The 111174-nt window shown below is 57.9% G+C and carries 113 protein-coding genes and 1 pseudogene (1 of these 114 running past the window's edge); 48 read left to right on the top strand and 66 right to left on the bottom strand.

Annotated elements, in window-relative coordinates; translation table 11 throughout:
- From IEX01_RS06510 to sad, 4 genes are all read right to left on the bottom strand, one after another.
- Positions 1-36, bottom strand: the 5' portion of a protein-coding gene (locus tag IEX01_RS06510) for a DUF4186 domain-containing protein (RefSeq protein WP_024560235.1). Its footprint begins 327 nt before the window's first position; the window shows 36 of its 363 coding nt (coding positions 1-36); its start codon is at positions 34-36; its stop codon lies off the left edge, out of view.
- A gap of 100 nt (positions 37-136) precedes the next feature.
- Positions 137-1054 (bottom strand): glutaminase B, encoded by a 918-nt coding sequence (glsB, locus tag IEX01_RS06505; protein WP_373289682.1) that lies wholly within the window; start codon positions 1052-1054, stop codon positions 137-139.
- Between the two features lie 56 nt (positions 1055-1110).
- Positions 1111-2700, bottom strand: coding sequence for a methyl-accepting chemotaxis protein (locus IEX01_RS06500; RefSeq protein ID WP_024555592.1), 1590 nt, complete (start codon positions 2698-2700; stop codon positions 1111-1113).
- Between the two features lie 1018 nt (positions 2701-3718).
- Positions 3719-5107, bottom strand: a complete 1389-nt coding sequence (gene sad, locus IEX01_RS06495; RefSeq protein ID WP_188723481.1) for a succinate-semialdehyde dehydrogenase — start codon at positions 5105-5107, stop codon at positions 3719-3721.
- Between the two features lie 102 nt (positions 5108-5209).
- On the opposite strand from sad, the gene ptrR reads away from it, so the two are divergent.
- Entirely contained in the window at positions 5210-6070 is an 861-nt protein-coding gene (gene ptrR / locus IEX01_RS06490) for a putrescine utilization regulator PtrR (RefSeq protein WP_024558382.1), read from the top strand.
- Here ptrR and IEX01_RS06485 read toward each other — a convergent pair.
- Positions 6042-6515: a GNAT family N-acetyltransferase gene (locus IEX01_RS06485; protein ID WP_188723480.1), complete on the bottom strand. Its 474-nt coding sequence runs from the start codon at positions 6513-6515 to the stop codon at positions 6042-6044. The genes ptrR and IEX01_RS06485 overlap by 29 nt on opposite strands.
- A gap of 169 nt (positions 6516-6684) precedes the next feature.
- Between IEX01_RS06485 and IEX01_RS06480 the strand changes: the two genes are divergently transcribed.
- Entirely contained in the window at positions 6685-7629 is a 945-nt protein-coding gene (locus tag IEX01_RS06480; RefSeq protein WP_024558380.1) for an L-lactate dehydrogenase, read from the top strand.
- Positions 7630-7662: 33 nt separating this feature from the next.
- On the opposite strand, the gene IEX01_RS06475 is transcribed toward IEX01_RS06480, so the two are convergent.
- Positions 7663-8451: a PhzF family phenazine biosynthesis protein gene (locus IEX01_RS06475; protein WP_024558379.1), complete on the bottom strand. Its 789-nt coding sequence runs from the start codon at positions 8449-8451 to the stop codon at positions 7663-7665.
- 228 nt (positions 8452-8679) lie between these two features.
- Between IEX01_RS06475 and IEX01_RS06470 the strand changes: the two genes are divergently transcribed.
- Positions 8680-9906, top strand: coding sequence for a sugar transporter (locus IEX01_RS06470; protein WP_024558378.1), 1227 nt, complete (start codon positions 8680-8682; stop codon positions 9904-9906).
- Positions 9907-10137: 231 nt separating this feature from the next.
- Here IEX01_RS06470 and IEX01_RS06465 read toward each other — a convergent pair whose 3' ends face one another.
- The gene (locus IEX01_RS06465) at positions 10138-10803 is read right to left on the bottom strand and encodes a MarC family NAAT transporter (RefSeq protein WP_024561285.1); all 666 of its coding nucleotides are present in this window, start codon (positions 10801-10803) and stop codon (positions 10138-10140) included.
- A gap of 307 nt (positions 10804-11110) precedes the next feature.
- Between IEX01_RS06465 and marR the strand changes: the two genes are divergently transcribed.
- The 3 genes from marR (at position 11111) to marB (ending at position 12218) form a co-directional block, all read left to right on the top strand.
- Positions 11111-11545, top strand: coding sequence for a multiple antibiotic resistance transcriptional regulator MarR (marR, locus tag IEX01_RS06460; RefSeq protein WP_024558376.1), 435 nt, complete (start codon positions 11111-11113; stop codon positions 11543-11545).
- 18 nt (positions 11546-11563) lie between these two features.
- A complete protein-coding gene (gene marA / locus IEX01_RS06455) occupies positions 11564-11938 on the top strand; it encodes an MDR efflux pump AcrAB transcriptional activator MarA (RefSeq protein ID WP_024555053.1) in 375 nt (124 codons plus the stop codon).
- Positions 11939-12002: 64 nt separating this feature from the next.
- Positions 12003-12218 (top strand): multiple antibiotic resistance protein MarB, encoded by a 216-nt coding sequence (gene marB, locus IEX01_RS06450; protein ID WP_024558375.1) that lies wholly within the window; start codon positions 12003-12005, stop codon positions 12216-12218.
- Positions 12219-12254: 36 nt separating this feature from the next.
- Here the strand turns inward: marB and eamA are convergent, their stop codons facing one another.
- Positions 12255-13148 (bottom strand): O-acetylserine/cysteine exporter, encoded by an 894-nt coding sequence (gene eamA / locus IEX01_RS06445; protein ID WP_024561286.1) that lies wholly within the window; start codon positions 13146-13148, stop codon positions 12255-12257.
- Positions 13149-13356: 208 nt separating this feature from the next.
- Between eamA and ydeE the strand changes: the two genes are divergently transcribed.
- Positions 13357-14550: an efflux MFS transporter YdeE gene (gene ydeE, locus IEX01_RS06440; protein WP_048887878.1), complete on the top strand. Its 1194-nt coding sequence runs from the start codon at positions 13357-13359 to the stop codon at positions 14548-14550.
- Here ydeE and IEX01_RS06435 read toward each other — a convergent pair.
- From IEX01_RS06435 to IEX01_RS06345, 19 genes are all read right to left on the bottom strand, one after another.
- Positions 14547-14831, bottom strand: coding sequence for a type II toxin-antitoxin system RelE family toxin (locus tag IEX01_RS06435; protein WP_188723479.1), 285 nt, complete (start codon positions 14829-14831; stop codon positions 14547-14549). The genes ydeE and IEX01_RS06435 overlap by 4 nt on opposite strands.
- The gene (locus IEX01_RS06430) at positions 14821-15069 is read right to left on the bottom strand and encodes a type II toxin-antitoxin system Phd/YefM family antitoxin (protein WP_024558371.1); all 249 of its coding nucleotides are present in this window, start codon (positions 15067-15069) and stop codon (positions 14821-14823) included. The genes IEX01_RS06435 and IEX01_RS06430 overlap by 11 nt, the downstream gene beginning before the upstream one ends.
- Positions 15070-15130: 61 nt before the next feature.
- Positions 15131-15829 (bottom strand): urea ABC transporter ATP-binding subunit UrtE, encoded by a 699-nt coding sequence (gene urtE / locus IEX01_RS06425; RefSeq protein ID WP_048887877.1) that lies wholly within the window; start codon positions 15827-15829, stop codon positions 15131-15133.
- A gap of 9 nt (positions 15830-15838) precedes the next feature.
- The gene (urtD, locus tag IEX01_RS06420) at positions 15839-16636 is read right to left on the bottom strand and encodes an urea ABC transporter ATP-binding protein UrtD (RefSeq protein ID WP_024558369.1); all 798 of its coding nucleotides are present in this window, start codon (positions 16634-16636) and stop codon (positions 15839-15841) included.
- Positions 16636-17709: an urea ABC transporter permease subunit UrtC gene (urtC, locus tag IEX01_RS06415; RefSeq protein ID WP_024558368.1), complete on the bottom strand. Its 1074-nt coding sequence runs from the start codon at positions 17707-17709 to the stop codon at positions 16636-16638. Before urtC ends, urtD begins: the two co-directional genes overlap by 1 nt.
- Positions 17709-19274, bottom strand: a complete 1566-nt coding sequence (gene urtB, locus IEX01_RS06410) for an urea ABC transporter permease subunit UrtB (RefSeq protein ID WP_188723478.1) — start codon at positions 19272-19274, stop codon at positions 17709-17711. Before urtB ends, urtC begins: the two co-directional genes overlap by 1 nt.
- 241 nt (positions 19275-19515) lie before the next feature.
- Entirely contained in the window at positions 19516-20787 is a 1272-nt protein-coding gene (gene urtA / locus IEX01_RS06405) for an urea ABC transporter substrate-binding protein (protein ID WP_024558366.1), read from the bottom strand.
- A 35-nt stretch (positions 20788-20822) separates the two neighbouring features.
- Entirely contained in the window at positions 20823-21536 is a 714-nt protein-coding gene (locus IEX01_RS06400) for a GntR family transcriptional regulator (protein WP_024558365.1), read from the bottom strand.
- Between the two features lie 73 nt (positions 21537-21609).
- Entirely contained in the window at positions 21610-25233 is a 3624-nt protein-coding gene (uca, locus tag IEX01_RS06395; RefSeq protein WP_188723477.1) for an urea carboxylase, read from the bottom strand.
- Between the two features lie 9 nt (positions 25234-25242).
- Positions 25243-27060, bottom strand: coding sequence for an allophanate hydrolase (gene atzF / locus IEX01_RS06390; protein WP_188723476.1), 1818 nt, complete (start codon positions 27058-27060; stop codon positions 25243-25245).
- Between the two features lie 561 nt (positions 27061-27621).
- Positions 27622-28812 carry a cytochrome c biogenesis protein/redoxin gene (locus IEX01_RS06385; protein ID WP_188723475.1) on the bottom strand — a complete coding sequence of 397 codons (1191 nt, stop codon included), beginning with the start codon at positions 28810-28812 and terminating at the stop codon, positions 27622-27624.
- A 10-nt stretch (positions 28813-28822) separates the two neighbouring features.
- Positions 28823-29578, bottom strand: coding sequence for an alpha/beta fold hydrolase (locus IEX01_RS06380; protein WP_188723474.1), 756 nt, complete (start codon positions 29576-29578; stop codon positions 28823-28825).
- Positions 29579-29716: 138 nt separating this feature from the next.
- A complete protein-coding gene (locus IEX01_RS06375) occupies positions 29717-31027 on the bottom strand; it encodes an ATP-binding protein (protein WP_188723473.1) in 1311 nt (436 codons plus the stop codon).
- Positions 31024-31764: a response regulator gene (locus IEX01_RS06370; protein ID WP_024560323.1), complete on the bottom strand. Its 741-nt coding sequence runs from the start codon at positions 31762-31764 to the stop codon at positions 31024-31026. Before IEX01_RS06370 ends, IEX01_RS06375 begins: the two co-directional genes overlap by 4 nt.
- A 77-nt stretch (positions 31765-31841) precedes the next feature.
- Positions 31842-32837 carry an alpha/beta fold hydrolase gene (locus IEX01_RS06365; protein WP_188723472.1) on the bottom strand — a complete coding sequence of 332 codons (996 nt, stop codon included), beginning with the start codon at positions 32835-32837 and terminating at the stop codon, positions 31842-31844.
- 18 nt (positions 32838-32855) lie between these two features.
- Entirely contained in the window at positions 32856-33317 is a 462-nt protein-coding gene (locus IEX01_RS06360) for a DUF6130 family protein (protein ID WP_024558358.1), read from the bottom strand.
- A 397-nt stretch (positions 33318-33714) separates the two neighbouring features.
- A complete protein-coding gene (locus IEX01_RS06355) occupies positions 33715-34818 on the bottom strand; it encodes a cobalamin-independent methionine synthase II family protein (protein ID WP_024560325.1) in 1104 nt (367 codons plus the stop codon).
- A 204-nt stretch (positions 34819-35022) separates the two neighbouring features.
- On the bottom strand, positions 35023-35790 hold the full coding sequence (locus IEX01_RS06350) for an OBAP family protein (protein ID WP_229701812.1): 768 nt from the start codon (positions 35788-35790) through the stop codon (positions 35023-35025).
- Between the two features lie 106 nt (positions 35791-35896).
- Entirely contained in the window at positions 35897-36067 is a 171-nt protein-coding gene (locus IEX01_RS06345; protein ID WP_024554979.1) for a con-10 family general stress protein, read from the bottom strand.
- A gap of 309 nt (positions 36068-36376) precedes the next feature.
- On the opposite strand from IEX01_RS06345, the gene IEX01_RS06340 reads away from it, so the two are divergent.
- The 3 genes from IEX01_RS06340 (at position 36377) to IEX01_RS06330 (ending at position 38528) form a co-directional block, all read left to right on the top strand.
- Positions 36377-36541 carry a hypothetical protein gene (locus tag IEX01_RS06340; RefSeq protein ID WP_167541511.1) on the top strand — a complete coding sequence of 55 codons (165 nt, stop codon included), beginning with the start codon at positions 36377-36379 and terminating at the stop codon, positions 36539-36541.
- A 90-nt stretch (positions 36542-36631) separates the two neighbouring features.
- The gene (locus tag IEX01_RS06335; protein ID WP_188723470.1) at positions 36632-37549 is read left to right on the top strand and encodes a bestrophin family protein; all 918 of its coding nucleotides are present in this window, start codon (positions 36632-36634) and stop codon (positions 37547-37549) included.
- Positions 37550-37727: 178 nt separating this feature from the next.
- A complete protein-coding gene (locus IEX01_RS06330; RefSeq protein WP_024558354.1) occupies positions 37728-38528 on the top strand; it encodes a MerR family transcriptional regulator in 801 nt (266 codons plus the stop codon).
- Here the strand turns inward: IEX01_RS06330 and IEX01_RS06325 are convergent.
- Complete coding sequence (locus IEX01_RS06325) at positions 38514-38930, bottom strand: rhodanese-like domain-containing protein (RefSeq protein WP_024558353.1); 417 nt, start codon at positions 38928-38930, stop codon at positions 38514-38516. The genes IEX01_RS06330 and IEX01_RS06325 overlap by 15 nt on opposite strands.
- A 68-nt stretch (positions 38931-38998) precedes the next feature.
- On the opposite strand from IEX01_RS06325, the gene ftrA reads away from it, so the two are divergent.
- Both ftrA and tam read left to right on the top strand, forming a co-directional pair.
- Positions 38999-39997 carry a transcriptional regulator FtrA gene (gene ftrA, locus IEX01_RS06320; RefSeq protein ID WP_373289681.1) on the top strand — a complete coding sequence of 333 codons (999 nt, stop codon included), beginning with the start codon at positions 38999-39001 and terminating at the stop codon, positions 39995-39997.
- A gap of 166 nt (positions 39998-40163) precedes the next feature.
- Complete coding sequence (gene tam / locus IEX01_RS06315; RefSeq protein ID WP_024558351.1) at positions 40164-40922, top strand: trans-aconitate 2-methyltransferase; 759 nt, start codon at positions 40164-40166, stop codon at positions 40920-40922.
- Between the two features lie 97 nt (positions 40923-41019).
- Here the strand turns inward: tam and IEX01_RS06310 are convergent, their stop codons facing one another.
- Positions 41020-41181 (bottom strand): hypothetical protein, encoded by a 162-nt coding sequence (locus IEX01_RS06310; protein ID WP_188723749.1) that lies wholly within the window; start codon positions 41179-41181, stop codon positions 41020-41022.
- Between the two features lie 102 nt (positions 41182-41283).
- On the bottom strand, positions 41284-42162 hold the full coding sequence (locus IEX01_RS06305; protein WP_024558350.1) for a manganese catalase family protein: 879 nt from the start codon (positions 42160-42162) through the stop codon (positions 41284-41286).
- A 479-nt stretch (positions 42163-42641) separates the two neighbouring features.
- Here IEX01_RS06305 and IEX01_RS21690 point away from each other — a divergent pair, with 479 nt between their 5' ends.
- Entirely contained in the window at positions 42642-42767 is a 126-nt protein-coding gene (locus IEX01_RS21690) for a hypothetical protein (protein ID WP_268237248.1), read from the top strand.
- Between the two features lie 4 nt (positions 42768-42771).
- On the opposite strand, the gene IEX01_RS06300 is transcribed toward IEX01_RS21690, so the two are convergent.
- Entirely contained in the window at positions 42772-42966 is a 195-nt protein-coding gene (locus tag IEX01_RS06300; protein WP_125454232.1) for a hypothetical protein, read from the bottom strand.
- 404 nt (positions 42967-43370) lie between these two features.
- The gene (locus IEX01_RS06295; RefSeq protein ID WP_024558349.1) at positions 43371-43544 is read right to left on the bottom strand and encodes a GnsA/GnsB family addiction module toxin; all 174 of its coding nucleotides are present in this window, start codon (positions 43542-43544) and stop codon (positions 43371-43373) included.
- Positions 43545-43883: 339 nt separating this feature from the next.
- Here IEX01_RS06295 and IEX01_RS06290 point away from each other — a divergent pair, with 339 nt between their 5' ends.
- Complete coding sequence (locus IEX01_RS06290) at positions 43884-44087, top strand: glycogen synthesis protein GlgS (protein ID WP_071788501.1); 204 nt, start codon at positions 43884-43886, stop codon at positions 44085-44087.
- Positions 44088-44134: 47 nt separating this feature from the next.
- Here IEX01_RS06290 and IEX01_RS06285 read toward each other — a convergent pair whose 3' ends face one another.
- The 8 genes from IEX01_RS06285 to guaD all read right to left on the bottom strand — a co-directional run bounded on the left by IEX01_RS06285 (position 44135) and on the right by guaD (position 53891).
- Positions 44135-44410, bottom strand: coding sequence for a hypothetical protein (locus IEX01_RS06285; protein WP_188723468.1), 276 nt, complete (start codon positions 44408-44410; stop codon positions 44135-44137).
- Positions 44411-44464: 54 nt separating this feature from the next.
- Positions 44465-44695, bottom strand: a complete 231-nt coding sequence (locus tag IEX01_RS21800) for a DUF551 domain-containing protein (protein ID WP_071788802.1) — start codon at positions 44693-44695, stop codon at positions 44465-44467.
- A 438-nt stretch (positions 44696-45133) separates the two neighbouring features.
- Positions 45134-45583 carry a hypothetical protein gene (locus IEX01_RS06275; RefSeq protein WP_188723467.1) on the bottom strand — a complete coding sequence of 150 codons (450 nt, stop codon included), beginning with the start codon at positions 45581-45583 and terminating at the stop codon, positions 45134-45136.
- A gap of 348 nt (positions 45584-45931) precedes the next feature.
- A complete protein-coding gene (gene dcp / locus IEX01_RS06270; protein ID WP_188723466.1) occupies positions 45932-47977 on the bottom strand; it encodes a peptidyl-dipeptidase Dcp in 2046 nt (681 codons plus the stop codon).
- A 36-nt stretch (positions 47978-48013) separates the two neighbouring features.
- On the bottom strand, positions 48014-48787 hold the full coding sequence (gene xdhC / locus IEX01_RS06265) for a xanthine dehydrogenase accessory protein XdhC (protein WP_188723465.1): 774 nt from the start codon (positions 48785-48787) through the stop codon (positions 48014-48016).
- A complete protein-coding gene (gene xdhB / locus IEX01_RS06260) occupies positions 48777-51140 on the bottom strand; it encodes a xanthine dehydrogenase molybdopterin binding subunit (RefSeq protein WP_188723464.1) in 2364 nt (787 codons plus the stop codon). The genes xdhC and xdhB overlap by 11 nt, the downstream gene beginning before the upstream one ends.
- Complete coding sequence (gene xdhA, locus IEX01_RS06255; protein ID WP_188723463.1) at positions 51130-52563, bottom strand: xanthine dehydrogenase small subunit; 1434 nt, start codon at positions 52561-52563, stop codon at positions 51130-51132. The genes xdhB and xdhA overlap by 11 nt, the downstream gene beginning before the upstream one ends.
- Positions 52560-53891 (bottom strand): guanine deaminase, encoded by a 1332-nt coding sequence (gene guaD / locus IEX01_RS06250; RefSeq protein ID WP_024561092.1) that lies wholly within the window; start codon positions 53889-53891, stop codon positions 52560-52562. The genes xdhA and guaD overlap by 4 nt, the downstream gene beginning before the upstream one ends.
- 357 nt (positions 53892-54248) lie before the next feature.
- Here guaD and ydfG point away from each other — a divergent pair, with 357 nt between their 5' ends.
- From ydfG to ydfZ, 3 genes are all read left to right on the top strand, one after another.
- Positions 54249-54998, top strand: coding sequence for a bifunctional NADP-dependent 3-hydroxy acid dehydrogenase/3-hydroxypropionate dehydrogenase YdfG (gene ydfG, locus IEX01_RS06245; RefSeq protein WP_024557088.1), 750 nt, complete (start codon positions 54249-54251; stop codon positions 54996-54998).
- Between the two features lie 95 nt (positions 54999-55093).
- Entirely contained in the window at positions 55094-55780 is a 687-nt protein-coding gene (locus IEX01_RS06240) for a GntR family transcriptional regulator (RefSeq protein WP_024557089.1), read from the top strand.
- Positions 55781-55900: 120 nt separating this feature from the next.
- Positions 55901-56104, top strand: coding sequence for a putative selenium delivery protein YdfZ (ydfZ, locus tag IEX01_RS06235; RefSeq protein WP_024557090.1), 204 nt, complete (start codon positions 55901-55903; stop codon positions 56102-56104).
- Positions 56105-56264: 160 nt separating this feature from the next.
- Here ydfZ and IEX01_RS06230 read toward each other — a convergent pair whose 3' ends face one another.
- The 4 genes from IEX01_RS06230 to IEX01_RS06215 form a co-directional block, all read right to left on the bottom strand.
- Positions 56265-57731: a mannitol dehydrogenase family protein gene (locus tag IEX01_RS06230; protein WP_188723462.1), complete on the bottom strand. Its 1467-nt coding sequence runs from the start codon at positions 57729-57731 to the stop codon at positions 56265-56267.
- Positions 57732-57947: 216 nt separating this feature from the next.
- The gene (locus tag IEX01_RS06225; protein ID WP_024557092.1) at positions 57948-59279 is read right to left on the bottom strand and encodes an MFS transporter; all 1332 of its coding nucleotides are present in this window, start codon (positions 59277-59279) and stop codon (positions 57948-57950) included.
- A gap of 53 nt (positions 59280-59332) precedes the next feature.
- The gene (gene manD, locus IEX01_RS06220; protein WP_188723461.1) at positions 59333-60547 is read right to left on the bottom strand and encodes a D-mannonate dehydratase ManD; all 1215 of its coding nucleotides are present in this window, start codon (positions 60545-60547) and stop codon (positions 59333-59335) included.
- A 159-nt stretch (positions 60548-60706) separates the two neighbouring features.
- A complete protein-coding gene (locus IEX01_RS06215) occupies positions 60707-61033 on the bottom strand; it encodes a YnfA family protein (RefSeq protein WP_024557094.1) in 327 nt (108 codons plus the stop codon).
- Positions 61034-61154: 121 nt separating this feature from the next.
- Between IEX01_RS06215 and IEX01_RS06210 the strand changes: the two genes are divergently transcribed.
- Positions 61155-61490, top strand: a complete 336-nt coding sequence (locus tag IEX01_RS06210) for a DUF1283 family protein (protein WP_024557095.1) — start codon at positions 61155-61157, stop codon at positions 61488-61490.
- 57 nt (positions 61491-61547) lie between these two features.
- Positions 61548-62105, top strand: coding sequence for a spermidine N1-acetyltransferase (gene speG / locus IEX01_RS06205; protein ID WP_024557096.1), 558 nt, complete (start codon positions 61548-61550; stop codon positions 62103-62105).
- A gap of 99 nt (positions 62106-62204) precedes the next feature.
- Here the strand turns inward: speG and IEX01_RS06200 are convergent, their stop codons facing one another.
- Positions 62205-62924 carry a YnfC family lipoprotein gene (locus IEX01_RS06200; protein WP_029697011.1) on the bottom strand — a complete coding sequence of 240 codons (720 nt, stop codon included), beginning with the start codon at positions 62922-62924 and terminating at the stop codon, positions 62205-62207.
- Between the two features lie 94 nt (positions 62925-63018).
- On the opposite strand from IEX01_RS06200, the gene IEX01_RS06195 reads away from it, so the two are divergent.
- The 5 genes from IEX01_RS06195 to dmsD all read left to right on the top strand — a co-directional run bounded on the left by IEX01_RS06195 (position 63019) and on the right by dmsD (position 68063).
- Positions 63019-63318 carry a DUF1161 domain-containing protein gene (locus tag IEX01_RS06195; protein WP_024561038.1) on the top strand — a complete coding sequence of 100 codons (300 nt, stop codon included), beginning with the start codon at positions 63019-63021 and terminating at the stop codon, positions 63316-63318.
- A 175-nt stretch (positions 63319-63493) separates the two neighbouring features.
- Complete coding sequence (dmsA, locus tag IEX01_RS06190; protein WP_188723460.1) at positions 63494-65926, top strand: dimethylsulfoxide reductase subunit A; 2433 nt, start codon at positions 63494-63496, stop codon at positions 65924-65926.
- 10 nt (positions 65927-65936) lie between these two features.
- Complete coding sequence (locus tag IEX01_RS06185; protein ID WP_024557100.1) at positions 65937-66554, top strand: DMSO/selenate family reductase complex B subunit; 618 nt, start codon at positions 65937-65939, stop codon at positions 66552-66554.
- Position 66555: 1 nt separating this feature from the next.
- Positions 66556-67413, top strand: coding sequence for a DmsC/YnfH family molybdoenzyme membrane anchor subunit (locus IEX01_RS06180; protein ID WP_024557101.1), 858 nt, complete (start codon positions 66556-66558; stop codon positions 67411-67413).
- Positions 67414-67457: 44 nt separating this feature from the next.
- A complete protein-coding gene (gene dmsD / locus IEX01_RS06175) occupies positions 67458-68063 on the top strand; it encodes a Tat proofreading chaperone DmsD (RefSeq protein ID WP_188723459.1) in 606 nt (201 codons plus the stop codon).
- A gap of 26 nt (positions 68064-68089) precedes the next feature.
- Here dmsD and IEX01_RS06170 read toward each other — a convergent pair whose 3' ends face one another.
- Positions 68090-68425: a GlpM family protein gene (locus tag IEX01_RS06170; protein ID WP_188723458.1), complete on the bottom strand. Its 336-nt coding sequence runs from the start codon at positions 68423-68425 to the stop codon at positions 68090-68092.
- 400 nt (positions 68426-68825) lie between these two features.
- Between IEX01_RS06170 and IEX01_RS06165 the strand changes: the two genes are divergently transcribed.
- Genes IEX01_RS06165 through osmV form a run of 4 tightly spaced genes read left to right on the top strand, consistent with a single transcriptional unit; the run spans position 68826 to position 72257 of the window.
- Positions 68826-69539 (top strand): ABC transporter permease, encoded by a 714-nt coding sequence (locus IEX01_RS06165; protein WP_024557104.1) that lies wholly within the window; start codon positions 68826-68828, stop codon positions 69537-69539.
- Positions 69540-69555: 16 nt separating this feature from the next.
- Entirely contained in the window at positions 69556-70455 is a 900-nt protein-coding gene (gene osmX / locus IEX01_RS06160; RefSeq protein WP_188723457.1) for an osmoprotectant ABC transporter substrate-binding protein OsmX, read from the top strand.
- Positions 70456-70464: 9 nt separating this feature from the next.
- Complete coding sequence (gene osmW, locus IEX01_RS06155) at positions 70465-71112, top strand: osmoprotectant ABC transporter permease OsmW (protein ID WP_024557106.1); 648 nt, start codon at positions 70465-70467, stop codon at positions 71110-71112.
- Positions 71112-72257 (top strand): osmoprotectant ABC transporter ATP-binding protein OsmV, encoded by a 1146-nt coding sequence (gene osmV / locus IEX01_RS06150; protein WP_188723456.1) that lies wholly within the window; start codon positions 71112-71114, stop codon positions 72255-72257. The genes osmW and osmV overlap by 1 nt, the downstream gene beginning before the upstream one ends.
- A 63-nt stretch (positions 72258-72320) precedes the next feature.
- Here osmV and bioD read toward each other — a convergent pair whose 3' ends face one another.
- The 3 genes from bioD to ynfL form a co-directional block, all read right to left on the bottom strand.
- On the bottom strand, positions 72321-73010 hold the full coding sequence (gene bioD, locus IEX01_RS06145; RefSeq protein ID WP_024561031.1) for a dethiobiotin synthase: 690 nt from the start codon (positions 73008-73010) through the stop codon (positions 72321-72323).
- Positions 73011-73133: 123 nt separating this feature from the next.
- Positions 73134-74351, bottom strand: coding sequence for a sugar metabolism global transcriptional regulator Mlc (mlc, locus tag IEX01_RS06140; protein ID WP_024557109.1), 1218 nt, complete (start codon positions 74349-74351; stop codon positions 73134-73136).
- Between the two features lie 94 nt (positions 74352-74445).
- On the bottom strand, positions 74446-75378 hold the full coding sequence (ynfL, locus tag IEX01_RS06135) for a multidrug efflux transcriptional activator YnfL/SxtR(Kp) (RefSeq protein ID WP_024557110.1): 933 nt from the start codon (positions 75376-75378) through the stop codon (positions 74446-74448).
- Positions 75379-75499: 121 nt separating this feature from the next.
- Between ynfL and ynfM the strand changes: the two genes are divergently transcribed.
- Positions 75500-76750: a multidrug efflux MFS transporter YnfM/SxtP(Kp) gene (ynfM, locus tag IEX01_RS06130; RefSeq protein WP_188723455.1), complete on the top strand. Its 1251-nt coding sequence runs from the start codon at positions 75500-75502 to the stop codon at positions 76748-76750.
- Positions 76751-76822: 72 nt separating this feature from the next.
- Positions 76823-78307 carry a carboxypeptidase M32 gene (locus IEX01_RS06125; RefSeq protein ID WP_188723454.1) on the top strand — a complete coding sequence of 495 codons (1485 nt, stop codon included), beginning with the start codon at positions 76823-76825 and terminating at the stop codon, positions 78305-78307.
- A 165-nt stretch (positions 78308-78472) separates the two neighbouring features.
- On the opposite strand, the gene IEX01_RS06120 is transcribed toward IEX01_RS06125, so the two are convergent.
- Both IEX01_RS06120 and IEX01_RS06115 read right to left on the bottom strand, forming a co-directional pair.
- Complete coding sequence (locus IEX01_RS06120) at positions 78473-79930, bottom strand: MFS transporter (protein WP_188723453.1); 1458 nt, start codon at positions 79928-79930, stop codon at positions 78473-78475.
- Positions 79931-80067: 137 nt separating this feature from the next.
- Entirely contained in the window at positions 80068-80814 is a 747-nt protein-coding gene (locus IEX01_RS06115) for a glucose 1-dehydrogenase (protein WP_188723452.1), read from the bottom strand.
- 128 nt (positions 80815-80942) lie between these two features.
- Here IEX01_RS06115 and IEX01_RS06110 point away from each other — a divergent pair, with 128 nt between their 5' ends.
- Positions 80943-81818, top strand: a complete 876-nt coding sequence (locus IEX01_RS06110; RefSeq protein WP_188723451.1) for a LysR family transcriptional regulator — start codon at positions 80943-80945, stop codon at positions 81816-81818.
- Here the strand turns inward: IEX01_RS06110 and IEX01_RS06105 are convergent.
- From IEX01_RS06105 to IEX01_RS06090, 4 genes are all read right to left on the bottom strand, one after another.
- Positions 81815-82354: a cytochrome b gene (locus IEX01_RS06105; protein WP_024557116.1), complete on the bottom strand. Its 540-nt coding sequence runs from the start codon at positions 82352-82354 to the stop codon at positions 81815-81817. The genes IEX01_RS06110 and IEX01_RS06105 overlap by 4 nt on opposite strands.
- The gene (locus tag IEX01_RS06100; RefSeq protein WP_188723450.1) at positions 82351-83406 is read right to left on the bottom strand and encodes a catalase family peroxidase; all 1056 of its coding nucleotides are present in this window, start codon (positions 83404-83406) and stop codon (positions 82351-82353) included. Before IEX01_RS06100 ends, IEX01_RS06105 begins: the two co-directional genes overlap by 4 nt.
- Positions 83407-83479: 73 nt before the next feature.
- Positions 83480-84052, bottom strand: coding sequence for a DUF308 domain-containing protein (locus tag IEX01_RS06095; RefSeq protein ID WP_188723449.1), 573 nt, complete (start codon positions 84050-84052; stop codon positions 83480-83482).
- Positions 84053-84245: 193 nt separating this feature from the next.
- Positions 84246-84830, bottom strand: coding sequence for a TetR/AcrR family transcriptional regulator (locus tag IEX01_RS06090; protein WP_188723448.1), 585 nt, complete (start codon positions 84828-84830; stop codon positions 84246-84248).
- 344 nt (positions 84831-85174) lie between these two features.
- Here IEX01_RS06090 and IEX01_RS06085 point away from each other — a divergent pair, with 344 nt between their 5' ends.
- Positions 85175-85456: a hypothetical protein gene (locus IEX01_RS06085; protein ID WP_188723447.1), complete on the top strand. Its 282-nt coding sequence runs from the start codon at positions 85175-85177 to the stop codon at positions 85454-85456.
- 43 nt (positions 85457-85499) lie between these two features.
- Here the strand turns inward: IEX01_RS06085 and IEX01_RS06080 are convergent, their stop codons facing one another.
- Entirely contained in the window at positions 85500-86420 is a 921-nt protein-coding gene (locus tag IEX01_RS06080) for an AraC family transcriptional regulator (RefSeq protein ID WP_024557121.1), read from the bottom strand.
- Positions 86421-86524: 104 nt separating this feature from the next.
- Here IEX01_RS06080 and IEX01_RS06075 point away from each other — a divergent pair, with 104 nt between their 5' ends.
- Positions 86525-87358, top strand: coding sequence for an oxidoreductase (locus IEX01_RS06075; protein ID WP_188723446.1), 834 nt, complete (start codon positions 86525-86527; stop codon positions 87356-87358).
- Positions 87359-87434: 76 nt separating this feature from the next.
- Here IEX01_RS06075 and IEX01_RS06070 read toward each other — a convergent pair whose 3' ends face one another.
- Entirely contained in the window at positions 87435-88166 is a 732-nt protein-coding gene (locus tag IEX01_RS06070) for an SDR family NAD(P)-dependent oxidoreductase (protein WP_188723445.1), read from the bottom strand.
- 100 nt (positions 88167-88266) lie between these two features.
- Here IEX01_RS06070 and IEX01_RS06065 point away from each other — a divergent pair, with 100 nt between their 5' ends.
- The gene (locus IEX01_RS06065) at positions 88267-88662 is read left to right on the top strand and encodes a winged helix-turn-helix transcriptional regulator (RefSeq protein ID WP_024557124.1); all 396 of its coding nucleotides are present in this window, start codon (positions 88267-88269) and stop codon (positions 88660-88662) included.
- 490 nt (positions 88663-89152) lie between these two features.
- Here IEX01_RS06065 and IEX01_RS06060 read toward each other — a convergent pair whose 3' ends face one another.
- Complete coding sequence (locus IEX01_RS06060) at positions 89153-89731, bottom strand: DUF4142 domain-containing protein (protein WP_188723444.1); 579 nt, start codon at positions 89729-89731, stop codon at positions 89153-89155.
- Positions 89732-90033: 302 nt separating this feature from the next.
- Here IEX01_RS06060 and IEX01_RS21520 point away from each other — a divergent pair, with 302 nt between their 5' ends.
- Positions 90034-90255: a YnfU family zinc-binding protein gene (locus IEX01_RS21520; RefSeq protein WP_308423923.1), complete on the top strand. Its 222-nt coding sequence runs from the start codon at positions 90034-90036 to the stop codon at positions 90253-90255.
- Between the two features lie 323 nt (positions 90256-90578).
- Here the strand turns inward: IEX01_RS21520 and pgaB are convergent, their stop codons facing one another.
- Entirely contained in the window at positions 90579-92615 is a 2037-nt protein-coding gene (gene pgaB, locus IEX01_RS06055; protein ID WP_188723443.1) for a poly-beta-1,6-N-acetyl-D-glucosamine N-deacetylase PgaB, read from the bottom strand.
- A 148-nt stretch (positions 92616-92763) separates the two neighbouring features.
- Here pgaB and IEX01_RS06050 point away from each other — a divergent pair, with 148 nt between their 5' ends.
- The gene (locus IEX01_RS06050; protein WP_161629468.1) at positions 92764-92925 is read left to right on the top strand and encodes a hypothetical protein; all 162 of its coding nucleotides are present in this window, start codon (positions 92764-92766) and stop codon (positions 92923-92925) included.
- A 350-nt stretch (positions 92926-93275) separates the two neighbouring features.
- Here IEX01_RS06050 and IEX01_RS06045 read toward each other — a convergent pair whose 3' ends face one another.
- Complete coding sequence (locus IEX01_RS06045; protein WP_152527592.1) at positions 93276-94013, bottom strand: alpha/beta fold hydrolase; 738 nt, start codon at positions 94011-94013, stop codon at positions 93276-93278.
- A 40-nt stretch (positions 94014-94053) separates the two neighbouring features.
- On the opposite strand from IEX01_RS06045, the pseudogene IEX01_RS06040 reads away from it, so the two are divergent.
- Together IEX01_RS06040 and IEX01_RS06035 are read left to right on the top strand one after the other, a co-directional pair.
- Positions 94054-94310, top strand: a pseudogene (locus IEX01_RS06040) (EamA family transporter); the annotation flags it as partial.
- Positions 94311-94330: 20 nt separating this feature from the next.
- Positions 94331-95218: an oxidoreductase gene (locus tag IEX01_RS06035; RefSeq protein WP_188723442.1), complete on the top strand. Its 888-nt coding sequence runs from the start codon at positions 94331-94333 to the stop codon at positions 95216-95218.
- A gap of 70 nt (positions 95219-95288) precedes the next feature.
- On the opposite strand, the gene IEX01_RS06030 is transcribed toward IEX01_RS06035, so the two are convergent.
- Positions 95289-96083 (bottom strand): AraC family transcriptional regulator, encoded by a 795-nt coding sequence (locus tag IEX01_RS06030; protein WP_188723441.1) that lies wholly within the window; start codon positions 96081-96083, stop codon positions 95289-95291.
- A gap of 77 nt (positions 96084-96160) precedes the next feature.
- Here IEX01_RS06030 and IEX01_RS06025 point away from each other — a divergent pair, with 77 nt between their 5' ends.
- The 3 genes from IEX01_RS06025 to IEX01_RS06015 are packed head-to-tail and all read left to right on the top strand — an operon-like array spanning position 96161 to position 99265.
- Positions 96161-98200, top strand: a complete 2040-nt coding sequence (locus tag IEX01_RS06025; protein ID WP_188723440.1) for an FUSC family protein — start codon at positions 96161-96163, stop codon at positions 98198-98200.
- The gene (locus IEX01_RS06020) at positions 98190-98405 is read left to right on the top strand and encodes a DUF1656 domain-containing protein (protein ID WP_188723439.1); all 216 of its coding nucleotides are present in this window, start codon (positions 98190-98192) and stop codon (positions 98403-98405) included. The genes IEX01_RS06025 and IEX01_RS06020 overlap by 11 nt, the downstream gene beginning before the upstream one ends.
- Positions 98402-99265, top strand: a complete 864-nt coding sequence (locus tag IEX01_RS06015; protein WP_048887836.1) for an HlyD family secretion protein — start codon at positions 98402-98404, stop codon at positions 99263-99265. Before IEX01_RS06020 ends, IEX01_RS06015 begins: the two co-directional genes overlap by 4 nt.
- Positions 99266-99408: 143 nt before the next feature.
- Here IEX01_RS06015 and IEX01_RS06010 read toward each other — a convergent pair whose 3' ends face one another.
- Positions 99409-100068, bottom strand: coding sequence for a YecA/YgfB family protein (locus IEX01_RS06010; RefSeq protein ID WP_024559264.1), 660 nt, complete (start codon positions 100066-100068; stop codon positions 99409-99411).
- 274 nt (positions 100069-100342) lie between these two features.
- On the opposite strand from IEX01_RS06010, the gene ydgU reads away from it, so the two are divergent.
- Complete coding sequence (gene ydgU, locus IEX01_RS21930; protein WP_459208636.1) at positions 100343-100420, top strand: small membrane protein YdgU; 78 nt, start codon at positions 100343-100345, stop codon at positions 100418-100420.
- A 101-nt stretch (positions 100421-100521) separates the two neighbouring features.
- Complete coding sequence (locus IEX01_RS06005; RefSeq protein ID WP_188723438.1) at positions 100522-101340, top strand: trypsin-like serine peptidase; 819 nt, start codon at positions 100522-100524, stop codon at positions 101338-101340.
- Here IEX01_RS06005 and IEX01_RS06000 read toward each other — a convergent pair.
- The 3 genes from IEX01_RS06000 to mdtJ form a co-directional block, all read right to left on the bottom strand.
- Positions 101293-103506 (bottom strand): putative bifunctional diguanylate cyclase/phosphodiesterase, encoded by a 2214-nt coding sequence (locus IEX01_RS06000; protein WP_048887834.1) that lies wholly within the window; start codon positions 103504-103506, stop codon positions 101293-101295. The two genes, IEX01_RS06005 and IEX01_RS06000, sit on opposite strands and share 48 nt — an antisense overlap.
- A 132-nt stretch (positions 103507-103638) precedes the next feature.
- Positions 103639-103965, bottom strand: a complete 327-nt coding sequence (gene mdtI, locus IEX01_RS05995; protein WP_024555451.1) for a multidrug/spermidine efflux SMR transporter subunit MdtI — start codon at positions 103963-103965, stop codon at positions 103639-103641.
- Positions 103955-104308 (bottom strand): multidrug/spermidine efflux SMR transporter subunit MdtJ, encoded by a 354-nt coding sequence (mdtJ, locus tag IEX01_RS05990; protein WP_024555450.1) that lies wholly within the window; start codon positions 104306-104308, stop codon positions 103955-103957. The genes mdtI and mdtJ overlap by 11 nt, the downstream gene beginning before the upstream one ends.
- Before the next feature lie 589 nt (positions 104309-104897).
- On the opposite strand from mdtJ, the gene IEX01_RS05985 reads away from it, so the two are divergent.
- Together IEX01_RS05985 and umuD are read left to right on the top strand one after the other, a co-directional pair.
- Positions 104898-105815 (top strand): SDR family NAD(P)-dependent oxidoreductase, encoded by a 918-nt coding sequence (locus tag IEX01_RS05985; RefSeq protein WP_188723437.1) that lies wholly within the window; start codon positions 104898-104900, stop codon positions 105813-105815.
- 422 nt (positions 105816-106237) lie between these two features.
- A complete protein-coding gene (gene umuD, locus IEX01_RS05980) occupies positions 106238-106672 on the top strand; it encodes a translesion error-prone DNA polymerase V autoproteolytic subunit (RefSeq protein WP_024555448.1) in 435 nt (144 codons plus the stop codon).
- Between the two features lie 92 nt (positions 106673-106764).
- Here umuD and IEX01_RS05975 read toward each other — a convergent pair whose 3' ends face one another.
- Positions 106765-107526, bottom strand: a complete 762-nt coding sequence (locus IEX01_RS05975) for a DeoR/GlpR family DNA-binding transcription regulator (RefSeq protein ID WP_024555447.1) — start codon at positions 107524-107526, stop codon at positions 106765-106767.
- 201 nt (positions 107527-107727) lie between these two features.
- On the opposite strand from IEX01_RS05975, the gene IEX01_RS05970 reads away from it, so the two are divergent.
- Genes IEX01_RS05970 through IEX01_RS05960 form a run of 3 tightly spaced genes read left to right on the top strand, consistent with a single transcriptional unit; the run spans position 107728 to position 111103 of the window.
- Positions 107728-108741 carry an SIS domain-containing protein gene (locus IEX01_RS05970; protein WP_188723436.1) on the top strand — a complete coding sequence of 338 codons (1014 nt, stop codon included), beginning with the start codon at positions 107728-107730 and terminating at the stop codon, positions 108739-108741.
- Positions 108738-109658 (top strand): ROK family protein, encoded by a 921-nt coding sequence (locus tag IEX01_RS05965; RefSeq protein WP_024560983.1) that lies wholly within the window; start codon positions 108738-108740, stop codon positions 109656-109658. Before IEX01_RS05970 ends, IEX01_RS05965 begins: the two co-directional genes overlap by 4 nt.
- A gap of 32 nt (positions 109659-109690) precedes the next feature.
- Positions 109691-111103 carry a sugar porter family MFS transporter gene (locus IEX01_RS05960; RefSeq protein ID WP_188723435.1) on the top strand — a complete coding sequence of 471 codons (1413 nt, stop codon included), beginning with the start codon at positions 109691-109693 and terminating at the stop codon, positions 111101-111103.
- Positions 111104-111174: the final 71 nt, after the last annotated feature.

Genomic DNA, 111174 nt, shown 5'->3' with positions numbered 1-111174 from the left:
TTTAAGCCGGGCGAAAAGGTCATCGGTAGGTTGCATAGGTCTTACCTGCGTTGATGGTTTTAGCGTTGCGGACTGTCTCTGGTTTCTGGCGGGCGGCGCGGGCCCGCCCTGTTCGACGCCGCCAGGCGTAAAACGACTAATACACCGAGCGGCCAATCTTCTGCGCCAGAATCTCCAGCGCCGCCACGCCCGCAAGTGAATTGCCGGCGTTATCCAGCGCCGGGCTCCAGACCGCTATGGACATCTCGTGCGGCACCACCGCCACAATGCCGCCGCCCACGCCCGACTTTCCGGGCATCCCTACCCGCCAGGCAAACTCGCCGGCGTTTTCATACATGCCGCTGGTCGCCATCAGGGCATTGACCTGCCGCGTTTGCAAGGGAGAAATTACCGGCTCCGCCAGATGCGGCGCGCGCCCTTGCCGCGCCAGAAACAGAAACGTCTTCGCCAGCTCCGCGCAGCTCATTTTCAGCGCGCAGTAATGAAAGTAGTTTTGCAGAACGGTGGTGACATCGTTATGGAAGTTGCCAAAAGATTTCATTAGCCAGGCAATAGCGGCATTGCGGGCGGCGTGTTCGAATTCCGAGCGCGCCACACGCGTATCGTAGCTGATATCCTCCACCCCGGAGAGCTGGCGTACCCACTCCAGCATGCGCTGCCTCGGCGCGCTCAGGCGGGTTTGCAGCATATCGCAAATCACCAGGGCGCCAGCGTTGATAAAGGGATTGCGCGGCTTCCCCTGCTCAAGCTCCAGCTGCACCAGCGAGTTAAAGGGTTGCCCGGAGGGATCTTTGCCCACGCGCTGCCAGATCTCCGCCTCGTCATAGCGGCCCATCGCCAGCACCAGGCTTAAGACTTTAGAGACAGACTGGATGGAGAAGCGTTCATGGGCGTCCCCTGCGGCGAAGCAATCCCCGTCCACCGTACATACCGCAATGCCAAGCTTATCGCCTGCGACTTCAGCCAGCGCGGGAATATAGTCCGCCACCTTTCCCAGGCGCGCCAGCGGCCGCACCTCGTCGAGAATGGAACTCAGCAAAGCATCATCAAGCATTAACGCCACAACAGACTCCCGGAGCGTAAGGAAAACCGGTCCGGGAGTATACGCCGTCAGGCTGGCAGGCGAAAGCGCGCCACCGCGTCGGCGAGCCGCTGCGATTCACTGCTAAGCCGCAATGAAGCGCGGGCGGTTTGCTGGACCAGCGCGCCGGTCTTTTCCGCCGCCTGGTTGAGCGCGCCGATGCGGCGCGTCACCAGATGAATGCTCTCCCCCTGGCTGACCGTAGCGTGAGAGATTTCGCTGAGCAACCCCGTGAGATGGCTCACCAGCGCCATCACCTGCCGCAGGTTCTCTTCCAGCCGCGCCACCGCCTGCGACCCCTCCTCAATGCCGGAAAGCGAATGGTGAATCAGCTGTTGAATAGTATGCGTCGACTGACTGCTCTTACGCGCCAGCAGCCCCACCTCTTTCGCCACCACCGCAAAGCCGCGCCCGTGGTTGCCCGCATGCGCCGCTTCGATGGCGGCGTTCAGCGCGAGTATGTTGGTCTGGAAGGCGACGTTATCAATAAGCGCCACGATGCCGCGCATTTCCGCTGATCGGGAGACAATATCCTGCATCGAGTGGTTTACGGTTTGCATCATTTGGTCGCCGCCGGCGGCTATCTCCCGCGCTTCGTCGGCTCGCTGGTTGGCCGCTTTGGCGTATTCGCTGTTTTCACCTACGTGCGCTTCCAGAGTTTCAATATGCGAGGTAACTTTACGCAGCTCATCCGCCTGCAAATCAGACTGGCTTGAGAGCTGTTCGTTGCCCTGCGCCAGTCGGTTGATATTGGCGACCATCGCGCCGGTGGCGTCGCGCACCTCATTGACTAACTGCTGCAACCCACTCTGCATCGCCCCGATGCTGCGGGTCAGTTCATCCACCTCCCGGTTCACCTGCCTTTGCGCCTCCGGCATAACCGAAAGATCCCCGGCGGCGAGCACGTTGATATGGTTGATAAGCCGACGCAGCGGCGTAATGACCCAGCGCGCTACGCCGCGCCAGACCGCGACGGCGATAATCAGCAGCACCGCCAGCGCGCTGATAAACAGCGTTTGCGCACGGGAAAGCCCCGCCATCAGCGCCCGGCTGTCGGCATCGGCGCGCTGCTGGTTGGCCTTCTGCCAGCTGGCGAAATTATCATTGAAGTCCGCCTGAAAGGCCTGCACCGGCACCGCGAAGAAGGCGTCGATGCTGTTGGTTTTCACAAGCCCTTCCGCCTGCTCTTTCAGCGCGCCGTAAAAGTTCTGGTAGCTGCCTGTCAGCGGGTCGTTTTTATCCGCAGCAAGCGAGCTGTAGCGCTCAAACGCCTGGTGCGAGCGCTTCAGCGCCGCCTGGGCTTCATCCATTAAGCTGTTCCAGCTTCCCACCGAGCCGGTTTCCTTATCCTGCATAAAATAGATGCCTGCGCGGTTAAGCAGGTCGCTCGCCATCAGCAGCGTTACGCGCGCTTCGTCCATATTGAGCTGCCGCTGTTGCTGTTGCTCGCGGCTTTGCACGCTGTGCTGGGTTTCGCGCAGCAGAGAGGAGAGCATCACGGTGGAGAGAATTTGCAGTGCGGAGAAAAGCGCGATAACGCAAAGGATGCCCGCCAGCAGGCCAAACTGCTTTTGCGGCAGGCGCCGACGCAAAGCGGAGTAAATTTTACTTAGGTTCATGTTTTTCTTCAGTAAACAGCCTCAACCGGGGCGAGTCTACAAAGCACGGATGACAGAAATATGGCGGGAATATGACAAAGGGAAATGAACGGCGCGGCCGTAATGCGGGTCTGCGGCGACAGGACGCTATTTGCGTTTTCTGAGGTGGAGAGGTGATGGAGAGGCGCAGGCGGCCCAGGTGTTGAGTTTTCTGTTTCGGGATATATGCACGGGCGGTGAAGGGTTCCGTTCGCCAGAGCGTTGTCTTTATATGTCATCGCCACTCATGCGAACGTGCCAGGGGGCTTCGCCGCCAGCCCCCTGGCAACCCCGGCTCCCGGCACGCAAAATCGGCCCCTTCAGGGCAAACCTTCCGGCCTGTCATCTGGCTTCGGGTCGGTCCTGACGGTGCATCCCTGCACCGACATGACCTCACGCCGGTTCCCTCCGGCGTGCCCCGGCCATCTGCCCGCCCGGAAGGCGATTTTGAGGCCGGATAAACGTCATCGCTAACAGGTTAATGAAAATAGTCCTGGTAGCGTCGCTGTAAAGACGGAACAGTCTTCGTGGTTTGCAGGGTAAGCAAGCGCCGCGCCACTCGCTGATTTTCTGGGGTAAGGAGAAATGACGGCGCTGCAGTACCCCGGCCGCTAAAGCGAGGCATTTCTTGCAACCAGAATAAAACGCTGAAGCGGAGGCAAGTCCGGCCTCAAAATCGCCTCAGCTTTTTCACGGTGGCCGGGGCGCACCGGTCGGACCCGGTGCGAGGGCATGTCGGCACAGGGACGTGCCGTCATGCCCGACCCGAAGCCAGCGGGGAAAAGATGAGGTTTCCCGCTTCAGCGGGCGATTTTGCGTGCCGGGAGCCGGGATTGTTAAGGGGGCGGCGGCAAGCCCCCTTAACACGTTCGCGGGAAGGAAGGGTGCATATGAAAACAACGCGCTGGCGAACGGAACCCTTCACCACCCACATATATCCCAAGAGAGTAAAGCTCAGCGCCCGCACATAACTCCCCCCGGGAACAAAGAAACCGCCCCTCTAGCGACGATCCTTCCAGACCGTCTGCACATTACAAAACTCGTGCAAACCGAAGTGTGAAAGCTCACGGCCAAAACCACTCTTCTTCACGCCGCCGAAGGCCACACGGGCGTCGCTGGCGCTGTAGCCATTAATAAACACCCCGCCGCACTCAAGCCTTGCCGCCAGCGCCTGCGCGTTGGCTTCATCCGCGGTGTAAATCGTGGCGGAAAGCCCGAAGTCGCTGTCGTTAGCCAGCGCCAGCGCATGCTCTGCATCGCGTGCGACGGTGATAGCCGCCACCGGGCCAAACATTTCCTGACGGAAGGCCGTCATCTCCGGCGTAACGTTCGCGAGCACGGTCGGCGCGTAGTAGTTGCCTGCACCAGCCACCTTTTCGCCGCCCAGCAGCAGCGTGGCGCCCTCTTTCAGCGTCGCCTGCACCTGGCTATCCAGCTCGTCACGCAAATCGAAGCGCGCCATCGGGCCAAGATAGGTTTTCTCATCCGTTGGGTTACCCATCGCCAGCGCCTGCGCAGCCGCGACAAATTTTTCCGTGAAGGCGTCGGCAATGCCTGCTTCAACAATAAACCGCTTGGCCGCCGCGCACACCTGCCCGGTGTTCTGGTAACGCCCCGCCACAGCGGCTTTCACCGCCTCATCCAGATCGGCATCGTTGAGCACGATGAACGGGTCGGAGCCGCCCAGTTCCAGCACGCATTTTTTCAGCGCCGCGCCCGCCTGCGCGCCAATCGCCGCACCGGCGCGTACGCTGCCCGTTACCGTTACCGCCGCAATGCGGTTGTCCTTAATCGCCGTGCTGACGCCTTCGTTAGTTGCGTTCACATAGTCGAAGACGCCATCCGGCAAACCGGCGTCTTCGAAAATCTCGCCGATCAGCGCAGCGCAGCCCATCACGTTCGGCGCGTGCTTCAGCAGATAGGTGTTGCCAGCGAGAATAATCGGCACCGCGCCGCGCATAACCTGCCACAGCGGGAAGTTCCAGGGCATCACCGCCAGCACCGGGCCGAGCGGGCGGTATTCAATTACCGCGTTGTTGTTCTCAACCAGGGTCGGCTCGGTGGTCAGCATCGCCGGGCCGTGGTCGGCGTACCAGTCGCAAAGGCCTGCGGATTTCGCCACTTCGCCGCGCGCCTGGGCGATGGGTTTGCCCATCTCGGCGGTGATCATCTGCGCCATCTCTTCAGCGCGGGCCCGCAGCGCGGCGCCAAGGTCCCGCAGCTTTTGCGCGCGGTGTTCGACGCTCACGGTGCGCCAGTAGCGCCCGGCGTCCGCGACGCGGGCGATAGCGTGCTCAACATGTTCGGCAGTGGCGAAAGGATAAGCCGCCAGGGTTTCGCCGGTCGCCGGGTTAACAGAAATCGCGTGGGTTGCAGGTGAAATGGTCATAGGAACCTCGTTTTTATCATCAGTGTGGTTATATCCTGACCGCTTCCGTTATTTCTGAAAAGTGAATAATATTGACGACTCCTTTCACCAAACGAGAACACCATGGACCTGACGCAACTTGAGATGTTCAATGCGGTCGCCGAAACGGGCAGCATTACCGCCGCCGCGCAGCGGGTGCATCGCGTACCCTCTAACCTCACCACCCGCATTCGCCAGCTGGAAGAAGATTTGGGTGTCGAGCTGTTTATCCGCGAGAACCAGCGCCTGCGCCTTGCGCCTGCCGGGCACAGTTTTCTCGCCTACAGCAAACGCATTCTCGAGCTGGTGGCGGAGGCGCGCGAAGTGGTGTCGGGCGATGAGCCACAGGGCATTTTCTCGCTGGGGTCGCTTGAGAGCACCGCCGCAGTGCGTATTCCCGACGTGCTGGCGACGTTTAACCAGCGCTACCCGAAGATCCAGTTCGACCTTGCCACTGGCCCCTCCGGCACCATGATTGACGGCGTGCTGGAAGGCACCCTGAGCGCCGCGTTTGTCGATGGCCCGGTGGCGCACCCGAGCCTTGAAGGGATGCCGGTCTATCGTGAGGAGATGATGATTGTCGCCCACGCCGGGCATGAGGAGATCCGACGCGCGCAGCAGGTAAACGGCGCGAGCATTTACGCGTTTCGCGCTAACTGCTCCTATCGCCGCCATTTCGAAAGCTGGTTCCAGGCGGACCACGCCATGCCGGGCAAAATTCATGAGATGGAGTCTTACCACGGCATGCTCGCCTGCGTGATTGCCGGCGCAGGGCTGGCGATGATGCCTAAACGGATGCTTGAGAGCATGCCCGGCAGCCACCAGGTGCAGGCGTGGCCGCTTGGCGAAAAGTGGCGCTGGATCAACACCTGGCTTATCTGGCGGCGCGGCGCGAAAACCCGCCAGCTGGAGGCGTTTACCGAGCTGCTGCCGCGCTGCGAGTGAGCGCTTTGCGCATAAACAGGCTCAGCGGGTCGGGCTGATAAGGCGCGAACGCGTCGGTCAGCTCATAACCGCAGCGGCGATAAAGCGTAATGGCGGCGGGCTGCTTGATGCCCGTTTCCAGACGCAGCGTATGGCAGCCCTGAGCGGCGGCCGCCTGTTCAAGCGACGCCAGCAGCCTTTCGCCCAGCCGCTGCCCGCGATGGCGAGGATCGATATAAATCCGCTTAATCTCGCCGAACCCGTCGCCAGAGACTAACACCGCGCCGCAGCCCACCGCGTCGTCCTGCGGCCCGCGGATGAGCCTGAAGATCAGCCCCTGCGCGTCGCTAAGGTCGGTCAGATGGTTGCTTTCCGCCGGGTAAAGCTCGGTCTGCCAGGCATCCAGGGCAGCGATAAGCGCCTGGCTTTCGGACTGGGTCACTTTTGCGGGAATAATGCGGTACATACGCTCACCTTTCTATTTTTTTTCAGCAGATTACGAACCCTTCCCCCCTGCAGCAAGCCCCGGACCATAGCGTTTTCTTATCTTTGCCTTAAAGGCGCAATCAGCGTTTTTCCCGCGCCGACGTTAAGGGTAATCTTGCCGGTAGTCCCCATCAAAATCAGGAAGCATCATGAACACAAAACCCCGTAAGGTGATGATTATCGGCGCGGGCAATGTCGGCACCGCCGCCGCCTGGGCCTTGCTCAACCAGACGATTTGCGAGGAGCTTATCCTGGTGGACCTGGATAAAGCGCGTGTTGAAGGTCATTGCCAGGACTTAAGCGATGCCGCAGCCTACATGCCGGGCATGATAACCGTCTCCACCCGCGAAGCGAGCGACTGCGAGGATGTGGATATTGCGGTGATCACCGTCTCCGGCGGCCCGCTGAAGCCGGGCCAGACGCGCCTGGACGAGCTGACCAATACGGCGCGGATTATCAAAAACATCGTGCCGACGATGATGGCGAACGGCTTTAACGGCATCTTTCTCATCGCCACCAACCCCTGCGACATTATTACCTGGCAGGTCTGGAAGCTCTCCGGGCTGCCGCGCGGCCAGGTGCTGGGCACCGGCGTCTGGCTCGACACCACCCGCCTGCGCCGCACTCTTGCCGAGGCGCTGGATATCGGCCCGCAGTCCATCGACGCCTTTATCCTGGGCGAGCATGGCGACACGCAGTTCCCGGTCTGGAGCCACTCTTCTGTTTATGGTTCACCGATAGCGGATGTCTACCAGCGCAAAACCGGCAAGGCGCTGGATAAAGCGGCGCTAGCGGATTATGTGCGCCGCAAGGGCTTTGAGATTTACGCCCGCAAAGGCTGCACCGAGTTCGGCATCGCCGGCACTATTGCGGAAATCTGCCGCAATATCTTTACCGGCAGCCACCGGGCGCTGGCGGTCTCCTGCGTGTTGCAGGGGGAGTATGGCGTGGATGAGGTGGCGACGGGCGTGCCCGCCGTGCTGGCGCAAAGCGGCGTGCAGCAGATCATTGAGCTGAAGCTCGCGCCGGACGAAGAAGAGAAGTTTCGCCATTCGGTGGAGGTCATTAAGGCGAATATCGCCCGCCTGCCGTAAGAAAACGCCCCGCCGGGTTGCGGGGCGGTTTTATTAGCGCAGCATCACCTTGCCGATTAGATAGGTCGCCGCCTGGCCGCCAATCAGCACGCGGTCGCCATTCCACTGACAGCGCAGCTCGCCGCCACGCGCAGAGACTTGCTTTGCAAGCATCGTGGTTTTGCCAAGCTTGTCACCCCAGTAAGGAATAAGCATGCTGTGAGCGGAGCCGGTCACCGGGTCTTCCGCCACCGCCTCTCCCGGGCAGAAGAAACGGCTGACGAAATCGTACTGTTCGCCGGGCGCGGTGACGCAGACCATTTTTTCAAGCGGCAGCATGGCGTGAATATCCGGGCGCAGATTGCGCACCTGCGTCTCATCTTTTAGCACCACCAGATAGTCGCGCCCCAGACGCACTTCTTCACAGCCGTTGATGCCGAGTGACTCAAGCAGCAACGGCGGCGCGTCGACGGGTTTTGTCTCCCAGGCGGGAAAATCGAGCGTCAGCCAATCGCCGTTGCGCGTCACTCTCAGCTCGCCGACAAAGCGCGTGGAGAAACGAATGTCGGTGTGCGGGTAGTCAAGGTGTTCAAAAATAACGTGCGCGGCGGCAAGCGTGGCGTGGCCGCACAGGTTGATTTCATACTGCGTGGTGAACCAGCGCAGCTCAAAGCCGCTGTCGGTTCGCACAAAAAACGCGGTTTCCGACTGGTTATGCTGTTTCGCCATCGCCAGCAACGTGGCGTCCGGCAGCCATTCCACGAGCGGGCAGACCGCCGCCGCGTTGCCGCCGAAGGTTTTCTGGCTGAACGCATCCACCATATAAAAGTCGATTGCCTGCATCGTCGTCTCCTCTTGTTATTCTGTTTGCCCTCTGAACATGACACGCCGCAACAGACGAGGCAAAAGATTCTTTATTTGCCGGGCATCCTGCTGCGAAGCCCCGTCCCGCGCCGCTTCGTCTGCGGTAAAAAATTGCGATCTGCGTCACAAAAACATTGTATTGCCCGCCGTGAAGGTTTTAAGATCGCCCTCTCTTCTTTGTTAACTTCAACCAGCGCGATATTTCCTATGACGATGAACAACACCGTTTCACGCAAAACCGCGTGGCTGCGCGTGGTTACGCTCGCTGTCGCGGCTTTTATTTTCAATACCACCGAATTTGTGCCGGTCGGTCTGCTCTCGGACATCGCGCACAGCTTCGGCATGGAATCCGCCCAGGCGGGCATCATGCTGACCATCTATGCGTGGGTGGTGGCGCTGATGTCGCTGCCGTTTATGCTGCTGACAAGCCAGGTTGAGCGTCGCAAGCTGCTGATTGCGCTCTTTGCGGTCTTTGTGGCAAGCCACCTGCTGTCGTTTCTCGCCTGGAACTTCACGGTGCTGGTGATAAGCCGCGTCGGCATCGCCTTCGCGCACGCTATTTTCTGGTCGATTACCGCGTCGCTCGCTATTCGCCTGGCGCCGCCGGGCAAACGCGCCCAGGCGCTGAGCCTGATAGCCACCGGCACCGCGCTCGCCTCGGTGCTTGGTCTGCCTATCGGGCGCATCATCGGGCAGTACTTTGGCTGGCGCACCACCTTCTTCGCCATCGGCCTTGGCGCGCTCGTCACCATGGTCTGCCTGATGAAGCTGTTGCCGAAGATGCCAAGCGAACATTCCGGCTCGCTGAAAAGCCTGCCGGTGCTGTTCCGCCGCCCGGCGCTGCTGTGCATCTACGTGCTGACGGCCGTGGTGGTGACGGCGCATTTCACCGCCTACAGCTATATTGAGCCGTTCGTGCAGAACATTGCCGGCCTGAGCGAAAACTTCGCCACCTTCCTGCTGCTGGTGCTTGGCAGCGCGGGGATTATCGGCAGCCTGATCTTCGGCAAGCTCGGCAACCTGCACGCCTCCACGCTTATCAGCAGCGCCATCGGCGTGCTGGTTATCTGCCTGCTGTTGCTGCTGCCTGCGGCCACCAGCGCGGTGAACCTGACGGTGCTGAGCATCTTCTGGGGCATCGCCATCATGCTGATAGGCCTTGGCATGCAGGTGAAAGTGCTGGCGCTGGCGCCGGACGCCACCGATGTGGCGATGTCGCTCTTCTCCGGCATCTTTAACATCGGCATCGGCGCAGGCGCGCTGGTGGGCAACCAGGTGAGCCTGCATCTCTCGATGTCTTCGGTGGGCTATATCGGCGCCATCCCGGCGCTGGCCGCGCTGGCGTGGGCCGTGGTGATTTTCCGCCGCTGGCCGGTGGTGCTTGAAGAACAGCCTCAGCACAACCACAGCGCGAGCGAATCAGCCCGCGTTTAAGAGCGCGTTTATCACGCCCTCCTGCCAGCGGAACCACGGGTTCCCTGTCAGGCGGGCGTAAATTTTCCTTCCCTCTCGATATCCCCGCAGGCGTGAAACGCCCGCGCCGTATCCGATAACGCGGCTGGCGGGATGCGTAACGCGCTTATTCAGGTTATCGACAATCCAGCCGCGAGTTTGCGGCTGACACCCCGCCAGAAAAACCCGGGTCAGGCTTCGCCTCTTCGCGCCTTAATGATACGTGGAGATAAGCTCCAGCACGCCGTTGATAATGAACTGCACGCCCATGCAAACCAGCAGGAACCCCATCAGCCTTGAGATAGCCTCGATGCCGCCCTTGCCTACCAGCCGCATTACGCCGCCGGAGCTGCGCAGGCAGATCCACAAAATGAGGCTCACCACGAGGAAAATCAGCGGCGGCGCGACGCTAATCACCCAGGCGGGAAACCCTTCGCCGTGGCGCACGGTGGAGGCGGAGCTGATTATCATGGCGATGGTGCCAGGGCCTGCGGTGCTCGGCATCGCCAGCGGCACAAACGCAATGCTCGCTTCAGGCTCCCGGGCCAGTTCTTCCGATTTGCTCTGCACTTCCGGCGCATGGTGCCCTTTCTGCGGCGGAAAGAGCATACGAAAGCCGATAAAGGCCACAATCAACCCGCCGGCGATACGCAGCCCCGGAATGGAAATGCCGAACGTGTCCATGACCAGCTGGCCGGCGTACCATGCCACCATCATGATGATGAAGACATAAAACGAGGCCATTTTCGCTTCACGGTTACGCTCTTCACGGCTCATGTTGCCTGCCAGCCCAAGGAAAAGCGCGACCGTGGTCAGCGGGTTCGCCAGCGGCAGAAGCACCACCAGCCCAAGCCCGAGCGCCTTAAATAAATCCACCATGGTTATTCTCCTCTTCTTCTTTTTGCAGTGTTGAGCTTGCGAAGCCACCGCAGGCCGCACCCCGTTTTTTACCCGCCTGACTTCACAGCGATATTCACTGCTTAAACCTATCACAACGATACAGCAAACCCATTAAAGCCGTGAATTTCAGTGAATAAGCCTCACTTTTCTTACGGCGGCAGCAGCAAAACGGCGACAAAATGAGTCGTTTTAACAGATCGTGTGATCGGCAATTTCATTCATTTGACTTATGCTTGCCTGGGCAATAATATCTGCCGTGACTAATCTACTTGCCTGAGCAACTATCGTGAAAAACACCAGCGATCTGTTTAACGACATTATCCCTCTTGGGCGTCTGATTCACATGGTGAACCAGAAGAAGGATCGCTTGCTCAACGATTATCTCTCTCCGCTGGATGTGACCGCGACGCAATTTAAAGTGTTGTGCTCCATTCGCTGCGAAGTCTGCATCACGCCGGTAGAGCTGAAAAAAGTCTTATCCGTGGACTTAGGGGCGCTCACCCGCATGCTGGATCGTCTGGCGTGCAAGGGCTGGATAGAGCGCCTGCCCAACCCCAATGACAAGCGCGGCGTGCTGATTAAGCTTACGCCGGAAGGCGCATCGCTGTGCGAAACCTGTCATCAACTGGTTGGGCTTAACCTGCATCAAGAATTAACAAAAAACCTGACGGCAGAAGAAGTGGCAACCCTTGAATACCTGCTCAAAAAGGTACTGCCTTAACAAAAAAGAGGTATGACGATGTCCAGACGCAATAATGATGCCATTACTATTCATAGCATTTTGGACTGGATCGAAGAGAATCTGGAAACCCCGCTGTCGCTGGAGAAAGTCTCCCAGCGCTCCGGCTATTCCAAATGGCACCTGCAAAGAATGTTCAAGAAAGAGACCGGCCATTCGCTCGGTCAGTACATTCGTAACCGCAAACTGACGGAAATCGCCCGTAAGCTTAAGCAGAGCAACGAGCCGATACTTTATCTGGCGGAACGCTATGGGTTTGAGTCGCAGCAGACGCTGACCCGGACGTTCAAAAACTATTTCTCCGTGCCGCCGCATAAGTATCGCGTGACTAATATGCCGGGCGAAGCGAAGTATCTGCATCCGCTAAATCATTAACAGCGACAGGCGTGAGCCTGCCGGTTTTAGTATCGCCGTCTGAGAAGACGTAACCGAGGAAATCATGAAACGTATTGCAAGCGCTACTCTGTTTTTGCTGGCGCTGGCCTCTGCTGGCGCTATGGCGGATCAAAACACCGCGCTGAGCCATAAAACGGACCGCGATGCGATGGTCCTGCCTTCCGCCACCAACCAGTCGCCCTTTGACTTTAACCACCGGGGCGCCGGCAGCGATAAATCCGACGAGTTAGGCGTTCCCTATTACAACGCCTCTCGCTAAACCTCTTGCCCGGCTGTCGCCGGGCTTTTTTTATCCTTACGCCCGCGCCGCCCGCCGGACGCGAAAGCCGAACACATTGATGTACAGCCCCGCCATAATCAGCAACGCGCCCAGCAACTGCAAAACGCTTAGCGTTTCGCCAAGCAGCAGCGCCGCGCTGGCAAGCCCCACGACAGGCACCAACAGCGAGAGTGGCGCCACGCGCCAGGTTTCATAGCGTCCGAGCAGCGTGCCCCAGATGCCGTAGCCCACAATGGTGGCGATAAACGCCAGGTAGACCAGCGAAAGCACCGTGGTGACATCCAGCGACACCAGGCTTTGCAGCATCACCGCCGGACCGTCGAAAATCAGGCTGGCGACGAAAAACGGGACGATGGGCACCAGCGCGCTCCAGACCACCAGCGACATGATGGCAGGCGGTTGCGGCAACTGCATAATTTTCTTGTTGAAGATATTGCCGCAGGCCCAGCTCAGCGCGGCGGCGAGCGTCAGCATAAAGCCGAGCAGCGCCACATGCTGGCCGCTCAGGCTGCCTTCAACCAGCACCAGCACGCCAAACACCGCAAGCGTTATCCCCGCCACCTGCTTCAGCTGCAGTCGCTCCCGGAAGACAAACGCGCCAAGGATGATGGTGAAGAACGCCTGCGCCTGTAATACCAGCGAAGCGAGTCCGGCAGGCATGCCGAAGTTAATGGCGCAGAAGAGAAACGCGAATTGCCCGAAGCTGATGGTCAGGCCATAGCCCAGCAGCAAAGAGAGCGGCACTTTCGGGCGCGCCACAACGAGCAGCGCAGGAAACGCCACCAGCAGAAAACGCAGCCCCGCCAGCATCAGCGGCGGCATCGAGTGCAGACCCACTTTTATTACAACGAAATTCAACCCCCATGCCACCACCACCAGCAACGCCAGCAGCCCGTCTTTACGCGTCATACCCCTGCCCCTGTCTTTATTAAAATTTTGTTAATACTTCACCATACCGGAATCGGATGATGAGAGACAGATCACTAATTTATGGGAGGCAAAAAGGCGCGGCAGAACGCGTTTTGGGGTGTACAGCCTTTAAAGCGCATGTTATTGCTTAAAAAAACGAATCATGGCTTCTGCAGCCGCTCTCTCCTCCCGTTAAAAAGATAAGAAAATGCTCTCGAAAAAGAATAAATCGACCGCCACGCTGCTTTTCTCTTCTCTGTTGCTGACTATTGGACGCGGCGCCACGCTGCCCTTTATGGCGATTTATCTGTCGAAGGCTTATCAGATGTCTGTTGATGGCGTGGGTGCGGCATTGAGCCTCGCCATGACGCTTGGCGTGCTGTTCAGCTTAGGCTTCGGCGTGCTGGCGGACCGTTTTGATAAAAAGCGCTATATGCTGATAGCTATCGCGATATTTATCGCAGGCTTCGCCGCCATTCCGCTTGCGGGCAACGCCACGCTGGTGGTCCTGCTCTTTGCGACCATCAACTGCGCTTACTCGGTGTTCTCCACCGTGCTGAAAAGCTATTTTTCCGACACCCTGAGCGTGAGCGCCCGGGCGCGGATTTTTTCCCTTAACTACACCTTCGTCAATATCGGCTGGACCATCGGCCCGCCGATAGCCACCTGGCTTGTGCTTTACGGGTTGAATATGCCTTTCTGGCTGGCTGCGTTCACCGCGACGATGGCGTTAGTGATGATCCTGCTGTTTGTCCTGCGCGTCTCCTCGATGGCGGGCGCCGGCTCGGCGCCTGCGGCTGCGCCGCCGCTTTCTCTACTGTGGCGCGACCAGCGGCTGCTCTGGTTTACCGGCTCGGCGTTTCTGGGGTCGCTGGTGGCGGGGTCGTTCGCTATCTGTATTTCCCAGTACGTTTTAACCTTTTCCGACAGCGCGCTGGCCCAGCAGGTGGTCGCCGTGGTGCTGCCCGTTAACGCCGTTCTGGTGGTTTCGCTGCAGTACTTCGTGGGCAAGCACATTCGCGCCGATAACATTCGTCGGCTGATGTTTTACGGCACGCTCTGCTTCATGCTGGGGCTGGCCGGGTTTCTCTTTTCCGGCACGTCGCTCTGGATGTGGGGGCTGGCGGCAGCCATCTTCACCGTGGGCGAAGTGATTTATGTGCCGGGCGAATACATGCTTATCGACAATATCGCGCCGCCGGGCCTGAAAGCGGGCTACTTCTCGGTCCAGTCGCTCGGCTGGCTGGGGGCGGCGTGTAATCCGCTCTTCACCGGCGTGATGCTGACCAACTTTCCCGCCTGGTCGCTGTTTGCGGCGCTGATGGTCTGCTCGTTAATCGCGTATCTGATGATGCTGAAAGGCATGCGTGTGAAACCGGTGGGGGTAATGCAGGCGGGCTAGATCCGTTTATCAATTTGATTATAAACAGCATTACGTTCTCTTTTACCAACACTGAGTACCAGTACGGTAATGGTTTCATCCTTAACCTGATAAACCAGCCGATAGCCTGAGGCGCGTTGTTTGATTTTGTAGCAATCTTTGTAGCCATGCAGGCGGGCGGCAGGAACACGGGGATGTTCCAGCCGCTTCGCCAGCGCTTTTTTAAACTCTTCGCGGACGTTATGCCCAAGCTTCTTCCACTCCGCCAGGGCATGCACTTCAAAAAATAATTTATAAGTCATCCAGGTTGACCTCAACCGTATCGCCGTTTTTACGCGCCTCGACAATTTTCGCCAGTTCCGCGTCTTCAGCCAGCTCCATCAAATACGCGTAGAGCGCGGGCGGCACGCAATAAAAGGCAGGCTCATTACGGTTAAGGATAACCACAGCATCGCCGTCCCCTTCCTGCACTGTACCCATTGGGTTTCGCTTGAGATCGGTGATGCTGGCGGCGGTATGGGCCAGAATTCGAAAAGGCATAGTCACTCTCCTCTTAAAGCACTCAATATAACACTTTAAGAGAGGCTTCAAAAAGCACCTTTTAAATCGCCACCAGCCCTCGCACCCCGTCGGTTTCCATATTTTCACCCTGCCCGCGCTGGACTATCGCGCCGCGGGACATCACCAGATAGTTATCGGCAAGGCCGGCGGCGAAATCATAAAACTGCTCTACCAGCAAAATAGCCATATCGCCCCGTGAGGCGAGCTGGCGGATAACCGCGCCAATCTCTTTGATAACCGAAGGCTGGATCCCTTCGGTTGGCTCATCAAGGATTAACAGTTGCGGACGGCAGGCGAGCGCGCGACCGATGGCGAGCTGCTGTTGCTGACCGCCGGAGAGATCGCCGCCCCGGCGCTGCTTCATCTCTTTAAGCACCGGGAACAGCGCGTAAATCTCCTCCGGCACCGCTTTCGCCTGCGCGCCGTTAAAGCGCGACAGCCCCATCAGCAGGTTCTCCTCCACCGTCAGGCGCGGGAAAATCTCGCGCCCCTGCGGCACATAAGCAATGCCTGCCTGCACGCGCTGGTGCGGCTTGTATCGCGTAATGGCTTTGCCCTGCCAGTTCACCGCGCCGGTGCGCGCCGGCACGAGCCCCATCAAACATTTCAGCAGCGTGCTTTTACCCACGCCGTTGCGCCCGAGCAGGCAGGTTACTTCGCCGATGCGGGCCTCAAACGAGACGCCGCGAAGGATATGGCTACCGCCGTAGTACTGGTTTATTTCACTCACTTCTAACATCGCGGCTCCTTAGCGTCCGAGATAGACCTCAATCACCTGCTCGTTCTGCTGCACCTCTTTGAGCGAGCCTTCCGCCAGCACCTGCCCCTGATGCAGCACCGTCACCCGGTCGGCAATGGTTTCCACAAAACCCATATCGTGCTCCACCACCATCAGCGAGTGTTTGCCTGCCAGCTCGCGAAACAGCTCCGCGGTGTATTCGGTTTCCGCATCCGTCATGCCTGCCGCGGGCTCGTCCAGCAACAGCAGGTGCGGATCCTGAATCAGCAGCATGCCGATTTCCAGAAACTGCTTCTGCCCGTGGGAAAGCGCCCCCGCCTGTCGGCCCCGCTCCGCGCCAAGGCGAAGCGTGGCGAGCATGGCGTCGATACGGTCACGCTGTTCACAGCCAAGCTTTGCCCGCAGGCTCGCCCAGACCGACTTGTCGCCCTTTTGCGCAATCTCCAGGTTTTCAAACACCGTGAGCGCTTCAAACACCGTCGGCTTCTGAAATTTTCGGCCGATGCCTTTCTGCGCGATGGTGATAGGGTCGAGCGAGGTTAAATCGCTGGACTGATCGTAAATCGCCCTGCCGCTTTGCGGCCGCGTTTTCCCGGTGATGACATCCATCAGCGTGGTTTTCCCCGCGCCGTTCGGGCCTATCACACAGCGCAGTTCCCCTACGCCGATGTTCAGCGTTAAGTTCGTCAGCGCCTGAAAACCGTCGAAGTTGACGTTGATGTTCTCAAGCTGCAACACCGGGTCGGTCTGTTCCCGGAAGCGATCCGTCAGGTGCTGACGGGTAAAAAGCCCTTCATCCGGCTGCATTATTTTTCTCCTCTACGAAGCAGGCCAATCACCCCGCGCGGCAAAAAGAGCGTGACGAGAATAAAAATCAGCCCGAGAAAGAGCTGCCAGTACTCCGGCATCAGCACGGTGAAAAAACTCTTCGCGCCGTTAACCGCCAGCGCGCCGATTACTGGCCCCACCAGCGAGCCGCGCCCGCCGAGCGCCACCCAGATGGCGGCTTCGATAGAGTTGGTTGGCGACATCTCACCGGGGTTGATTATCCCCACCTGCGGCACATAGAGCGCGCCCGCAAGCCCGCAGAGCACGGCGGAGAGCGTCCAGACCAGCAGCTTAAAGCCGCGCGGGTCGTAGCCGCAGAACATCAGCCGGTTTTCCGCGTCGCGCACCGCCGTCAACACGCGGCCAAACTTGCTGCGCGCAAGCGTAAACCCCAACGCCAGGCTCAGCAGCAACAGCAGCACGGTGGCGATAAACAGCGCGATGCGCGTGCCGGTCGCGGTAATGGAAAAGCCAAGCAGCGTGGTGAAGCCGGTAAAGCCGTTATTGCCGCCAAAGCCGGTCTCATTGCGAAAGAACAGCAGCATGCCGGCGAAGGTCAGCGCCTGGGTCATGATGGAGAAATAGACCCCTTTGATTTTGGAGCGAAAGGCGAACCAGCCGAAAAGCAGCGCCAGCCCGCCCGGGATGAGCACCACCAGCGCCATCGCCCAGGCGAAGTGCTGCGTACCCCACCAGAACCAGGGCAGCTCGCTCCAGGAGAGAAACGACATAAATGCAGGCAACCCTTCGCCCGCCGCCTGGCGCATCAGGTACATGCCCATCGCATAGCCGCCGAGCGCGAAGAAAAGCCCGTGGCCGAGCGACAGCATACCGGCGTAGCCCCAGACCAGATCCAGCGCCACCGCGACGGTGGCGTAGCAGAGCATTTTGCCAAGCAGCGTCAGCGTATAGGTGGAGAGGCTCAGCGGATGGCTTGCAGGCAGCAGCGCCAGAAATGGCAGCAGCAACAGCGCCGCCAGCAGCAGGCCGCCAAGCCACAGGCTCAGGCGCGGCGCCTTACGCGCAAGTGTTAACGTAAGTGGCTGGCTCATTAGTCGATGACCCTCCCTTTCAGGGCGAACAGCCCCTGCGGACGCTTCTGAATAAACAGCACGATCAGCACCAGAATCAGGATCTTGCCAAGCACGGCGCCGGTCTGCGGTTCGAGAATTTTATTGAAGATGCCAAGGCCGAAGGCGGCAGCCACGCTGCCGGCAAGCTGGCCGACGCCGCCCAGTACCACCACCAGGAACGAGTCGATGATATACCCCTGACCGAGCTCCGGCCCGACGTTGCCAAGCTGCGAGAGCGCCACGCCGCCGAGGCCCGCAATGCCGGAGCCAAGGCCAAAGGCCAGCATATCGACACGCCCGGTGGGCACGCCGCAGCAGGCAGCCATGGACCGGTTTTGCGTCACCGCGCGCACGTTCATGCCAAGGCGGGTTTTGTTGAGGATGAGCCAGGTAAAGAACAGCACCAGCAGCACAAAACCAATCACCACCACGCGGTTCCAGGGCAGGATAAGGTTAGGCAACAGCTGCACGCCGCCCGAAAGCCACGCCGGGTTCGCCACCTCGACGTTCTGCGCGCCAAAGGCCATCCGCACCAGCTGAATCAGCATCAGGCTGATGCCCCAGGTGGCGAGCAGCGTCTCCAGCGGGCGGCCATAGAGATGGCGAATGACGGTGCGCTCAAGCATCATGCCTACCCCGGCAGTCACCAGAAAAGCGACCGGCAGAGCGAAAACCGGATAAAGAAAAAGCCACTGCGGGGCAAGCTGCGCAACGGCGTTCTGAACAAGCCAGGTGGAGTAAGCACCGAGCATGAGCATCTCGCCATGCGCCATGTTAATGACCCCAAGCAAGCCATACGTGATGGCAAGCCCCAGTGCCGCCAGCAGCAAAATGGAGCCGAGCGAAAGCCCCATAAACGCCTGGCCGAGCAGTTCCCCCAGCCACAGCCGGTGCTGGATGGTGCGCAGGCTTTCCGTCGCCGCGTCGCGCACGCGGGCGTCCGGCTCGTGGCTGGCGTCGGTAAAGGGTTGCAGCCGCGCCTGAGTTTCCGGGTCGGCCGACTCTCCCAGCAGCGTGACGGCATTAAGGCGCACCGCGGCGTCGGGGCTTGCCAGCTGGAGCGCGGCAAGCGCGCTTGCCAGCGCCGATTTCACACGCGCATCGGGTTCTGTTTTGTAGCGCGCCGCCAGCAACGGCAGCATATCAGGCGTCGCATCGCGACCCAGCGCCTGCGCGGCCTGCAATCTTTGCGTGACGTTGTCACTTACCAGCCGGTGGCTTGCCAGCGCGCCCGCTACCAGATTGCGCAGACGATTTGTCAGACGCAGCTTTTTAACCTCGCCCTGCGGCGCTTGCGCCGAACCAAGCGGCGTTAATGTATCGCCGGTTTGCGCGAAAGGGTGTTTTTCGCCATCCAGCACCACGCTCTCCTGCGCCAGCGCGGCGAGCAGCGGGATACGGGCGGCATCCGGCGCGGCGGCCCAACGCTCCAGCAGCGCCGTTTGCTGCGAACGGCTGGCGGCGGCGAAGGCGTCGGCGTCCGCGGCGTTGGCCAGACAGGGCAGCAGCCAGACGGCCATTATCAGCCAGCGTATCAGTTTCATAATGGTCTCCTTGTGAGCCCGTATAACGTGCAGGGCCTGTGGTGGGCGACGCGTTGCTTACCCGTTCCGTGGCGCGGCGGCGTGAAAATGGCCGTTCACCCCGGTCCTCTCCCCAAAGGGGCGAGGGAGAAAAACGAGCAGGCCAGGGCCGTCCCGCCCCTCCTGCGCCGACCGCTTCCCTCTCCCCAACGGGGAGAGGGTCAGGTTGAGGGGAAGCCGCAGCCTCCCTGTGAACGGCGAATTAGTTGCTGGCGGTCTTGATCGGCTGGTCCGATTTTTTATCGTTGCCCGGAATGTACGGGCTCCAGGGCTGGGCGCGAACCGGCTCGTCGGTCTGCCACACCACGTTAAACTGACCGTTGCTTTCAATTTCGCCAATCATGACCGGCTTGTGCAGATGATGGTTGGTGGCGTCCATGGTCAGGGTAAAGCCTGAAGGCGCTTTGAAGGATTGCCCCGCCATCGCCGCGCGCACCTTGTCCACATCCGTCGTGCCCGCTTTTTCCACCGCCTGCGCCCACATATGGATGCCGACATACGTCGCCTCCATCGGGTCGTTGGTCACCACGGTATCGGCGTTCGGCAGCTTGTGCGCTTTCGCGTAAGCCTTGTAATCCGCCACAAACTTCTGGTTCGCCGGGTTATCCACTGACTCGAAGTAGTTCCAGGCCGCGAGGTTGCCGACCAGCGGTTTGGCGTCGATGCCGCGCAGCTCCTCTTCGCCGACCGAGAAGGCCACTACCGGCACGTCGGTCGCCTTCAGCCCCTGGTTGGCCAGCTCTTTGTAGAACGGCACGTTAGAGTCGCCGTTAATGGTGGAAACCACGGCGGTTTTGCCGCCTGCGGAGAACTTCTTGATATTGGCGACGATGGTCTGGTAGTCGCTGTAGCCAAACGGCGTATAGACCTCTTCGATGTCTTTATCCTGAACCCCTTTGGAATGCAGGAAGGCGCGCAGGATTTTATTAGTGGTGCGTGGGTAGACATAGTCGGTGCCGAGCAGGAAGAAGCGCTTCGCGCTGCCGCCATCTTCGCTCATCAGGTATTCCACCGCCGGGATAGCCTGCTGGTTCGGCGCGGCGCCGGTATAAAAGACGTTGGGCGACATCTCCTCGCCTTCATACTGCACCGGGTAGAACAGTAAGCCATTGAGCTCTTCAAACACCGGCAACACCGATTTGCGCGAAACGGAGGTCCAGCAGCCGAAGACGGCGGCGACTTTATCCTGCGTCAGCAGCTGGCGGGCTTTTTCGGCGAACAGCGGCCAGTTGGAGGCCGGGTCGACCACCACCGGCTCGAGTTTTTTGCCCAGCACCCCGCCTTTGGCGTTGATCTCATCGATGGTCATCAGCGCCACGTCTTTGAGCGGCGTTTCGGAGATGGCCATGGTGCCGGACAGCGAATGCATAATGCCGACTTTAATGGTTTCGGCGGCCTGCGCGCTGAAGGCGAACCCCATGCTGACCACCGACGCGGAAAGGGCAAAAGCTTTTAACAAGGTACGACGATGCATAACGATGACTCCCATAGTGTGTGCTGTGTGTACGGTTAATCTCGCGTCTCCCGCCGCGCCTGGTGCAGCGCGTGGAGCGTAATTTTGCGAACCTCTTTCTGGCTTTGGGCGATATGGTCGTGCAGCCGGGCGCGGGCCTCCTTCAGATTGCGTTCGAGAATGGCGAGCAGGATCTGGCCGTGCTCGGCGTAAGTGGCGCTGATGCGCGACGCCTGGGTGAAATCCATGCGGCGCACGATGCGAATTTTCTCGGTCACGTCGCGATGAACCCGCGCCATCTCCGGGTTGCCCGCCGCATCCAGCAGCGTCATATGAAACTGCTCGTCAAAACTCGCGACGGTCGCCCAGTCGGCGAGCGGCGGGCTCTCTATCCAGATGTGCCTGAGCATCTGCAGCGGCAGCGGACGCACGTCGGCGGGCAGCGCGCAAAGCCGCCCGACCGCCTCCATTTCCAGCACCACGCGCAGGTCGTAGAGCGCCTCAAGATGGTCGAAATCAATGGGCCTCACCTGCCAGCCGCTGCGCGGCTGCACGTCGAGATAGCCTTCCTGTTCGAGCCGGTGCAGCGCCTGACGCACCGGCGTGCGACTCGCGCCCATCCGCGCCGCGAGGTCGTTTTCGCTGAAGCGATCGCCCGGCAGCAGCAGGAACTCGAAAATCTCCTGTTTCAGCAGTCGGTAGATACGCTCGCCCTGTCCCTCCGCGCGGCGTTGACCGGGTTGTTCTGACGTTTGCCAGGTTGGCTGCATGTGCGTTCTCTCTGTTTGCGCGGGTGGCGCGTTGCCCGCCCGCTCGCGGCCTGTTCGGGCTCAGGGTTCACTATCAGCTTGCGATATCGAGCCACAGCAGCGCGTCGCCGGGACCCACGGGCCGCCCCTGCTGGCAACTGATGCGCGAGACGGTGCCGTCGCAAGGCGCATGGACCATCAGCTCCATTTTCATCGCCTCCACGACCACCAGCGGCTCGCCCTGACGCACGCTCTGGCCCGGCTCGACCAGGATCTTCCAGATGTTGCCGTTGAGATCGGCGCTCACCAGATGACCGGTCTGATCCTCTTCGATCACTTCCTCGGCCTGCAGCGCCCGCTCTACCGCCGCGCTCTCCTGCGCCTGCCAGTGCGCCACTTCGGCGCTGAAGGCCGCCTGCTGGCGTTCGCGGAACGCGGCGATGTCGTCAGCGTTTTCATCAAGGAAACGGCGGTAAGCGGCGAAATCGAACTCGCTCTCTTCAATGCGGATCTGCGCGCGGCCTTCGCGGAAAGCGTCGCGCAGCGCCGTCAGCTCCGCCTCGCTCACCGGGTAGAAGCGCACCTGGTCGAAAAACGTCAGCAGCCACGGCGCCTCGCCAAACTGGGCGTTTTTCAGGAACTTGTTCCAGATAGGCAGCGTGCGCCCCACCAGCTGATAGCCGCCGGGGGAGTCCATGCCGTAAATGCACATATACATGCCGCCAATACCCACGGTGCCTTCGGCAGTCCAGGTGCGCGCCGGGTTATATTTCGAACTGAGCAGGCGGTGGCGCGGGTCAACCGGCACCGCGCAGGGCGCGCCGAGATAAACGTCGCCAAGCCCCAGGACAAGATAGCTCGCGTCGAAAATGATCCGCTGCACCTCATCACGGCTGGACAGCCCGTTGGCGCGGCAGATGAAATCGGCGTTGTTCGGCAGCCACGGCGCTTCGCTTCTCACCGTTTGCTGATAACGCTCCACGGCGGCAAGGGTCGCGCTGTCTTCAAAGGCCATCGGCAGATGGACGATGCGCGACGGAATTTTCAGCTCGCTGACGTCGCCGAGCTGTTTCTCAAGGCCAAGCAGCAGCGTCATCAACTGCGTTTGCGAAATGCGCTGGCTGTCGTAGCGCACCTGTAAAGAACGCACGCCCGGTGAAAGCTCCTCGACGCCCGCCACGCCGCTTGCGCGGATCGCCTGCATCAGCAGATGCACCCGCAGGCGCAGCGCCAGATCCATCACGTTGTCGCCATACTCGATCAGGATGTAGTTATCGCCCGCCTGTCGCCATACCGCGGCAGGGAGCCCGTTCTGCGCGGGCACTTCGGCTAAAATCGCCGCGCTCGAGGTGGCGCTGGGTGCAGTGGAAACACGGCCATCCGGCAGCGCGCCCACGGCGCACAGGTTGGTTACCGCCACCTGCTGCGCTATCTCCAGCGACTGGGCGTGCTCAAAGCTGACGGGATGAAAGCGAATGCGGTCGCCAGGCTTTACCTGCCCGACCTTCCACAGCTCCGCTTTCGCGATAGTCACCGGGCAGACGAAGCCGCCGAGGCTTGGGCCGTCACGGGTGAGGATCACCGGAAAATCGCCGGTGAAGTTAATCGCCCCGATGGCGTATTCACAGTCATGCACGTTTGACGGGTGCAGCCCCGCTTCGCCGCCATCCGCCCGGGTCCACTCCGGTTTCGGCCCCACCAGCCGCACGCCAAGGCGGTTAGAGTTGTAATGCACCTGCCATTCGGCGTCGAAAAAGGCGTTCATCGATGCCGGGGTGAAGAAATCCGGCGCGCCGTGCGGCCCGTAAAGCACGCCGATATCCCACACCTCGCCATAGTGCGGCAGCAGCGCCGGCTCCGGCTTTTGCGGCAGCGCGATGGGCGGCGGCGTGGTGCAGGCGGCGAGTTCCGGGCGCGAGATAGCCAGAATGTCCGCCACCTTCAGCGTGCGTCCGGCGTGGCCGCCAAACTGCCCAAGGGCGAAGGTGGAACGGCTGCCGAGGTAAACCGGCACGTCAATGCCGTTGCGCACCGCAAGATAGGTGCGACAGCCCGCGCGGGCGCGACCAAGCGTCAGCGTCTGCCCCGCTTTCACCACCACCGGCTGCCAGTACTCCACCGGTTCATCATCCAGCGTCGCCGGGCAATCGGCGCCCGTCAGCGCGATGGTGGCGTCGCTGTGAAAACGCAGCGTCGGCCCCTGCAGGGTAAATTCCAGCCCGGCGGCGTGCGGATGGTTGCCGACAATGCGGTTGGCCAGTCGAAAGGCGAAATCGTCCATCGGCCCTGAAGGCGGCACGCCGATGTCCCAGTAACCGGTACGGCCCGGATAATCCTGCACGCTGCTCCAGGTGCCCGGCTCCAGCACTTCGATGGCGTGAGCCTCATAGCTCACCTCATCAAGCAGCCGCGTCCACATAACGCCCGCGTTGAACTCCGGCAGCGTCACAATCTGGCGCAGGTAATCGAGGTTGGTGGCGATGCCGTGCAGGCGGGTGGCGTTAAGCGCGGCGTTGAGTTTTTCAAGCGCCTGCTGACGGTCTTCGCCGTGCACGATGATTTTGGCGATCATCGGATCGTAAAAGGCGCTCACCTCCGAACCGGTTGATACCCAGCCGTCCACCCGCACATCGGACGGGAAAGAGACGTCGGTCAGAACGCCTGGGCTTGGCTGAAAGTTTTTCAGCGGATCTTCTGCATACAGGCGCACTTCAATGGCCGCCCCCTGCGGCGCGCGGTCGAGCGCCGCCCACGCCAGCGGTTCGCCCGCCGCGACGTTAACCATGCATTCGATAAGATCCAATCCGGTAACGCATTCGGTCACCGGGTGCTCTACCTGTAAACGGGTATTGACCTCAAGGAACCAGAACTCATCGCTGCGGGCGTCGTAAATAAACTCCACGGTGCCTGCGCTGCGGTAGTTGACCGATTCGCCAAGGGCGACCGCCGCCGCGTGCAGCGCGTCGCGCGTCGCCTGCGGCAGGTTGGGCGCCGGGGTCTCCTCCACCACTTTCTGGTTGCGGCGCTGCAGCGAACAGTCGCGCTCGCCGAGCGCCGCCACGCGTCCTTTGCCGTCGCCTAAAATCTGCACCTCAAGATGACGGGCGCGATCGACGAAACGCTCAAGGAAGACGCCGTCATCGCTGAAAAACTGTTGCCCCTGGCGCTTCACGCTTTCCCACGCTTCCCGCAGCGCAACGTCGTCGGCGCAGCGGGTCAGGCCGATGCCGCCGCCACCGGCGGTGGTCTTCAGCATCACCGGATAACCTATCTCCGCCGCCGCAAGGCAGGCTTCTTCCAGCGTCTGTAAAAGCCCCGTGCCGGGCGTCATCGGCACCCCGGCTTTGCTGGCAAGCGCGCGGGCGCTGTGCTTCAAGCCAAAGTCGGCAATCTGTTGCGGGGTGGGGCCGATAAAGACCAGCCCGGCCGCCTCGCAGGCGGCGGCGAACTCCGCCCGTTCAGAGAGAAAACCGTAGCCGGGGAAAATCGCCTGCGCCCCGCTCGCTTTCGCGGCGCTGAGGATTTTATCGACGTCTAGATAGCTTTCGCTCGCCTTCTCGCCGCCCAGCGCGATGGCGATATCGGCATCGGTAACGTGCTGCGCGTTGCGGTCCGCATCGGAATAGACCGCGACGCTTTTAATACCCATTTTCTTCAGGGTGCGAATGGCGCGACAGGCGATTTCGCCCCGGTTGGCGATTAAGACGGTGGTAAACATAGGCTCTCCTCAGGCGCTCTGGTGACGGGCGAGCCAGGCTTTCCAGCCGCCCCAGGGGGTGATATCCGCGGCGTCAGTCAGCGCCTGCGGCTCGCAAATAAACCCTTTCACCAGGCGCCCGTCGGCAAGCGTGAGCGTGCCGATGCCGAGCGGCGCGGGGATCTCCGCCACAAATTCCCCAAAACGGGCGAGCGGGATGTCCCACAGCTCCACCGCAATCGGCGCTCCCCCGGACATGCGCGCAAGGCCAGGCTTCGGCGGCGTGGTATTGGCAAGCGCATAGAGCCGGTAGCTGGCGTCGGTGGTGGTCTCTTCAATAAAGACCGCGTCGCGGGTGGTGAGCTGGAAATTAAGCGGCATGCCGCGCAGGTGCGCGCCGACCACCGCCAGGCGGACATGCGCGTCGCTGCGCAAGGCGGGCTGCGGCGCAGGCAGCGCTTTGTTCGTCGCGCCGAGCGGCAGCATCACGGCCTGCTGCCAGAGCACGCCAAAATGGGCCAGCGCTGCATCACGCCAGGCAGGGGCAATAAGCGTGATGCCCGCAGGCAGGCCGTCGTCGCGGAAATCGCCCGGCAGCGCCAGCGCGCAGAGGTCGGCAAGGTTGGTGAAGTTGGTGTAGTAGCCAAAGTGCGAGTTGTAGCGCACCGGCTCCTCTTTCATCTCTTCGAGCGTATGAATGGTTGGCGATGTCGGCACCACCAGCGCATCGAAATCAGCAAGTTGCGACTGGATAAGGCGTGAAAGCGCCGCACGGGCGTACTCGGCCCGCCAGGCGTCGCAGGCGCTAAAGCGCAACCCGCTTTCCACAATGCCGCGCACTGTCGGGTCCATCGCCTCCGGCTGACTTTGCAGAATAGCGCCTACCGCCACGGTGCGCTCCGCGACCCATGCGCCGGCGTAAAGCTGCTCCGCCAGTTCGCGAAACGGCGTGAAATCAATTGGCACCAGCTGTGCGCCAAGCGCCTGCAGACGCGCCACGCTTCTCTCAAACGCCGCCTGACTCTGGCTGTCGCCGTAGAACTCCAGCGTATCCGGGATGGCGAGACGGGGCGTCGCGGCGAAACGGGCGGGCGCAGTGTGCGGGTTGGCACGGGAATAGGCATCCTGCTCGTCGTAACCGCCCGCAATGCGCGCCACGGTATAAGCATCTTCAACGGTCAGCGCAAAGACCGAAACGCAGTCGTTCAGGCGGCAGGCGGGCACCACGCCGTGGGTGGAGAGCCAGCCTTTGGTGGGCTTCAGCCCGACAATATTGTTAAAGCCCGCCGGAACGCGCCCGGAACCGGCGGTATCGGTGCCCAGCGCGAACGCCGCAAGGCCGCGGGCGACGACCGAGGCGGAGCCGGAACTGGAGCCGCCGCTGACGTAGTCCGCATTAAACGTATTCGGCACCGCGCCATAAGGCGAACGGGTGCCCACCAGCCCGGTTGCGAACTGATCGAGGTTGGTTTTGCCAATGGCGATGGCGCCTGCGGCCTTGAGCTTCGCCACGACGGTCGCGTCCTGCTCCGCCAACCGGGTAAAGGCGGGACAAGCCGCGCTGGTGGGCATCTGCGCCACATCGATATTATCTTTCACCGCGAAGGGCACGCCGAAGAGCGGGAAATCCTCCAGCGTTTTTTCACCCGACGCCAGCGCCGTTAACAGGCGCTCAATCTGGCTTACGATAAGCGGCTGGGTGGCTTTGAAGATCCACGCCGGATCGTTATTTTCTTCGGTTGTATTAAACGCGGCGTAGATTTCCGTAATACGTTTCGGGTCGTTAAGAAATTCCCTGCGCCATTCAGTAAGGGTTAATGGCGAAAAAAGCGGTTGCGCGATTGTCATCTGCTGGCATCCCATCTGGTATACAAGATGAGATAGCTTTAGCAATTACAATGCCATAATTAATAAAATTATATTTTTCAAACAGATATTTAAAAATGATGGAAACGTAGATTTATTTATTTTTATTACAAAGCATGAATGAAAAGGAATCAGGTGCGGCAATAGTGCAAAGGTGCTTCATAAATGTGCAAGGCTTTGCCGCATAATTAAATAAGATGGAGGAGCAGGCTGGGAATAATCATTTCTTATAGGTTCAGGGCTGGCGGAAATAGTAAAGAGAGCGTCCCATGAACGGGCCAGGTAACGGCAATCCCACCGACCTGTAGCCAGATGACAGAACGAAAGATTTGTCCGGCAAGGGGCGCTTTTGCGAGCCGGGATGGCTAAAAGGGCTGCGGCGAGCCCTCTTAGCAGGTTTACGGGAAAGAAGGAGACGCAGGTCGCCAATGCCCGGATGAACGAAACCCTTTACCGCCCTGCCACTCTACCCAGCCTGGCGAAGATGCTGGCGGAGGGTTTATCCGCCCTACGTCAACCTGACATGCGGGCCGCCTGGTCTCCTCATGCCCGCCCTTCTTTCAACAATTGCTGAATCACCCTTTCCTGCTCTGCATAATTCCCTTCGCCAAACGCGGTATAGCGTAGCTGCCCGTGCGCATCAAAAAGATAATGCGCAGGCCAGTACTGGTTGCCGAAGCGGTTCCAGATGTTGTAGTGGTTGTCCGCCACCACCGCGTAGGGCAATTGCCACTGTGCGATGGCGCGCTTCACGGCGTTGATGTCACGCTCCCACGGATATTCTGGCGTATGCACGCCGACCACCACCAGCCCCTCAGCCTTATACTTATTGGCCCACTCTCTCACGTGCGGCAAGGTGTGCTGGCAATTAATGCAGTCGTAAGTCCAGAAATCCACCAGCACCACTTTGCCTTTGAGCGCATCGCGGTTCAACGGCGCGCCGTTCAGCCAGGCGGTGCCGCCATCGAGCGAGGGTAAGGCGCTGGAGGTTTGCGGCATCACCACCGGTTCGAGGCGAACCTTTGTCGTCGGCTCAGGCGCCCACTGGCTCAGGCGCTGTTCCAGGCGCTGCACAAACACCGGTCCATTTTGCAGCAGGTTTTGCGAACCGCTGGCTATCAACGCCACCGAGGCCAGCATCAGCACGCCCGCGACCTGCCGCAAACGGGCGGTGAAGGCCAGACCAGGGCGCAGACGGGCGGTCAGCCCACGGCCGGCGAAAGAGAGCAAAGCCAGCATCAGCGCCGCGCCGCTGCCGTACGCCGCCAGCAACACGCCCACTGCAAGCGGTTTTTCTCCTGTCGCCGCCAGGCTCAGAATCGCCCCCAGCACCGGTCCGGCGCAGGGCGACCACAGCATGCCCGTGGCCATCCCCGCGAGCAGCGCAGCCAGTAAGCCGCCACGGCGCTGGCTGGCGTCATTTATCTGGTTGCCAAGCGCAACGAACGGTCGGGCGGCGAGTTGCGCTATGCGCGGCGACAACAGCGTCAACGCAGTAACGGCAAGAAACGCCAGCGCGACCCAGCGCCCCACCGCAGTGATGCGGACTACCCAGTGACTGGCTACGGACACCAGCAGCGCGACGACGGTAAACATCAGCACCATGCCGCCCAGCAACGCCAGCAGTTGCGCCTTGCTCCCACGTGCGCTGGCGAAAACAAACGGAATCACTGGTAACGTGCAGGGGCTGAGCAGCGTCAACATCCCCGCCAGGAATGCAATTGTCAGTATCATAAAGGCCTCCTTATTTTGCCTGGCCGACAGCAGCGAGAATGATATTCGCCACGCTATCGGGCTGGCTCAGCATCGACACATGGCTGGCCGCCACCTCACGAGTTTGCGCATGGATTTTTTTCGCCATTGCCCGTTCGAGGTCCGGGTTAATCATTCGATCCTGCGTACTCACCAGATACCAGCTCGGCTTTTGCGCCCAGGCGGCGTGCGTCACCTTATCGCTAAAGGCGGCGGCGCGAATCGGCCCCTGCGTTACTGGCAGCCGGCGCTGCTGCGCTGAAGGAAGATCGGGAGCGAAATCCCGCGCCAGCGCCGGTGCGGGAAGGTAAAGAAAACCGTCGGACGTCGTAGCCAGCGCCGCGCTGCCCGGCGGCGCCGGATAGCTGCTGGCCAGTTCGCCAGTAGACTGACCTTTGTCAGGGGCGAACGCGGCGACGTAGACCAGGGCTTTCACTTTCGCGTTATCGCCGGCCTCGGTGATGACCGTCCCGCCCCAGGAGTGACCGACCAGCACCACATCGCCGTGCGCCCGGGCAATGGCGCGCTGCGTAGCGGCGACATCGTCACGTAATGACGTAAGCGGCAGCTGGACGGCGATAACCTCATCGTTTTTGGCTTGCAGCTTCGCGATGACGCGTTCCCAGCTGCTGCCATCGGCGAAAGCGCCGTGCACCAGCACCACAGAGTGGGGAGACTGCGCGTGAACGGCCTGTGCGGCGCAGAGCGCCAACAGGCTGGCGGAGAAGAGTCTGGCACATGCTTTCATAGTGAACCTCATAACGGTGGATTAACGACTGCGCTTGCTGGCAGTCCGCCCATTTAACCCACCGCATGTGTTCAGGCTGTTTCCGGTTGCGCCCGTTTTGTCAGGTTGTATATGTCACGGCGTCGGAGATACAAAAGGCTACAAATCGTTTTGCCGCAAAATGATGAGCGCCTCGAGCCCGCCTTCGGGGCGATTGGTTAGCCGCAGCGAGCCGGCCATCTGGCTTACCAGCTGTGCGGCTATCGCAAGCCCCAACCCTGTGCCGCCGGTGTGGCGATTACGGGAGCTTTCCACGCGATAGAACGGCTCCAGCACCGCCTGCAGTTCATTTTCCGCAATGCCCGGCCCGTTATCCCGCACGCTAATCGCCACGCAGTCGGCCTGCGGAAAATCAAGCTGAATTTCCGCCTTATCACCAAACTTAAGCGCGTTATCGAGCAAGTTCGTCATGATGCGGCGCAGCGCCTGCGGTCGTACGGCGAAAATATCGCGGCCGTTACAGGGAACAAAAGTCACCGCTTTTCCAACGTCCTGATAATCGCAAGCCACGCTGTCAAGGAAGGCGTTAAGGCTTACGCTCTGGCGCTCCTCCTGCGGCACCTGCGCCGAACGCGCATAGGCGATCCCCTCGCGAACCAACCGGCTCATGTTATCAAGATCCCCCAGCAGCTTATCGCGCAACTCCGGTTGATCCGTCATTTCAACGCGCAGCTTCATGCGGGTGATCGGGGTTTGCAAGTCGTGGGAGATTGCCGCCAGGATCTGCGCGCGCTCCCGGAGATGATCCTGTATGCGCGTCTGCATCGCATTAAACGCGCGCGCCGCCTGCTGCACCTCCGCCGGTCCCGTTTCAGGCATGATCTGCGCGCTGGCGGCAGCGGGCTTAAGCGCATCGACCGCCCGGGTAAAGCGCATAAACGGCCGCACCACCTGACGCACCGCCAGCCATGCGCAGCCCAGCAGCAGCAAAAGCTGCACCGCCAGCACCAGCGGCAGCCAGCGCGCAATGGCCGGCATGCGCGGCCAGAGATCGAGTGTCAGCGGTGCGCCATCGTGCAGCGTTAAATGCACCTGGATATGTTCGCGCGGACCGGGGATCGCATGAATGCTCATCTGATACTTTCCGCCGAGCGTCTCCTGCAGTGAACGCACCGCGTCGCGCGCACGCCAGCTGGTGGGATAAGGCCCCGGCTCCCCCTGCGACAGTTCGTAGCGATAGTTGCCGCGCTCAAGTTTCGCAAGCCACGCCGGCCGTTCTGCGGCGGGAAGACGATCGAGGATCGCCACGCTGGTCGCTACGTCATATTCAAGATTACCGAGCATCACGGTTCTGGCGCTGCTCATGCGCTCGATCATCAGGCTGGCGAGTGTGGCGGCATTCGCGAGCAACATGCCGCCAAGAACGATGATCAGCAGGCGCGACAGTAGCGATCGCGGCCAGAGGGTCATGCGTTCGCCTCTTTGATGATGACGGGCGCGGCCAGCACGTAGCCTTCGCTGCGCACCGTTTTGATATAAACAGGTTCACGCGCATCTTCGCGCAACCGCTGACGCAGGCGACTCACCAGCAGGTCGATGGAACGCTCAAACAGTTCGGCGTCACGGCCCTGGGTCAGGTTCAGCAGTTGATCGCGATTAAGCACGCGCTGCGGATGGTCGAGAAATACGCGCAACAGACGGTATTCCGCGCCGCTCAGCGCAACAATCACCCCTTCTTTGTCAATCAGGTGACGCGCCGAAGTATCGAGCTGCCAGTCGCCAAACGCGATTAGACGTCCGGCTTCGGTGATTTGCAGGTTTGGCGGCAATGCGCGGGTACGACGCAAAATCGCCTTAATTCGCGCCAGCAGCTCGCGCGCGACGAAGGGCTTAATGAGGTAGTCGTCGGCACCCATTTCCAGCCCGAGGATGCGGTCAGTCTCTTCGCTGCGAGCGGTGAGCATGAGCACCGGCAGGTTGCGCTGGGTGTCGTTGCGCAGCTGGCGACACAGCGTCAGGCCATCATCGCCCGGCATCATGATATCCAGCACCACCAAATCGACGTGGGCTGAGGAGAGGATCGCACGCATTTCGCGACCGTTGGCGGCGCCGGTAGCGCGGTAGCCAGATTTAATCAGATAATCCGTCACCAGTTCCCGAATATCCCGGTCATCATCCACCACAAGGATATGATCAATATGTTCCAAAACAACCTCCCCTCTGCGACCTGCACAAAAAAGACCGGCGCGCCATGGCCGGTCCGGAACGGGTGGCGCTTCGCCTGCTACAGCGAGGCGGCATCCACCACGGCTTTGACGAAATCCTGCGGCGCTTCTGCCGGCGGGTTGTGTCCGATATTGCCGGTGAAGGTGCGATGCTCATATTTGCCGCTGAATTTCGCGCGATACGCTTGCGGCGCCGGATGCGGCGCGCCGTTGTTATCCCCCTCAATGGTGATAGTCGGCACGCTAATAACCGGCAATGCGGCTAACTTTTTCTCATAAGCATCATACTTTTGCTCGCCTTTTTCCAGGCCAAGCCGCCAGCGGTAGTTGCTAATGGTGATGGCAGTCTGGTCCGGGTTATCCAGCGCTTTAGCGCTCTGGTTAAACATCGCGTCGCTGAATTTCCAGCCGGGCGAGGCCTGCTGCCAGATAAGCCGGGCGAAATCATGAGTATTGTTGGCATACCCCTGACGGCCTCGCTCGGTAGCAAAATAAAATTGATACCACCATTGCAGTTCGGCCTGCGGCGGCAGCGGCCTGCGGCCTGCTTCCTGGCTGCTTATCAGATAGCCACTGACCGACACCAGCGCTTTTACCCGTTCCGGCCATAACGCCGCCACGATATCGGCGGTGCGCGCGCCCCAGTCAAAGCCGCCAAACACCGCCTGCTTAATATTAAGCGCATCCATCAGCGCCACCACATCTGACGCCATCGCCGACGGTTGACCGTTACGCGGCGTTTGATCAGACAAAAAGCGCGTGCTGCCGTAGCCGCGCAGATAGGGCACGATGACACGATAGCCTTTGGCCGCAAGCTCCGGCGCAACGCTTACGTAGCTTTGAATGTCATAAGGCCAGCCGTGCAGCAGGATCACCGCCTGCCCATCGCGCGGCCCGATATCAACATACCCGACGTTGAGCACTCCGGCTTTTATCTGATGAATATGGCTGAATTCGGCGGCGTAGCTGGCGGCGGATTCTGTGGCGGCGACGGCGGAATTCACCGCGGTTAAGGCCAGTGCGGCCAGTAATGATGAGCGGAAGAGGGTTTTCATGGCGTTCTCCTTAGCGCGTTAGTGATGTGCGCCCTGGGCTGGTACGGTGAAGGCAATAGTCTTGCTGTCGAGCGGTTTGTGAGTGGGATCGGCGAGGATAATGGTCACCTTGTGCTTCCCAGCGGGTAGCCCGACCAGAATTACCGGTTCGCCGCTGGCGTCCGCCCAGTGCCATGGATTGTCATCGACGATCACATGAATATGGCCGATACGCGGCGTGACCTTTAGCGCATCCGGTCCAAACACCGGTTCGATGCGCAGGTTCTCGGCGCGGTACTGGATGAACACCGCGCCTTTGCGCAGCGGTCCCGCCAGCGGCGCATCGACGATCAATCTGGCTGGCGGCTGGGGATGCTCCAGCGGCGCCACGGCGGCAGGCCCCAGCACATCCGCAGCGCTGAGTCCGTCCAGCCGTTCTGCCCATGCGCAGGTCGCCGAAGCGCCCATCAGGAAAGATGAAATCAACACTCGGGTTAACATTTACGCGATCTCCTCATCGTTAAGTGATGCCTACAGGAGACCATGGCGATGTACAGGGGATATTTGCAAAACAGCGCGTTATGCAACGGGGTGTAAGAGATTGGCAGGTTGATACAGTGCGATACAAAAAGAGGCGGGCCTCTGACAAAGAACGGTGGGCGTACGCGCCAGCGTATTCTGCGCCCCGGGCCGCCTGTTTCCCTTATTCTCCTTTTCCCAACGGGAAAAAGAAGAAAACCCCGGCAGGCGACGCTGCGCGGTTTTCTCCTGCGATACTCGCTCTGTACAACAGTCCAGGCCAGTCAGCGCCAACCGCCATAAACAAAAAAGGCGAATAGCTCACGCTATCCGCCCTGCAAAACGCCTTATCTCATCCTCCCGCGGGAGAACAAACCGCTTACCAGACTTCGCTCGCGATGCCGGTCACCAGGCGTACTTTATCCCACTGCTGCTCAACGCTCAGGCTGTTGCCCTCTTCGGTGGAGGCAAAGCCGCACTGCGGGCTCAGGCACAGCTGGTTGATGTCCACATACTGCGCCGCTTCTTTCAGACGCGCCTTCACCAGTTCCGGGTTCTCCAGCTCGCCGTTTTTGGTGGTAATAAGTCCCAGCACCACCTGCTGCTTGCCCGGACGGATAAAGCGCAGCGGCGCGAAATCGCCGGAACGGTCGTTATCGTACTCAAGGAAGAAAGCATCAATGTTCACTGTGCCGAACAGCACTTCCGCCACCGGCTCGTAGCCGCCTTCGGAGATCCAGCTTGAACGGAAGTTGCCGCGACAAACGTGCAGGCCGATGGTTAAATCTTCCGGTTTGCCCTCCAGCGCCTTATTGAGCACGCGGGCGTAAATCTTCATCAGCTCGTCCGGGTCTTCGCCGCGTTCGCGAACTTTGGCGCGCTGCTCATCAGAGCAAAGGTACGCCCAGACGGTGTCGTCCAGTTGCAGGTAGCGGCAGCCCGCGTCATAGAACGCGCGGATGGCGTCGCGCCAGGTGGTGGCGAGGTCGTCGAAATAGTCGTTGAGATCCGGGTAAACGGTGCGGTCGATGGCTTTCGCGCCGCCGCGGAAATGCAGCACGCTCGGGCTCGGGATGGTCATTTTCGGCTCGGCGTTGCCGCTTACGCTCTTCAGGTAACGGAAATCTTCCAGCATCGGGTGGTTGCCAAAACCGACCTTGCCCACCACGCGCACACTCTGCGCTTTGGTCTGAATGCCATTGAACTGAATGCCCTGCTCCACCTCATAAAGCTCCACGCCCTGAAGTGCTGCGAAGAAATCCATGTGCCACCAGGCGCGGCGGAACTCGCCGTCGGTCACCACGTGCAGGCCGCAGGCGCACTGCTGGGCCACGCTTTCACGGATAGCCTCATCTTCAACTTTACGCAGCGCAGCGGCGTCGATCTGGCCGGCGGCGAACTGCTGGCGCGCCTGTTTGATGGCGTCCGGGCGCAGAAAACTGCCGACTACATCGGCGCGAAACGGGGCGTGTTGACGTTGCATTTTTTTCTCCCAACCCTGCTTGATTAGTAACGCAGAGTGATAGTTGACTGTTTGAACTTTTGGCCGTCTGGATGGCTATATGTCCAGAGAATGGCATGAGCGGCGCTCATGAGCAAACGAGGAAATTTCATGGGTGTTGAAAAAAATTCATCTAAAAAAAATCCCCACCGAAGTGGGGAAAAAGAAGGCACATAACGAGAGAAATTAAGGGTTAGTTTTGGCATCGCTGTCGGTTACGCCGGGTATGGGCTGCGTCGGGCGCTTGTACTGGCCGTTCAGGGCGTCGACGTCGCTCTGCGGTTTCGCTAGTTCCCGTAAGTCTTCACGAGATTTGCGGATCTCCTGAGTATTAACGTTGAGCTTTTTGTCGCGCTCGCTGACCAGTTCCGGCTTCGCTTCACCGTCGCGGCTAAAAGACCAGGCAAGCATCGGCGGACCCAGCGGCAGCGCCGTACCCTGTTCGCCAGGCGCGCCGGTATGCCAGACGTGCCAGGTTTTGCCGTAGCTGTTCATTTTATCTTTCATCAGGCGGTGCTCGGCCATTTTTGGGATGCCTGGCGCGATAAGCTGCCCGCTGAGAATTTCGCCATTATGCGGGTGCCAGTACTGGCGCTCTTCCTGCGGCAAGGTCGCGAAAAGTTTTTCCGAGATAATATATTCCACGCCGGTCATATTGGCGTTTTTAGTATTGCCGTCAAATAAAACGCACTGCGCGAAATCCTGATTCACCTGATGGCAATAATGATGCGCTTCCATTTGATTTTCAGGGTTATCTTTCATCGGATGAAAACCCACCAGATAAATATCAAAATCGCTTAGCGGCGATTTACTTTGCAACAGCGCTGCCCCACTTTCCAGCACATGGGTCGTGGTGCTTTTATTTTCACCCGGCGGTGACGCTTTTTCTGCAAACCCGGAAAAGGAAACGGCAAATAAGCTTAACGCGCCGTACAGAGGCAAATAAGTTTTCATCGTCATCACTGTCTGTATAAGTTAGGGGCTGCTGAACGTAAACGGCCTCCGGTATGGGCAGACCCATACCGGAGGAACGTTAAGCCAGTCCAGACCGGCTCAGGCTTCAGGATGAAGAACGGCTGCTGTTCTTACCACCTTTGCGGCCTGCTTCCGCGGCGCGCTCGCGGTCGTTTTTAAAGTTACCGCCGCTATTCTGACCGCCTTTACGGCCTGCTGCAGAGGCACGTTCACGATCTTGCGCAAAATTACCTGAACCACCACGATGCTGAGTCATAATATCTCCTCCTGGATCATCAGAATTAAATTCGCGTAAGCACTATTGCGTAACGCAGAAATAACTATAGGTAGGCCTCCCCGTTTCGCAAGTTACATAAGCAAGCGAAATCTTTTTCCAGGATTTTTCCCTAATACCGGCACCATAATCTGTTTCATGGCTCATGATAAATAACGAAATTTCTCATACTCTTTACTTAAATTAAGATTGTTCCTAAAAGCAAATCTTAATTATCTGCCGCTTCTCTTACTGGCTATTATTAATGCCGACGTCATCTCGTTGCGTTAATTCCCGTGAAAGGAGCGATTAATGAAACAGAAATGGTATTGTTGCCCCGCATTGCGTCGCAAAGACTGTTTTATGGTGATGGCTATGGGTCAGGATGTTTTTCTGCTGTTTAAGAGGGGCGGTTCGCTACGCCGGTCCCGCGAATGGCTATCGCGGGTTAAGGAGAAGTTTATCCGGGTGGGTTAAACGACACGGATAACCCTGCTTTCTGCGGGGTTGCAGGCAAAAGCGCTATCTCGTTTAATGCATAGCGCTTTTGTTAACTCAGTGACTATTATGATCGTTCGTCCCCACCAGCACTGGTTTACCCGCCTTTTTGTCTGGCATGGTTCCGTACTGGCTAAAATTTCCACCCGCCTGCTGCTTAATGTTGCGCTTTCCGTCACCGTTATCTTTTTTCTGCCCTGGTATGAAGCCCTTGACATTAAGCTCACCATTGCGCCTTTCAGCATTCTTGGCGTAGCTATCGCCATTTTTCTCGGCTTTCGCAACAGCGCCTGCTATGCGCGCTATACCGAAGCGCGCCTGATCTGGGGGCAATTAGTGATCCAGAGCCGTTCGCTGTTGCGCGTATCCCGCACGCTGCTGGCCGCCCACCCGCAGGAAATTCGCCATCTGGTTAACCTGCAGATCGCTTTTTGCCACTGTCTGCGTCTGACGCTGCGGCGCAAAAAGCTCGATAACGTGCTGGATCGCTACTTAAGCCAGGCGGAACTGAATGCCGTATTGCACAGCCACTCCCCCTGCAACCGCATCATTCTGCTGATGGGTGAATGGCTGGCCGCCCAACGCGCCCGCGGCGCGCTGTCGGATATTCTGTTCCAGAGCCTGGATAACCACCTGAACGAGCTTTCCGGCATTCTGGCTGGCTGCGAGCGCATCGCCAATACGCCGCTGCCCTTCGCCTATTCGCTTATCGTGCACCGTACGGTCTATCTGTTCTGCATTCTGCTGCCTTTCGCGCTGGTGACCGACCTGCACTTCATGACGCCGTTCGTCTCGGTCTTTATCTCGTATACCTTCCTTTCGCTCGATACCCTGGCGGAGGAGCTGGAAGATCCCTTTGGTATGGAAGATAACGATCTGCCGCTCGATGCGCTGTGCAATGGCATAGAAATAGATTTGCGCGAAATGATCAACGACGAGCACAAGCCGGAAAAAATGCGCCCCGACCGGCGCTACCTGCTCACCTGATTCATAACTATAAACAATTAGTTGCCAGCATTTATAGTTAGTAAGTTATAAATTCTGTGCTACTTTCCCTGTTCGCTTCCTGAGAAGTTGTCTGTGAACCCCGCCCTCCTGGCGCCGCAAAGGCCGGCGCAAGGAGATATTGCTTCTTCATGATTTTTCGGTCGTTAAAGGAATAGCCATGTCACATTTCACTATTGAAATGTTGTCCGATCAGTGCGGTGTCACTACGCCCAACCTGCGAGCCTGGCAGCGTCACGGCCTGCTTAAGCCCACCCGGGCCAGCAACGGGAAACGTTATTACGACTACAGTCATCTGCTGCGTATCCAGCTTATTCTCAAGTGGCTTAATGAAGGCGTGCCGATAACAGAGCTGGCCCGCCTGCTGAAAGGCGAACACGCTACGCTGAGTAGCCAGTGGGAGCTCTATCAGGAACAGTTGCTTTCCGCGCTGGAGAATCCCAGAACGGATAAGTTGCGCGCCCTGTTGCGTCGCTATGGCCGGGAATTGCCCGCAGGCGCGCTGCTGGATAAGGTGATTTGCCCGTTGCGCCTCTGGCTGCGCGAAGGCGCCAACGCCACGCAGATGACCCGCCGCGCGCGGTTTGATACACAACTGGTGGAATACGCCGCCTTTGTATTGCAGGGATTGCGCAAGCGCCCGGCGGATACGCTGGTGATGATCCCGCTGAATATGGAAGACCCGCTCGCTATCTGGCTGGAGGCGATTCGCTTCTCCGGCGAAGGCTTTCGCATTGACCTGCTCGCTCACCCGGTCGCCCAACCGGATCTTGATGAGTTTCAGGCCGAACACTATCTTCTGTGGAGCGATGCGCCGCTCACGCCGCTACAGCAGGTGCTTTACCAGCAGTGGCAGAATGAAGGGCGCCCGCTCTTTACCGCGGGCGTCGGGTTTAGCGCCCCGACGCCTGCCGAAGCGCCCGTCAGCGAAGCGCAAGCGGATATGTCAGACGCAGGCTGACAACGTCTCCTCGCCGGCGAAGGCATACCCTTCGTCGGCCCAGCCCGTAAGCCCGCCAATCATTATTTTTACCGGCAGCCCAAGCCGCGCCAGCCGCAGCGCCGCACGGTCAGCCCCGTTGCAGTGCGGGCCTGCGCAGTAAACCACAAACAGCGTCCCTTCCGGCCATTCAGCCATACGTTCCGCCGTCATCTCTCCCCACGGCAGGTGTTCTGCGCCAGGAATATGTTTACGGGCAAAGCCCGCCTCGCTGCCTACGACATGCAACAGGACAAAATCTTTTTCGCCCATGCGCATCGCCGCATGCACATCGGCACAGTCGGTCTCTACGCTAAGCCTTGCCAAAAAATGGGCTTCGGCACTGGCGGAAGGGGCGGCGGGAAACTCGGTTACATAGCTCATTGTCTGCTCCTGCTGGTTTGTGTTAACAATACCTTAACTCGCAGGCGCGACGATGACCGCCCTGCCCGCTGCCAGAAATCGCAAGGATTTTGACAATCATGCATCAACCTTTAACCAACCCGCTGGTTGTGGCGCTCGCCTATGACGGACTCTGTACGTTTGAATTCGGCGTAGCCGTGGAGATTTTCGGTCTGCCGCGTCCGGAGATGGGCCCGCAGTGGTATCGGTTTGCGGTGGCGAGCGTCGATGACGGCCCGCTTCGCGCCACGGGCGGCGTGAAAATCATGACCGACGGCGGGCTGGAGCTGCTGGCGCAAGCGGGAACCATCGTCATTCCCGGCTGGCGCGGCAGCGAAGCGCCGGTGCCGCAGGACTTGTGCGACGCGCTTCAGCAGGCGCACAGTCGCGGCTGCCGGATTATCTCTATCTGCTCCGGCGTGTTTGTGCTGGCGGCAAGCGGGTTGCTTAACGGCCGTAAAGCGACCACCCACTGGCGTTATCTCGACGCGCTCGCCCGCCGTTACCCGCAAACCGACGTGGTGCCGGATGTGCTCTATCTCGACCAGGGGGATGTGCTCACCTCCGCAGGCAGCGCGGCGGGCATCGATCTCTGTCTGCATCTGGTGCGGCGCGACTTCGGACGCGAGGCGGCGAACAGCGTGGCGCGACGCTTAGTGGTGCAGCCGCATCGCGACGGCGGCCAAACGCAACATCTGGAACGCCCGGTGCCGCGCGCCCGCGAAAGCCAGCGGCTCGGCCTGCTGTTTGATTTTCTCCACCAGCAATTAGCGCACAACCACACGGTGGCGGCGCTGGCGGAAAAAGCAGGAATGAGTCCGCGCACCTTTTTACGCCGTTTCCAGGAGGCGACCGGCACCACGCCAGGCCGCTGGCTGCTTAACGAACGCCTGCTGCGCGCCCGGGAGCTGCTGGAAACCACCCGCTTCTCGCTTGAGCAGATTGCAGGCGAAGTGGGGTTTGGCAGCGCAACCACCCTGCGCTACCACTTCCAGCGCCAGTTCGCGCTTTCCCCGATGGGCTACCGTAAGCGATTTGCCGCCCGTTAAAGCAAAAAAAAACCGCCAGCGAAACTGGCGGCAATGCTTGCATGGATAAATTTATTATTACCGTGTGCATGAATCGGCTACGGTTTGAGGTAACGATCTCACCTCTGGATCTTCACTCTGACACAACTTTCCTTAACCGCAGTTAAACGAACCCGACGGAGGCACCATGCAGGACTGGAACCCCGAGCTTTATATGCAGTTTTCAGCCGAGCGCACCCGTCCGGCCCAGGAGCTGGTGGCGCGCATCGCCGCGCGGCTCAACGTAAAGCAGGCATACGATCTGGGCTGCGGGCCTGGCAACAGTACAGAACTGCTGCGCAAAGCCTGGCCGCAGGCGAACATTACCGGCGTCGACACCTCGCCCGCGATGCTTGCGAAAGCCCGCCGGGCGTTGCCGGATTGCCACTTCGTCGAACAGGATGTGCTGCGCTGGCGGCCCGACGAGCCGGCTGACCTTATCTATGCGAATGCTTCGCTGCAATGGCTGCCCGATCACGCCTCGCTGTTTCCCCGGCTCGCCAGCCTGCTGGCGCCGCAGGGCGTACTGGCAGCGCAGATGCCCGACAACTGGCAGGAGCCTACCCATGCCGCTATGCGGACCGTCGCAAAGGCGATGGGGATGACGGTAAAAGAGCGCGAGCCCCTGCTTGCCGTGGAAGCCTATTATGATTTGCTGAGCCAGGCGGGTTGCGAGCTGGATATCTGGCGCACCACCTATTTTCATCTGATGCCCTCGGTCGACGCGATAGTAGAGTGGCTGCGCGCCACCGGCCTGCGCCCTTTCCTGGACGCGCTGGATGAAACAGGACAGCAACACTTCCTTGACCGCTATCGCCTGCTGCTCTCTCAGCACTATTTGCCGCGCGGCGATGGCCGGTTATTGCTCGCTTTCCCGCGGCTGTTTATCGTCGCCCATAAGAAATAGCCTGTTGTTCAGGCAATAAAAAAGACCCCGCAGGGTCTGCTTTTTCCTTTTCGGTTTCGGTGCGCGTCGGCGCACCGTTACGTAAAGCGGCTGTGGGTTAACCGTGTTTATATGGGTCCACTTCATCATCTTTACTGTCGTCCCGTTTACGCGGAATTTCCCCTTCCTGGCCGGGGTTATCCCGCGTTTTCTTCACCGATTCGGGAGCGGACGGCGCCTTCTCTTTATCTCCTTGCGCGGAGTTCGCACGTTCAACCATAAACACCTCCTGACTCTTTATGTTGTCCTGTAAGTGTAGGACATACTTACCGCTTATGCGGCCAGGCGTCAGGCGCTGTAGAAAAGAAGGCGGCGCTCAGGCTTATGAGCCCGTTACGGAATCATTGCCAGAGCTGGTGGTGGATGACATCGACGTGCCTATCTGTTCAGCCTGCGCGCCGGACCCCGGACGGGCTTTGCCGAGCATCGGCTCTTCGCCCAGCAGATCGGGCTGCTCTTTGGCGGTGAACTGGCCTTTGCCGTCAAAAGATGGGCCATCGCACCAGCGTCCCTGCGGCAGCGGTTTATCCAGCGAGGTGTTAAGGCAGTAATAGGAATGCTCATTTGCTTCCTGTTCCTGCGGGAAGCTGTTCGGAATAGGCAACGAAGCAGAAAGCCCGCCCATATCCTCAATGACCGCCAGCCACTGCTGCTGGTGCATGGTGTCGCGGGCTATCAGGAAGGAGAGAAAATCTTTCATCCCTTTATCTTCCGTCAGGTTGTACAGCCGCGTCGCCAGCACGCGCCCTGTTGCTTCCGCGGTCACGTTGGCCAACATATCCGCCGCCACGTTGCCGGATGCGTAAACATGGCTCATATCAAACGGCACGCCGTTGGCGTTAACCGGCAACGCGGCAAGTCCTGACGAGAGCACATGGCGCGGGTTCATGCCGCCCAGAATGGCGTTGACCACCGGATCTTTGGCTGACGCTTCCTGATAAGAGAGCGGCGCGCCTTCCAGGTTCAGCGCGACCGCGTGGCCGAGCATTTCAATGTGCGCGAGCTCTTCGGTCGCGGTCGAGATCAGCAAGTCTTTGATGCGAGCGTCACCGCGGGCGCCCATCGCCTGAAAGAAATACTGCATGGCGACGCGAATCTCCCCTTCAACGCCACCGATAGCCTGCTGCAACAGCATGGCGAATTCCGGATCGGGTTTTTCCACGCGAACGGGATACTGAAGTTTCGAAGAGTGATGAAACATACTACCTCCTGTCTGTGGTTATTGATTTTGAGAAACAACTCCACAAGCCTGGAAGCGCCCTTATGAATTAGCAAACAAAGATGAGAATTATTTTCATTAACAAGGCGGTGGGGCGTCACGCTTTAACCGGGCGTCGCTATGCGTTTTTTTGCTGATAGTTAACAGATTTTTTTGAAACGAAACGCTTAAAAATTTAGTAACAAAAAAGAGGCAAGCTCATTGCGAAACAACAGCCGAAACAGCAGTTTTCGTTATGTTTTTGTGCCTGTAGCGCAGAAATCCCGCGCTGTACAGCTGAATCACAGTTGCGCCTGAATGTCACCGGCTCGCGCCATTTTTGAGCAAAATTCCTAAAGCAGAGCGGCATTCTGTGACCAAGACTTATTACTACAAAACGAAGAGCAGGCAGCAAACGACATGAACTGATGCAATGTGACCCGTGGATTCCGGCAGGATCCCGCCAATGGTGGAGGTGAAGAATGGTGAACCAACATCTGATGAAAAAAGCCCGTCGCGCCGCGCGCGAAGCGATAACGAAACGTAACTCCCGCAAGTGGGATGAGGCGAATCGTATGATGCGCCAGGCCGCCGCCGGCGCTTTCTGAAGCCTCAAAAATGAAACGCTGAAGGGCGGCGCTCTGCAAAATACGATTGAGGCGATACGCGCTTGTCGCTTGCAGAGAATGAAAGCATAAAAACCGGGCTGCACGCCCGGTTTTGCTTTATCTGCTTCTTTTTTAATACTTTTGGCGGATATCCGAGATTTGCCGGTGCGGTAAAGTGGCCTTCGTAGCGATTTTGCATTTGCATACCCCGGAGCCGGCGGATTTCACTGCTCCGGGGCCTTTTCTCTCACTTATTTTGCGATATCGCGGCCCTGCTTCGCAGGCATAAAAAAACCCGCCTGTCAGCGGGTTTGAGGTTTTACCCCTCCCGGCGCTTATCTCCGGCACTCACTTAAGTGGCTTAGCTCTGTAAGGGGTAAAGCAAGAGTGCCACACCAGATTTATCCGAACAACGCTCATGTTTTCGTATTACTACCTGGATCACGCTTCATACTGCAAACGGCATGCGTCACTTCAGTAAAAAGCGTTTTATGCGATGAAATTGGATTAGGTAAGCAGACTCGTGCGATTACAGAAAGCATGCAGAGTAACACAGGCATGAAAAAGCCACCCGAAGGTGGCCGTTTTGCTCTCGGGTAAGGGTTAAATCAATTTTATTTTGACGTCATAACCTGCAAGGCCAGTCATCGTCTCACGCGGGATCAGCTCTATCTCGGCGACCTCTTTTTCAGAATGCTTACGCAGCTCGGCTATTTTCTCGGTAATCAGCGCCGAGATCTCCTCTTCAGCCTGCCGTTTAAGTTCGTCAATATTCATTTTGACCTCGTCTGGTTATTCATCAGAATCAATGCGCCAGTACGGTGTAGATTCCTTTATCTCTTAAAATGCAACCGCTTATAAAGTATAGACGATTGCCAGGGGTGCTGTTTGCCAAAGGCTCGCCTGGCGCAGGATAAATCTTTTTTGCGCGATAAAACCGCTACCGCCTGCGGGATTTCCTTAACAGTTTCAGGCGCAGAGGGTACGGGTGAGCGAGAGCGCCATGCTTGCTGACGGTAACTTAAGCATATTCTGTAAGCCGTATTGCTGCTTGTGAACCATACTTAATGCAAACGGCATATTTCCTTTTCACCCATTTTAACGAAGGAGGAAGGTATGCAGTCTGTGAAACAACAAGATGTGATGTCATTGCAAAATTTCGATTTTCTGGCGTTAAGCTTCGCCCAAATGCAGTCTCAAGGGAGACGTGTTGATACGGAGGCCATAACAGGCAACATGGACAGGGATGGAAAAACGTGGTTTCTGAAGCGTTACAATTACTATCTCAACCACTTACGTAACGAAGCGCTGACGGAATAACACCTGGCGGGTAGCGAAAGCTGCCCGTTTTTATGTCCGACGCCCGCTCACTCATCCCCTTCAATAAGAAAACCCGCCTGCCGTATCGCCATTTTACAATCACTGACGCCGGCGGCGTACCCCGCCTCGATTTCACATACCGGGCTTGCGCTGATGAAAGGCAGCTTAACGGGCGTCATCAGTTGTTTCTCAAGCGCGGCTATTTGCCGTCTCGCCTTTAGCAACTCTGCTGCCATCACCGCATAGTCAGCGAGGCCTGGCGCGACGGCGTCTGGCTTCGCATCAGCTACCGCTTGCAAACGTTCATCACTTAAAGCAGTCATCGTCACGGCCTTTGCGTGTGGGTAGGTTTTACTGCGTAACGGCCTACGTATTTGTCAGCTTCCCCGTAAGCGCGTCTTTTTGTCCTGTATGGGCGGAGGCGGCATAGGCATCCAGTGCGTCACTTCAAGCCCGTAATAGTTCAAACCGCCTATCAGTATAGGATCGCAGAAACCGCTTCTGGGGTTATATTTCGCCACGCCGACCCCTTCAGTAGTGTTTACTATATAGCTGAGAATGTGTTCCGAAACGTCAGGCAATCTGTGCTTTACCGGTGTCCACTGCATGGCCTCACCCCCGTCATTTCTGGCTCAGAGGGAAGTATAAAATTGCATTCCGGCCCGCCCGATTCATCCGTTTGTATTAGTTCTGCTAACCTGTGAGTCGTATCGCTTAACCGGGGTAATTATTGCATTCCTGCATAATAAGCCTGAAAGCAATTTTTATAGCGACACCGTGACCCGCGTCGTTTTCGTTGCCAGAGCATGGGGTTTAATCGCTCCCGGGAACGGACAAATTGGTCTCAGCCGACCTGGAATGAATGCATGTGAAGGTGGTTATTATGCGTTATTTTTAACAACGGTAACGCTATATCAATGTGAATAACGCTGACGTAAATACCAGGGTGTTGCTGCCGATTTCACTTAGCAACGCTATTACGGCGCTGAGTGTAAAATATCACCCTCTTTTCTTTATAAAGGTCCGCAACGGATATTTTAAAAATGTCAGAAAGGCGAACCCATGCCGTATCTCGGCGTTCTTATATTACTCGCCAGAACTTTAATATCTTTTTGCAGCAGGATATAAGCGTTGGTGTTGAGTTTTTTTACCAGTGAGTTTACGCACCCTGCATCTCCGACAAGGAAGTGCTCTATTTTATCTGCCCCTTGTTGTGAACACACATATCGGGAAGGAATTTGCCGCCTGTCAACCTCAAGCTGGCTTGGCTCTGCCGGGCATTTGCCTGATGATAGATAAGAGATGGTAAGGTTTGCAGTCTTAAATCCGGGCTGTGAGATACTTACCATAACCGGGCTACCGTCAGCCTTTTGGGTAACATTATATAAAACGGCATCTTTTTCATACCATACGTTATATTCATGTTGTTGTGCTGTAGCGTTAAAAGTGTGGCTTAACAACAAGACAAAGCCAAACAGTTTAAATAAATTTATCATTCTTTTATAATTGCAGTTTTAGACCTGCTAATCATTAAAAAAGCACTGCTAACATTCAAGCGAGATAAGACTACCCCTACCATTTTTTGTAGCTTTGTATGCCTGATAATTGATCCAGTACAAATATTAAGCCGTCCTGCTTGAGATTATGCTGGAATGCAGGCTGGAAAGTAGGGTTAACGGTTTTATAAGGTGAGTGTTACAAGGCGCCCGGTAAAGACAAAATCTACCTTTATTCTTTTTTTCTCTGATTTAACATTAATAGACTTTCTTACTTGCTGATTATTGCGCTAACAGATAAAAAAACCGGGCCTGCTGCCCGGTTTTAATTTTACAGGGGAACGCGGCTTACTCACTTAACCCACGGTTTTTCAGCATCGGCTCGATAAGCGGATCGTGGCCGCGCCAGTCGCGATAAAGCGCCTCTAAATCCGTGCTGTTGCCGCGGGATAAAATCGCATCGCGGAACCGCTGGCCGTTCTCAGGCGTTAATCCGCCCTGCTCCACAAACCACTGGTAGCCATCGTCCGCCAGCATTTGCGTCCAGAGATAGGCGTAATAGCCCGCCGCATAACCGCCGCCGAAGATATGCGCGAAATAGCTGCTGCGATAGCGCGGCGGGACGGCGGGCAGCGCCACCTGCTCTTTTTCAAGCGCGGCAGCTTCAAAACGCGCTACATCGCCCACCTTTGTTTGCGGCGCAATGCTGTGCCAGTTCATATCGAGCAGCGCGGCGGCCAGCAGCTCGGTCATATCGTAGCCCTTGTTGAACTGCGCGGCGCGCAAGAGTTTTTCCCGCAGCGCCTCGGGCATCGGCTCGCCGGTCTGGTAATGACGGGCATAGCGGGCAAAGACCTGCGGATGACTCGCCCAGTGCTCGTTGATTTGCGACGGAAACTCGACAAAATCCCGCGGCGTGTTGGTGCCCGAGAGCGTGGCATAGCGCTGGCGGGCAAACAGCCCGTGCAGCGTGTGGCCAAACTCATGGAACAGCGTAATAACATCATCCCAGGAGATAAGCGCAGGCTGCCCCGCGGCCGGTTTCTGGTAATTACAGACGTTGTAGATCACCGGTCGGGTAGCGAACAGGGTGGATTGTTCGACAAAGTTGCCCATCCACGCCCCGCCGCTTTTGCTGTCGCGGGCAAAGAAATCGCCGTAAAAGAGCGCCAGCCCCTCGCCGCTTTTATCGAAAATCTCCCAGACCCGCACGTCCGGATGATAGGGCGGAATGTCGAAACGCTCGGTGAAAGTGATGCCGAACAGATCGCTTGCCGTGCGAAACACCCCTTCGGTGAGCACGCGGTTCAGCTCGAAGTAAGGCTTAATCTTCGCTTCATCGAGATCGTATTTCGCAAGGCGCACCTGCTCAGCATAAAAGGCCCAGTCCCAGGCCTGCGCCTGAAAACCGCCCTGCTGCTCATCAATCACCTGCTGAATATCCGCCAGCTCCTGGCGGGCGCGGGCCGTGGCGGCAGGCACGATGCCGCGCATAAAGCGCAGCGCCGCCTCCGGCGTTTTGGCCATCTGGTCGGCGATTTTCCAGCTGGCGAAATCGTCGAAGCCCAGCAGTTGAGCCTGCGCGGCGCGCAGTTCGGCAAGGCGGGAAACGATCGCACGGGTGTCGTTAGCGTCATTTTTTTCGCTGCGCGACCAGCCCGCCTTAAACAGCGCTTCGCGCGTCGCGCGGTTTGCCAGCGACTGCAGCGCGGGCTGCTGGGTCGTATTTAGCAAGGGAATGAGCCATTTATCCTCCAGCCCTTTCTCTTTCGCCGCCTCCCGGGCCGCGAGTATTTCCGCCTCGCTTAAGCCCGTCAGCGCCTGCGCATCGTCCACTATCAGTCCGCCCGCTTTGGTGGCGGCAAGCAGGCGATTATTGAACTGGCTGGTGAGCTGCGCCGCTTCTTTATTAAGCGCCTTTAGCTGCGTTTTTTGCTCCTCACCAAGCGTGGCGCCCGCGAGCATAAACTGCTGCCAGACGACCTCCAGCAGACGACGCGATTCCGCATCCAGACCCAGCTCATGCCGCTGCTGGTAAACCGCATCAAGGCGGGAAAAAAGGTGGGCGTTGAGGTGAGTGTCATCGGCCAGCTCCGCCAGCTCGGCGGAAAATTCCTCATCCAGCTTTTGCAGGTAGTCGTTGGTATGCGCCGAGGTCATGGCGAAAAAGGTGCTGCTGACGCGCCCGAGCATGCCGCCGCTCTTCTCAAGCGCCAGGCAGGTGTTTTCAAATGTCGGGGCATGCGGGTTCGCGGCGATAGCGGCGACCTCCTGGCGCTTGCGCCGCACCGCCTCATCAAACGCCGGGCGGTAGTGCTGATCGGTTATCACATCGAAACGCGGCGCTTCATAAGGCAGCGTGCTTGTTTCAAAAAAAGGGTTTTGCTCCAGCATGGTCACTCCCGTTTATGCAGTGAGGATTAAGCTAGCTTATGCATCCCCCTGATAAACAGCAATGATTTCTCCGGCGATAGCGACGGCTATCTCCGCCGGCAGCTTGCCCTTAACATCCGGGAGCCCCACCGGGCAGCGCAGCTGTGCAAGCTGCGCCTCGCTGAGTCCTTTGCCGGCGAGGCGATAATCGAAACGCTGGCGCTTCGTCTGCGAGCCGATAAGCCCGACATATTTCGCGTCGCCGCGTTTCAGTATGGCCTCGGTGAGTTCCAGATCGCGCGGGTGAGAATGGGTCATCACCACGTAATAACTGCCCGCCGCGCTTTGCGTTACCGCATCAACAGGCTCTTCCATCTGGCGCGTCGCCACGCCGGCGGGAATATGGCTGAACTGTCCTTCACGCTCGTCCACCCAGGTGATGCAAAGCGGCAAGGTGGCGAGCAGGCTCACCAGCGCCTGGCCGACGTGGCCTGCGCCAAAAACGATAACCTCGGGTTGCGGGCGCAGCAGCGGTTCGAACAGCACTGTAGTCATGCCGCCGCAACACTGCCCCGCCCGGGCGCCAAGCTGGAACGGCTCGCAGCGCGGACGCGTTTCGCGGTTCGTCAACATTTCGCGGGCAATCTGCACGCACTGGTGCTCCAGATTGCCGCCGCCGATGGTTAAAAAGCAGCCGTCGCGGGTGACGACCATTTTGGTGCCGCCGCTGCGCGGTACCGAGCCTTTCTCGTCCAGCAGCGTGAGTAAAACACACGGCTCGCGTTTTTTTCGCAGGTCGGTCAGCACCTCCAGCCAGTCGTCAAAATGCATCTGTCCCCTCCCGCTGCGCCTGCACAGCCCAGAAGACGCGCTCCGGGGTCGCCGGGGTATCCAGATGAGGGTGTATGTTGTAACTACTAACGCTTGCTATCGCGTCCTGTATCGCGCACCAGACAGAAATCCCCAGCATAAACGGCGGCTCGCCCACCGCCTTCGAGCGGTAGACCGTCTGCTGGGCGTTAGCATGGCGCGCCAGCAGTTGCACATTCAACACAGGCGGCACGTCGCTGATGGCGGGGATTTTGTAGCTCATCGGGCTGTCCGTCACCAGTCTGCCCGTATCGTCCCATACCAGCTCCTCGGTAGTGAGCCAGCCCGCGCCCTGCACAAATCCGCCCTCAATCTGGCCGATGTCGATAGCCGGGTTCAACGAGTTGCCCACATCGTGCAGGATGTCGGTGCGCAGCAGCCGGTACTCGCCGGTCAGGGTGTCGATAAGCACCTCCGAACAGGCCGCGCCCCAGGAGAAGTAATAGAACGGCTCGCCCCGCCCCGCCTGGCGGTCGTAATGAATGCCCGGCACCTTGTAAAACCCGGTGGCGGAGAGCGGCACCTGGTTGAGCCAGGCCAGGTTCGCCACTTCCGCAAAGCTGAAATAACGCCCCGCCGCGCTCACTACGCCGTTGCTGAAATGCACCTCCTGCGGCTCGCAGCTATGCAGGCGGCAGAGCATCTCCACCAGCCGGGTTTTCAGCGTCAACGCGGCTATCTCCGCCGCCTTGCCGTTGAGATCGGCGCCTGAAGAGGCCGCCGTAGGCGACGTATTGGGCACTTTGCCGGTGCTGGCGGCGGTCACCTGAATGTTTTCCAGCGGCAGTTGCAGCACATCCGCCACGACCTGCGCCACTTTGGTGTTCAGCCCCTGCCCCATTTCAGTGCCGCCGTGGTTAAGCTGTACGGTGCCGTCGGTATAGATAAGGATCAGCGCCCCGGCCTGGTTGAGAAAACTGGAGGTAAACGAGATGCCGAATTTCACTGGCGTGAGCGCCAGCCCACGCTTCAACACCGGGCTGTGAGCGTTAAACGCGGCGATGCGCTCGCGGCGCGTAACGTAATCGGCAGATTGCATAAGCTGCCCGGTGATCGTCTGCAGTAAATTTTGCCGCACCGTCTGGCCGTAGTGGGTCACGTCACGGCCCTCGCCCCCGTAATAGTTGCGCTGGCGCACCATTAACGGGTCGAGATGCAGCTTACGGGCGATGCTGTCCATAATCTGTTCAATCGCCACCATGCCCTGCGGCCCGCCGAAGCCGCGATAGGCGGTATTGGAGGCGAGGTTGGTTTTACAACGGTAGCCCGTCACTTTCGCATCGCCCAGATAGTAAGCGTTATCGGCATGAAACATGGCCCGGTCGCAAATAGAGCCGGAGAGATCGAGCGAGTAACCGCAGTTGGCGGCAAGCTCGATTTTCACGCCGTGCAGCACCCCTTCGTCAGTAAAACCGACATCGTAGCGAACAAAAAACGGGTGGCGCTTGCCGGTGATGCGCATGTCGTCACGCCGGGCGAGCCGCAGCTTTGCCGGCCTGCCGGTAAGCGCCGCCGCCAGCGCCGCGTGACAGGCGATACCCGCCGCCTGGGTCTCCTTGCCGCCGAAGCCGCCGCCCATACGGCGCATATCGACCGTTATCTTATTCATGGTAAGGCCCAGCACCGAGGCCACCAGCTTTTGTACCTCCGTCGGGTGTTGCGTGGAGGAGAAAACCTGCACGGCGCCGTCTTCGCCGGGCAGCGCCATGGCAATTTGCCCTTCCAGATAAAAATGCTCCTGGCCGCCGATATGAAACGCGCCCTGAAGGCGGTGCGGCGCACGGGCCAGCGCGCTGTCAGCGTCGCCGCGCTGCTGAACATGCGGCGCCTCTACATAGCTTTCCCGCGCCAGCGCGGTTTCAACATCCAGCACCGCCTCAAGCGGCTCGTAATCAATCACCGCGGCCTGCGCCGCCGCTCTGGCCGCCTGCGGGGTTTGCGCGGCCACCATTAACACCACCTGCCCGTGGTACTCCACTTTCTCTCTGGCGAACAGCGGGTCGCCAGGCGCCAGCGGGCCGATATCCAGCTCGCCCGGCACATCCTGCCAGCTAAACACCCGCACCACGCCCGAAACGGCGTAACAAGGCGCCGTGTCCACATGCAAAATTTTGGCGTGGGCATGCGGGCTCAGCACCGGGCACAGGTGCAGCAGACCCGGCGGCGCAAGCTTATCGTCGATATACTCCGCCTGGCCGCACACTTGTTTATCCGCGCTTTCATGCTTGCGGCTGCGCCCGACGCCGCCCGCCAGCTCGCGCCGGAACTGTTCGATAAGCGCCTGTTCCGAAAGCCGCACAGGGTTAGTAGACATAAGAGACCTCCAGCGCAGCGGGTTGCGCTTGTTGCAGGTAAAAGCGTCTGAGCAAGTTTTGGGCGACGGCCAGGCGGTAAGCGCCGCTGCCGCGAAAATCGGTTAGCGGCTGGTAATCAAGACTCAGCGCACGCCCCGCGGCGTCAAGAGATTCACGCGTGAAGGGCTGGCCGATAAGCGCCGCTTCGGCGTTCAGCGCCCGGGCGGGCACGGCGGCCATCCCGCCAAAGGCAAGCCGCGCGGCAGTAATCACGCCCTCTTCAATATGAATGTTGAACGCCGCAGAGACGGTGGAAATATCATCCTCATGCCGCTTAGAGACTTTCCAGGCGGCAAACAAAGGTGACACCGTCACTAAAGGAATGGTGATCGCTTCAATAAACTCGCCAGCCTGCAAGGCGGTTTTACGGTAACCGAGGAAGAAATCATCCAGCGGCAAACGACGCTGCGTCTCGCCGCAACGCAATATCAGAGTGGCGTCGAGCGCCAGCAGCAGCGGCGCGATGTCGCCGATGGGTGAGGCGTTCGCCAGGTTGCCGCCTGCGGTGCCCTGATTGCGCACTGGCTGAGAAGCAAAACGTTCCAGCAACTGACTAAAAGCCGGAATGATATCGCCAAGCCGTTCGCGGCAGGCGTTGAGGCTTGCCGCAGCGCCGATAACAACCCGCTCATCGTCAACATCGATGCGCCTGAGTTCCGCCACCTCGCCCAGGGAAATCATGAGCGGCAGCGTCTGGTGCTGCTGCGTAATGGCGAGCGCCAGGTCGGTGCCGCCTGCCAGCAGACGGGCCTGCGGATGGCGTTGACAGAGCGATGCCAGCTCATCCACCGTTTTGGGCGCAAGTACGCGGTTGCGCCATGCCAGTTCATCGGTGGCGTGAGACGCTAAGGCTTGTAGCCGCGCCACGGTCTGCGCCTCCTGCTGCGTAAAGATATCGGGCTCGCTGAGCGCGCAGGCGCGCTGCGCGGCTTCGATAATCGGCCGGTAGCCGGTACAGCGGCAGAGGTTGCCGCCGAGGTGCTGCTCTACGGTGCGACGGTCGCTCCCCGCCCCTGACTTTTGCAGCGCAAAGGCGGACATCACAAAGCCCGGCGTGCAGAAGCCGCACTGCGAGGCGTGATTATCGGCAAAATGCTGCTGAACCGGATGCAGCGCGCCGTTGTGCGCTAGGTCTTCTACCGTCAGCAGCTGTTTGCCGTTGAGCTGGCTTACCAGCAGCAGGCAGCTATTGGCGGTTTCATAGCGCATCCGTCCCGCTTCCACGCGCCCGAGCGCCACGGTGCACGCGCCGCAGTCGCCTGAGGCGCAGCCCTCTTTGGTGCCGCTGCGCCGGGCGGTTTCCCGCAGCCAGTTGAGCACGGTGGTATTCGGGTCAGTCTCTTCCAGCGTAACGAGCGTCTGGTTTTGCAGAAAACGGATCATGCCGCCACCTCCAGCGCGTCACGTTGCCAGACGCATTTGCCGTTCACCCAGGTGCGCCAGATGTTGCGGTCGTCGCCAAGGGTCATCAGGACGAAGAGCTTTTCGTAAATGTCGCGGCTGTTGTTAAAGCGCAGCGTTTGCAGCGGCGTGACGGCCGGGTCGAGCACCACGAAATCCGCTTCTTTGCCAGGCTGGAAATTGCCGATTTTGTCATCCAGATCCAGCGCATGCGCCCCGCCGAGAGTGGCATGATAAAACGCTTCGCTGGCGCAGAGCCGGTAGCTTTGCAGCTGCGCTACTTTGTAGGCTTCGCCAAGCGTTTGCAGCATGCTGAACGTCGTGCCTGCGCCCACATCGGTGCCGATGCCCATACGCACCCGCTTTTGCTGACAGGTCTGCAGGCGAAACAGCCCGCTGCCTAAAAAGAGATTGGAGGTGGGACAGAACGCCACCGAAGAGTCCGTGTTGCGCAGACACTCCCACTCCTGCTCCGCTAAATGAATGGCGTGGGCGAAGACGCTGCGTTTGCCGGTGAGCTGGTAATGATGGTAGACGCCAAGGTAGCTTTCATGCTCCGGCCACAGCGCCTGGACCCAGGCGACTTCGTCCAGGTTTTCGCTTAAATGGGTATGCAGCCAGGTGTCGGGATACGCTTCGCGCAACGCCTGGACCGCCGCCAGCAGCTGCGGCGACGACGTGGGCGCAAAGCGCGGCGTCAGCGCATAGCCAAGCCGTCCGTTATTGTGCCAGCGCTCGATAAGTTCACGCGTTTGCTGGTAACTCTGCTCCACGCTTTCCGTGAGATAGTCCGGCGCGTTGCGGTCCATCATCACTTTGCCGGCGATAAGGCGCATCTCAAGCCTCTGCGCGGCGCTGAACAGCGCATCTACCGATTGCGGATGCACGGTGCCAAAGACCAGCGCGGTCGTCGTGCCGTTCGCCAGCAGTTGATTCAGGAAAAAAGCGGACATCCGCGCCGCGTGATCCGGGCTGTGATACTGCCCTTCGACCGGAAACGTGTAATTCTCAAGCCATGTCAGCAGTTGCTCGCCGTAGGCGCCAATCATTTCGGTCTGCGGGTAGTGGATATGGCTGTCGACAAACCCCGGGACAATCAGCTTGCCGCGATAGTCGAGATAATCCTGCTCATGGCGCAATTGCGCGCGCCCCTCTTCCCAGGGCAACAGGCTGACGATGCGCCCTTCGTCGAGCAGCAGCAGGCCATCCTCTATATTGCGGGCGCGTTGCGCAATCGCCTCCGCCCCCTCCGCTACGGCGGTAATATCGAAAAAGTGGCCGCGAATGGCCGTGGTCCAGGGCATCGCCATAGCAATTCCTCATCGTATGCGTTTTATGTGTACGTCGCAGGTGACTTGATAAGAAAGCTTTTGCAAAGTCGATGCCAGTTTTGTTTTTTATTAATCTCCTTATATAACAGCAAGATGCGTGATTTTAAGCCTCGTTGCGCAACAAACCCCAGCAATTACAGGGTGGCAAACGGTTGCTAAAATAAGCAATCGATTTCGATTTAACATGGCGCGCTGACGCTGCACCATCGCGCTGCGCGTTAAGCGCGCATTTGCACCATCGCAAGGCAAGACGTGGGGAAACTTAAACTTCCTTGACCGACAGCGGAATGGGCGTGCTAAGGTAATACGACACAAAAAGCGTTGAGGAACAGAGAGATGATTATTCTGGTTACCGGTGCGACGGCAGGTTTTGGTGAGTGCATTACCCGTCGTTTTATTCAAAATGGTCATAAAGTCATCGCCACGGGGCGCCGCCAGGAGCGGTTAAAGGAGCTCAAAGATGAGCTTGGCGATAACCTCTTTACCGCGCAGCTCGACGTGCGCAACCGCGCCGCTATCGAAGAGATGCTGAGCAGCCTGCCGCTGGAGTGGCGCGAAATCGACGTGCTGGTTAACAACGCGGGCCTGGCGCTGGGTCTGGAACCCGCTCATAAAGCGAGCGTGGAAGACTGGGAAACCATGATCGATACCAACAACAAGGGGCTGGTCTATATGACCCGCGCGGTGCTGCCGGGCATGGTAGAGCGCAACCGCGGTCACATTATCAACCTGGGCTCAACGGCGGGCAGCTGGCCTTATGCGGGCGGGAATGTCTATGGCGCGACCAAAGCGTTTGTTCGCCAGTTCAGCCTTAACCTGCGCACCGACCTGCATGGCACGGCGGTTCGCGTGACCGATATCGAGCCGGGTCTCGTGGGCGGCACCGAGTTCTCTAACGTACGCTTTAAAGGCGACGATGATAAAGCGGGCAAAACCTATGAAAATACCAACGCCCTGACGCCGGAAGATGTAACCGAGGCGGTCTGGTGGGTCGCCACCCTGCCTGCGCACGTTAACATCAACACGCTGGAGATGATGCCGGTCAGCCAGACTTACGCCGGGCTTAGCGTTCACCGCAAAGCATAAATCGCTTTCCCTCCCCGGCCGCCCGGGCCGGGTATGGGCGGGGTAATAAAAAAATGGTAAATTGAATCGGTTACTCGCTGAAAAAGTAGAAATCGATGGCCGCTGAAACCCCGCTTAACCCCACCCAACCGGTGAACCAACAGATCTATCGCATTCTGCGTCGCGATATCGTCCACTGCCTTATTCCCCCTGGTACGCCGCTTTCGGAAAAAGAGGTTTCGGTGCGCTTTGATGTTTCGCGCCAGCCGGTGCGTGAAGCGTTCATTAAGCTTGCGGAAAACGGCCTGATTCAAATTCGCCCGCAACGCGGCAGTTTTGTGAATAAAATCTCGCTCTCCCAGGTGCGCAACGGCTGTTTTGTCCGCCAGGCGATTGAGCGCGCGGTCGTGCAGCGCGCCGCCACCATGATTACCGATGCTGACCTCTACCAGCTGGAGCAAAATCTCAACCAGCAACGCACCGCCATTGACCGCAAACAGCTTAACGATTTCTTCCTGCTTGACGACGAGTTTCACCATAAGCTCGCCCAGATGGCGGACTGTCAGCTCGCCTGGGATACGGTGGAAAACATCAAAGCGGCGATCGACCGGGTGCGCTACATGAGCCTTGACCATGTTTCCCCGCCGGAAATGCTGTTGCGCCAGCACGCCGATATTTTTCACGCTCTGGAAAAACGCGACCCGCAGGCCGCAGATGACGCCATGCGCGTACATTTGCAGGAGATAAGCGAGTCGGTGCAGCTAATCCGTCAGGAAAACCGCGACTGGTTCAGCGAAGAGTAACGCCTGTGATATTCATCACACAAATGCGTCGGTTTTGATCGAGATTAACGTTTTTCGCCGCTCGCTTTTTAAAATGGGGCTCGTCTGAATTGCCGACAATCGTTCAGAGGAGAAACCACAATGATGACATACGATCGTAACCGCAATGCAATCACTACCGGCAGCCGCGTCATGGTAAGCGGCACCGGGCAGACCGGCGTGATTACCGCCATTCACAGCGAAGGCCTGAGCGCCGAGCAGGTTCGCCGCGCCAAAACGGTGGAAGTGGAAGGTTGCGAAGGTAAATTTGAACCGGTTGAGCTGATTCGTCTCGGTTTGCATTAATCGTGGTGAATGCCGCTGCGGCGGCATTTTTTCTCACGCTCCCCGCTCTTTTTTATCCGCCATTTTCGGGTGTTGGCCTTACGCTGTTTTAGACGCTGAAAGAGATGAAGCGGCGCGGTGCAGCATACAATGCCGCCCAAAGACGGCATTGCCAACGGCCTCAGGAAAGCGCTTTCGCGTACTGCGCCACCGTGGCTTTCGCCCCTTTCCCCAGCAGTAACTTATATGCTTCGCTGACCTGCGCGACAAACTCCGGCTGCGTCGCCAGATCGTCGCCGAAAATAGCCTTCAACCCCAGCAGCGCCTTAACGCGCGCGTCGCCCTCCTCGCTGTTGCGTACCGCCTGCTGAATGGCGTCAAGCAGCGGATCGCAGACGTCGATCGCTTCTCCCTGCTCATCCACGCCGCCGACGTAGCGCATCCAGCCCGCCACGCCGAGCGTCAGCAGATCGTGGCGGCTGCCGTTCGCCCGGTGCCAACGAATGGAATCGAGCCAGCGCTGCGGCAGCTTCTGGCTGCCGTCCATGGCGATTTGCCAGGTGCGGTGGCGCAGCGCCGGGTTGCTGTAACGTTCAATCAGCAGACGGGCGTAGTGTGCCAGATCCACGTCCTGCACGTTTAATGTCGGCGCCTGCTCTTTCAGCATTAGCGCGTGTGCGGCGCGGCGGAAATTCTCATCTTCCATGCACGTATTAATGTGCTGATAACCCGCCAGGTAGCCGAGGTAGGCCAGGAATGAGTGGCTGCCGTTGAGCATGCGCAGCTTCATCTCTTCAAACGGCACGACATCGCTAACCAGCTCCGCGCCGGCTTTTTCCCACGCCGGACGGCCCGCCACAAAGTTATCTTCAATCACCCACTGGCGGAACGGCTCGCAGGCAACGCCCGCCGGGTCGCGCACGCCGGTGAGCTGTTCGATTTTATCCAGCGTTTCGGTTGTGACGGCGGGAACAATGCGGTCCACCATCGTGGAGGGGAACGTGACGTTCTGCGCAATCCATTCTGCTAAATCCGCATCCAGCGCGCGGGCGTAAGCCAGCACCACGTTGCGGGTGACATGACCGTTTTCCGGCATGTTGTCACATGACATAACGCTAAAAGGCGCAAGGCCCATCTTCCTGCGCGCCGCCAGCGCGGCGACGATGACGCCCGGCGCAGATTTCGGCTGCTGCGGATTTTTAAGATCGGCGGCAATCAGCGGATTATCCAGCATCAGTTGCCCCGTTGCCGGCGCGTGGCAATAACCCTTTTCGGTAATGGTCAGCGAGACGATAGCGACCTGCGGTTCGCACAGCGCCTCCATGACGCGCGCAAACCCGTCGACCTGCGCATGCAGCGCTGTTTTCACCACGCCGACGACGCGGGCGCGCCAGGCGTCGGCCGACATCTCCGCCACGGTATACAGACACTGTTGATGATTGAGATCCGCAATCTGCTGTTCGCCGCCGATTAAATTGACCTCGCAATAGCCCCAGTCGCTGTTGTGCTCCGCCGCGAGAATATCGGTGTAAACACCCTGATGGGCGCGATGAAATGCGCCAAAGCCGAGGTGCACAATGCGGGTTGTCAAACGGTTGCGGTTATAGGCAGGCAGAATAGCCTTTGCCGTTAAGAGACTCTTTTCCATTTTATAATCCAGGGTGAATGAAAAGACCAGGTCAGATTACATCTTGTATGGTTGTAGACTTTGATTTGTATTAACCTTTGCTCGATTGGTACAACATCATAAAAAGTTGTGTGACAGCTTTTACGGAATGAGCTTTTCCAATGAACGCGCGGGTTCTGGCTGGCTGCCGGGATGCGGGCGCATCCCGGTGATTTATGAAACGCCGTCTCCTGGTAACTAGTGTTCCCAGCGCTGGTATTCACCCTTACGCCGCTTCGGGGCGGTTTCCGGCATGGTAAGCAAACCAATGATGGAGACAATGCCCAGCACAATGACATATGCCGCCATGCCGTAGTAATGCCCACCGGTCATTTGCAGAATTTTAACCGCCACCAGGCCAAGCACCCCACTTCCCACCAGCGAGCCGATTTGCCAGATAAGCGCAATACCGCTACAGCGAATATGCGTAGGAAAGAGTTCCGGAAAGTAAGACGCTTGCGGCGCATAACACATGCTATGGCCAAGCGTAATAACGACAATCATCGCCATTTGCGTCAGCCAGTAAACATCCTGATTGATAGCCATAAAGAAAGGAATAATGGCTATGACCTGGAGTAACGCGCCAGCAATATAGACAGGTTTACGCCCTATTTTATCGCTTAACGCGCCCATTGCCGGAATAGCAAAAATTTCCAGCAGGACTGCAACAATCATGCTGTCCATGAGAATAGTGGCGTTCAGATTATTTGCTTTACCGTAAGCCAGTACGATTACGGTAAACATAGCGAACGTGCAGGCTTCGATTAATTTTGCGCAGACGCCTTTTGTGACAATACCGGGATAATTACGGATAACCTCAATAACCGGTCGTGATTCCGCGGCTTTGGTTTCTCTTATTTGGGCAAATACGGGGGATTCATCAATGCGCAACCGAATAAACAACCCGACAATGACCAGCAAAGCGCTGAGTAAAAACGGAATACGCCAGCCGTAATCCATCATAGCGTCCGGCGAGAGAAAACTGTTCAACAAGGCGAACAACGCCATAGGTAAAAGGAAGCCTGCCGGCGCGCCAATCTGTACCCAGCTTGAAAAAAAGCCGCGCCGCGCCGGCATGGAATATTCGGCAGTCATCAGTACCGCGCCCGCCTGCTCGCCGCCCACGCCAAAACCTTGTAATACCCTTATTAAAATCAATAACACAGGCGCCCATATACCGATCTTTTCATAGGTCGGCAGCAGGCCAATACAAAATGTGCCCAGCCCGACGATAAGGATAGTAATAACCAGCGCTTTTTTACGCCCGACTTTATCGCCAATATGGCCGAAGACAATACCGCCTAAAGGACGGGCTAAAAAACCGACGGCATAAGTGGCAAAGGCGGCAAGCGTACTAATAAGCGGATCGCTGCTCGGGAAAAAAAGGTGGCCAAAAAAGAGCACCGCTGCGGTGCCATAAGCAAAAAAATCGTAATATTCCGCAGCGGTGCCTATGGCAGAGGCAGAAGCAACCCGTTTTATTATTGGGGTATTATCAACATTATTCTTAATATCTGTTGTGCTAACCATAATGTTCTACCTGTGTCAGATTAAAAATTAATTCCGGCGTAGGGTTTATTGATTTACCAGCTCCACAGCGTGCCGTCTTCAAGGCGGGCGACTGGCAGATAAGCCGGATCGTAGGGGTATTTCGCCGCCCGCTTTTCGTCGAATTCGATTCCCAGGCCCGGCTTCTCGCCCGGATGCATATAGCCGTTGTCGAAGCGCCAGCTGTGCGGGAAGACTTCCAGCATTTGCTCGGAATAACCCATGTACTCCTGTACGCCAAAATTCGGCACCCAGAGATCGAAATGGAGCGCGGCGGCATGGCAAATCGGCGACAGATCGGATGGGCCGTGCGAGCCGGTGCGCACCTGGTAAAGCGAGGCAAAATCGGCGATGCGTCGCATGCCGGTAATCCCCCCTGCGTGGGTAATGGTGGTGCGAATGTAGTCGATAAGCTGCTCTTCAATCAGTTGCTTGCAGTCCCAGATGCTATTGAAAACTTCACCTACCGCAATCGGCGTGACCGTATGCTGGCGAATCAGGCGGAAGCAGGCCTGGTTTTCCGCAGGCGTCGGGTCTTCCATCCAGAACAGGCGGTAATCTTCAATGCTTTTGCCAAAACGCGCGGCTTCAATCGGCGTCAGGCGGTGGTGCATATCGTGAAGCAGGTGCTCATGGAAGCCGAATTTGTCGCGCACCGCGGCGAAGAGCTTCGGCGTGAAGTCGAGGTATTTTTCGCTGGACCAGAGCTGCTCTTCCGGCCACTCGCCTTTCGTGGCGGGCTCGTACGCCAGCCCCTTGCCTTTCGCCATGCCGTAGGTGGTTTTCATCCCCGGTACGCCGCACTGCACGCGAATCGCTTTGAATCCCATCTCTTTATGGCGCGCGTAGTCATCCAGCACTTCATCAATGCTGTGGCCGGTGGTGTGGCAGTAAACCATTACGCCCTCACGCGAAGCGCCGCCGAGCAATTGATAAAGCGGCATATTGGCGGCTTTGGCTTTGATGTCCCACAGCGCCATATCAATGGCGGAAATAGCCGACATCGTCACGGGCCCGCGACGCCAGTAAGCGCCCTTATAAAAAAACTGCCAGATATCCTCAATGCGCTGCGCATCGCGCCCCACCAGCTGCGGACAGAGATGATCGCGCAGGTAGCTTGCGACAGACAGCTCGCGCCCGTTAAGCGTCGCGTCGCCAAGCCCAGTCAGGCCATCTTCGGTCGTGATTTTCAATGTGACGAAGTTGCGGCCCGGGCAAGTGACAAAGACTTCAGCCTTGCTGATTTTCATGAATACCTCCTTCTGAATGGCGCATTCAGGCCTCTTCTGAATACGCAATGACCAACTGACCTAACTACCATACAAGTTATATTACAAAAAGAATGCGTCCCGGCTCACAAAGCAACAAGGCGGACGACGCGCAGAGGCACTCCCCGCTGCGCCTTATTTTCAGGCTCGCCCCCAGCCTGCGACGATAATCAGCATGCCGCAAAGCGCCACGCCTGCGCCCAGCCAGTCGTAAACGCTGAGCCTGACGCCGTCCACGACGCGCAGCCATAACAGCGCGGTCATGACATAAACGCCGCCGTAGGCCGCATAGACTCGTCCACTCGCCGCCGGATGGAGCGTAAGCAGCCAGACAAACAGCGCAAGAGAGAGCGCGGCAGGCAGCAAAAGCCACGACGACGCGCCCTTTTTCAGCCACAGCCAGGGCAAAAAGCAGCCGACGATTTCCGCCAGCGCGGTGACGAAAAAAAGCAGCGTTGTTTTGATCATATTGAGGTCCATCGTGGATAATTATCACTGTCGCCGGGCGCTGTGCGCGCTAAAAAGGCGGTGATATAGTAAAGCCTGCCGGTTAACCGGCAAGTGTTGCTTCATATAAAAGGAAACCGCAATGAAAACTCTCCTTCGCCACTCCCTGCTGATGGCGCTGGTGGCCGGCGCGTTCAGCCTGGCGTTACCGGCGCAGGCGGAAACCAGCAAGCTGATTATCGAATCTGGTGACAGCGCGCAGAGCCGTCAGAACGCCGCGATGGACAAAGAGCAATGGAATGACACCCGTTCTTTACGCCACAAAGTGAATACCCGCGCCGAAAAAGAGTGGGATAAAGCCGATGTCGCGTTTGATAGTCGCGACAAGTGCGAGCAGAGCGCCAACCTCAACGCCTACTGGGAGCCTAACACCCTGCGTTGTCTCGACCGCCGTACCGGTCGCCCGCTCGCGCCCTGACGCCAACGCTAAAGGCTTCCGCCCGGAAGCCTTTCTCTTCGCTAAAAAGGATTTGTCATGTCTGAACTGACTGTGAAACTGCGCCCGCTTGAGCGCGAAGATCTTCGCTTCGTCCATCAGCTTGATAACAATGCGAGCGTGATGCGCTACTGGTTTGAAGAGCCGTACGAGGCCTTTGTCGAACTCTCCGATCTCTACGATAAACATATCCACGACCAGAGCGAACGGCGGTTTGTGGTGGAGTGCAACGGTGAGAAAGCGGGTCTGGTGGAGCTGGTGGAAATCAACCACGTACACCGCCGTGCGGAGTTTCAGATAATTATCTCTCCCGACCACCAGGGCCGGGGGCTGGCTTCTCGCGCCGCGAAGCTTGCCATGGATTACGGCTTTACGGTGCTCAATCTCTATAAGCTGTACCTGATTGTCGACAAAGAGAACGAGAAAGCGATTCATATCTATCGCAAGCTGGGTTTTCAGGTGGAGGGCGAACTTATCGATGAATTTTTTATCAACGGCGAATACCGCACCACTATTCGCATGTGCATTTTCCAGCACCACTATCTGGCGAAGCATAAAACGCCCGGCAGCAGCCTGCTGAAGCCCACCGCGCAATAAAACCTGCCGCGTTGCGGTGGGTGGCGTTTCGCTTAACCGCCCTACGCGGGTTTCGAGGCGCGGGCAAGTAGAGCGTCACCCGCCCGCGAGACGCCGTTCTCAATAATAATCAATGGTGTTTTCGATGGTGTACTTATGGTGCACCGGCGGGGTGGCGCTCTCGTCAGTGATCTCCAGCTCGCAGCTCACCGGATTGAAATGGTTGTCATAATCGCAAGTCTGCTTTACGCGCCCCATGGTCTTATCGTTAAGCGTGCTGACAGCGGTGTAATCTAGCTTTTTACGGTTATCGGCAACGGTAGAAGCCACCGTCAGCCTGAGTTTATCCGCCACGGTCGTTTTGCCGAGTGGGTAGCCTTCCGCATCGTAACGGTAATCGATGGTTGTGCCTTTACCGCGCGCCTTCACCACAAAGCCGCTGTCGTTAGTGTCGTAAACGACGCCCGCCGCAGGCAATTCCGCCAGCTGGCATTTACCCTGCAGTTTTACCCGCTTCTCCTGCGAGGCGGCGTCGAGGTAGTAGTTCGCGTTCAGCACCAGCGCCGCGCCGGAGTTATCTTCAAGGTTATGAAACTCGAGCGTGTCGAAGCACCCCTCCTGCGAGAGCGTGCCGGTTACCCGCTTCGCCACCTCGCCTTTTTCATTCATGAGCGTCTGGCTGAAATCTTTAACCGGGCCGCGCAGGGGATCAAAGTCAAATTCATTCGAAAAGCTCGCCATTTCCGGCGTAAAGGCCTGCGGGGTGGAAGCACCGTCGCAGCCTGCCAGCAGCCAGAGGGCTGAAAGCGTCATCAAGGCTCGTTTCACGCTAATATCCATTCGTCCTGTCAGGGGGTTACATACACGTTAATACAAGGATTTACGTTCTGTCTGCTATGCTTAGTTTAACCGCTTTGCACAGAAGGAGCGCAATATGAAACGTCACGTTCTGGCCAGCACTATTCTGCTTATCGCCGCCGCGCCTGCGCTGGCGCAGCAAAATTCTTGCGAACGGGTCAGGGATGAAATCCAACAGCGAATCATCAATAACGGCGTGCCGGAGTCGGGTTTCACCCTTTCCATTGTGCCTAACGATCAGGCCGATAAACCCGATGCGCAGGTCGTGGGCCACTGCGCTAATGATACACAAAAGATCCTCTACACGCGCACCAGCAGCGGCAACGCAACAAACGCCGCGCCAGCCCAGGAAGGCGCCCCCAGCGAACCGCAATAACTTTCCGGGCGCATAAGCGCCCTTTTTGTTTTTTATTCCCCTTCTTTGACCATCGTTAATACCCCCTACCTCATAATGGTTAATACTCCCGCCGCGCGTCACAGATGATGACGTCGTTAATAACGCTAAAAACGCCTTCACACCTTCCTTTTGCAGGAAGCACTAAGGAGTGAGCATGTCGAACGTTCAACACCCCGGCGGGATAAGCCGCCGTACCCTTGTAAAAACCACTGCCCTCGGCGGCCTTGCCCTCGCCGCTGGCGGATTTCCACTTCCCTTTATCCCCAAAAGCCTTGCGGCGCAGACCAGCCTGCCGCCTTCGTCGCCCGAGCGTATTATCTGGAGCGCTTGCACAGTCAACTGCGGCAGCCGCTGCCCGCTGCGCATGCATGTTGTTGATGGCGAAATACGCTACGTTGAAACGGACAACACCGGCGACGACAACTATGACGGCTTACATCAGGTGCGCGCCTGTCTGCGCGGCCGTTCGATGCGCCGCCGGGTTTATAACCCCGATCGTCTGAAATACCCGATGAAACGGGTGGGTAAACGCGGTGAAGGCAAGTTTGTCCGCATCAGCTGGGAGGAAGCTTTCGATACGCTCGCCAGAGAAATGCAGCGTATTATAAAGACCTATGGCAACGAGGCCATTTACCTGAACTACGGTACCGGGACGCTCGGCGGCACAATGACCCGCTCCTGGCCGCCCGGTAAGACGCTGATAGCGCGCCTGATGAACTGCTGCGGCGGCTATCTGAATCATTATGGCGACTACTCTACCGCGCAGATTGCCGCCGGGTTGAATTACACCTACGGCGGCTGGGCGGAAGGCAACAGCCCCTCTGATATGGAAAACAGCCAGTTAGTGGTTCTGTTCGGCAACAACCCCGGCGAAACGCGCATGAGCGGCGGCGGCGTGACTTATTACCTTGAACAGGCGCGTGAGAAATCCAACGCCCGCATGATAATCATCGACCCACGGTACACCGACACCGGCGCCGGGCGTGAAGATGAGTGGATCCCCATTCGCCCGGGCACCGACGCCGCGCTGGTTTCAGGGCTCGCCTGGGTGATGATTACCGAGAATCTCGTCGACCAGGCATTTCTTGATACGTACTGCGTTGGCTACGACGAAAAAACGCTGCCTGCGGGCGCGCCCGCCAATGGCCATTACAAAGCCTATATTCTCGGCCAGGGCGACGACGGTATCGCGAAAACGCCGCAGTGGGCCGCCACAATTACCGGCATACCGGCCGCGCGCATCGTGAAGCTTGCACGGGAAATAGCCTCCGCGAAACCCGCTTTTATCTCTCAGGGCTGGGGCCCTCAGCGCCACTCAAATGGCGAACTGGTCTCGCGCGCTATCGCCATGTTGCCTCTTCTCACCGGCAACGTCGGCATTCACGGCGGCAACAGCGGCGCGCGGGAAGGCGCTTACGCCATGCCGTTTGAACGGATGCCGACGCTGGAAAACCCGGTGCAAGCCAGCATTTCGATGTTCATGTGGACAGACGCCATTGTACGGGGACCGGAAATGACCGCCCTGCGCGATGGCGTTCGCGGTAAAGCGAAGCTGGATGTGCCGATTAAAATGATTTGGAACTACGCCAGCAATTGCCTGATTAACCAGCATTCGCAAATCAATCGCACCCATGAGATTTTGCAGGACGACAATCTGTGCGAACTGATTGTGGTTATCGACAATCACATGACCTCGTCGGCGAAATATGCCGACTTGCTGCTGCCCGACTGCACCGCCTCTGAGCAGATGGATTTTGCCCTGGATGCCTCCTGCGGCAACATGGATTACGTCATTTTTGCCGATCAAGCCATCAGCCCGCGCTTCGAGTGCAAAACGATTTATGAGATGACCTCTGAGATTGCTAAACGCATGGGCGTTGAGCAGCAGTTCACCGAAGGACGCACGCAGGAAGAATGGCTTCGTCACCTTTACGAACAATCCCGCAAGGCGCTGCCGGAACTGCCGGACTTCGATACGTTCCGTCAGCAGGGTATTTTCAAAAAACGCGATCCAGACGGCCATTTTGTCGCCTACAAAGCGTTTCGCGACGATCCGCAGGCCAACCCGCTGTCCACGCCCTCCGGCAAAATTGAGATTTACTCCAGCCAGCTTGCGCAGATTGCCGGCAGCTGGACGCTCGAAAAAGGCGACGTTATTCATCCTCTGCCTGTTTATAGCCCCGGCTTCGAGCACTACGACGACCCGCTGCGCGAGAAGTACCCGCTGCAGTTGACCGGCTTTCATTACAAAGCGCGAACCCACTCTACCTATGGCAACGTCGACGTGCTGAAGGCGGCCTGTCGCCAGGAGATGTGGATGAACCCAATCGATGCAACACCTCGCGGCATTGTCAGCGGCGATACGGTGCGTATTTTCAACGATCGCGGCGAAGTGCGTATTGAGGTGAAGGTCACGCCGCGCATTATCCCGGGGGTCGTGGCGTTGGGCGAAGGCGCATGGTACGACCCGGACGCGCAAGGCATTGACCATGCGGGATGCATTAACGTTCTCACCACCCAGCGTCCCTCACCGCTCGCCAAGGGCAACCCTTCGCACAGCAATCTGGTCGAAATCGAGAAGGTTTAAGGAGTAACCGATGACCACCCAGTATGGCTTTTTTATCGATTCCGCCCGCTGCACAGGCTGCAAAACCTGCGAGCTGGCGTGCAAGGATTACAAGGACCTCACCCCGGAGGTGAGCTTTCGCCGCATCTATGAGTACGCGGGCGGCAGCTGGCAGGAGGATAACGGCGTCTGGCGCCAGGATGTGTTCGCCTACTACCTCTCGATTGCCTGCAACCACTGCACCGACCCGGCCTGCACGAAAGTCTGCCCGAGCGGCGCAATGCACAAGCGCGACGACGGCTTCGTGGTAGTGGACGAGGATATCTGCATCGGCTGCCGTTACTGCCACATGGCCTGCCCTTATGGCGCGCCGCAGTATAACGCGCAGAAGGGCCACATGACCAAGTGCGACGGCTGCCATGAGCGGGTGGCGCAGGGGCAAAAGCCCGTCTGCGTGGAATCCTGCCCGCTGCGCGCGCTTGATTTCGGCCCCATCGACGCGCTGCGCCAGAAGCACGGCGCGCTCGCAGCCGTCGCGCCGCTGCCCGCCGCGCGCTTCACGCAGCCGAACATTGTGATTAAACCCAACGCCGGCAGCCGACCCTGTGGCGACGCCACTGGCTACCTGGCCAACCCGAAGGAGGTGTGAGATGGGCAACGGATGGCATGAATGGCCGCTGGTGCTGTTTACGGTGCTCGGCCAGTGCGTGGCGGGCGGGCTTATCGTGAGCGGCCTCGGCTGGCTGACGGTGGCGCGCGAGCGCCCGGCGAGAACCCGGCTGGCGCGGGCGATGTTTCTGCTGTGGCTGTTGATGGGCGTAGGCTTTCTCGCCTCGGTGATGCATCTGGGCTCGCCGCTGCGGATGTTCAACTCCCTTAACCGCGTCGGAGCGTCTGCGCTGAGCAACGAAATCGCCGGCGGCGCGCTCTTTTTCGCCGTGGGCGGGTTGTGGTGGCTGGCGGCGTTTCTGGACAAACTGCCTGCGGCATTCGGCAAGGCGTGGCTGGTTATCAGCATGGCGCTGGGGCTGGCGTTTGTCTGGATGATGAGCCGCGTCTACCAGATTGAAACGGTGCCGACCTGGCGCAACGGCTACACCACGGCCGGTTTCTTCCTCACCGTCCTGCTGGGCGGACCGCTGCTCGGCTCGCTGGTGTTGCGCCTGGCGCGGGTGCGCGTCAGCCCGGTGGGTTTCGCAAAGATAAGCGCGGCGGCATTGCTGCTCAGCGTGGCGGTCATCGTGATGCAGGGCCAGACGCTTGCCGCCATACACAGCTCGGTGCAGCAGGCGGCGACGCTGGTGCCGAATTACGCCTTATGGCAAACCGCACGCCTTGCCATGCTTGCGCTGGGTCTGGGCTGCTGGCTCTGCCCGCTTATCCGGCGTACTGAGCCACGCACCCTTTCCCTTATCGCAGGCTTCGTGCTGGTGTTAACCGCAGAGATAGTAGGCCGCATTTTGTTTTACGGGCTGCATATGACCACAGGCGTGGCGATCGCAGGATAATTCTGGCGCGGGGTAGCCCGCGCCGCTTAACAAGGTAAAAAGCAGTGAAGACCAGGCTGAATGACATCGCCCTTTGCGCCCGCGTGCTCGGCGCGCTCTTTTATTATTCACCCGCTTCGGCTGAAGCCGCGCCGCTGGTGCATTCATTGCGCCAGGAGGACTGGCGCGCGCAATGGCCCCAGAAAGTGCCGCAAGCAATAACCTGCGGGTTTCGCGCGCCGGAAAGTGAAGAGACGCTTGAGCAGGCCTGGCAACGGCTGTTTATTGGGCCGTGGGCGCTGCCCGCGCCGCCCTGGGGCTCGGTCTGGCTTGACCGTGAAAGCGTGCTGTTTGGCGACTCCACCCTCGCGCTGCGCCAGTGGATGCGGGAGAACGAAATAGACGCCGGGGCGGCTAGCAGCGAGCCCGAAGATCATATCGGGCTGCTGTTGCTGATGGCGGCGTGGCTTGCGGAAAACGGCAGAGCGCAGGCGCTGGAGCAGCTGCTGGCATGGCACCTGTTGCCCTGGGCGGGCCGCTTTCTGGAGGTGTTTTGCGAAAACGCCGGTCACCCTTTTTACACGGCGCTTGGCGAATTAACGCGCCAGACGCTGGCGGGCTGGGGCGAAGGGCTGGTCACGCCCGTAGCGGTAAAACCGCTCTACCGCTAAGCGTATGGCGTCTGGGCAACCTTATCTCAGTGAAAGCGCGTCCAGAGCGCAATCAACAGCCATGCGCTCAGGCACCAGAGCGTCACGGCGCCAGCCAGCGCCAGCGGCGCCCGCATCATGGCGCTAAAAACCCACAGCGAAGCCAGATAGACAAAATAGGGAATAATCGACCACATGCCGAAAATCACAGTGGCGCGCAGCGCTTCGACGCCGCGCTCTGTGACGACGATATAATGGGCAATAAGCGCGAAGGTCGGAAAAAGCGGGATCAGCCCGGCGATATAATAATTTTTCGTCTTCGCAAGGATCCCAATCAGCACCACCACCAGCGCGCCAATCAGCGCTTTTATCAGTAATCCCATCGCCCGCGTCCCGGCTTGAAAATGTAAGAGACGTGAAACTATCACACCTTACTGGCCACAGAAAAATGAAACCTTTTCTGCTGCTTATGCGACGCGCTTTCTTAAGCTGTTCGTTTATTTATTCAGCAACTTTATTGTTGCTAATATAAATTACTTTTCCTAGGTTGTTACGGTGTCACTTTGGCTTGTCGCTTTTTAAGATAATTCTACTCATAAGGAAATAAGCGAGACGGCATAAGGTATAACGCTTATTACTACGGAGAATATGCGCCTGGAGCGCTCCCGCTCCGACTGGAATCCTTCCCATTGCATTGCTATAGCACTTTACACCGTAGTGAAACACGGGATAACAACAGGAAATACTTTTGTTGCCCGAAAACGTGCATACAGGGAGCGCGCCATGCAAACGGCTTCACTTGCTAAACGTACTTTTCTCGCGGTCGCGGGATTGCTTATCGCTGTCGGATTGCTGGTCTGGGGCATTGGCATGGACGTTATCAAAACCCGTCAGGAAGATTTGCTTTATCTGGGTAAACAACATCTGTGGCTTGTTTTTAGCTCCATGGCGCTGGCATTGCTGGTCGGCATTCCAAGCGGGATAGCGCTAAGCCGGCCCGCCGCGCGTCGTTGGGCGGAATATGTTATGCAGATTTTTAACGTCGGCAATACCCTGCCGCCGCTTGCCGTGCTGGCGCTGGCGATGGTGATTATCGGTATTGGCGACAAACCGGCCGTTGTGGCGCTGTTCCTCGCCTCGCTGCTGCCTGTCGTGCGCAACACGTACGCGGGGCTTTGCGCCGTGCCGGGCTCGCTGATTGAAGCGGCCAACGGCATTGGCATGACCAAACGCCAGCGCCTGTTGCAGGTCGAGTTGCCGAACGCCTGGCCGGTTATCCTTTCAGGCGTGCGCATCGCGACCGCCATTAACGTCGGCACCGCCCCGCTCGCCTTTCTTATCGGCGCCAGCAGCTACGGCGAGCTTATCTTCCCGGGAATTTACCTGAACGATTTCCCGACCCTTATCCTTGGCGCGTCGGCTACCGCCCTCTTCGCCTTGATCCTGGATATGGCGCTGGCTGCGCTGGGCCGCCTGCTCAGTCCGCACACCGCCTGAAATAAGGAGCGTTGAGATGAAACTACCCCGACTGTGCGCCCTGCTGGCCGCCGCCATGCTCTTTACCGGCGCGGCGGCGGCCCGTCCGCTGGTACTGGCGTCGAAAGGCTTTACCGAACAGCATATTCTTTCCGCCATGACGGTGGAGTACCTGCAAAAGAAAGGCTTCCAGGTGGAGCCGCGCACGAACATCGCTGCGGTGATTTCCCGTAACGCGATGGTCAATAAACAGGTGGACTTGACCTGGGAGTATACCGGCACCTCGCTGATTATCTTTAACCGCATTAAGGAGCCGATGACGGCGCAACAATCTTACGACACCGTAAAAAAGCTCGATGCGAAACTCGGGCTGGTCTGGCTGAAGCCCGCGAAGATGAACAACACCTATGCCTTCGCCATGCAGCGTAAGCGCGCCGAAGCCGAGCAGATCACCACGATGTCGCAAATGGTTGAAAAGATTGAGCAGTTGCGCAAAACCGACCCGGATAATAACTGGCTGCTGGGGCTGGACCTGGAGTACGCCGGGCGCAGCGACGGCATGAAGCCGCTGCAGCAGGCCTACAACATGCCGCTTGACCGTTCGCAGATCCGCCAGATGGACCCGGGCCTCGTCTATAACGCCATTCGCGACGGGTTTGTCGACGTCGGTCTGGTCTACTCCACCGACGGGCGTGTGAAAGGGTTTGATCTGAAAGTGCTGGAGGATGACAAGGGGTTCTTCCCAAGCTATGCCGTCACGCCGGTCGTGCGCAAAGAGGCGCTGGAGGCTAACCCCGGCCTTGATGAGGCGCTCAATACCCTTTCCGGTCTGCTTGATAACGACACCATTACTACGCTCAATGCGAAAGTGGATATCGATCACCAGTCGCCGCAGCAGGTCGCCCACGACTTCCTGCGCAGCAAAGGTCTGCTTTAAGGAGAGCCGATGGATACCCTTCATTACATGATTGATAACGCAGGCTACCTTGGCATGCTGACGCTGCAACACCTGTGGCTGGTGCTGCTCGCGGTAGGCCTGGCGATTATCACCGGCGTGCCGCTCGGCATCCTCATTGTGCGCCATAAATGGCTGGCGACGCCGGTGCTGGGTCTCGCCACGCTGCTGCTGACCGTACCCTCCATCGCCCTGTTCGGGTTGATGATCCCGCTTTTCTCGATGATAGGCCAGGGGATCGGCGCGCTGCCCGCCATCACCGCCGTCTTTCTTTATTCGCTGCTGCCGATTGTGCGCAATACCCATACCGCCCTCGACAGCCTGCCGCCGGGGCTGCGTGAGGCGGGCCGCGGCATCGGCATGACTTTCTGGCAGCGCCTGCGCTGGGTGGAAATTCCCATGGCCCTGCCGGTGATTTTCGGCGGTATTCGCACCGCCGTGGTGATGAATATCGGGGTAATGGCTATCGCCGCCGTGATTGGCGCGGGCGGTCTTGGCCTGCTGCTGCTCAACGGCATTGGCGGCAGCGATATCCGCATGCTGATTGCAGGCGCCTTAATGATTTGTCTGTTGGCGATTGTGCTCGACTGGCTGCTTCACCGCCTGCAAGTAATGCTTACGCCTAAGGGGATTCGATAATGATAAAGCTGGAAAACCTCACCAAACAGTTCACGCAGAAGAACGGCCAGACCGTGAACGCGGTCGACAACGTTAACCTGAACGTGCCCGAGGGCGAAATGTGCGTGCTGCTCGGCCCTTCCGGCTGCGGCAAAACCACAACGCTTAAAATGATTAACCGTCTCATCGCCCCCACCAGCGGCAAGATCCTCATCAACGGCGAAGACACCACCGGTCTTGATACCGTGACGCTGCGCCGCAACATCGGCTATGTCATTCAGCAGATAGGCCTGTTTCCGAACATGACCATTGAAGAGAACATCACCGTGGTGCCGCGCATGCTGGGCTGGGATAAGGCGAAGTGTAAAGCGCGCGCCACCGAACTGATGTCGATGGTGGCGATGGACCCGAAACGCTTTCTCAACCGCTATCCGAAAGAGATGTCCGGCGGGCAACAGCAGCGTATTGGGGTGATTCGCGCGCTGGCGGCGGATCCGCCGGTGTTGCTGATGGATGAGCCTTTCGGCGCAGTCGACCCTATCAACCGCGAAGTTATCCAGAACCAGTTTCTGGAAATGCAGCGCCAGTTAAAGAAAACCGTGATGCTGGTGAGCCATGATATTGACGAAGCGCTGAAGCTTGGCGACCGCATCGCCGTGTTCCGCCAGGGAAGAATCGTTCAGTGCGCCAGCCCTGACGAGCTGCTGGCGAAGCCGGCGGACGAGTTTGTCGGCTCTTTCGTAGGCCAGGATCGTATCCTGAAGCGTCTGCTGCTGGTGCAGGCGGGCGATGTGACAGAGGCGCAGCCGACCATCACCGTGCGCCGCTCCACCTCGCTTGCTGAAGCCTTCGCCCTGATGGATGACAACGATATGCGCTCCATTACTGTCGTGGATGAAAACGAAAAGCCGCTGGGCTATGTAAAACGCCGGGAGGCGCGCGGCGCGACCGGCGCATGCGCCGACCTGCTGCATCAGTTTCGCGTCACGGGCAAAGCGGAAGATAACCTGCGCGTCGTGCTCTCCAGACTCTATGAGCACAACACCGTCTGGATGCCGATTGTGGATGAAGAAGGCCGCTACAGCGGAGAGATTTCGCAGGATTATATCGCCGATTACCTGAGCTCGGGCCGCACCCGCCGGGTGCTGAACACCCCTGCCGGCTAAACGGTGTTGGCCCTAAAAAAAAACGCCTCCCACGGGAGGCGTTTTCGTTATGGCGGAAACAGGTCAGACGGCTTTCGCGCACGCCGTCAGCCCCAGCGCGGAAATATCCACATAGTGGCTCAGCTCCCGCTGCTCGGCGCGCGGCAGATAAGGCAGCTCGCCCACCAGCGGACCGGGCAGCTTTTTGCTCAACACGTCGATGATTTCCGCATAGTGCGCCAGGCCGGGATTAATACGGTTCGCCACCCAGCCGATGAGCGGCAGCCCGTCGTTGGTAATGGCCTGCGCCGTTAACAGCGCATGGTTGATGCACCCTTCCTGAATACCCACCACCATCAGCACCGGCAGCTGTTCCTGCACCACCCATTCCGAAAGCGGCCGCAGATCGTTCATCAGGCTGCGCCAGCCGCCGGTTCCCTCTATCACGACATGGTCGGCCTGCATGCTCAGACGCGCCAGTCCGTCGGAAAGCAGGGTGTAATTAATCGGGCAACTGTGCGCCACGCTGCTCTCATCTTCGCTCAGGGCGATGGGGTTGATGGCGTGGTAAGGGAGTTCGAGGGTTGAGACGCTTTGCAGCACCAGGGCATCCCGGTTGCGTAATCCTTCCGGCGTCTCTTTGCTGCTTTTGGCGACAGGCTTAAACCCCACCACGCTTTTGCCGCTGGCGGCCAGGGCCTGCAGTAGCGCGCGCGACACCACTGTCTTCCCGACAGAAGTATCCGTACCGGTTATAAAGAAACGCTTAAGCATCACTGACTCCACGGTTATGCTCAGATAAATACAAACGAGAATAATTCAGTGGCGAAAGTGTAAAATAAGACGGTTGGCCTCAGATTGAGGTAGCGCAATTTTTGGTGGATGAGGTAAAAATTGTTACCCCTGCAACAGACGAATCAATAACGAACCGTTATACATCGCATCTTTCACCAGCGCGGCGCCCGCCATGGTGCCCCGGTTAGAGAACTGCGTGCTCTCGACGCTGATATGGTTGCTGTAGGCTGGCAATGCCTGCTGGCGAATGCAGTTTTCAATGGCGGGAAAGAGAATATCGGCCGCGCGGTTTAGCGGCGAGCCGATTAAAATTTTCTGCGGATTAAACAGGTTGACCATAATGGCCAGAATGCGCCCGACGTTGGTGCCAACGCCGAGGATAATGTCGCGAGCCAGCAGATCGCCGCTTAGCGCCGCGTCGCAAAGCGATTCAACGCTAAGCGGCTGACCATGCAGCATAGAACCCATCGACTGGTTCATCCGCTGCTGCGCCAGCTCCAGCACGCTGTCGATGCTGGCGATGGTTTCCAGGCAGCCGTGGTTGCCGCAATAGCAGCGTTTGCCGTAAGGGTCTACCTGAGTGTGGCCAATTTCGACCAGCGAACTGCTGCCCGCGTGCAACAAGCGCCCGTCGGTTATCACCCCGGCGCCCACGTTGTGGTCAATCACCACCTGAATAACATCCCGCGCGCCGCGCGATGCGCCGAACAGCGCCTCGGCCATGGTCCAGGCGCTGATATCGTGCTGAATGAACACCGGCACGCCGGTATGCGTTTCCAGCGCCTCGCCGAGCGGCATATCGGTGATGTCATAGAAAGGCATCTGTCGGACCAGGCCGCTTTCGGTATCAATGACGCCTGGCAGCGTAATGGCGATGGCGGTCAGCCGCTCCAGCTTCTGCTGGTGACGGATGAAAAAGGTATCGACATGCTGGATGATGCGCGCAAGCAGCGGCGCTTCGGCCGTCAGCGGCAAGTCGAGCTGCTCCTCCACCACCAGCTTGCTGCTTAAGTCACGCAGCGCGAGGTTGATTTCGCCACGGTTGATGCGCACTGAAAGGTAATGCCAGGCCTCGGTTTCCACCGCCAGCCCAACGGCAGGCCGTCCGCGGCTGCCCGGCTCCTGAATTTCCGTCTCCTGCACCAGATGCGCTTCGAGCATCTCACGAACAATTTTGGTTATGCTGGCGGGCGCGAGTTGCGCGAGGCGAGAGAGGTCGATACGTGACACCGGGCCGAGCTGATCGATCAGACGATAAACTGCGCCTGCATTGGTTTGTTTTATTTGATCAATATGGCCCGGCTGGCTATCAGCAACCACGTCTTGCTTCCTTATTTTCACGCTGCGAAATAAACCTTCGGCTATGGTGAAGCACTTCTACACATATCGTCAAATATTTCACCATGCTTGTGATTTACCGCACATTTTTTAGCGCCATCGCTGTGGGAGAGAGCGTTAACGCCGCTTCGCTGACCAGCGTCATAAAGCGCTCGCTGGCGGCGCTTATCTCATGGTGCTTAGACCAGACCAGCCACATCTCCGATACCGCGTCCGGCTCTTCAATCGCCACCCAGCGCATCTCCTCCAGCCGCACCCGCTGAAACGAAGCGGGCAGAATGGAGACGCCAAGCCCCGCCGCCACCAGCCCGATGATGGTCATCGCCTCTCCCACCTCCTGGGTTATCTGCGCCTTTACGCCGTAGCGGCGCAGCAGACCAATAATGTCGTCATAAAGCCCGGTGCCGACGTGCGGGTCGAAAAAGACGAACGGCTCATCCGCCAGCTCGCGCAGCGAGATTTTCTCCCGGGCGGCCAGCGGGTGTTCGCGGTGCAGCATCGCCATCAGCGGCTCACGCAGGATGAGCCGCCAGGCCAGCGTATCCGGCAACGGCGTGTTGCGCATCAGCCCGACATCCAGCGCGCCTTCGTTAAGCGGCGCTATCTGCGCGCGGGTGTTTATCTCCAGCGTCTGCAAATGCACGTCCGGATAACGCTGACGAAAAAGCGAAAGGCTGTCTGAAATGGCGCGGATAAAAGGCGCCGAGGAGGTAAAGCCGATGCGCAACTCGCCCGTCTCCCCCGCATGCAGCCGCCCGGCGCGTACGGCGGCGGCCTCCACCTGGCTTAAGATTTGTCGACTGTCGGCCAGAAACTGCAGCCCCGCCGCCGTTAAGCTGACGCTGCGGTTGGTGCGCGCCAGCAACCGGGCGCCAATCTGCGCTTCCAGCAGCTGGATCTGCTGGCTCAGAGGCGGCTGGGAGATATTCAGCCGGGCGGCGGCGCGGCCAAAATGAAGCTCTTCGGCGACTGCAACGAAGTAGCGTAAATGACGCAGTTCGATATTCATATTTTTAAAATATCATTTGAGATTATTAATATATTAGACAGAAGATTACGCGCTTTCTACCCTGAAAAGAAGGCGATACCCGTGGCCTGCAACAGCGGGGATGATGATTCAGGACATAACTTTGAGCCGTACCACTACAGCCAGCGAACTGACCCCCGCGCGCGCTGACGTTCAGGGCGTTAAAACGCCGGTCACCCACATCAAGCGCGGCACGCCGCTGTTTATGCGCGTCACGCTGGCCCTCTTTTCTGCGGGCCTCGCCACTTTCGCCCTGCTCTACTGCGTCCAGCCTATTCTGCCGGTACTCTCGCATGAGTTCGGCGTAACGCCTGCCGAGAGCAGTATTTCGCTTTCCATCTCCACCGCCATGCTCGCCGTCGGCCTGCTCTTTACCGGCCCGCTGTCCGACGCCATTGGCCGTAAAAATGTGATGGTGACGGCGCTGCTGCTCGCCTCGTGCTGTACGCTGCTTTCCACCCTGATGACCAGCTGGCATGGCATTTTGTTAATGCGCGCGCTGATTGGCCTCTCCCTGAGCGGCGTGGCGGCGGTGGGCATGACCTATCTTTCTGAAGAGATCCACCCGAGCGTGGTCGCCTTCTCAATGGGGCTTTACATCAGCGGCAACTCTATCGGCGGCATGAGCGGACGACTGCTGAGCGGCGTGGTGACCGATTTCTTCGGCTGGCGCGTGGCGCTCGCCGCCATCGGCTGCTTTGCCCTCGCGGCGGCGCTCATGTTCTGGAAGATCCTTCCCGCCTCGCGTCATTTCCGCCCCTCTTCCCTGCGCCCGAAAACGCTGTTTATTCACTTTCGCCTGCACTGGCGGGACGAAGGGCTGCCGCTGCTTTTCGCCGAAGGTTTTTTACTGATGGGCGCGTTCGTTACCCTCTTTAACTACATCGGCTACCGGCTGATGCTTTCGCCCTGGCACCTGAGCCAGGCGATGGTGGGGCTGCTCTCGGTGGCCTATCTCACCGGCACCTGGAGTTCGCCTAAGGCGGGCGCGATGACCGCGCGCTTTGGCCGCGGCCCGGTGATGTTAGCCTTTACCGGCGTAATGCTCTGCGGCTTGCTGATGACGCTCTTCTCCTCGCTGTGGCTGATTTTCGCAGGCATGCTGCTCTTTTCGGCAGGTTTTTTCGCCGCCCACTCGGTCGCCAGCAGCTGGATTGGCCCGCGGGCGAAGCGCGCCAAAGGCCAGGCTTCTTCGCTCTACCTGTTCAGCTATTATCTGGGTTCAAGCCTTGCCGGCACGCTGGGCGGCGTGTTCTGGCACGCCTGGGGCTGGAGCGGCGTGGGCGGTTTTATCGCCCTGCTGCTGGTGATGGCGCTCGGCGTCGGCGTACGTTTACACCATCGCGCCCATTAACGGGCGGTGGGCCTCGTGTTTCAGCGTGGTTAATGGTAGTTTCTTGCTTTGCCCATTCTGTCACGAGGCCTTATGAAAATGACAAATTATCAGCAGCTTACCCGCACTTTCCTGCGGCTTTCCCGCTTCTCTCATCTCTCTTCCATCGCCAGCTGGGATATGTTCGCCATGATGCCGCCCGGCGGCAGCCAGGCGCGCGGCGAAGCGCTGGCGGAGATGAGCGTGCTCACGCACCAGATCCTCACCGATAAACAGGTCGGCCAGTGGATTGCGGGCGCGGAGCAGGAAAACCTCAACGACGTTGAGCGCGCTAATCTGCGGGAAATCAAACGTCATTACGAGCAGGCCTCGCTGCTGCCGGAAGCGCTGGTGGAAGCGAAATCGCTGGCGGGCAGCCGCTGCGAACACGCCTGGCGCACGCAGCGTCCCAATAACGACTGGGAAGGCTTTTCACAAAACCTGAAAGAGGTGGTGAAGCTGAGCCGCGAAGAGGCGAAGTTGCGGGCTGAAGCGAAAGGCTGCTCGCGTTACGACGCCCTGCTCGACATCTTTGAGCCGCAGATGACCAGCGCGCGCCTCGACGCGCTTTTCGGCGATCTCAAAAGCTGGCTGCCGGACTTGCTCGCCCGGGCCACGGAGAAGCAGGCGCAGCGCGCGCTTATCGCCCCCGAAGGACCTTTCCCCACCGCCACGCAGCGCGAACTGGGGCTGGAAGCAATGAAGATGCTCGGCTTCGATTTCAACGGCGGGCGGCTGGACGTGAGCGCACACCCTTTCTGCGGCGGCGTGCCGGAAGATGTGCGTATCACCACCCGTTATAATGAAAACGAGCTTTTCAGCGCGCTGTTCGGCGTTATCCACGAGACCGGACATGCCCGCTATGAGCAGAACCTGCCGCGCGAATGGCCGGGCCAGCCGGTACAGCTGGCGCGCTCCACTGCGATTCACGAATCGCAAAGTCTTTTCTTTGAGATGCAACTGGGCCGCAGCGAGGCTTTCCTTACGCGTCTTTTACCGCACATTGTTCAGCGCTTTGGCGACCAGCCCGCTTTTGCGCCGGAAAATTACGTGGCGTGGAACCAGCGCGTGAAGCCAGGCTACATTCGCGTAGACGCCGACGAGGTAAGCTACCCGGCGCACGTCGTGCTGCGCTATGAGATAGAGCGAGCGCTAATCGACGGCGATATCGAAGTAGAAGATATTCCGGCGCTGTGGGATGAGAAAATGCAGGCGTGGCTGGGGCTCTCAACCAAAGGCAACTACCGCGACGGCTGCATGCAGGATATTCACTGGACCGACGGCGGCTTCGGCTATTTCCCGTCGTACACACTTGGCGCCATGTATGCCGCCCAGCTGTTCCACGCCGCCCGCGCCGCGCTGCCGCAGCTTAACGCCGATATCGCCCAGGGCGATTTCAGCGCGCTGTTCGACTGGCTGCGCCAGAATATCTGGCAGCACGGCAGCCGCTTCTCCACCTCGCAGTTGATTACCAATGCGACGGGTGAAGACCTCAGCGCGCGTTATTTCCGGGCGCATTTAGAGGCGCGCTATTTGTAAGCGTTCCAACTGGCGGGTGGCGCTGCGCCTACCCGCCATCAGACCGTTGCAAGCCCTTCTGTGGGTCATCAAGCATTGACGTGACATGCCCACACTTTAACGCAAACACCCCCACGCTAACGGCCATCCTGCAAAAACACGCTCAGCCGTTTGACCTTCGTTACGTTACTTGAGGGAAAGGCTGGCCTGCGCTGAAGACAGCCCAGAGGAGCGCCGGATAAGCCGGATACTTAGCCCGGCGCCGCTGGCGAGGCATACCGCCATCGCCAGAAGCGCGACGATAAAGGCATGGGTGATATTTGCTCCGCTTTTGTCGTTATCCAGTATGCTGTAAAAAATGCCGCCGATTACGGCGACGCTCAGCGCGGTGCTGATTTGTAACGCCGCGCTGGTGACGCCGGCAATCATGCCTGAGAACGGTGGCGCAACGCGGCCGGTCACCATCCGCACAAGCGTAGGCATCGCCAGCCCCTGGCCAAGACCGGTAACAAAAAGCAGTACGGCGAGCGGCAGCATAGCTGGCGGGTTGCCCGTCATGGTATTGGCAATCAACCATGCCAGGCCTGCTAACCCCAGGGTCTCGCATCCCATTCCGATTGCGCTCAGATAGTTTCCGACAAAACGCCTCAGGTAAGGCGTCAGCAACGGTCCGATCAGAAAGCCGACGCCAAAGGGCAGAAATACCAGGCCCGCGGACAGGGCGTTTAACCGCAACGCGCCTTGCAGATAAACAGAAAATAAAAGAAAGAAGGCGCCGATGGAATAAAGCAGTAAAACGATCGCCAGTCCCTGGCCCAGCCCCGGCGCGCGCAACACAGCCGGATCAAGCAGCGGCGAGCCGCCCTTCTGGCTAAGACGACCTTCATAACGCCATAACAACGAGGCCAGCAGCGGGAATGCAAGAAATGACAGCCACGTCCACCAGGGCCATCCCGCCTCACGGCCTTCAATCAACGGCACAATCAGCGCGCTCAGCGTGACGGTTGCCAGCAGCGTGCCGACAGGGTCCAGTTTCTGTGCAGATTGCGCCCTCGTCTCTTTCAGCAGCGGCAGGCCAAACAGAATGACCAGCAGCGCCACCGGCAGATTAACAAGAAAAATAGCCCGCCACCCCAGGTGAAACAGGTCCGCTGAAATCAGAATGCCGCCCAAAACCTGTCCGATAACCGAGGCCAGGCCAAACACGGCGCCATAGATACTCAGCGCTAACGGTTTTTCCGCTTCCGGGAAAATGGCCTGCACGGAGGCCAGCGCCTGGGGCGCCATAATGGCGGCCGTGGCGCCCTGTAAGATGCGTCCGGTAATCAGTACCCACGGTGACCAGGCTAAACCGCACAGCAGCGATGCAGCGGCAAAACCGATAAGCCCAAGGAAAAACATCTTCCCACGACCATAAATATCGCCCAGCCGGCCGCCGGTAATTAATGTCACCGCATACACGGCAGCATAGGATGAAATAACCAGCTGTTCAGCGGAGGAAGAGGCGCCCAGCTCGCCCTGAATGGCAGGCAGCGCAACATTAACGATAAAAAAATCGAGCGGCGGCAAAAATGCGCCGACCAGTAAAATGACAAACATTGCCCAGCGACGCGGCTCGGCTTGTGTGATGGCATGTGTCGACATAGAACACTCCCTATGTAACGGTTGCGTCCCCCGCAAGAGACGCTTTTGTTATGGCGAAATGTGCGGTTAACCTGTTTTGCATGCTGGCGCGGGGCGAGCCGTACCAACGCCGAATCGCCCCTACCGCGTACGGTCTGTCAGCGCATGCCGCCTGAGGCCAGAATCACCTCACCGGTGACCCACCCCGCGTCGTCTGATGCAAGAAATGAGACGATCGGGGCAACATCCTGCACCTGGCCGATGCGGCCAAGCGGCGTCTGCTTTTCATTCCAGGTCTGGAAATCGGAGTTCATCGCGCCTGCACGATGGCTGCCTTCCGTTTCGATAAGACCCGGGTTGACCGCATTGACGCGTATTCCCCGGGGGCCGAGTTCTCGTGAGAGTACGCCGGTGATAGCGTCAATCGCCCCTTTGGCGCCGCTGTAGATGGCGCTCTCGGCGATAAAGACACGGGTGACGAACGAACTGATGTTAATGATGCTGCTGCCTTCATTGAGGTGCGGCGCGGCGGCGCCAGTTAACAACAGCGGGCCCAGGACATTGATGTCGAACTGCCTGCGGTAGAGCGCTTCGGTGCTCTCTTCAATCCTGGCGAACTGATAAATACCGGCGTTGTTCACCACAATGTCCAGGCGCCCGAAATGGTCGATAGCCGAGTTGACCAGCGCCTCTACCTCCGCCTGGTTGGTGACATCCGCCGCTACTGCCACGGCCTGCCCGCCAGCGGCTTCAATCTCGGCAACGACCTTATCGGCGCCGCTTCTGTTTGAGGCGTAATTGACAATGACCTTCGCGCCGTCAGCCGCCAGCTGACGGGCAATGCCTGCGCCAATGCCGCTGGAGCCGCCGGTCACAATGGCAACTTTGTTGTTTAATTTGTTCATCTTTTTCGCTTCCTGTATTGCCGCCCGGGGCGCCTTAGTTGAGGAAGCTATAGTGATATCGACAAAGTTGTTTTGGAACTGACACTTTTGTATATTCGATGTTCATTTTTGAACGGCGAGACGATGACATGGAATGGGGCGACGTCCGGATATTTCTTGCAGTCCTTCGCAAGGGCTCTTTCGGTGAGGCGGCCCGAAGCCTTGGCGTGAGCCATCCGACCGTTGGGCGCCGGATAAAGGCGCTTGAGGCTGAGGCGCAGCAAGCGCTATTTCGTCGGACAAGGGATGGTCTGGTGCTGACGGACGCCGGCGACAGGGTTCTGGCGCTGGCAGAAGCGGTGGAAAATTCCGCGCTGGCGATGGAACGGCGCCTGGCAGGTAATCACGAACGTCTTGAAGGGATATTGCGGATATCGTCAGCGGAGTGGTTTGCTAACTATGTTCTGGCACCGGTCCTGTGCGAGCTGACGCGCCGCCATCCGGCGATTGTGCCGGAAGTCATCGCAAGCTACCGTTTGCTCAATCTGTCGCGCCGTGATGCCGACATCGCGTTTCGCATTGTTCCCTTTACCGAACCGGATATTGTCCAGCGCCGCCTGATGAGCATTCCCTATGCGCTGTATGGCTCGCCGGAAATCGCGCATATTGCGCAACACAACCCGGCCGCGGTGGGGCTTATTCTCATGAACACGGCGCAATCCCACTTTTCTGACGTCGCCTGGCTGCTCGACAGGTTCCCTCTGTCACGACGTGTGTTCACCAGCACCAGCCGGGCCGTTCAGGCGCAGATGTGCCAGCGGGGTATGGGGATAGCCGTGCTGCCGCGGCCGATTGGCGACGCCATAGCCGGATTGCAGAGCATTCCCATGCCGGAGCCGCCGCCATCCAAAGATATCTGGGTGGGGTATCACTCTGACCTCCGGCATATGGATCGCCTGCGTGTCATGCTGGATATCGCCGATGCGATGCTTGCGGACCCCGCGACGTCAGCGACACGAACTTAGGGTTTACGGATGCCCGTCATACTGCTGAACACGCCGTCACGCAGCACTAAAGCATGCAGTAGCGCAGCGGCAAGATGAAGCATGACGGTTGCAAATAACGCCAGGGCAACCCAGGTGTGAAGCGGCCTTAATATCGCATACCAGTCGTTATTTACCGCCATAATGGGTGGCAAAACCAGCCCATTACCTAAAGTGATGGGATACCCTGCTGCTGAGAGCATTGCCCACCCTATCAGCGGCTGCGCCAGCATCATCAGATAGAGCGCCCAGTGCGAAAGATGGGCCATTGCGCGCTGCCAGGCAGGCAGGGATGCGGGCAAAGCGGGTGTGGCCGTGGTGAAGCGCAACCACAAGCGCACGATCACCAGAAGCAATATCATCACGCCCAGAGGCTTGTGGATAGAGACCAGCACGCTGTGCAGGGAAGATACTGTCGAGACCATCGCCACACCGATAAACAACATCGCGAGAATCGCTGCGGCCATCAGCCAGTGCACAATGCGCAGAGCCGGATGAAAATAAGCTGTCTTGTTCATAAATGCGCTCCTGCCTGTTGCGCCTGTTCATGGGTGCGCAGATTATAGGATTTAGCATAAGCCGATGAGCGCGCGTTAAGTATCGGGTCATCAGATGCCGCCATCCCGTCGGGTAAAATCAACGGATCGTAGTTGATGTCGTTACAGGGTCCCTGCTGTTGAGGTAAGGCCTTATTTAATACTAACGTCCCGGCATTGATCGTTTTCCGGTCGGCTGGCCATGCTTTTGTAGCGTCGTTACCCTCATCCCCCGCCTGAGCCAGCGTGAACACGAGATCCCATTCCAGCGCGCCCTGCTCCAGACGATGCGCAAGATCCTGTTGCAGAAAATCTTTGTTCTGTTTATCGGCGTCGCTTAGTGGTGAAAAACGGGTATGCGGCACCATGCTCCAGCGCACCAGATGTTCATTGCCCGCCCGATCGATCAGGCGAAAAGCATTGAGGCTGTTAAAACGATCGCTGGCCCAGCTTGAAGAAGGCGTGTATTGCTTTGCCCACGCAAAAAACGGTTTTACTTCCGGATGCTTCATGACAAAGGCGTGCAATTTTTCCGGATTCGGTTTTCCGGTTGCAGGATCCGGCAGGGTCGCAGCTTGAAGTTCATAAAAACTTTCAACGGAACTGACGGGGAAAAACGGCATGGCGTTCATGCCGGTGCGCCACTGCTCACCATTAGCCTGTTGAAAGGATAGCGCCATACTCCGCACGGGCACGGCATAATCCGGCGCGCCCGGATTACCGCCCGCAATGGCAAAACGCCCTGTTACCGCGGTTTCACCTTTGCTGAATATTGAAGCACGTGACAGCGTGCTGGCATTGCCGTTTGAGATAAAATTGCCAAGCACGCATATGCCTTTAGCATGATTACGGCGATAGCCTTTATGTATTCCACCCGATTGTTGTAAGACGTTGATAAGCTTATCCGAAGTCAGGCGTTCAGGCGTAAGCCAACCGCCAGTCCATAGAAATAACAAACAGAGAATCAGCGGAATAATGCCGACCAGCGCCAGACGCACCAGTGTCTGTTTGTTTATGTGTGCTTTGATATTCATATTATTAACTCATTCTGCGCACGATATCTTTAAAAAGAAAAGTGCAGTGATTTAATCAGCGTCGCGCCTGTATTCAGCCTGGCTGTTTCGCTTCTCTTTTTTGTCGAACAGTAAGCGACACGGCGGATATGCAGAAATAGACGGCGCCAAACGCGGCATAGCCCGCAATATTGACTATCGACGGCGGCTCTGGCGTCCGGGCCTGAAAGATAAAAAATGCGCCTGCAAACGCTGACTGAGCGCCACTTAATATCATGCTCCATTGCGCGCCATACTGTTTCCAGCGTTGAGCAGCCGCACCCAGTTGCAGCAGGCCGGATAATATTGCCCAGACACCGAACAGGCGAATCACATTATCTATGCCGCTTTTAATGGTTAATATCACGGCAAGGGTAGTGACGGCGCTGACGATAATATTTATTGTCTGCATCCGGCTACGACCGAATCCACCGCTTTTAACTGCATCAGTATAATTCGCCAACGCATCCCATGCTGGATAGAGAATTAACAAAATCATCGCCCAAAAATAGGAGGACTGCCCAGCGGTAAAAACGGCAATAACCCATAAAACCGAGAAAACCGTACGGGTAAAATAATAGTGCTTGAGCCAATTCTGCTGGTTCTCGTAATGAATACTATCTGACATATAACCCTCTCAACCTGGCAAGTTGAATAAACGAAGCCGTATTTTACGCTTCTCCTCGCCAACAAACCTACTAGTTGGTAGGTAAAAGATCAACAGGTTTTGTTGCGAATCAGGTTATCTCATAACAGGGGAACAGGGAGTAATGATGAGGTTTAGCAAAAGCGCTGCCCGGTTACGTCAAACCGGGCAACCGTCAGGCTACTTTTACCATCTTGTTTATCAGCGGCCAGGCAATTTGATCAAACACCTGCGGATTATTAAATGCCCGTGCTGCCAGCATGGCGCCATGCATGCCAGCCATCAGCGTTTTGGCTTCGACTTCCGCCGTTTCATTTAGCTGGAACACACCCTGCTCTTCACCAGCGCTGAGTAATGATGCCAGCCAGTCAGAAAGATCGCTGAAATGACCCGTGACTTCAGCGGCAATATCCTCAGGCAGAGTCGGAAGTTCAACGGCAAGCATCACGCAGATGCAAAATGGCGATACGCCATCTTTGATACACGCCGACCAGAAATCGGCATACCCTTTCAGTTTGGCAAGCGGATCGTTTACTTGCTGATCCATGGCCGCCATACCCGCCTGCGCTTCTGCGCGGTAGTCCTGCACAACAGCCTTAACTAAATCTTCTTTACCTGGAAAATGGTGATGGATACTGGCCTTGCGGATGCCCACCCGCTCAGCAAGATCGGCATAGCTAAAACTCTTATATCCTCCAGCGGTGAGCAGTTGCCTCGTATTTGCCATAATTTCACGCGCTTTTGGCGAACGTTCGATCATTTCATTCTCCAGTAATCAATCCAGACGAAAAAAAGAGGGGCTATCAGCGTCATGGGCAACCTACTGACAGGCAGCGATATTGTCAAACAGCCTGCGCTGATGCGAGCTGAACGCGATCAGGGTCGTCGTATCATCCCTCCCCTTTTCTTTTAAAACCGTTGCAGCCGCGTTTTCAGGCGCATCTGAACAGCATTGACACCCACCCATCCTACTACTAGGATGGCTGCGATTCAACTATACCACCGGGATGGCACCGGCCTGCATAGTGATAGACCAGCTATGCCTGAACACTGAGCAAAAAAACGTCATCGCATTAAAAATAAACCGAGAAGTGGAGAAAATTCATGACGGTTATCCGTTTTCCCGACAGGCAAAAGTTAGCGACAGCAGAAGCCCAGAACCGAGCATTTTCCAGCTTAAGTGAAACGAAGAAAGAACAAGCGCAGGTGGCTGAACCTTTACAGCGAAGCCGCCGAACGGAGTATGCAGGTGATAACGAAGCCGTTCGCCACTTCGCATTGATGATAGCCGACAAACTTTTACGCGATCCGGAGCTTAATCATGCTGCGCCCTTTATGGTGGACAAAATAATCAGGATGTTGGTTATTGCATCTCATGATCTTTAGCAACAGCCCTTTCACACTGAAGATGTGCAATACCGGACAAGCTTTAATGCGAGGAAACAAAGAGCGACGCTTGCTGAGCGGGTGGAACGGCGAAGTTACGCTGCATGCGTTTGATCTCCTCTGCCGGTGGCAGACCAAACAGGCGTTTGAACTCGCGATTAAATTGCGACGGGCTTTCATAGCCGACGGCATAGCTCGCGGCGGCAGCGGTCATATGCTCACGCACCATTAACATCCGCGCCTGGTGCAGGCGTACCGATTTCACATACTGCATCGGCGGCACTTGAGTTATCGCTTTGAAATGGCTATGAAACGTCGGCACGCTCATTCCGGCCTCCATCGCCAGTTGCGTCAGCGTTAACGGCTCAGCATAGGCGGCATGGATGCGTTGTAACGCTTTGCCGATTTTGCCGAACTGCCCCTGCAAGGTCAGTGCGGCGCGCATTGCGTTGCCCTGTGCGCCTGTCAGTACGCGGAAATAGAGCTCACGTACCCGCGCTGGGCCGAGGATCGCCGCCTCAAGCGGATTGTTCAGGACTTCAAGCAAGCGCAGCACGGCTGTTTTTATCGTGTCGTCCATCGGGCTCGACATCATGCTTTGCGGCGCGGCGGGAGGATGCGGGATGTCATGCTGTTCAATCTGCAATATCAGTTCAGCGGCAAGCTGAAAATCCAGATGCATATAAATCGCCAGCAACGGGTGTTCTGCCGAAGCGTCGGTCTCCATCACAAACGGCACCGGCACCGAAACCGCCAGGTAGTGCTGCTCATCATATAAATAGGTCTGCTGGCCGAAGAAACCGCGTTTGCTGCCCTGGCAGACAATCACAATCCCCGGGTCGTAAAGCACAGGCGTTCTGGCAAGCGGACGATCGGCACGCAAAATTCGCACATCAGGCAACGCAGTGAGGTTATACCCCTCCTGCACCGCAAGGGCTTTCACCAGAGCAATCATCCCGGACATCACTACACCTCATAAGATCAGGCAATAAAACGAGAAAATACGGCCTAAAAATGCGCCAGTACAGACAATAACATGCAGTCTCGACTGTTCATGGGAGTTCTTTTATGTCATCTGCAAAAACCATTTTAATTACCGGCGTCAGCAGCGGCTTTGGTCGTGCGCTGGCGCAGGAAGCCCTCGCTGCAGGCCATAAGGTCATCGGTACGGTGCGCAATCGCGAAGCACAGCAGGCTTTCGAGGCGCTTGATGCGCAGCGGGCTTTCGGCCGCCTGCTTGATGTCACGGACGTTGAGCGGATTGATAAGGCAGTGGCAGAGATTTCATCCGCCTTCGGCCCGGTTGACGTACTGGTGAACAATGCCGGTTACGGCTATGAAGGCATTCTGGAAGAATCCCCGCTCGCCGAGATGCGCCGCCAGTTTGATGTCAATGTGTTTGGCGCAGTGGCGATGATCAAAGCCGTGCTGCCGGGCATGCGCGAGCGTCGCAGCGGGCACATTATCAATATCACCTCAATGGGCGGGTTTATCACCATGCCGGGGATCGCTTACTACTGCGGCAGCAAATTTGCGCTGGAAGGGATATCAGAAACATTAAGCAAAGAGCTTGCCCCGTTCAACATACAGGTGACCGCCGTGGCGCCTGGCTCGTTTCGTACGGACTGGGCCGGGCGTTCAATGATACGCAGCACCCGCAGCATCCCGGACTATGACGCTTTATTCGACCCCATCCGGCAGGCGCGCAAGGAAAAAAGCGGTAAGCAACCCGGCGACCCGGTTAAGGCCGCACGCGCCATGCTGGCGTTGATTGAGAGCCAGTCACCGCCCACGCACTTGTTGTTAGGCAGCGATGCGTTAGAGTTGGTGCGGCATAAGCTTGCGGCATTAGGTAAGGAAATAGACCAGTGGGAAAAGTTGACACGTTCTACGGATGGTTAATATACAGAGCGTAACGGGATAACCGAGGGTGGCCGTCGCACGCGCGGCCATCCCGGGATGGCCGCCGTGTTATCCCTTAAACCTGTGTCATTCCGCCATCAATACAAATCTCGGCGCCTGCAATATAGCTGCTCTCATCACTGGCGAGGAAAAATGCCGCGTTTGCCACCTCTTCAGGCCGGGCCATTCTGCCCAGCGGTATTGTGCTGGTTAATCCTTTACGCACCTCATCAGAGACAGCGGCCATCATGTCAGTGTCTACAGGGCCGGGCGCGACAACGTTAACCCGGATGCCCCGCCCGGCAAGTTCACGTGTCCAGGTGCGGGCGAAAGAGCGCAATGCAGCTTTGCTGGCGGAGTAGACGCCATATCCCGGCGTGCCGATAACATCAGCAATTGAACCGATGAGCACGACACTGCTGCCGGGCTTCAACAGGGGCAATGCTGCCTGCAGGGCAAAAACGGGCGAGCGAACGTTCAGGCCAAACGTCTTATCAAAATGCGGCTCATCGATTTCTTCAAGCGTGGCGTATTCCGAGATGCCAGCGTTGATGACCAATATATCTATCTGGCCCGATTTCTCTGCAATCGTCTGCATGATACGGCTCAGTTCACTCTTCTGGCTGACATCTGCCCGCAGTGGCAGCGCGGTACCGGCTATTTTACTTTTGGCCGTCTCAAGCTCTTCATCCCGTCTTGAGGTGAACCAGGTGATCGCCCCCTCGGTTGCTAAACGTTGACTGATAGCAAGCCCAATTCCTTTCGCGCCGCCAAGCACCACAGCGACTTTTTTTTCAATGTTGCCCATCTGTTTTTCTCCGTTTCAGGTCGAAAACCGATGGTATAAAATCTATACTTAATATCAATTACGCACTTTGCTTATACCAACGATAAGTGACTATATCGCCATGCAAGATAGAGATAACAACTGCCTGAAAGACATCGGAAAAACCCGACCAGTGTTAGAAAACATCACCAATAAATGGTCGATATTAATTCTTACAGTGCTGTGTACTGAACCTTGCCGGTTCAATGAAATTCGCAGACGCCTGAACGGGATTACTCATAAGGCGCTGGCCGATGCGCTGAAACGACTGGAGCGCAACGGTTTAGTCAATCGTCAGGTTCTGCCAACCTCTCCTGTGAGTGTGGAATATTCTATTACGCCGCTGGCGCAGTCATTGCAGCAGCCTTTTGCGGCGCTGACGAATTGGGCGCTGGAATTCGGTCCGGCCATGGAATTAGCTCAGATTGAGTACGATCGTGCTCATGCAGATGAAAAATTAATGCGCGACTCCGCCTGACCCCCTGAATCATCACAGAGGGCAGCGGTGGCCTACCACGGGGGTAGTGAGAAATTATGAAGGCGCAGATTTATGATGAGTCTGGCCTTTATCGGTTACTACTACATTGGTTACTGCTGCATTGAGACAACGCGGGCCGCCAGGGTCAGGACGTACTGCGCAGTAACCCTGCCGTGGTCATTCCGGCAATGCAAAAAATCGGTGGCGGCAGGAGGTCAAAAATGCGGGCTCTCCGTTTTGTGCCAGAAGCGGTCCTTCGCACTATTTACGCCATGCAGCCTGTCGAGCGGCTGCTTGCGTTAATTCCAGTCGTCGGCACGTAGAGTGAGCGTCAGCGCGTGACGGCGCCCAGGCGAGCATCGAACGGCACACATACCCTGGTCATCGCCGTTCTTAAACACTGTCACGGTGACACTCCCCCGTGATTTTCTGCAACCCGTTGAACAAAAGGTTGCCCGGATGCAGGACCTGTTCCCATCGTGCAACCGGGTTACTTACCGGAATGCATCGACATCTGCTGGGCGGACTGCAGGTGCTGCTCAACGACCGGCGTATGCGCGTCGGCCAGCGCCTTCACGTCCGAATCCTTGATACTTCCGGCGTCACGCTTAAGCGTTGACAACACCATCTGGTGGTCTTTCGTGCCGGCGTTTTCCATATACATCTTGTCAAAGGCGTCGCCGCTCTGCTTTTCCAGCTGGGCAGCCATGGCCTTATGACTGGCGTCCGGCTCAGTCGGCAGCGTTACGCCTTTTTGCTGTGCGACCGTCTGTACTTTGGTCAGGGCGGCACCATGGTCGTCGACCATCTTCTGCGCGAAGGCTTTGACATCGCTGCTTTGGGCCTTGCTCAGGGCTATCTTAGCGGCAGCGATTTCATTGATATTGGCCTGCGCCATGTCCTTTAACGCTTTTTCGTCGCCGGCGCTGAGCTTAGCGCTCGATTCGCTCTGGCCTGCGGCGCTATTTTGCGCGGCGCTCGTCGCCTGCGCTTGCACGCCGACAGTGCTGAACATTGCTACAACTGCCGATACGGCCAGCAGCCCTTTTAACGTTTTATTCTTTTGCATTTTGTTCTCCTGAGGGTCATAGGTAAGGTTGGCGGCAGGTTAGTTACTGCGCGCAGCCTCGTCGATAAATAACAACTACAATGGTCAGTATAGTGCATCAACAATTCGAGACAGCAGGTTACGCCAAATCTTCCACGGAGGACGACAGGAAATAACGACAAAAGCGAAGCGGAAATTACACAATTCGGCGTTAACGGCGAAGGCCGGATTCAGGGCATGAGCGCGCCGACGCACGCCTGCTCCTCGCTTGCCGGGACGCAGGAGCCTCACTATCTGCGGCGCCAGGAGAAGCATTACGGGCTATGTGCGCAGGAATCGTGTATGGTGGCTGCCCCTCCATCAGGAATTATTCAATGTCACAACGCAAAGACGCAAAAAATAGCCGTAATTATCTCGTGAAATGTACCTGCCCTCATTGCAATCAACAGTCCGAACACAGCTTCTCCCGGGTTCAGAAAGGCGCAATGCTCATGTGCCCTCGCTGCAGTAAGCTTTTCAGTCAAGGTAAAACTGCTTTCGCTTAATCCCCTGTCGGGTCATTAACGCCCGGCTACAGCACAACGCGCCCCCCTTAACGCAGAGTGAGTCACGGTGACCTGATGCTCAAAGCAGGCGCCGGTGCGGAACGCCTACCGCAGCCCGGCCTGTGGGTTTGGTTCGGGGAGTTCGACAAGCGTTGCGCAAGAATTGTCAGAAAAAACCGGGCTGTCGCCCGGCTTTTTACTTTCGCGCTACCCTGCTTACGTCCTCAGCCCAGGGTTTTCCGCCCAGGCTTGATAAGCGAAGGGGGACGACGCCCGCTCAGTGAAGCGAACTCGCGCGTTAAGCAACCATTCAGTCAATGCGCTTAGTTACCTGTCAGAACGGCCGTTTTTTGTGGATACCACCAGGCGGAGAATGAGGGACGAATCTCATCCATGCCTGGCTGACCATTAATAAAATCGTCGGGATAGTAGCCAAGGCTGTTGGCGCCGCTTATCTTCAGTTGGTCCATCCATTGCGCCAGCTGTTTGCCACTTATCCTTCCCTGGTTTTCCGTCTGCCGCCAGTTTCTTGCCTGGAGTTCAAAAATGGTTTTGCGCAGCGCATCAGGGTGCCGATTCACGGCCGTCACCAGGCTATCGAGCCAGGCGCCGCTTTCGTTAAGCGGCACGCCTTCTCTCAGCGGCATCGCCATCGGGGCCGTCCAGTCGTAGGTGGTGAGGAAGTCGTTGAGGTTTTGCGCATACCGGGATTCGCTCTTCGGATCGAGCACCGGCATGGCGTAGATATTGCGCGCCGTTCTGACTTGCGGACCGCGAATCGAATGAACGGTTTCTGTTAACGATTGAGTGAAATCGATAAGCTCCCGGCTCTTGAATCGCGTCCAGCGAGCAAATTCCTGCGGGTTGTTGCGAATGTCCGTAATCGTCCCTTTAAAGCCCGCCTTGTGGTACGCCGCCATGGCGTCCGGGCTGGCGTCTTCAAAGTCCGTCAGCAGCGCGTCGTCATGGGAGAGAATACCGGCAAAGTTGGAATAACGGGACAGGTCTTCATAGATTTCGGTGATGCGCTGGCGCGCCACGGCGTTGAAGGGCGACAAGCGTTGGTACTGTTTCGGGTCCACTTTCACCGTACCGGTTTTTGGGTCCCAGGCCTGCACGCGCGGCAACGACTTATCCAGACTGAAGGCCAGCACCGGCATCGAGGCATAGACTTTCGCCCCGGCCCGGGTTTGCAACTGCCACGCAATAAAGTTAAAGAGATCGGAGCGGACCGGCAGCCAGCGGTTCTTGAAGTATACCTCTCTCACCGTACCGTCGCCCGCCGGGTCGGCGTACGCCTGGAGAAAAACATGTGACGCTCTCATGTCATAAACGCGCTGGATAAGCTTGTCGATGTTCTTTTTCTGCTGCGCCGGGTTCGGGTCGTAAACATCATCCAGATCGATATGCATCGCCCGCATGGCGTTAGGCTCGCGAACGTCTATTATGCCCTCCGCGAAGTTTTCGAGCGAAGGGTTGCCGTTAATAAGCTGGCGAGGAATGCTGTCCAGATTGTTCACATTGCCAAGCCCATCCTCCAGGGTAAAGGCCATCTGGTAGCCATGCTTTTTGATTATCGACAGCGACACGCCGTTGGCCGCGCCATAAGGCCAGACCCAGGCGCGCGGCGCCTTGCCGGTCACTTCCTCAATTTTGGCGGTGATCGTGGCTACGTCCTTATCGATACGCGCCTGATACTCTTCATCTGTCTCATACTGGCCGGTCTTTTTATTGAATATGCGGTTTGCGGCCGCAGGCTGCGAGCTGCCCTGCGGGTTAGCCACGCCGCCATAGTGCGAAGCCCAGGTATGCGAACCGATCTCCACCAGCGGCGAGCGGCTCACTTCGCGCACCATATCCCAGGTGGCGAACTTCTCGCGGGCGGTGGGCAGGCCGCCGAAATCGACCTTTTTGTTCTCCGGCGTGCTGACCCAGATGCCGACCGGCGCCCACAGGGCGGGCCAGTTATAGGCTTTCAGCAGCGGCCAGACGCGGGTATAGAAACTGCTGTAGCCGTCATCGAAGGTCAGCAGCACCGCTTTTGGCGGCAGGGGCGCGCCGCCGTTGCGGGCATCCAGAATCTGCTGCACGCTCACCGGCCGGTAGTCGTTGCGCTTAAGCCAGACCATCTGATCGTTGAGCGCGCTGGTGCGCACTGACATGTAGCGCTGGTCCGCCCCGTCGTCTTCCACATCGTGATAGGCAATGACGAGAAAGCGGTTAGGCGGCCAGGGGCGGGACGCTATTGTCTCAGGCCTCTTTGCCGGGGCGACAAAACGCGAATTTACCGAATGGCTACAGGCGGTGAGCAACATCCAGGCTGCAATCAGCAGACTCGTATGCAGTACATATCTCAGCATGATAAGGCCCTCACATCTCATGTTTTTTCAACGGATACGGGCTGCTGCATTCACTTGCGACGCGGCGGCACAATGTGCTCTACGAGGGGCAGCTTCGTCGTTGTTAGTTGTGTTAAAACCGGACATGGCGTCCGGCTGCGGAAGTGGTATGACTCTGCTTGCGCGTTATTCCGTACGCAGCAGCCTGCATTTGAATGGGTGGACAGCTCAGGAGGATATTGTGATGGTGAATGTCTTATCGTTTTACGGCCAGAGCTGGGTCTGCGACACACCCGCCAAGCCCGGCATCATCAAATATGACAGGGCTTGAGGGTGTGTTCAGCAAATGAAACTGGCTGAAGGATATGCGTTGCTAACCGGGGTGGCACTAATAGAAACGTCTTATTCATGGCAGGCTCCGTCCAGGAGAAAAGTCTTACCAGGTAGTTTCATTAGCGGAGTTCATTGTCGATGACGGTTTTGCGACGGTCTGAACGCCGCCCCCGGGTTTCGCTACAACATGTTTTCCAGGATATTAAAACTGCACGGCGCACTGCTTATTAAATAATGTACATACGAAGATGTTGCTTTTTAATTGCTGCTGACAGTGAGCTAACGGCCATGCGCCAGAAACGGACAGGGCGCAACTCAACAATATTACGCGTTGAGCAACAGCTTAATTCAAAAAGACAAACACCGTTCAAACGCAGAACATGTTTTTTTATATAACGCTTGTGAACGCATTACGTTTTCCCAAATAGTATTATGGCCAGCCCCGGAAATAGTCAGCAGTTCCTTTCTGCAAGCGCGAGAAGCGCAAGCCACGAGTTTATCGGGTATTTCAGCCGGAATAATTGCGTCATTCTCTGCGGCAATCACAAGCAAATTCCCGGTGAACTCAGCGGCTATCGACCAGGCGTCCGTTTCTTCCCAGCTTCGGAACTTGCGTATAATTTCAGAAAAATCAGGACCGAATTTAACCTTACAGGCTAACGGTGAATAAACGCCAGGGACCATGAGGATAAGAGAGCGGAGTTTGATTGTTTTACTAAGATGCAGAGCGTTATAGGCTCCCATGCTTACCCCCATACAGCCTGTAATAGGTTGATCATGAAAAGCAATAACCGCTTTTGCCTGCATAGTACGGCTAAAAAGAGAAGACGTATGAATATCACCGCCTGTCTCACCATGACCTATAAAGTCAAATAACGTCGTGCCAAAGCCTAACGTGTCCATCAGCGCACGATATTTATAGAAAATCTTTCTATCTTTACCGCCGCCATGGAGCATCAGGATATGTCCATTACGCCCGAAAGTACTTTCAGCACAAATCGTCGTCCCCTGGAAAGGCACTTTGAAAGAGCGGCTTAACATCATAAAAGGATATTTTTTGAAGTATTGATTTCTTTGTTTTATCAAACATGATAGTCAACTGCAATCCAGCGCCAACCGGAACCGTCTGCTCGACGCCAGCAGCCTGCTGCGCTGGCGGCCAGGGCTTATCCCTGCGGCGGTCGGCGGCCTTATTCGCTGCTGGCATACGGCATTATTATTTACGCCATGGCGAGCGCGCCGCTGGGAGCCGTATCGGCGCTGCGTGAAACCAGCGTGCTGTTTGCCGTGGTACTGGGTTATCTGTTTCTCGGCGAAACGCTGACGTTGAGAAAAATAGCGGCGTGCGCAGTGATTGTCGCCGGCACACTGATAATGGGTTAAATGAATCAGGAGAACTAACGATGTCACATCCGACAATAGCATTGATTGGGCCTGGGGCGATTGGCACGACCATCGCCGCGATGCTGCATGAAGTGGGCCGTGCGCCGTTACTTTGCGGGCGTTCCGCGCATCAGCGCTTACTTTTGCGTTACGACGGGGCCGACATCGTTGTTCCAGGCCCGGTATTAAACTCTCCGACAACTATCAACTCGCCCTGCTTTCTGGTCTTTGTCGCCGTGAAAACCACGCAGAACGCCGACATCGCCGGTTGGCTCAGCGCGCTGTGCGATGAAAATACGGTCGTCTGCGCGCTGCAAAACGGCATCGAACAGAAAACCCAGCTTGAACCCTGGGTCAATGGCGCAACGGTGTTGCCATCAGTGGTCTGGTTCCCGGCTCAGCGCGAGCCGGATGCGTCGGTCTGGCTGCGCGCCAAACCGCGTCTGACGCTGCCGGATCTCCCCCAGGCAAACCGTGTAGTTGATGCGCTGAGCGGCTCGCGCTGCCAGGTCGAACTGGCGGCGGATTTTTCCTCCGTGGCCTGGCGCAAGCTGCTGCAAAATGCGGTTGCTGGTCTGATGGTGCTTGCGAACCGCCGCGCCGGTATGTTCTCCCGTGAAGATATCACCGGGCTCTCCCTGGCGTATCTGCACGAGTGCCTCGCTGTCGCCCGTGCCGAGGGGGCGGTGCTGGACGACGGGGTGGTGCAGGAGATCGTAGGGAATTTGCAGCGTGCGCCTGCGGATTTAGGCACCTCGATTCTCGCCGACCGTCAGGCCAACCGCCCAATGGAGTGGGATAGCCGCAACGGCGTGATACAGCGCTTAGGTCACGCGCACGGCATCGCCGTGCCCATCAGCGATGTGCTGGTTCCCCTGCTGGCGGCTGGCAGTGAAGGGCCGGGTTAAGGCGCAGAAGCAGCCGGTTCATAAACCGCTATCTTTCCAACGTTCACGTTTACTGCCACAGCGCACCCGCTTAACGTGCGCTTATTTTTCGTTCGGCAAAGTAGTGCGCGGGCGTACTGCCCATCGTTTTTCTGAACATGGTGATAAAAGCATTCACCGATTCATACCCCAGTTTCGCCGCCACATTCTGTACCGATACGCCGCTTGCCAGCTCCTGAAGCGCGATAATCAAATGCAGCTGCTGACGCCATCGCCCGAAGGTCAGCCCGGTCTCGCGCAACATCAAACGCGCCAGTGAACGCTCGCTGAGCGCCAGCCTTTTCGCCCACGTTTGAAAAGTGCTCCGGTCTTCCGGATGGTTTACCAGCGCGTCGGCCATGGCGCGGATTTTCGGATGCGACGAGACCGGCAGGCTCAGTTTCTGCTGCGGCATGGCGGCTAATTCATCCAGGGTTACTCTGGTCAGCCTGGCGGCATGGCTGTCCGCTTCGTCATCCATGTCCTCATGCGTTAAGCGGTCAATTAACGCTTTAATCAACGGTGAAATCGCCAGCGTACAGCATTTCTCCGGCAGCGCGGCGGCGCCGGGTTCAATAAACAAATAGTTAAGATGCGCGTTCCAGGTGGCTTTGGCGCTATGCGAGATCCCGCCCGGGATCCAGACGGCGCAATCTGGCGGCACGATCCAGATGTCATTTTCCGCGCGACACACCACCGCGCCAAACAGGGTAATAATCAATTGACCTTTGCGGTGCGTATGCACCGGCACTTCGGCGGCGTAATCAACGAAATCAAGATGACGCGCTACGGCCGGGCGCGGCGTGGCATCAGGATCAAAAAGCGTATGGGCAAGCTGGGGCGGCATAAGATTGGCAACATTTAGGTATTTTTTGACAGAATAAAGTATTTAAGCGGGTGCGCAAGCCGGTAATAATTCCCGGCATGAGCAAAATCAACCTCCTTTACTTTCATCCCTTAAGCGCACTACGCGACAGGTTACGCCGTACGGCCTCCCCCACGCTGCTCAACGATGCCAGCGCCCTGCTTTATTCCGCGAGGAGTTTTGCCGCCGCGATGCTCGCGTATTACTTTGCCCTGTCGATTGGCCTTGAGCGGCCTTCATGGGCAATCATCACGGTATATATCGTTTCGCAAACCTCGGTCGGCGCGTCGCTAAGCAGGAGCGTCTATCGCCTGGCAGGAACGGCGATCGGCGCGGGCGCGACCGTTTTGATCGTGCCTGCGTTCGTGAATATGCCCATCTTTTGCAGCATCATACTGAGCGGCTGGATAACCTTCTGCCTCTATTTATCCCTGCTTGAACGCACGCCACGCGCCTATGCCTTTGTGCTGGCCGGTTATACCGCAAGTCTGATTGGTTTCCCTGCAGTGTCCGATCCCGCCGCGATATTTAACATTGCTATTGTCCGGGTGCAGGAGATAACGATTGGCATCTTCTGCGCAGCGCTTATCCACCGCTATGTGTTGCCCTCGCGCATCTCAGGGCTGTTCCACATCCGGCTATCAAAAACGCTGCGCGCAGCGCGACAGCGGCTTGCCGACACCCTGGCCGGCAAGCCGGATGCGGTGTCAGAGCCGCTGCGCCTGGCGCTGGAATTACAGTTTCTGCAGGGCATAAGCCACCATATTCCTTACGACTTTGCGCTCTCTGTACCGGTCCGCCAGGCCAGAAAAGCGATCCATGACAGACTGGCGCGATTGATCATCGTGAACTGTGAATTACACGATCGTTTACCGCTGATAGCGGCGATGCCAGCCGATGTGCAGGCGCTGCTGGACGATGTTCACGCCTGGCTTGTCTGTGAAAACGAGGAACAATGGCAAAGCAGAGCCGATACGCTAAAAAAACGCAGTGCGCAGTTAGCGCAGCGGTACGATGCTCAGGCGCTGAGCGTTGAGGACGCGCTGCAGGCGAGTTTTGTGCGCTGGCTGACAGAGGCGATTGTCCTCATGCAGCAGTGCGAGCGGCTTTCCAATGCCATTCATCACGCAAAGGCAGCGCCGGGCCGCACGGAAAACAACGCGCTGAAAGGGTATGTTTTTCACCGCGATCCCGCTGGCGCCGCCCGCACGTCGCTGGGCGCTTTCGCCATCATTCTGAGCGGCTGCCTGGTCTGGATTTACTCGGCCTGGCCGGATGGCGGCGCGGCGGTCTCGATTCTTGGAGTCTGTTGCACGCTGTTTGCAAGCTTCGACACGCCAGCCCCGCATATTGTGAAATACATTATTGGCTGCGTCTGGGGAGTATTCTTAAGCCTGCTTTACAGCTTCGCCCTGCTCCCCCAGGTGAGCGACTTCACCGTGCTGGTGGCGGTCTTTGCGCCGGTATATCTGCTTGCCGGGTCGCTCCAGGCGCGGCCTGCCACCACTTTTATGGCGATGGGGATAACCCTGACGCTGCCCATTTTGTGCGAACTTGGCGCGCACTACAGCGGCGACATCGCCGTGGCGGCGAACACCGCCGTCGCCTTACTTTCCGCGACGGGTTTTGCGGTAATCAGCATGAGTCTGCTGCAAACCGTACAGGCCGATGCGGCGATAAACCGCCTGCTGAAACTCTGCCAGCGCGACATCCGCCGCAGCCTGAAAGGGGTGCTGAAAAGAGATGAAACGTACTGGACCAATCTGATGATCGACCGGGCGGCTTTGCTGCTGCCGCGTTTACAGCGCAGCGGCCACGCTTCGCAGCTGGCGCTTAATCACCTGTTGTATGCCCTGCGCATCGGCCTCTGTGTGATGCAGTTGCGCCGTTGTGACAAACAGGCGGACGCTGAGCTAAGCGAGGTGTTTTCTCTGCTTAGCCGGACGACAGACACCGAAGCCTTACGCCTGCGTATTGCCGCCATGGCTGCGCGCTGCTTGCCTGCGGCGGATGACGCCTCGCGCCAGTGGGTCGACGGACTGGTCGATCTGCACTGCGCGTTACGCGAGATGAACAAAGGGCCCGCTTATGATCAATGACATCGCTATCGGGGGCGTTTTTATCCCTGGTCTGCTGGCGACGGCGCTCGCAGCCCTGGTCTGTACACTGTGGCTCTTGTCCATTTTCTCTTTAAGCGGGCTTTACCGCCGGTTGCCGTGTCACCCGCTGATCGATTTCTCCACCTGTATCGTTACCTTTTTTCTGCTGTTGCAGGCTCTGACCGCGCTGGGGTTATTTGCATGAAATCTCTCTTTTCTCTGTTGGGCCGCTATGCGCTGACGTTAAGCGCCGCGGCGGTGGCCGCCCTGCTGGCGTTTATGATGTGGAAGCACTACGCCCAGACGCCCTGGACCCGCGATGGCCGGGTTCGTGCGGATGTGGTGCAAACTGCGCCGGATGTCTCCGGGCCGGTTATCAGCGTGGCAGTCCGCGATAATCAGTGGGTTAATCGTGGCGACGTGCTCTATTCCATCGATCCGCGCTGGCTGAAGCTGGCGGTAGTCAGCGCGCAGGCCGATGTTGAGGCTAAACGGCATGAGATGCTAATGCGCCAGGATGCGGCCAGGCGACGTGCAAGGATCAAAGGAGTGATTTCCGACGAAGATTTGCAGCAGACAGAGAGTGCGTCAAACGTCGCGGCGGCCAATTATCACGGCGCGCTGGCAGCGCTGGAACTGGCGCAGCTTAATTTAGCGCATGCCAGCGTTCGGTCACCGGTTGCGGGCTATGTCACCCATCTTCGGCTGCGCCCTGGCGACTACGCCACGGCGGGAGAAACCAAAGTCGCCATCATTGATGCGCACAGTTTCTGGGTAGTGGGCTATTTCGAAGAGACCAAACTGCGTCATATTCGCGTGGGCAACACGGCGCACATTTCGCTGATGGGCCAGGCGCCAGCGATTGCGGGTCATGTGGAGAGTATCGGTCGCGGAATCGGTGACAACAATGACGAGACGGGCGGGCTCGGCCTGCCGGATGTTGAACCGACATTTAGCTGGGTGCGGCTAGCGCAGCGCATCCCGGTTCGCATTCACATAGACACGTTGCCGGAAGGTGTCGAACTGGTCGCGGGATTATCCGCCAGTATAGCCATCACGCCATAATCACACGCCCCTCCGTTTTCGCGAAAAGCGGACTGAACACCTCGGCTGACTCTCTTAAACAAGAGAACGCCTCCATCGCCAAACGACAGAGGCGTTCTTGCAAAGCCAGGCGAACAACGAGCCTGCCCCGACGCCGTAGCGGCTTAATGCAAGCAGCAGTTTTTATACTTTTTGCCGCTGCCGCACGGGCACGGGTCGTTACGGCCCACTTTCGGTTCGGCGGTCACCGGCGTTTGCCGCATTTCAGGCTGCGAGCGCCAGTATTGATAGAGCTGCAACGCGGCCGGTCCGATGGCTTGCTGGCTCTGCTCGTACGCCTGCTCCGTCATCTGCTCAAGCTTTTGCACATTCTCTTGCTGGCCGTGCAGGGCGATGGCATCCAGCGCCGGTATCATCTCCTGTGCAAGCGTTGACCAGTCGTCCAGCGCCACGCCGCGCATATAGCCGAAACACCAGTCTTCCACCACCACATACTCCCGGCCGTTTTCTTCACGGTAGCCAAACAGCGGTTCGAACTGGTCCGGCGCATCGCTTAGGCGATCGGCGATATCGTTCATATGCTGGAATGTCAGGTTCATAAAGCGCGTCATCTCGCGCTCGGAAGACCAGCGCGGGATGTGCTTCTCGCCGCCCCACAGCGCCGTCAGCCACTGTTCGGGCTCTATTTCACGCGGGCCGGAGAGCAGCGCCGTGAGCATGCCGTCCAGCTCAGACACATCCAGCACGGCATCGTCGTTGCCATATTTCGCCAGCAGCTCGTCCAGCCATTCCAGCTCTTTTTCGTTAAGCGGACCTTGATTCATAAATCTGCCTCCTCAGGCGTGTTGACCTTTTTTCGGCATCTGCCGCTTTCCTGTTAAAACGGGCGGGATGATAAACGCATTGCGCCACAGAGAAAAGGCGCGCAGCTCAGCGCGTTGCGGCGGTTGTACATATCGTTACAGGCCGATACCAATCTCTCACTGAAGCCATCCGCACCGCCGCTTATAGTCTGTCCCTACGCCCGCGCTTGCGGGCATACCGCGCTTGCGGGCATACCGCGTTCGCGGTTATCGCGTATTTCAGGAGGCCGGAATTATGCGCCGTTACCGGTTTGAGTTCATTCTGACGTTACTGATTCTGTGCGGCGTCATTGCTGGCGTTTTCTATTTATAAGCGGGCTAGTGCGCTGATTTTATTCCCACTTTCACCGCGTCCCGTCTATAGTTACAGGGCAGGGTTACTTCTATAATCATAATTGCCCACCAGAGAGTGATATGCATAAAACCGTTGTCTTATTGCTGGGAACGTTTTTTTTGCCGGTCTTTTTCGCCCGTGCGGATGTCGGCGAAGCGCCGGAGGCGGCAAATGAGATCGCCACGCTTTTTTTTGGTCATGACGACCGTGTGCGCGTTGAAAAGCCCACCGACGCGCCGTGGGACGCTATCGGCCAGCTGGAAACCGAAAGCGGCAACCTGTGCACCGCCACGCTTATCTCCCCTCACCTTGCCCTGACCGCCGGCCACTGCCTGCTGACGCCGCCGCGCGGCAAAATCGACAAACCGGTGGCGCTGCGCTTTGTGTCGCTCAAGGGCCGCTGGCGCTATGAAATCCATGATATTGAAGGTCGGGTTGAATCGTCGCTGGGCAAGCGTCTGAAAGCGGACGGCGACGGCTGGATCGTGCCGCCTTCCGCCGCGCCGGATGATTTCGGCCTGATTGTGCTGCGCAATCCCCCGTCCGGCATTACGCCGCTGCCGCTGTTTGCCGGCGATCGCGACGCGCTGACCGAGGCGTTAAGCAATACGGGGCGTCGCGTTACCCAGTCGGGTTACCCGGAAGATCATCTGGAAACGCTCTACAGCCACCGCGATTGCCTGATAACCGGCTGGGCGCAGCGCACCGTGCTCTCTCACCAGTGCGATACCCTGCCCGGCGACAGCGGCTCGCCGCTGATGCTGAATACCGGGACAGGCTGGCAGCTTATTGGCGTGCAAAGCTCCGCGCCGGCGGCGAAAGACCGCTACCGCGCCGATAATCGCGCTATCTCAGTGACCGGCTTCCGGGAGCGCCTCGAGGCGCTCGCCAGCCGCTAGCGGTTTATCGCCCCGCTCCCGGCGCAGGCGCAGCAGCGCCTCTATCGGCATCGGCTGGCTGAAATAGTACCCCTGCAGCGCATCGCAGCCCGCCTGGCGCAGCAGACGTTTTTGCTGCGCGTTTTCCACCCCTTCGGCGGTAACCGCCATGCCGAGCGCGGTGGCGATGCGGATAGTGCCGCTCACCAGCGCAGCGGCCTGCGGGTCGCTATCCACCCGTCCCGCCAGGGATTTATCAATCTTGATAGTATCGAAGTTAAAGCGCCGCAGATAACCGATGCTGGAATAACCGGTGCCGAAGTCATCCAGCGCGATGGCGGTGCCAAAGCTTTTCAGGTTGGCGATGGCCGCCGCCGCCCGTTCCGGGTTCTCCAGCACGTAAGTTTCCGTCACTTCCAGCTGCAAGCGCGCTGCCGGAAAATGGTTCTCGCGCAGCCCGCGGGCAACCTTGTTTTCAAACTCCGGGTCGCGAAACTGGGCGGGTGAAATGTTCACCGAGAGCTTGAGATCGTAAAGCGGCTGCAGATCGCGGCAGGCGCGGCGCAGCACAAATTCCCCCAGCGCGTGGATTAGCCCGCAGGTTTCGGCGATGCCGATGAACGTATCGGGCGGCAGCGGCCCCGCCGGGCGGCGCGGCCAGCGCATCAGCGCCTCCACCCCCGCCATTTTCCCGCTGCAGGCGTCGACGATGGGCTGATACCAGACTTCAAACTCATCCCGCTCCAGCCCGCTGCGGATCTCGTTCTCGACGCGAAGCTGGAACTCGCGCACCCGGTTGAGTTCCCCGTCATAATGCATCACCCTGCCCTTGCCGTTGAGCTTGGCGTGATACATGGCGATATCGGCCCGGCGAAACAGCTCTTTGCTGGTGCAATCCTGCAACGAGCCGGAAGCGATGCCGATGCTGGCGCTGAGGTGAATAACCCGCTCCCCCAGCCGCACCGGCGCGTTCAGGCTTTCAAGCACTTTATTGGCCCAGACGACGGCTTTTTCGTGCGCCGCATCCCCCTCCTGCAACATGGCGAACTCGTCGCCGCCCATCCGCGCCAGCATGCCGCCTTTCGGCACGTGCTGGCGAAAGGCATCGGCAAGCGTGACAATCAGCTGGTCGCCGGTATCGTGGCCGTAGATATCGTTGACATCCTTAAAGCCGTCGAGATCGACAAACACCACGCTTATCACTTCACTTTCAGCGCGCTGGCTGCTTTGCGCCATCCGCTCTATCAACGCCCGACGGTTCGGCAGGCGGCTTAGCCAGTCCAGCCGCGCCACTTCCCGCGCCCTTTTCTCGCCGCGCGCCAGCCGATAGAGCCCAACGCTGCTGAATAAAATAAACAGCAGGATCAGCCCCACGGCGGTGATCACGATTTGAATAAAATTGCCGGAAGAGGCTTTCGCCGCTTCGACGCCTGGCTGCGTGGGCCGCCAGTGCAGGTAGCCGAGGGTTTCCCCCGCCGCGCTTTGCAGCGGCACGCTGGCAGGCGACGTTTTTTGGGCAGTAAACGTCAGGTCCGACGCCTGGAAGGTTTCCCCAAGCTCGCGCAGCAGACCGGGGTTTACGTGACGGGTGAGCAGTAAATAGCGCCGCGTCCTTTCTCCTGCCTGCAACGGCCCGGTTACCGGACGCACCAGGCCAATCGCCACGAAGGCGACGCCTTCCCGGGTGCGGGTGAGTCCGGAATAAACGACCTGCTTATCGCGCAGCGAACCGGCGTGCTGGCGGATAATCGCCCCCAACCCCTCGCCGAAAAAATCGAGCCGTTTTTCGCTTGCCGTCGCCCCCCTGAATGCGCCCCAGAGTACGTGGAAATGTTCATCAAGAATAAACGTGCCGTCATAGAGGTTGCCGACTTTAAATCCGGTGCCCCAGGTGCTGTAAAGCCAGCTTTCATTAAGCGTCGGCCGATAGAGCTCTCTCGCGGCGTCGTCCCAGACGGCGTTATCGATGACCAGCGCCGACATTTTATTGACCGTGGTCTGAATGGCGCCGTTTACCGAAAGCGCGGTGCGATGTTCGTCTATCTCGTTCGTTTTACTGCTGATTAAGTTGAGTGAAAGGTACAGCAGCGTCACCACGGAAAAAATCAATCCAACGCCCGACAGAAATATCATCACAAAAAGCGCCCATGCGCTGGGCACCATACGACCCCGGAACGGCTGATGCATCGGTTTTCTTTTTCTCGCTTCCGACAACTTTTTCAGAATTCATATATATACATTAGCAAAACATCGTTCCAGCTAATCTATTTAACCGTAAGCGAGACGTTTCGCCGTCATGGAGTTCTGACGGCGATCACATCAGGCGAGCTTAATCACCACCATACCAACCAGCAGCAGCGCGAGCCCCGCCCAGCCTTTGCCGTTAAGACGCTGGCCAAACAGCACCCAACCCGCCGCGACAGTCGCGGCGATGCCAAAGCCGCCCCACAGTGCGTAAGCCACTGACAGTTCGATGCCTTTTACCGCCTGCCCAAGCGCCGCGAAGGCGCAAAGCACCGCCGCCAGCGACAGCACGCCGTAAACCGGGCGTCGAAAACCGTCTGAAAGCTTAAGCCAGATATTGGCGATAATTTCGAGCGCGATGGCCGCCAGCAGCCAGGCGCCATGGATCCATTCAAACGCCATGCTGCACCTCCTGCGCTTTTTGCTGTCGGGTGCCGGTTTTAATCAGCGCAATTCCGCTAAGTAATATCACCAGACCGATAATTTTATTTACCGACAGGCTCTCATTAAATAACAGCACGCTGAAAAGCGTAATTAACACGATGCCGACGCCTTCCCACATGGCGTAGGCAACGCCGAGCGCGATTTTTTTAACCGAAAAGGCGAGCAAAATATAAGAGAGGGAAATCATCACCATCATTAAAATAAAACCTGCCGGCGAATCGCCCTGACTTGCCCATTTTAATGACAGCGTGCCGGTTATTTCGGCCACAATGGCCAGTGCTAATAAAATCCAGTAAAACATGCTTTCTCTCCTGCTTGAGAAGCGCGCCTGTAACCTTTCGCCACAGGGCAAAAATTGATAAAACCAAGCGGTAAGCCGCATCGCCAGACGGCGTGGGCAGAAGAGAAAGGGACTACAGCGCGCTGCGCCAGTGCTGCTCGCCGTGATGAAGAGAAAATGAAATTGAAGAGGTGAAAAGCGAAGCGTTCTTCCTGAATAACCTGCTCATATAAATTCAATTTATCCGCGATGTTGCTTCTCGTCGTTGCGGATGAAAATTGTCTCCGGTAGTTAAACACACGGTAATTAATAACATGCAGCTTTGCTTAACTCAACTTTCTTGCATTTCTTTACGTTTGAGCTATTTCTCAATGACGCCTATTATTTTGTTAATATCTTTTTATAAAAATGTTTTCGTCAGACCGTTTAAGTTTGCTCTTTTCAGCGCTGAGTAATTCCGTTCGTTTTTCCCTGTGTTTTGAACGTCCCAATGGATGCGCTTTTTCTTTGCCGTCCCGCTCATCTTTTGCGCAGGAAACTAAACTCAATGAGATAGTTTTCAGGGCGCGCCGTGCGGGGCTCCTTATGTTTTCTTTTTCGAGGTTAGTTTATGGGCAGAAAAAATCTGGTTAACGCCACCATCGTCATTACGGGCGCCTCCAGCGGGTTTGGGCGCGGCGCGGCGATACGGTTGGCGGAAATGGGCGCAAACGTGGTGCTGGGCGCCCGGCGCGAGGCGGAGCTCAAGGCGCTCGCCGCCGATATCACCGCCTCTGGCGGCAAGGCGCTGGCGGTGGCGGTGGACGTGAGCGACCCGGAGCAGGTGGCGACGCTTGCAGACAGCGCCATCCAGCGCTTCGGTCATATTGATATCTGGATAAACAACGTCGGCGTGGGGGCGCTGGGCTTTTTCTGGCAGATCCCGGTCGCCGACCACGCGCGGCTTATCGACGTCAATCTGAAAGGGCTTATCTACGGCGCGCATGAAGCTATCAATCATTTTATTTCGCAGGGGTTTGGCGTGCTGGTTAACGTAGGCTCTGTGGACAGCGAAGTGCCGCTCGCCTACCAGGCTTCTTACGCCGCGTCCAAAGCGGCCGTGCTGAGCCTGAGCCGCACGCTGAATGAAGAGCTGCAGCTCAATCAGTTCAAAGAGATCAAAGTAGCGACCGTCATGCCCTGGGCGGTAGATACCCCCTGGTGGACGCACGCCGCTAACTATACCGGCCACGCGCCGCGCATGGCGGCCATGGATGACCCGAAAATTGTCATCGACGCGCTGGTGGAGGCCTGCCTGAACCCGAAAGAAGAGATGCCGGTAGGCTGGAAAGCCCACGCCTCGACGATTTCCCACAACCTCTTTCCGGATACGACGGAAAAAATGTCGGCCGCTGTCGCCCGGCGTTCAATTGAAAAAGCGCAGCCGCAGCCGCACAGCACCGGTGCGATTTACGAGCCGATGAAAGGCACTGCGACGATTGAAGGCGGCATCCGGGCGCGGATGAAGCAAGAGGATGAAAAGAAATAAGCTTTCAGGAAAGCACGCGACCGCCCGCTGCGGTCGCTGACGGACGCGGCGCTTTACGCCGCGATACCCGGGCTGCGTTTTCTGTTTTACGCTTCTTCAGTGTTCTGGCGGTATTCAACGTGGCGCTTACCCCCTCCAGACAGGCGCTTTACCCGCCGCAATGCCCCTTTCATTAATATGCCATTAAACCGGCGGCGTTGTTTCCGCCCGCCCGTTAAGGCGAAAGTAAATATGCTTTTCGTCTGATAACCCGCCGCTCAAAATAGCGCCGCGCGTTTCTCACTTTTTTATCTTTGATTTTTTATTTTTTATTTCAAAGGGTTATTTTTATCGCCTGGCTAAAGCGAAGCGGCAGCCATTGCTAATCGCGGTGAGCCAATTATACTGGTTATACATACAGTATAAATAATCAGGCCGTTAATATGGATTGGTATAAGATTGACGCCTCCGCTTCACTTGATTTGCCGTTTTACTTAGAACGGATTTCCGCCGGCTTTCCCAGCCCGGCGCAGGATTACCTGGATGGTGCGATTGACCTGGTGCGCCAGCTGGTCCCGCATCCTTCCGCCACCTATGTGCTGCGGGTAACGGGAGACTCCATGCGCGACGCCGCGATAGTTGAAGGCTCGCTGCTGCTGGTGGATTTCAGCCTGCAGCCGCGCCATGGGGATATTGTGGTCGCCCGTCTGGATGACGGTTTTACCGTCAAGCGCCTGCAACTCTGGCCCCGCCCTCGCCTGTGGCCGGAAAACCCCGCCTACGCCCCGATCCCGCTGCATGAAAATGCGAACGTAGAGATAATCGGCGTGGTGACAACGGTTATTCAGACGCTGCAAAACCCGGTGCGCGCGCGTTAGCATGCCGGGGCGTTCGGGCAAGGCCGACCTGAAAGGGCGTAACGGGAGATGAGGGATAGTCAGGCGGCGGCGCTGTTTGCCCGCCGCGCCCCTCAGACCTCAACGGAGCGTAATTTATCGCCGTAAGCGCCCGTCGTTTTCTCGCTTTTCTTTTTGTCGGTGATAATCATGTCGATGTCATCAATGCCGCAAACGTGCGAAAGCGCGCGATAGCCGATTTTCGACGAATCCGCCAGCACCACCCGCGTTTTGGCCGCCTTAAGAATGGCCATTTTGGTTGGCAGCTCAATCGCATTGACGTTAGTGATGCCCGCTTCGGGATGCACCCCTTCGGCGCCAAGAAAGGCCCAGTCGGCGTAAACCTCGCCGAATTTTCGCGTGGTGTCCGGGCCCACCAGCGTATAGGAGTTGCCAACAACCGCGCCGCCGGTGACGTTCAGGTTAATGGCCGGATACTGGCTTAACAGCATCGCAATGTTCAAATCGTTGGTGATGACCGTCAGGTTCTTTTTGCTGGTGAGCTGTTCGGCCAGTTCATAGACCGTTGAGCCGTTATCCAGAATCACCGACTCTCCATCCGCAATAAGCGAAGCGGCATATTTGCCGATGGCCGCCTTCTGCTCATGGTGGCGATGTTTACGGATGCTGTAAGGCGTATCCTGCTCTTCCGATAAGAGAACGGGCAGCACGCCGCCATGCGTCCGGATAATTCGCTGCGTTTTTTCCAGATGAATTAAATCCCGGCGGATGGTCGAGCTGTCCACAGCAAAGGCTTCCGCCAGCTGGTTGGCATTCAGATAGCCCGTCGCACTCAGCAGGGAAAGGATCTTCTCCCGTCGCTCTTTTGCCTGCATTACTCCCTCCCTTGCACAGTTAAGTGCAGTCGATTTTACCACATTATTCAGCCAGGTAGCCCTTGCGACCGCGCTTTTAACGAGTTGTCTCACAAATCAGTAATAAGTTAACCCTATCACATAATCGATATCGTGCATTGACTTGCACGATATCGTGCATATAGGGTGTAACGGTTCTGTTAACGTTATGAAGAGGTTTCCATGTCTACGCCCTATGAAAATGATATCGCCATGCAGCCGCAAGCCATCAACGCGCAGCTCGCTAACCCGCTGCCGCAGGCGCTGCATGATGTGCAGCTTGCCAGTTACGACCGGATAATCCTGACCGGGATGGGATCGTCTGACTACGCGCTGATTCCGGTTGAGCGCGCGCTGGCCAACCGCGGCTATCCGGTCTGGCGGATTGACGCCGGCCGGTTGCTGGATATGCCCGGGCTTATCACCGAAAACACCCTGCTCTGGGCGACGTCCCAGTCCGGGATGAGCGGCGAAGTGGTCGCATTGCTGGCGCAGGGCAACCGTCCACGCACGCTGATTGGCTTAACGAACGATCGGGAAAGCGTGCTGGCCAAAAAGGCGGATATCCTCGTTACGCTGGAGAGCGGCGATGAGGCGACCGTCAGTTCTAAAAGCTATCTCAATACCCTGATTGCCTGCCACCGGGCGCTCGCCGTCCTGCTGGGCGAAGACGACGCGCAAGCCTGCGCCGCGACAACGCATGTGCTTGCCGCAGTGCAGTCGCTGGTGGGCGAAAGCGAGTCCGTGGTTGATATGGCAGAGCAACTCTTCACGGCCCGCCGCCCCCGCATTGCTTACATCGGCACGGGATCGTTTGCCGCCAACGCGTTGACCGGAGCGCTCATCACCAAAGAGGCATCGAAAGTCAGCGCCGAAGGGTTTATTGGCGGCGAGTTCCGCCATGGCCCGCTGGAAACCTCCGGCGAGGGCATGCTGGCGGTATTGCTTGGCAAACCGGGCGACGAAACGCTGGAAAAACTCGCCGCGGAAATGCTGGCGAACGGCACCCAGGTGGTGACCATCGGGTCGGCGCCTTATGCTGGTTCGCGGCTCTTGTCCGTGCCGGAGGGCGACGAACTGGGCCAGCTGCTGTGCGGGTTTATCTACATTGAACATCTGACGGTTGCGCTGGCGAGAAAGAACGGCTTTATCCCGGGGCATTTCCTCTATGGGCAAAAAATTACGGTGGCGGTATGAATCCTTCAACGTCAACGGTAACGGCGGGTATCGATCTCGGGGGCACGGGCACCCGCATCATCATTCGCGGTGAAGAGGGAACGATAAGCACACGGACGGTTCCTACCGTCCTGTTCAGCAACATCGAACAAAGCCAGCGCGCGGGGGCGCTGGCATCACACGTGCTTGAGCTGGTCCCGCCCGGCATGACGCTTGTCAGCCTCGGCATCGGCGCCAGCGGCCCCGTCGATACCGACGCCGGCGTCATTACCAATAAAGATACGCTTGAATGCTTCTCCTTTTTCCCGCTTGTGGAAGCGCTTCGCAACCACCTGCAGGTCAAGGTCAGCATTGATAACGACGCGGTTGCCGCCGTGCTTGGCGAATATCACTTCGGTGCGGGCATCAACAGTAAACGCCTGCTGATGGTAACGCTTGGCACGGGCATCGGCGTCGCGCTGCTGGAAAACGGCAGGCCGTTTCGCACCAGTAACGGCGCGCATCCGGAAGCGGGACATATCCCGATTTCCGGCAACCCTGCGCCCTGTTACTGCGGGTTGCACGGCTGCTGGGAAACGCTGGCGTCGCGAAGCTGGCTTCAGCAGAACCTCGAGAGCCTGCTGCCGGGCATCGCTTTTGAAAAGCAGGATCTGAATTTTTATCGCGAGATGGCGGCGCAGCGCGACGAGGTAGCGGCGCTGTTTCACCGCTACGGGAATTATCTGGGCCGGGGCCTGGTTACCTTATTAACGCTATATGGACCCGACCTGACTATCCTGAGCGGCAGCGCCGCCCATTATTATCCGCTGTTCAAAACGGGGCTTGAACAAGCGTTAACCCGCTCGGAAGCCTATGCCGTTAATACATTGATCGTACCGTCTGAATTAGGAGACGTTGCTGGCGCGCTGGGCGCGACGGTTATTCCGTCTTTGAACTAAAACATCTCTTTTACTTATGGCAGGTGAATATCATGGTGCATTCACAAAATAAACATGCGTTGAGCAAGCCTGTAAAAATAAAGACCAGCATTTTTATCATTCTCTCGGTTATTATCTCCTCGGTCGGCGGCATTATATTTGGCTATGACACCGGGATTATTGGCGGGGCGATTGTCTATATCGGCAAAGAGTTTCAAATAAACGATCTGATGCAGGGCGTGATTGTCAGCACCTCGTTATTGGGTGCGATGATTGGCGCGCTCGCCGCCGGGCCGCTCGCCGATAAATATGGCCGAAAGCTGGTGCTGTTTATTTCCGGCCTCTTTTTCGCCATCGGCGCGGCGGGTTCCGGCTTCAGCCACAGCATTGAAGCGCTCACCGTGGCCCGCATCCTTCAGGGCATTGGCGTGGGGGCCTCGTCGGTTCTCGTCCCGGTCTATATCGCCGAGTTGTCGCCGGCTAAAATTCGCGGCGTTCTGGTCACCTCTTTTCAGCTAATGATTACGGCAGGAATTGTGCTGGCCTATGGCGTTAACGCCGGCGCGGAAAGCAGCGGCGGCTGGCGGTTTCCGGTAGGCATAGCCGGCGTTTTCGGCGTCATGCTGGCGGTAGGCGTTATGTTTGTGACGGAGTCTCCCCGCTGGCTGATTGCCGTCAAACGTCGCGACGACGCGTTCACGACGCTTAAGAAGCTCAGAGGAACCGCGAGCGTTGAGGCGGAAATGCAGGAAATTGAACGCCTGGAAATAATTGAGCAGGATACCCTGCGCTGGCGCGATTTATTGCGCGGCCACGTGCGGCCAATGATAATTATCGGCGTTCTGGTCGCTTTCTTTTCCAACGCCTGCGGCATCAATCTGGTTATCTATTTCGCCCCGCAAATCCTGCAATCCAGCGGCTTTACCTCCTCGGTATCCTGGATGGGCACCATCGGTTTAGGCATCGCCAACGTCATTTTCACCGTCGTGGGTATGCTGATTGTCGATAAAGTGGGTCGCCGTCCGCTTTTGATAGCAGGCGCCATCGGGTTAACCCTCAGCCTGGTTATTCTGGCGGTGCTGTTCTCCGTCCCGGCGTTCCCGGGCAGCAACTGGCTCGCGCTGGCTTCTCTGCTTTTTTATATTGTGATGTACGCCATTAGCCCCGGGATGCTTGGCTTTTTAATGATCTCGGAAATATCGCCGTTAAGAGCGCGCGCAAAAGTCACCAGCCTTTCCATTTTTATTATCTTTGCGACCAACCTGGTTATCGCCCTGCTCTCTTTACCGATGTTAAATGGCCTGGGCGTCTCGCAAACCTTCTGGATATTCTCCGCTATCTGTGTGGCGTTCACCTTATTCAGTTTTTACGTGCCGGAAACGAAAGGAAAAAGTCTGGAAGAGGTCGAACTCTGGTTTAAAGAGAAATACAGCGGCATTCAGGAAACCCATAACGCCGTCAATTAATTTACTTACGACGTTAAAAGAGACTTTATTCTTTATTACATCGAGGCGTATGCAGCAGGGTCGGTTTATTC

Origin of the sequence: Franconibacter daqui, assembly GCF_014644275.1 — a bacterium.
In the GTDB taxonomy this organism is placed as follows: domain Bacteria; phylum Pseudomonadota; class Gammaproteobacteria; order Enterobacterales; family Enterobacteriaceae; genus Franconibacter; species Franconibacter pulveris.
The sequence above is the reverse complement of the archived record's forward strand: the minus strand, read 5'-3'. Positions and strand labels throughout refer to the sequence as shown.

Bases quoted from the DNA above. Each gene is read 5' to 3' on its own strand.
- glsB (WP_373289682.1), bottom strand. From the start codon at position 1,054: ATGCTTGATGATGCTTTGCTGAGTTCCATTCTCGACGAGGTGCGGCCG.
- IEX01_RS06500 (WP_024555592.1), bottom strand. From the start codon at position 2,700: ATGAACCTAAGTAAAATTTACTCCGCTTTGCGTCGGCGCCTGCCGCAA.
- sad (WP_188723481.1), bottom strand. From the start codon at position 5,107: ATGACCATTTCACCTGCAACCCACGCGATTTCTGTTAACCCGGCGACC.
- ptrR (WP_024558382.1), top strand. From the start codon at position 5,210: ATGGACCTGACGCAACTTGAGATGTTCAATGCGGTCGCCGAAACGGGC.
- IEX01_RS06485 (WP_188723480.1), bottom strand. From the start codon at position 6,515: ATGTACCGCATTATTCCCGCAAAAGTGACCCAGTCCGAAAGCCAGGCG.
- IEX01_RS06480 (WP_024558380.1), top strand. From the start codon at position 6,685: ATGAACACAAAACCCCGTAAGGTGATGATTATCGGCGCGGGCAATGTC.
- IEX01_RS06475 (WP_024558379.1), bottom strand. From the start codon at position 8,451: ATGCAGGCAATCGACTTTTATATGGTGGATGCGTTCAGCCAGAAAACC.
- IEX01_RS06470 (WP_024558378.1), top strand. From the start codon at position 8,680: ATGACGATGAACAACACCGTTTCACGCAAAACCGCGTGGCTGCGCGTG.
- IEX01_RS06465 (WP_024561285.1), bottom strand. From the start codon at position 10,803: ATGGTGGATTTATTTAAGGCGCTCGGGCTTGGGCTGGTGGTGCTTCTG.
- marA (WP_024555053.1), top strand. From the start codon at position 11,564: ATGTCCAGACGCAATAATGATGCCATTACTATTCATAGCATTTTGGAC.
- marB (WP_024558375.1), top strand. From the start codon at position 12,003: ATGAAACGTATTGCAAGCGCTACTCTGTTTTTGCTGGCGCTGGCCTCT.
- eamA (WP_024561286.1), bottom strand. From the start codon at position 13,148: ATGACGCGTAAAGACGGGCTGCTGGCGTTGCTGGTGGTGGTGGCATGG.
- ydeE (WP_048887878.1), top strand. From the start codon at position 13,357: ATGCTCTCGAAAAAGAATAAATCGACCGCCACGCTGCTTTTCTCTTCT.
- IEX01_RS06435 (WP_188723479.1), bottom strand. From the start codon at position 14,831: ATGACTTATAAATTATTTTTTGAAGTGCATGCCCTGGCGGAGTGGAAG.
- IEX01_RS06430 (WP_024558371.1), bottom strand. From the start codon at position 15,069: ATGCCTTTTCGAATTCTGGCCCATACCGCCGCCAGCATCACCGATCTC.
- urtE (WP_048887877.1), bottom strand. From the start codon at position 15,829: ATGTTAGAAGTGAGTGAAATAAACCAGTACTACGGCGGTAGCCATATC.
- urtD (WP_024558369.1), bottom strand. From the start codon at position 16,636: ATGCAGCCGGATGAAGGGCTTTTTACCCGTCAGCACCTGACGGATCGC.
- urtC (WP_024558368.1), bottom strand. From the start codon at position 17,709: ATGAGCCAGCCACTTACGTTAACACTTGCGCGTAAGGCGCCGCGCCTG.
- urtB (WP_188723478.1), bottom strand. From the start codon at position 19,274: ATGAAACTGATACGCTGGCTGATAATGGCCGTCTGGCTGCTGCCCTGT.
- urtA (WP_024558366.1), bottom strand. From the start codon at position 20,787: ATGCATCGTCGTACCTTGTTAAAAGCTTTTGCCCTTTCCGCGTCGGTG.
- IEX01_RS06400 (WP_024558365.1), bottom strand. From the start codon at position 21,536: ATGCAGCCAACCTGGCAAACGTCAGAACAACCCGGTCAACGCCGCGCG.
- uca (WP_188723477.1), bottom strand. From the start codon at position 25,233: ATGTTTACCACCGTCTTAATCGCCAACCGGGGCGAAATCGCCTGTCGC.
- atzF (WP_188723476.1), bottom strand. From the start codon at position 27,060: ATGACAATCGCGCAACCGCTTTTTTCGCCATTAACCCTTACTGAATGG.
- IEX01_RS06385 (WP_188723475.1), bottom strand. From the start codon at position 28,812: ATGATACTGACAATTGCATTCCTGGCGGGGATGTTGACGCTGCTCAGC.
- IEX01_RS06380 (WP_188723474.1), bottom strand. From the start codon at position 29,578: ATGAAAGCATGTGCCAGACTCTTCTCCGCCAGCCTGTTGGCGCTCTGC.
- IEX01_RS06375 (WP_188723473.1), bottom strand. From the start codon at position 31,027: ATGACCCTCTGGCCGCGATCGCTACTGTCGCGCCTGCTGATCATCGTT.
- IEX01_RS06365 (WP_188723472.1), bottom strand. From the start codon at position 32,837: ATGAAAACCCTCTTCCGCTCATCATTACTGGCCGCACTGGCCTTAACC.
- IEX01_RS06360 (WP_024558358.1), bottom strand. From the start codon at position 33,317: ATGTTAACCCGAGTGTTGATTTCATCTTTCCTGATGGGCGCTTCGGCG.
- IEX01_RS06355 (WP_024560325.1), bottom strand. From the start codon at position 34,818: ATGCAACGTCAACACGCCCCGTTTCGCGCCGATGTAGTCGGCAGTTTT.
- IEX01_RS06350 (WP_229701812.1), bottom strand. From the start codon at position 35,790: ATGAAAACTTATTTGCCTCTGTACGGCGCGTTAAGCTTATTTGCCGTT.
- IEX01_RS06345 (WP_024554979.1), bottom strand. From the start codon at position 36,067: ATGACTCAGCATCGTGGTGGTTCAGGTAATTTTGCGCAAGATCGTGAA.
- IEX01_RS06340 (WP_167541511.1), top strand. From the start codon at position 36,377: ATGAAACAGAAATGGTATTGTTGCCCCGCATTGCGTCGCAAAGACTGT.
- IEX01_RS06335 (WP_188723470.1), top strand. From the start codon at position 36,632: ATGATCGTTCGTCCCCACCAGCACTGGTTTACCCGCCTTTTTGTCTGG.
- IEX01_RS06330 (WP_024558354.1), top strand. From the start codon at position 37,728: ATGTCACATTTCACTATTGAAATGTTGTCCGATCAGTGCGGTGTCACT.
- IEX01_RS06325 (WP_024558353.1), bottom strand. From the start codon at position 38,930: ATGAGCTATGTAACCGAGTTTCCCGCCGCCCCTTCCGCCAGTGCCGAA.
- tam (WP_024558351.1), top strand. From the start codon at position 40,164: ATGCAGGACTGGAACCCCGAGCTTTATATGCAGTTTTCAGCCGAGCGC.
- IEX01_RS06310 (WP_188723749.1), bottom strand. From the start codon at position 41,181: ATGGTTGAACGTGCGAACTCCGCGCAAGGAGATAAAGAGAAGGCGCCG.
- IEX01_RS06305 (WP_024558350.1), bottom strand. From the start codon at position 42,162: ATGTTTCATCACTCTTCGAAACTTCAGTATCCCGTTCGCGTGGAAAAA.
- IEX01_RS21690 (WP_268237248.1), top strand. From the start codon at position 42,642: ATGGTGAACCAACATCTGATGAAAAAAGCCCGTCGCGCCGCGCGCGAA.
- IEX01_RS06300 (WP_125454232.1), bottom strand. From the start codon at position 42,966: ATGCAAAATCGCTACGAAGGCCACTTTACCGCACCGGCAAATCTCGGA.
- IEX01_RS06295 (WP_024558349.1), bottom strand. From the start codon at position 43,544: ATGAATATTGACGAACTTAAACGGCAGGCTGAAGAGGAGATCTCGGCG.
- IEX01_RS06290 (WP_071788501.1), top strand. From the start codon at position 43,884: ATGCAGTCTGTGAAACAACAAGATGTGATGTCATTGCAAAATTTCGAT.
- IEX01_RS06285 (WP_188723468.1), bottom strand. From the start codon at position 44,410: ATGACTGCTTTAAGTGATGAACGTTTGCAAGCGGTAGCTGATGCGAAG.
- IEX01_RS21800 (WP_071788802.1), bottom strand. From the start codon at position 44,695: ATGCAGTGGACACCGGTAAAGCACAGATTGCCTGACGTTTCGGAACAC.
- IEX01_RS06275 (WP_188723467.1), bottom strand. From the start codon at position 45,583: ATGATAAATTTATTTAAACTGTTTGGCTTTGTCTTGTTGTTAAGCCAC.
- dcp (WP_188723466.1), bottom strand. From the start codon at position 47,977: ATGCTGGAGCAAAACCCTTTTTTTGAAACAAGCACGCTGCCTTATGAA.
- xdhC (WP_188723465.1), bottom strand. From the start codon at position 48,787: ATGCATTTTGACGACTGGCTGGAGGTGCTGACCGACCTGCGAAAAAAA.
- xdhB (WP_188723464.1), bottom strand. From the start codon at position 51,140: ATGTCTACTAACCCTGTGCGGCTTTCGGAACAGGCGCTTATCGAACAG.
- xdhA (WP_188723463.1), bottom strand. From the start codon at position 52,563: ATGATCCGTTTTCTGCAAAACCAGACGCTCGTTACGCTGGAAGAGACT.
- guaD (WP_024561092.1), bottom strand. From the start codon at position 53,891: ATGGCGATGCCCTGGACCACGGCCATTCGCGGCCACTTTTTCGATATT.
- ydfG (WP_024557088.1), top strand. From the start codon at position 54,249: ATGATTATTCTGGTTACCGGTGCGACGGCAGGTTTTGGTGAGTGCATT.
- IEX01_RS06240 (WP_024557089.1), top strand. From the start codon at position 55,094: ATGGCCGCTGAAACCCCGCTTAACCCCACCCAACCGGTGAACCAACAG.
- ydfZ (WP_024557090.1), top strand. From the start codon at position 55,901: ATGATGACATACGATCGTAACCGCAATGCAATCACTACCGGCAGCCGC.
- IEX01_RS06230 (WP_188723462.1), bottom strand. From the start codon at position 57,731: ATGGAAAAGAGTCTCTTAACGGCAAAGGCTATTCTGCCTGCCTATAAC.
- IEX01_RS06225 (WP_024557092.1), bottom strand. From the start codon at position 59,279: ATGGTTAGCACAACAGATATTAAGAATAATGTTGATAATACCCCAATA.
- manD (WP_188723461.1), bottom strand. From the start codon at position 60,547: ATGAAAATCAGCAAGGCTGAAGTCTTTGTCACTTGCCCGGGCCGCAAC.
- IEX01_RS06215 (WP_024557094.1), bottom strand. From the start codon at position 61,033: ATGATCAAAACAACGCTGCTTTTTTTCGTCACCGCGCTGGCGGAAATC.
- IEX01_RS06210 (WP_024557095.1), top strand. From the start codon at position 61,155: ATGAAAACTCTCCTTCGCCACTCCCTGCTGATGGCGCTGGTGGCCGGC.
- speG (WP_024557096.1), top strand. From the start codon at position 61,548: ATGTCTGAACTGACTGTGAAACTGCGCCCGCTTGAGCGCGAAGATCTT.
- IEX01_RS06200 (WP_029697011.1), bottom strand. From the start codon at position 62,924: ATGGATATTAGCGTGAAACGAGCCTTGATGACGCTTTCAGCCCTCTGG.
- IEX01_RS06195 (WP_024561038.1), top strand. From the start codon at position 63,019: ATGAAACGTCACGTTCTGGCCAGCACTATTCTGCTTATCGCCGCCGCG.
- dmsA (WP_188723460.1), top strand. From the start codon at position 63,494: ATGTCGAACGTTCAACACCCCGGCGGGATAAGCCGCCGTACCCTTGTA.
- IEX01_RS06185 (WP_024557100.1), top strand. From the start codon at position 65,937: ATGACCACCCAGTATGGCTTTTTTATCGATTCCGCCCGCTGCACAGGC.
- IEX01_RS06180 (WP_024557101.1), top strand. From the start codon at position 66,556: ATGGGCAACGGATGGCATGAATGGCCGCTGGTGCTGTTTACGGTGCTC.
- IEX01_RS06170 (WP_188723458.1), bottom strand. From the start codon at position 68,425: ATGGGATTACTGATAAAAGCGCTGATTGGCGCGCTGGTGGTGGTGCTG.
- IEX01_RS06165 (WP_024557104.1), top strand. From the start codon at position 68,826: ATGCAAACGGCTTCACTTGCTAAACGTACTTTTCTCGCGGTCGCGGGA.
- osmX (WP_188723457.1), top strand. From the start codon at position 69,556: ATGAAACTACCCCGACTGTGCGCCCTGCTGGCCGCCGCCATGCTCTTT.
- osmW (WP_024557106.1), top strand. From the start codon at position 70,465: ATGGATACCCTTCATTACATGATTGATAACGCAGGCTACCTTGGCATG.
- osmV (WP_188723456.1), top strand. From the start codon at position 71,112: ATGATAAAGCTGGAAAACCTCACCAAACAGTTCACGCAGAAGAACGGC.
- bioD (WP_024561031.1), bottom strand. From the start codon at position 73,010: ATGCTTAAGCGTTTCTTTATAACCGGTACGGATACTTCTGTCGGGAAG.
- ynfL (WP_024557110.1), bottom strand. From the start codon at position 75,378: ATGAATATCGAACTGCGTCATTTACGCTACTTCGTTGCAGTCGCCGAA.
- IEX01_RS06125 (WP_188723454.1), top strand. From the start codon at position 76,823: ATGAAAATGACAAATTATCAGCAGCTTACCCGCACTTTCCTGCGGCTT.
- IEX01_RS06120 (WP_188723453.1), bottom strand. From the start codon at position 79,930: ATGTCGACACATGCCATCACACAAGCCGAGCCGCGTCGCTGGGCAATG.
- IEX01_RS06115 (WP_188723452.1), bottom strand. From the start codon at position 80,814: ATGAACAAATTAAACAACAAAGTTGCCATTGTGACCGGCGGCTCCAGC.
- IEX01_RS06110 (WP_188723451.1), top strand. From the start codon at position 80,943: ATGGAATGGGGCGACGTCCGGATATTTCTTGCAGTCCTTCGCAAGGGC.
- IEX01_RS06105 (WP_024557116.1), bottom strand. From the start codon at position 82,354: ATGAACAAGACAGCTTATTTTCATCCGGCTCTGCGCATTGTGCACTGG.
- IEX01_RS06100 (WP_188723450.1), bottom strand. From the start codon at position 83,406: ATGAATATCAAAGCACACATAAACAAACAGACACTGGTGCGTCTGGCG.
- IEX01_RS06095 (WP_188723449.1), bottom strand. From the start codon at position 84,052: ATGTCAGATAGTATTCATTACGAGAACCAGCAGAATTGGCTCAAGCAC.
- IEX01_RS06090 (WP_188723448.1), bottom strand. From the start codon at position 84,830: ATGATCGAACGTTCGCCAAAAGCGCGTGAAATTATGGCAAATACGAGG.
- IEX01_RS06085 (WP_188723447.1), top strand. From the start codon at position 85,175: ATGACGGTTATCCGTTTTCCCGACAGGCAAAAGTTAGCGACAGCAGAA.
- IEX01_RS06080 (WP_024557121.1), bottom strand. From the start codon at position 86,420: ATGTCCGGGATGATTGCTCTGGTGAAAGCCCTTGCGGTGCAGGAGGGG.
- IEX01_RS06075 (WP_188723446.1), top strand. From the start codon at position 86,525: ATGTCATCTGCAAAAACCATTTTAATTACCGGCGTCAGCAGCGGCTTT.
- IEX01_RS06070 (WP_188723445.1), bottom strand. From the start codon at position 88,166: ATGGGCAACATTGAAAAAAAAGTCGCTGTGGTGCTTGGCGGCGCGAAA.
- IEX01_RS06065 (WP_024557124.1), top strand. From the start codon at position 88,267: ATGCAAGATAGAGATAACAACTGCCTGAAAGACATCGGAAAAACCCGA.
- IEX01_RS06060 (WP_188723444.1), bottom strand. From the start codon at position 89,731: ATGCAAAAGAATAAAACGTTAAAAGGGCTGCTGGCCGTATCGGCAGTT.
- IEX01_RS21520 (WP_308423923.1), top strand. From the start codon at position 90,034: ATGTGCGCAGGAATCGTGTATGGTGGCTGCCCCTCCATCAGGAATTAT.
- pgaB (WP_188723443.1), bottom strand. From the start codon at position 92,615: ATGCTGAGATATGTACTGCATACGAGTCTGCTGATTGCAGCCTGGATG.
- IEX01_RS06050 (WP_161629468.1), top strand. From the start codon at position 92,764: ATGACTCTGCTTGCGCGTTATTCCGTACGCAGCAGCCTGCATTTGAAT.
- IEX01_RS06035 (WP_188723442.1), top strand. From the start codon at position 94,331: ATGTCACATCCGACAATAGCATTGATTGGGCCTGGGGCGATTGGCACG.
- IEX01_RS06030 (WP_188723441.1), bottom strand. From the start codon at position 96,083: ATGCCGCCCCAGCTTGCCCATACGCTTTTTGATCCTGATGCCACGCCG.
- IEX01_RS06025 (WP_188723440.1), top strand. From the start codon at position 96,161: ATGAGCAAAATCAACCTCCTTTACTTTCATCCCTTAAGCGCACTACGC.
- IEX01_RS06020 (WP_188723439.1), top strand. From the start codon at position 98,190: ATGATCAATGACATCGCTATCGGGGGCGTTTTTATCCCTGGTCTGCTG.
- IEX01_RS06015 (WP_048887836.1), top strand. From the start codon at position 98,402: ATGAAATCTCTCTTTTCTCTGTTGGGCCGCTATGCGCTGACGTTAAGC.
- IEX01_RS06010 (WP_024559264.1), bottom strand. From the start codon at position 100,068: ATGAATCAAGGTCCGCTTAACGAAAAAGAGCTGGAATGGCTGGACGAG.
- ydgU (WP_459208636.1), top strand. From the start codon at position 100,343: ATGCGCCGTTACCGGTTTGAGTTCATTCTGACGTTACTGATTCTGTGC.
- IEX01_RS06005 (WP_188723438.1), top strand. From the start codon at position 100,522: ATGCATAAAACCGTTGTCTTATTGCTGGGAACGTTTTTTTTGCCGGTC.
- IEX01_RS06000 (WP_048887834.1), bottom strand. From the start codon at position 103,506: ATGCATCAGCCGTTCCGGGGTCGTATGGTGCCCAGCGCATGGGCGCTT.
- mdtI (WP_024555451.1), bottom strand. From the start codon at position 103,965: ATGGCGTTTGAATGGATCCATGGCGCCTGGCTGCTGGCGGCCATCGCG.
- mdtJ (WP_024555450.1), bottom strand. From the start codon at position 104,308: ATGTTTTACTGGATTTTATTAGCACTGGCCATTGTGGCCGAAATAACC.
- IEX01_RS05985 (WP_188723437.1), top strand. From the start codon at position 104,898: ATGGGCAGAAAAAATCTGGTTAACGCCACCATCGTCATTACGGGCGCC.
- umuD (WP_024555448.1), top strand. From the start codon at position 106,238: ATGGATTGGTATAAGATTGACGCCTCCGCTTCACTTGATTTGCCGTTT.
- IEX01_RS05975 (WP_024555447.1), bottom strand. From the start codon at position 107,526: ATGCAGGCAAAAGAGCGACGGGAGAAGATCCTTTCCCTGCTGAGTGCG.
- IEX01_RS05970 (WP_188723436.1), top strand. From the start codon at position 107,728: ATGTCTACGCCCTATGAAAATGATATCGCCATGCAGCCGCAAGCCATC.
- IEX01_RS05965 (WP_024560983.1), top strand. From the start codon at position 108,738: ATGAATCCTTCAACGTCAACGGTAACGGCGGGTATCGATCTCGGGGGC.
- IEX01_RS05960 (WP_188723435.1), top strand. From the start codon at position 109,691: ATGGTGCATTCACAAAATAAACATGCGTTGAGCAAGCCTGTAAAAATA.